Origin of the sequence: Flavobacterium calami (assembly GCF_038290035.1) — a bacterium.
GTDB lineage: Bacteria > Bacteroidota > Bacteroidia > Flavobacteriales > Flavobacteriaceae > Flavobacterium > Flavobacterium calami.
In genome coordinates, this window is record NZ_JBBYHS010000007.1 from 57672 (window position 1) to 173014 (window position 115343).

Consider the following 115343-nt stretch of genomic DNA (forward strand, 5'->3'; position numbering starts at 1 on the left):
ACGGGCATTTCTGCTATCATGATGCGCTAACATATTGTGATGAAATGAGGCTTTTTTTCCGCCCCAAATTCCGCCATAACCATGAGTTCCTTTATCATGAACAGACACACGCAAACTTTCAGACATCATGCACCACTGCAGAGTAAAGTTTTCATTGTCATAAAATGAAGCACATTCGTCTGTACTCCAGCTCATAGAACAGTGGTCAATAATTATGTTTTTATGATTTCTTCCGCCAATAGCATCTCCTTCATGCTGCGCCTGGTCGCCCATACGAAAACGAAGATATCGGATGATAACATTATCAGCATCTACATTTACTGAATAGTTTTTTAAACAAATACCATCACCCGGAGCAGTCTGACCGGCAATGGTAATATCTCCGTTATTGATTCTTAAATCTGAATTAAGTGCAATTATTCCGGATACTTTAAACATTACTGTTCTGGCTCCCGTTGCCGAAACTGCTTCTCTTAAACTTCCTGCACCAGAATCATTTAAATTGGTAACATAGATTACACGTCCGCCACGACCACCACTGGTATAACGCCCAAAACCTTCAGCACCCGGAAATGCAGGCGAGGTAACTGCCTCAGCTGCCGAAATCTTTTGAGTAGAAGCCGCTTTCTGAGTTGCTGCGGTTACTGTAAAAGTTGCTGATTTTGTTGCATTAGGATTGCCTCCCACTGTGGTAATTGTATAGTTAAAAGTACCGCTTACTGTTGGTTTTCCGCTAAAAGTTATGCTTTTAGCTGAATTGTTTATTGCAGCTGTAATTCCGGATGGCAGTCCTGATACACTTACCGTGGTCGCATTTTCCCAGTTATAATAAAAGCCTGTAATAGCCGTATTTACTGCCACAGTCTGACTAGAACCTCCAGCTCCGTGTTTTATTAATGTAGCTCCCAATGACACAGAATTAATGATCGTATCCGGATTCCAGTTATCGGTAATCTGTGGATTGGCATTATTTGCTTTTAAAACATTCAATTTTGTATATGAGGCCGCCTGAGTAGTATTTAAAATTTTTGCCCATGAAACTCTCGAGGACGGAACATAACCAGCTCCTGAATTATTATGTTCTGCAAAACGTGCTGTAGCCTGATTGGCAGCATTACCCCAGTCATTCCAGCCTACTGCCTTAATAGCATTAGTCATACTGGTGTTCATAAAAGTAACCGACGCATATCCTCCCCATGGACGCCCTAGATCAGTAATATTGCTTCCTGAACCTGTGATCTGACAGTTATTGAATACGAATCCATACGCCAGATGTGATGCAGTATTAGCCGCAGTCAAAGAGCTCCCTCCTTTTGTGTAAAGCTGACAGTTTTGAAAATAAGCGATGGCTCCTCCAAAAATAAAGTCTGTAGTACCTTCAAAATAGCAATTTTCATGATAAGATCTACCACTGTGGGGATAATAGGTGTCCTGATCTCCTAAAAAACGGCAGTTTTTAAAAACAGCTTTGTCGGCAGTAGAACGAACTGCTACGGCTTGACCGACAGGTCCGGATGAATTGGCAAACGTAAGGTTCAATGCATAAAATCCTGCACCATTAATAAAGGTACTCGCTGAATTTGAGGTTCCGTAAGCAGCCCCTGTAGCCGGATTAATTTTGGAAGCATAATTATTATAGGTTAAAATAGTTCCTGTTGAACTTTGTCCTATGAAGGTCAGATTGGTTTTATTTGAAGGAACCGTAATTACCTCATAATAAGTGCCATTTTTAATATAAATTTCAGTTCTCGTAGAACTATTAGAAGGAGCCGCATTTACTGCGGCCTGAACTGTGGTATAATTACCTGTGCCATCCTTGGCAACTACGATATCGTAGGTCTGTGCTTTCAGTTGCTTCGAAAAGAAAGCTAAAAAAAATAATAGTAAAATCTTTTGTTTCATACTTTTTGGTTTTGGTTAGGGATAGTTAATTTTTTATTTACAGCAAGTACTTTTCCTGTTAAAACAAAACTATAAAAAACAAATTCTAATACAGTAGACATATTACTATTAAGCAGGGTGTAAAAAAACAATTATTTAAAAATCAATACATTAAAAACAAAAAAAACAATCTTAAAATACTTTTTAAAATTAATAAGCAACACCAAAAAACGAAAGACTATATCCATCAAAAGTAATAAATAACTTATAATTGAATAATAGCATATATTCTTACATAACTATCAGTAATTCAATAATAAAATTAACATTATTTGTTCTTTTCTTATTTCTAAACACTCAATAATCACATTGCTAAAAATTTATTTTTATTTTCTTTTACTTTCTTTTATTTTTCTTTTAGATTTGTTTTATATTTGTTTTGCACTCAATTTAATTTATTTTGTATTTATTTTATATTTGTCATTCACAAATAAAACAAATAAGATGTTAGCAAATCAACGAAGAGAAAAAATTCTGGACCTTTTAAAAGAGGATGGCTTTGCCAAAGTAAACGATTTGGCCCGCTTATTCAAAGTTACAGAGGTAACCGTACGTCAGGATCTCGAAAAATTAGAAAGCGAAGGATTGATTCTTAAAGAACACGGTGGAGCAAGTATAAAAAATGTTGAAGATCAGGTGCGAAGCTTTTCTTTGCAGCGTCAGGAAAATTTGGAACAAAAATCCGCTATCGCCCAGAAATGTCTTGAGTTCATAGAAAACGGAGATACTATTATTCTGGATTCAGGCTCAACAACAACAGAAATTGCAAAAAGATTAAAAGGCCTTAAACAATTAACAGTCATAACCAATGCATTAAATATAGCTTTATTGTTGGGAGCAGATCCGGACATCGAAGTCATTATGACCGGAGGAGAATTTAAACCACCAACATTATCACTCACAGGGCAAAAAGCGGCTGACTTTTTTAAAGGATTAAATGTTCAGAAATTATTCCTGGCTACGGCTGGAATTTCATTAAAAGCAGGACTTACCTACCCTAGTATCAGTGATTTGGTTGTAAAAAAAGCAATGATTGAAGCCGCAGAAGTGACGTATCTGGTAGCCGATAGTACTAAAATGGGTAAAAGTGCATTAGCCAGTTTAGGAGCTTTATCGTTAATAGATTACATTATTACAGATGATAATATAGAGGAAAAACATAAAGAAGTATTTAGAGAAAACGAAATTGAAGTAATAGTAGCATAAAAAAATTTAATTAATAATAAATGACAACATCAACATTAGGAGTAATAATTGGAAACAGAGATTTTTTTCCGGATAGTTTAGTAGAAAAGGCCAGATTCGAAATTGTCGAAGTTCTTGCCCAATTAAATATTAAACCTATTTTATTAGACAGTACTGAAACCAAACTTGGTGGCGTAGAAACGTATAAAGAAGCTCAAAAATGCGCTGAATTATTCAAAAAACACCAGGAAGAGATTATGGGAGTACTTGTTTTACTGCCTAATTTCGGGGATGAAAAGGGTGTGGCCGATACTTTAAAATTAGCTAATTTAAATGTACCTGTTCTAATTCAGGCCTACCCTGATGAATTAACCAAAATGAATGTAGTCAACAGACGTGACTCCTGGTGCGGAAAAATCTCAGTGTGTAATAATTTATACCAATATGGCATAAAATACTCACTAACAAGTCAGCACGTTATGAGTCCGTCAGATCCTGTTTTTCACAAAGATTTATTAGATTTTACCGCCGTTTGCCGTGTTGTAAAAGGAATGCGCAACGTGCGTATTGGTGCTATCGGAGCAAGACCAGGAGCGTTTAATACCGTTCGTTATTCGGAGAAGATATTGCAAAGAAATGGTATTACTGTAACCACAGCAGATTTATCTGAAATTTTAGGAAAAGCAAATAAATTAACTGCTGATGACGAGTCGGTTAAAGAACATTTGGAATCCATAAATGCTTACGTTCCTAACAGCAAAGCTCCTAACGAAGCCATGATCCAAATTGCAAAATTAGATGTGGTTTTGAAGGATTTCATGGAAGAACACGCTTTGGATGCCACCGCTATTCAATGCTGGACTTCATTGCAGCAAAACTATGGCTGCAATGTCTGTACAAGCATGAGTATCATGAGCGAAAATATGCTTCCGAGTGCTTGTGAAGTGGATGTAACCGGAACATTGAGTATGTATGCGATGCAATTGGCTTCAGGATCGCCAAGTGCACTGGTAGACTGGAATAACAACTATGCTGATGATCCTGAAAAATGCGTGTTGTTTCACTGTGGAAACTGGGCTAAATCTTTCCTCCCAGACATCCAGTTAAGTAACGCTCCTATTTTAGGAACTACTGTGGGAGTCGAAAACACTTATGGTGCTTTAGACGGAAGAACACCTGCAATGCCGCTTACTTACGGAAGAATCAGCACTGATGACCCAAAAGGAATCATCAAAGTATATATTGGCGAAGGCGAACTTACTGATGATGCCCTAAATACTTTTGGAAACAGAGCTGTAGCTCAAATACCTGACCTGCAAGGACTAATGCAATACATTTGCAAAAACGGATTTGAACACCATGTAGTAATGAATGCTTCAAAAACAGCCGCAATCTTAGAGGAAGCCTTAGGAAATTATATGGGTTGGGAAGTTTACAGACACTAACTGAATAAATCACATAGGTTTCGAAGTTTACAAATACTAAATGAATTAAGATGCATATTGCAGAATTAAAAAGGAAATCAATAGAGAGTAGAAAAAAAATACTCAAATACATCTACAATGCCAAAGCGGGTCATACAGGAGGAAGCCTTTCTATTGTAGATATCCTGAATGTATTGTACAATAATGTTATGAACGTTTCTCCGGAGAATTTCAATTCTAGAACCAGAGATATGTTTATTCAGAGTAAAGGGCACTCTGTTGAAGCTTTGTATATAGTTTTAGCTGACAAAGGTTTTTTTCCCGAAGAAGATTTATTATCGCTTTGTAAATACAATTCTCCTTATATAGGACACCCAACCAAATCTATTCCCGGCATTGAACAAAATACCGGTGGATTAGGTCATGGCCTTCCTATATGTGCAGGAGCCGCTCTGGCAGCAAAAAAAGACAATTCAGGAGTAAAAGTGTTTACTATTCTTGGTGATGGCGAAATGGCAGAAGGTTCCAACTGGGAAGCCATGATGTTTGCCGCTCACTACAAATTAGATAATCTCTGTGCTATTTTAGATTATAATAAACTCCAAATTACAGCACCAAATTCTGATGTTATGGGCTTGGAGCCAATAGACAAAAAACTGGAAGCTTTTGGCTGGGCAGTAGCTCATGTCGATGGTCATAATTTAGCAGAACTTTCGCAAACGCTTAATAATTTACCCTTAGAAAGCGGCAAACCAACTTTTATTATAGCCCACACAACCAAAGGAAAAGGCATCAGCTATATGGAAAACGTACTGAAATGGCACCATGGCGTTCCTACAAAAGAGCAATACGATCTGGCTATGGAAGAACTGGACAATCAATTACAGGAACTCGAAACTGTTTAAAATAATGGAAGAAACAAAAACAATCGACACCGCTAATCTCGAAGTCTTTTCTGAAGTTCTTCAGTCATTGGCAGCAACAGACAGGGATATTATGGTTGTCACAAGCGATTCCCGCGGCTCCGGAAAACTGGTACCTTTTGGTCAAAAATTTCCTGAACAAATTGTTGAAGTGGGTATTGCCGAACAAAATCTGGTGGGTGTTGCAACAGGATTGGCTAGTATGGGTAAAAAGGCATTTGCCGTCTCCCCTGCTTGTTTTCTTACTGCACGTGCTTTGGAACAGATTAAAAATGACGTAGCTTATTCCGATAATGCTGTTAAACTAATTGGTATCAGTGCCGGCGTAAGTTATGGCGCTTTAGGGACGACACACCATAGTTTGCATGATTTTGCGGTGTTGAGAGCCATTAATAATATTACCATTGTAGCACCTGCTGACAATTTTGAAACTGCAGAAGCCATCAAACAGGCGGCCGAAATGCAAAGCCCAATATACCTGCGTTTTGGCAAAAAAGCCATGCCTGCAAACCTGAATTCCAAAGGTGCAGATTTTAAAATTGGAAAAGGACGTATCATTCAGCAAGGAAACGATTTAACATTTATCGCCACTGGCGAAGCTGTTCTTCCTTGTGTTGAAGCGGCTAAACTTCTGGAAAAAGAACATAACATTAGCTGTAAAATAATCAGCCTGCATACCATCAAACCTTTGGATACAGAATTATTATTGGCCACAGCCAAAAATAAAAACCCGATTATTACTGTTGAAGAACATTCTGTCAACGGAGGATTAGGTGAAGCCGTAGCTTCCTTATTATTTCAAAATGGGTGTTCTAACAAATTCAAAATTGTAGGATTGCCGGATGACCATACCGTTTCTGGATCGCAAACCGAAATTTTCAATCATTATGGCATATCGGCTGATGGACTAAAAAATACTGCTTTAAACCTGTTAAACCTATGAAGATAAAACACTTTTCCTTAGTGCTGATCGTACTGGCTTTAGTTTTAGGCTGCTCTTCAAAAGAAAAGGCTGAAAAACCAAAAATTGCTGTTGTAGTTTCTACATTAAATAATCCGTGGTTTGTGATGCTCGCGGAATCGGCAGCTGAAAATGCCCGAAAATTAGGCTATGAAGCTAAAATATTTGATTCGCAGAATAATCCAGCTATCGAATCGGATAATTTTGAAAACCTTATTTCTTCGGGCTATGATGCCATTCTTTTAAACCCAACAGATTCTGATGGTTCTATTTCGAGTATCTTAAAGGCTAAAACGGCAGGAATTCCGGTTTTTTGCATGGACAGAGAGGTAAATGCAGATGATGCAGCCACAAGTCAGATTCTTTCAGACAACTACTCGGGTTGTGTTGCTATCGGAATCGAATTTGTGAAAGAATTAAAAGAAAAAGGAAAATATGTTGAAATCATAGGCCTTGTAGGTGATAATAATACCTGGGCCAGATCGGGAGGATTTCACTCGGTTGTCGATAACTTCCCGAATTTAAAAATGGTGGCACAACAAAGTGGCAATTTCGACCGAACAAAAGCTATGGAAGTTTTGGAAACCATCATGCAGGCCAATCCTGATATCGATGCTGTTTTTTGTGGCAATGATGCGATGGCGATGGGAGCTTTTCAAGCCTTGCAGGCGGCAGGAAAGGAATATCAAGTGAAAATTTTTGGATTTGACGGTGCCCCAGATGTAGTGGAGAAAATCAGGGAAAAGAAAATTGTGGCTACTGGCATGCAATTTCCTAAAGTGATGGCGCAAACTGCAGCCCAATATGCGGATGAGTATTTTAAAGGAAGAAGACAATTTCCTCAGAGAGTTCCGGTAGAAGTTGAACTGATCAATGCAGCAAACATAAAAGACTATTAAAGATGAAAAAAAAGTATGTTTATATTTTAGCCTTCCTTATAATAGCCATTTTAGGATACAATTCTGTTTATTTCAAAAAACTGAGCGATATTAAAAAAGCAAAAAAAGAATCTTTTGACTTTAAAACTTTCGCCGATTCGATTTATTACAAAGGTATTTTAAAAAGCAAAAAAACGATTGCTTTAACTGATCTGATTACTTCCATAAAAACGAATCAGGAAGCTGCCTTTACAAAACATGGAAACAGATTAGGCATCGGAAATTCGGCTTATTTTATGATTAAAAGCACCGGAAAAATCATCGATATCAAAGATGGCATTTACACTATTGCAGACGAAAAAAACGGTGTTGTATTTATTGACACCAAATACATTTTCGGAAATGATTTACGAGATGCTTCAGGTTTAGTAAAACTAACCGATTTTAAAACTAATGCTCAATTTAACAAAGTATCGGAGAACTTGAATGAGATTGTTCGAAATGAAATCCCAAAACAAACCAAAAATGTAAAAATTGGTGACAGTATTTCGTTTTCAGGAGCGGTCAAATTAAATAAGAAACAGACTTTGTTTACTGACCTTTTAATTATTCCGTCACAAATTAAACTTCAGTAAATTGTTAGAAGCCATAAACATATCAAAAGAATTTCCGGGGGTAAAAGCACTTAATCAGGTAAATTTTAAATTTTATCCTGGAAAAGTCAATGCTATATTGGGAGAAAATGGAGCAGGAAAATCTACTCTGCTAAAAATACTGACAGGCGTTTACACTCAATACGATGGTGAAATTCAGTTAAACGGAAAAACAATTTCTTTTTCGAATATAAAAGAGGCGCAAAATGCCGGAATTGCTATTATTCATCAGGAACTGAACCTGATTCCGGAACTTAGTGTAACCGAAAATTTATTCCTGGGAAGAGAAATTAAAACTTCACTCGGACTTTTGGATACTGCAAAAATGGAAACAGAAGCCAAACGGATTTTTGAAAAAATTCAATTGAACGTTTCTCCAAAAACGCTGGTTCAGCATCTAAAAGTGGGTGAGCAACAATTAATCGAAATTGCAAAAGCACTGCTCTGTAATGCCGATGTTATTTTGATGGATGAACCTACTTCGGCACTAAGCGACAAAGAAATAGACAACCTGCACCGCATTATTTATGAGCTAAAAAAAGAAGGCAAAACCATCGTTTACATTTCTCATAAAATGGATGAATTATTCAAAATTGCCGAAAACTACACTGTTTTAAGGGACGGAAACAGCATCGATGAGGGCGAAATGAAAAATACTACCGAGCAGGAATTAATTCGGAAAATGGTAGGCCGTGATGTTTTGATCGAGAAAAAAATCACCCAGAATCAATTTCAAGAAACCATTTTAAAAGTAGATAACCTTAATCTCATTCATCCAAACGATAAAAAAAGAAAACTGCTTCATGATATTTCTTTTGAATTAAAAAAAGGAGAAATTCTGGGCATATTTGGTTTGATGGGTGCCGGAAGAACCGAACTTTTGGAAACCTTATTCGGTATGCATCCAACGAATAGTGTCTATACTTTAGAAATTGATCAAAAAAAGACCTTTCACAAAAAACCAAAAGAAGCCATTGAAAACAGATTAGCTTTTGTAACCGAAGACCGCAAAACAGAAGGACTTGTTTTAGGAATGGATATTTCATCCAATATCAGTTTGACAAACCTCCCAACTTTCGGGCTTTTGAAACCATCAAAAGACAAAACCGCTTCAAAAGATTATATCGAAAAGTTGCGTATCAAAACACCATCTGAAATGCAGTTATGCCAAAATTTAAGCGGTGGAAACCAACAAAAAGTAGTTCTGGCAAAATGGCTCGCAACCAATCCTCAAATCCTAATGATGGATGAGCCTACACGCGGAATTGATATCAATGCCAAAAATGAAATTTACAATCTGATAAAAAAACTCGCTGCTGACCACATGAGTATTATATTAGTTTCTTCTGAAATCCCCGAAATACTAGCTCTTTCGGATCGGATTTTGGTAATGGCTGAAGGAAAAATTAAAGCTTCCTATCTAGCAGCCGAAGCGAATGAAGATAAATTATTAAAATCGGCTTTACCGGAATAACTCTCTCTACAACTATGACTATCTCCTTAAACCACCCTCTTGTCAAAAAATCGCAATCTTTAATTGCACTGTTTCTTTTATGCTTATTTATCAGCTTATTGTCTGACAAATTCATGACCAGCGCCAATCTTTGGAACGTATTAAGACAAATATCTGTGAATGTTTGTATTTCTGTCGGAATGACTTTAGTGGTTCTGATGGCCGGAATTGATCTTTCGGTTGGTTCTGTATTAGGATTTACCGCAGCAGTCTGTGCCGGTTTATTAAAAAACGGTGTTGCATTTGAGTCAATGGATTTATTTGTTGGCTTTACTGTTTTAGGCGCCATTTTAGTATCAGTACTAATCGGTATGATTTTAGGGCTTTTCAACGGCTGGCTAATCACTAAATTCTCTATTCCTCCTTTTGTGGCAACATTAGCAATGTTAACCATTGCACGCGGATTAACGATGCTTTATACAGCAGGTATTCCTATTTCTAATTTGGGAACTGAATTTGAATTCATTGGTTCCGGTTGGATTTTAGGGATTCCGGTGCCGGTATGGATTTCTATATTCATGGTCGCAATCGTTGTTTTTCTAACTAAGAAAACAACCTTTGGAAGATATATTTATGCCATTGGAGGAAATGAAAAAGCAGCTTTTTTATCAGGAATCAATATCAATAAAATCAAACTGGCAGTGTACGGAATTGCTGGAATGATGGCTGCCGTTGGTGGTGTTTTAGTGACTTCAAGACTAAACTCAGCACAGCCCAATGCAGGTACAAGTTACGAATTGGATTCGATTGCAGCAGTAGTTATTGGTGGTACTTCACTCTCTGGCGGTATTGGTACTGTTGCAGGTACTGTAATCGGTGCGATAATTATTGGAGTTTTGAATAACGGATTGGTCCTACTGGATGTTTCACCTTTTTGGCAGCAGGTAGTAAAAGGATTTGTTATAGTATTAGCGGTAATTATCGATAAAATGAACCGAAAAAATAAATAATAACCACATACTGAGTTTTATAATTTACAAATGAAGAAACTAATTTTAACAATTCTATTTTGTGCTATTTCTAAGACCGTATTAGCACAACAGCCAGTACCTGTTAAACCGCGGGTACTGGTAAGCACAGATATCGGAGGTACTGACCCGGACGACAACCAATCTATGATACACCTGCTGATGTATACTGATAAGTTTGATGTCGAAGGACTTGTCTCTTCACCTTCATATGGTGAAGGCAACAAACAAGAAATACTTAGAACTATTGATCTCTATGAAAAAGATTTACCAAAACTTCAAAAGCACGTTCGGGGATTAGCATCTCCAAAATATCTGCGTTCAATAACAAAACAAGGAAGAAAGGGACCTGCACCATATAAAGGCTTCATAACCCCAACTGAAGGTTCTGACTGGATTATAAAATGTGCCCTTAAAAAAAGCAAACAAACTCTTTGGATATTGGTTTGGGGAGGCCTTGAAGACTTAGCACAGGCACTACATGATAAACCGGAAATCCAAAAAAACATAAAGGTATTCTGGATAGGCGGGCCAAACAAAAAATGGAGCGCAAACAGTTATGCCTACATAGCTGAGAATTTCCCAGATCTTTGGTTTATTGAATCCAATTCATCCTACTATGGTTTTTTCTCAGATAATGTAGCCGAGAATCTGAATGAAAAAAATTACTATAAAAACTATATTAATGAAGCTGGCTTTTTAGGTAAAGACTATAAAAATAATCGTTACGAAGGCAGACTTAAAATGGGTGATACTCCTTCATTATTATACATGATGGATGGAGATCCGAATAACCCAATGAAAGAAAGCTGGGGCGGAAGCTACGTGAACATTCATCGCAGTCCTAGAATTATTTTTAAAAGAAATACAACCGCACAGGATACAGTACCCGTATTTTCTATCTTAGAATTTCACTTCAAAGGTCCTATTGCTGATATCTCGGGAGATTCTCCTTGTATTACAATGACTGTTCAGGCAGAAATTGGAGAACAAAAATGGGACGGTTTTTACTTAGGTGATGGAAATTATGTAGTAAGATATTGTCCGAAACGTACTGAAACATTAACCTATAGAGTTACTTCAGCCATTCCGGGATTTGAAACGCAAAACGGAACTTTTTTTGTAAGCAATTTTTGGCCTGGAAAATCCAATACAACAGACTATAATTTAGGTAAGGACTGGTATTCAGACCGACCAAATCCTGAACTTTATGATGATATTTGGCAAGGCGGTAAAACGGTTTTGAAATGGAGAAGCGATGTCCTGTTAGATTGGGCTAAACGTTGGGAGTGGCTTCGATAAGTTTAAAAAAATATTCTAAAAAGATAAATGAAAAAATACATTCTCGCCATTGACCAAGGTACGAGCAGTACCAAAACCATACTTTTTGACGAATCCGGTCAGGCTGTTGCCAAAGGCAGTGTCGATCTGAAAACGAATTATTTTGATAATGGCTTTGTAGAACAAAATCCGGAAGATATTTATCAAAATGTTCTCGATTCTGTTCGCCTTTGTCTGAACAATTTTACCAATCTGGGATTTCAGCTCACAGATATTGTATCCTGCGGAATTAGTAACCAAAGAGAAACATTCGTTCTTTGGGACAAAGACGGAAAAGCATTGGCTCCGGCTGTTGTCTGGGCGTGTAAGCGTTCTATTGATATCTGTACCGATTTAATTGAAAAAGGTCAAAATGATTTTATCAAACAAAAAACAGGTTTATTATTAGACCCTTATTTTTCGGGTACTAAATTACTTTGGCTGGTACAAAATGATGCAGAATTAAAAAAGAAAGTAGAAAATGGAGAAGTGTATTTTGGAACAGTCGATTGCTGGCTTTTATACAAATTGACCAATGGAAGCCATTTCAAAACCGATTATACCAACGCTTCCAGAACCCTGCTTTTCAATATTCATAGCCTAAAATGGGATACTGAAATTCTTGAAAAATGGGGATTGAGTAACTTAAACCTACCTCACGCCTGCCCTTCCTCACATGATTTTGGAGCGTTTGATTTGAATCAGATTTTAAACGATGACACCAATATTTCTATTCCAATTACGGCCTTAATTGGCGATTCGCATGCAGCTACTTTTGGAGAAGGTTGTTTTGAAAAAGGAACGGCCAAAGTCACGCTGGGAACAGGAAGTTCGATTATGATGAATATTGGCAGCGAAGCCGTTTTATCCAATTCGGGAATGTTGACGACCATTTGCTGGAGTACTGAAAACCGGGTGGATTATGCCCTCGAAGGCGCAATCGTTTCCTGCGGTTCTACCATTGAATGGCTGAAAAACGAATTGCAATTATTCTCGAATGCGGCTGAAACAGCAGCTATGGCAACAGCTATAGCTGATAATGCCGGTGTTTATCTGATTCCAGCTTTTAGCGGATTAGGTGCGCCTCATTGGCAAATGAGCAGAAAAGCATCGATTGAAGGAATGACTTTCGGAACAACTAAAAATCATATTGTAAGAGCAGCCTTGGAAAGCATTCCGTACCAGATCAAAGATGTTGTTGAAGCCATGGCAAAAGACATGAAAGCTCCTTTAAAATCAATTTCCGTAAACGGAGGTATGACTCAAAACCAATTTGTCATTCATTATTTAGCCGATTTATTAGGAATTCCATTGAACAAACAGCGAAATCCGGATGTTTCTGCTTTAGGTGCCGCTTATTTATCAGGTTTAAAAAGTAATGTTTACAACAGTATTGAACAACTTTCTAACCTTGTTAAAAACCAGACGGAACAGGTTTTGGCTGATTTGGATAATGACTTGCCAGCGAATGGATATTTGGGCTGGAAAGAAAAAATGAAGCAGTTTTAAAGTAGAAAAAGAATACCAATCATCAGATTGCCCCATAGTGGACAACTGATCGTGCATTCTCTCATTAAGATTTAACACAAATACGATTCAAAAAATACCATTGCGCAAATAGCATTACAATTTACTCATTCTGAATTTTATCATAATCATGTAAGTTAATTTAATATTTTATGATTAAATTGGTTGTATGAGAACAAATCCGGATGTATTGATAATTGGAGGTGGTCTTGCTGGTCTGGCAAGTGCTTTGCATTTATCTAAAAAAGGACTTACCGTAACTGTGATCGAAAAAGCGGCTTATCCCAGGCATAAAGTCTGCGGGGAATATATTTCGAATGAAATTTTGCCATACCTTCAATGGCTTAACATAAATATCTCTGAACTCCATCCAACTCATATTTCAACTTTTGAATTTTCTGCACTGAATGGCAAAACGACCCGCACAAAACTTCCTTTAGGCGGTTTCGGAGTGAGTCGTTTCGCACTGGATAATTTTTTATATAAAAAGGCAATACAAAATGGCTGTACGATAATTACAGATTCTGTAATTGGTGTTTCATTTGAAAAAAATGAATTTACAATAACCACTTCACAGCAAATTTTCACATCTAAAATTGTATTAGGTGCTTATGGAAAGAGATCTAATATTGACCAGTTCCTCGACAGGGATTTTATTGCTAAAAAATCTCAGTGGTTGGCTGTAAAAGGACATTATAAAGGAGAATTCGATAATAGTCTTGTTGCTTTGCATAATTTTCAGGGTGGCTACTGCGGCGTATCTGCTGTAGAGAAAAGCATTGTAAATATTTGCTATTTAGCAGATTACAAAACTTTTAAAAAATATAAAAACATAGATGATTATCAAAAAGAAGTACTCCATAAAAACCAAAAGCTGAAAACTGTTTTTGAAAGCTCTACCCCTATTTTTGAAAAACCGCTTACCATCAGCCAGATTTCATTTGATAAAAAAAATCCTGTTGACAATCATATTTTAATGATCGGCGACACTGCCGGGCTTATACATCCTATGTGCGGGAATGGTATGGCAATGGCGATTCACAGTGCAAAAATTGCTTCAGAATTAGTTTTGGATTTTTACAGCGGCAAAATAGAATCCCTTGCTTTATTAGAAAAAAAATATAGAAAAGAATGGAATAAGCATTTTAAAAAAAGGCTAATTATGGGAAGGATTTTAGCCAAAGCTTTAAGATACAAAACTTTTACATCTATAATGACTTCTTTGGCTGCGTCAATGCCGTTTTTGCTTTCAGTAATAATCAGGCAGACGCACGGAAGCCTTATAAAAATCAACGAATGAAACTGAACACCAAATACAGGACAGAAGAAACTGAAATAATGGACGATTTTTCGCTCGAGGGTGCAGAATTAACTGAAGCATTAGATCAGATAGCCAAAATCAATCAGTTGTTAGGGGGCAACAAATTAACGCTTCACGGATTAAAAAAATTATTAAAAAAAACTGATACAGCAAAAACTTTGGTTATTGCAGATATTGGCTGTGGCAACGGTGATATGCTTCGAATGCTGGCCCGGTATGGCAAAAAAAACGAACTGACTTTTAAATTAATTGGTATAGATGCTAATGCATTTACAATACGTTATGCCAAAGAGCTTTCTAAAGAATTTGAAAATATAGAGTATGAATGCAGGGATATTTTCAACCCGGATTTTAATTCCCTGAAATACGATATTGCCTTGTGCACCTTAACCCTGCACCATTTTACAAGTACACAAATCGAAGAAATTCTGAAACAGATTTATAATAATGCTTCATTAGGAATTGTGATAAACGATCTGCACCGAAGCAAAACAGCCTACAGATTATTTGAAATGATTTGTGAGGTTTTTAAATTGAATGACATGTCCCGTCAGGACGGATTAGTTTCTATTTTGAGAGGATTTAAGAAAAAAGAACTGGAGTATTTCTCCGAAAAACTAAATTTTAAAAACTATAACATCAATTGGAAATGGGCATTCCGTTACCAATGGATAATTACAAAGATATGAGTGTAAAGATAATTACAGCTGTCAAACAGCTTCCGCAATATTCACGCGAAACCAAAGATATTATTCCTTTTTTGGATGTCTGGCTTGAAGGTCAGGAAGAGCGTTTTATAAAAAAAGTTAAAAAAATATTTGAAGGTGCAGCAGTTGACAAACGCTACTCTGTAATGGAACCTTCAGAAGTTTTTACTGCCACTTCTTTTGAAGATAAAAATGATATTTACAGTCGTGAAATGATTGTTCTGGGGCATCAGGTATTAGAAAAAGCACTTAAAAAAGCAGGCTGGGATCCGCAGAGTCTGGATTATATTATTACTGTCAGCTGTACGGGTATTATGATCCCGTCATTAGATGCTTACCTGATCAACAAAATGAAGCTCCGTCAGGATATAGTGCGCCTGCCTGTAACAGAAATGGGCTGTGCTGCCGGAATATCCGGAATTATTTATGCAAAAAATTTCCTGAAATCAAATCCGGGGAAACGTGCTGCTGTAATAGCTGTAGAATCTCCTACTGCTACATTTCAGCTTGATGATTTTTCGATGCCTAATATTGTAAGTGCTGCTATTTTCGGTGATGGCGCGGCCTGTTGTCTGCTTTCGTCTGATGAAAAAGATAGCGGCCCTGAAATTCTGGATGAAGAAATGTATCATTTCTACGATGCTGAACACATGATGGGATTTAAACTCACCAATAACGGTTTGAAAATGGTTCTGGATATCGAAGTCCCAGACACCATTGCGAATCATTTTGAACGTATAATTCATCCGTTTTTAAAACAAAACAATATTGATATTAATGATATTGAGCATCTGATATTTCATCCCGGCGGAAAAAAAATCGTGAATACGGTTGAGGAACTTTTCTCAGGATTAGGAAAAAATATCAATGATACAAAAGAAGTTCTAAGACAATACGGCAATATGTCGAGCGCTACTGTGTTGTATGTTTTAGAACGAATTATGGACCGTAATCCTGAAAAAGGAGAAAAAGGAATTATGTTAAGTTTTGGTCCCGGATTTTCTGCGCAGCGTGTTTTATTACAATGGTAATATTTTTAAATTATGGAATTGACATTGACAGATATTATAAAAAAACTTCCTTACAGTGAACCTTTTATATTTGCAGATGAGCTCCTGTATGCAGACGAAAATGGTATAACAGGTGTTTTTACATTTAAAAAAGAACTTGATTTTTATAAAGGACATTTTAAGAATAATCCTGTAACACCGGGTGTTATTTTAACGGAAACGATGGCACAGATCGGACTGGTATGCCTGGGAATATATTTATTAGGCGGCGATCTTAAAGGAGATACTGTAATTGCGTTTACTTTTGCGGATATGGAATTTTTAAAACCCGTATATCCCGGTGAAAAAGTAACTGTGAGTTCTCATAAAATTTTCTTCCGTTTTGGCAAACTAAAATGTAGTGCTGTAATGAAAAATGAAGCCGGACAGGAAGTCTGCCGTGGTATACTCGCCGGAATGATAACTCAAAAATTATGAAAAAACGAATTGTAATAACTGGTCTTGGCGTTGCTGCACCAAACGGTGTAGGGATTCCTGCATTTACAAAAGCGCTTAAATATGGCGTATCTGGTATTCGTCATAATTCGCTGCTTGAAGAATTACAGTTTTCATGTCAAATCAGTGGTGAGCCTGAAATATCAGAAGAATTGAAATCGCATTATTTTACCGAACTCGAACTTCGAGGATTTAACAGCAGTGGAATTTTATACGGTGTTATTGCAGGAATGGAAGCCTGGAACAACGCCGGGCTGCCAATAAACGAAAACCCTGATTGGGATAGCGGTGCTATATTTGGGTCTGGTACCTCCGGTATTGATAAATTTCGGGAAAGTATTTACAAAATCGATGATTTACAAACTCGCAGGCTTGGCAGTACTGTTGTAGCACAAACCATGAACAGCGGTATCAGTGCCTATCTTGGAGGAAAAATTGGATTAGGAAATCAGGTCACTACCAATTCATCTGCCTGCACAACCGGTACCGAAGCGATTTTAATGGCTTATGACAGGATTCAATCAGGTCAGGCGAAAAGGATACTTGCCGGAAGTACTTCAGACAGTGGACCCTATATCTGGGCAGGATTTGATGCGCTTCGGGTTTGTCCTTCAAAATATAACGAAAATCCTTCACAAGGATCGAGGCCCATGAGTGCTTCGGCTGCAGGGTTTGTTCCAGGAAGTGGTGCCGGGGCATTAGTGGTTGAAGATTTAGAAAGTGCTTTAGAACGCGGAGCTTTAATTTATGCAGAAATACTGGGCGGAAACGTCAATTCAGGCGGACAGCGTAATGGCGGCAGCATGACAGCACCAAACAGTACTGCAGTTCAGCATTGCATCAAAAATGCCATTACAAATTCGGGTATAAATTCGAATGATATTAATGCCATAAACGGGCATCTTACAGCCACGACAAAAGACAGTCTGGAGATTGAAAACTGGACAAAAGCATTACAGCGAAAAGACACTAATTTTCCTTATATCAATTCTTTAAAAAGTCTTACAGGACATTGTCTGAGCGCTTCCGGAAGTATCGAAAGTGTGGCATCTGTCTTGCAGCTTCACGAAAGCTTTTTGTTTGGAAACATAAACTGTGCAGACCTTCATCCAGAAATTGCATTACTTATAGATCATTCAAAAGTACCCTTAGAAACTATTAATACTAATCTTAATATAATTGCCAAAGCCAGTTTTGGTTTTGGTGATGTAAATGCATGTGTAATATTTAAAAAATTTGAAAACTAAAAATGGAAAGACAAGAACTTACCCAGCAATTAAAAGACATTATAAAACCGTATGCTGCAGATAAAGAAGCTTACGAAAATCTTACTGAAGAAACTGATTTTATAAATGATTTAAAAATTAACTCCGCTAATCTGGTGGATATTGTGCTCGATATTGAGGAGCAATTTGACGTAGTAATTGAAAACACAGATATGGAACGCATGCTTGATGTTAAAACTGCCATAGAAATTATAGAAACTAAACTGTCTGCTAAATGATTGGAAACGATATCATAGATCTTCGACAGTCCCGAATAGAAAGCAATTGGCGCCGTAAGGGATTTATCGAAAAACTTTTTACCGATACAGAAAAGCAGCTCATAACAAACTATCATGATCCTGAAATTATGGTGTGGCTTTTATGGAGCATGAAAGAAGCTGCTTATAAAATTTACAACCGGCAGACTAAAGTACGGGAATACATTCCTCAAAAACTATCTTGCAGCATAATCACATTAGATAAGCATATTTATGGTGTTGTAAGCTGTAATGGAAACAAATATTACACTAAAACTTTAAAAACATCAAAAATAATTCACACTACGGCTGCTTTGATTCCTGAAGATCTTAATAACATAGTTGAAATAGAGAAAAAAGGAATTGTAAAAACACAAAATGGTATTCCGTATCTCTATATTTCTGAAAAGAATACAGTTACAGACGTTTCAATAAGTAATCACGGACGTTATGAAAAGATCGTTATGATTGAAAAAAAAATGATTCTACCAGATTTTAAAAATTAATGGAGATTGTATAATATATTTATAAAATTATGTAAGAAAATAAACAAGGTATTTGACACATTTGGAATTAAAATTTTAAGTCCACCTATACCATGGTTAGAATTGTATTTCTTTTATACATATTATTTCCAGTCTTGTGTCTTTCACAAAATGAAAAATACAATCCAAAAGTATCATTTGCCATTGAAACGTACGCTTTTCTTAAAGGACAGAATGCCGCACTTCAAAAAGTTGCAGTCCAGTTTCCGCAGCTTAAACCTAATGTAACTTCAGCGCAACAAAGTTTAAAAACCGTTTTTGGACGAGCAGAAAATAATATTAAGCGGTTTTTAAAAGAAGAGCTTGACAACTCTCAGTTGAAATTATTATATATCAAAATTGATTCTCTCTTAAACCAAGAGCTTTTAAATCCTATTGAAAAAGAAAAATACGCACATGATTTCCTCTTAAAAATAAAAGAGAGATCTTATTTCGTCAATAATATTTCGGTCTCAAAAGGAATTTTGTCTTTCAAATATCACGATGCCCCACATCAGGAGATTACAGACGGTCATGTAGATTTTTTTACTACAGAAAATCATCCTAAAGCAGAAAAAACGTCTTTAAAAATTCCAATACCAAAAAGCTGGCTTGCAGAAGAAGCTGAAATGCCTGAAACGATTCAGCAATTTACCAGTTATTATGGAAATGGTAATGAAAAAATATTAATTGTAGTGTATGATTTACCACAAGAACTGCACAGTATTAAATTGACTGAAAAATCAATTTTATCATTTCTGCCTGCACAAACCAAACTCATTCGTACTGAGTCTGTAAGTATTGATGATATTCCCGCTTTAATGGTAGAAGTTGAGGAATTATTAGACTATGATAATGATCCTATGAAAATACGAATGCTGCAATTTATTTTTGTTCAGAACCAGAAATTATATTGTTTACAGGGCAGTATCGGACCGGTAAATGAAGACGAAGATTTGGGATTTCAGATTAAAAAATACGAGCCTCTTTTTCGTCTTGTAGCCTCTGGAGCAGAATTCGAAGAATAAATAACCCATTTAAGACTGAAATAGTTCATAATCAGATATTCTATTTTATTCAAAATTCCGGGTTATTAATCTTTAAGAGTTCTATAAGTCACAGATTCAAAAAAATTATACGCTCTTTTTTCTGCATAAGAATATACTGAGTCACGTAGAGGAAAAGCACAATGTCCTCCATATTTGGGAGTTTCCAAATAGATGTATGTACTGTCCTGAGCAATACTCCACGGATAACACCTTTCACCCAAAAAAGGATCATCGAGTGAATTAATAATTAAAACCGGAATAGTAATATTTTGAAGGGAAAATTCGGGTGAGACACGTTCATAATAATCATCCCTGCTCGCAAAACCATGCAGTGGTGCGGTAAAATACTGATCGACTTCATCAAAAGATGAAATTTTATCAATCTGATCACGGTTTATAAAATCCGGAAATTGTGCGGCTTTATGTTTCAGTTTTTTTTTGATATCAATTGTAAAATTTTTTAAATAAACCCTGTTAAAGCCTTGTTTAAGAATAGCAGCACTTGTTGCAATATGTGTCGGAACAGAAATTGAGACGGCAGCTTTTATACGCTTATCAATTTTTGTCCAGCCTAAATAATTCAGGAGCTGAACACCTCCCATTGAATACCCAATCAAATAAACATCTTCGAATCCTTTTTTTAAAACAAACTGAACCACTTCGTCCAAATCATCAACAGCACCATGATGGTAAAGTCTCGGAAGTCGATTCATTTCTCCGCCACAGGTACGGTTATTCCATGCGAAAACTGAAAACCCTTTCTGCTGAAAATAAGCCGCACAGCTATTATTATAAGTCCTTCGCGAATCCCCTTCCAGACCATGGCATAAAATAACTGCTTTTTTAGGATCATTTATAACAAAATCAATATTGATAAAATCCCCGTCGTTTAATTCATGTTTCTCCCTTGTGTAATCAGGAACATCAAATTTTTTAAACAAAGCCGCATAAATAGTAGAAATGTGCCTGTTACGATGAAAAATAGAAGGAAAATTATATTCTGATTGTTCAATTATTGGCATAATAAAAAGAGTTTTATGGTGCTTCATACAAATCTAAGAAATCAATATGTAATTTAAACTGTCTTTTTATTTCAACTTTTAAAAATTGTAACTAATGATCTTTTTGATCCAAAAATTAAAGTATACAGCAAAAAAAATCCAAATTCCATATATAATTGGAATTTGGATTTTTGATATTGGAATTTTAAAATTTTTAATCCAAATGAAAACTCACACTAACGTTTGCTGTAATTTCGATTTCTCCAATAGCCAGCGTTTCATTTGAAGCTCCCAATGCATCAGCACTTTCTTTCATTCTCATAGAAGCATACATTGGCTGCGGACGATATACTTGTGAATTATCAGAAATAACAAAAGCTTTTCCAACTTTCTGACCTAATACAGAAACATAATCTTCTGCTTTTGCCTTAGCATCTTTCATTGCTAATTTTCTGGCTTCAGACTGTAATTGCAATTCTTTAGAAGATTCAAAAGATACACGGTCAATACGGTTGATTCCCTGCTGTACCAGACCTTCCATCAATTCGTCATATTTAGACAAATCTTTTACCACAATTTCTACAGTCTGAACTGCATTATAACTTGTTTTCTTTTTTTCGTAATCATATTGCGGGTTCAGCGCAACTTGTTTGGTTTTGAAATCAGCCGTTGGTATATTCATCTTTTTAATGAATTTTAAAACAGCATCCATTTTTTCGTCATTTTGTTTTTTGACATCCTTAGCATTATTTCCTTTTGTTTCAATCGTAGCCGAAATACAAACCTGATCTGGCGCTACTTTTACTTTTCCTTCCCCGTTAACATTGATTAGGGGGATTTGTTTGGTTTCCTGTCCGTAAGACATAGTCATAAACATGATTGTTAAAAATAATACTAGTTTTTTCATTTTTGTTATATTTTAAATTATTGATATGGGCATTTCAAAAGTTATGCCAGCATTACAATTTTCCTAATTTAGCCATTACAAAAAGAATCAAAATTGGGATTGCTAATAAAATAGTCATTAAACTATGATCCATAATCAAGGATGGCTCTTTTACCAAAGTAATCAAATATCCGCCTACAGCACCTCCAAAGTGTGCTGTATGACCAATGTTGTCATTTTTAGCTTTCATTCCATAAATAGAATACAATAAATATAAGATTCCGAAAAGATAGGCCGGAATTGGAATGACAAAAAAGATTCCCAACATCATATCTGGCTGTAATAAAATAGCCGAATACAAAACTCCCGTTACTGCTCCCGAAGCACCGACTGCTCTGTAACTGTAATCATTTTTATGAAATAGCATTGTAAGCAAACTTCCAAAAATCAGACTTCCAAAGTAAATCATTGCAAAAGAAAAATTTCCCATCCAATTGATTACAACAGGAGCAAAAAACCAAAGGGTGAGCATATTAAAAATCAAATGCATCATATCCACATGCAGAAATCCGGATGTAAGCATTCTTAACTGCTCACCCGAACGAATACTACCGACATGAAATTCGTGTTTTCTGAAAAAAGCATAATCATTAAACCCCTTGTAACTGATAAGAACATTGGCAACTATAATTCCGATTAAAATGGTATTCATAAAAAATATTTAATTTGAAATGTAAATATAATCATTCTTTAAACAGAAGTTAGCAACAAGCCAAAATATAACAGGCTATTCATTTTTACTTTATATTTGCAAAAAAAAATTACATGCAATTTCTTGTTTATATTTTAGCCTATCCTTTTCTCTGGCTTATTTCTATACTCCCTTTTAGAATATTTTACTGGTTTTCAGATTGCGTCTATTTTTTGGTGTATTATATTATTGGTTACCGTAAAAAAGTAGTTCGTGAGAATCTGGCACTTACTTTACCGCATTTAAGTGATTCTGAAAGAAAAACGATTGAAAAAAAATTCTACAGACACATGTGCGATATGTTTTTGGAAATGATCAAAACAATGAGTATTTCGCCTGAAGAAATGGAAAAAAGATTTCATGTAACTAATATAGATTTGATATTAGATTATGCTAAAAAAGGAAAAAGCGTGATATTGGTAGCTTCCCATTATGCCAGTTACGAATGGCTTTTGACCATTAATCCAAAACTTGGATTTCAGGGAATTGCTGTATATAAGAAGCTCGCTAATCCGTATTTTGATAAACTGGTTCGAAAAATACGTTCAAAATACAATTGCGAAATGATTCCAACAAAAAATACAATTCCGCTTATGGCACAAAACCAGCGGAAGGGAAAATTGAGCTTATATGGGTTAGCCAGTGATCAGTCGCCGAAATTAGACCGTATTTTTCATTCAAATGATTTTATGGGAATTGAAGTTCCTGTACATACAGGTGCTGAAATGCTCGCAAAGAAATACGATTTAAGTGTTATAATGGTAAAAGTTAAAAAAGTAAAAAGAGGTTATTATGAAGCTACTTTTCTTACCCTTGCCGACAATCCAAAAGACTTTGAAGATTTTAAAATTACAGAAATGTATATAAAAGAAGTCGAAAAACAAATTCTTGAAGCTCCTGAATATTATTTATGGACACACAAAAGATGGAAACATCGAAAAAAATAAAAAAAGCTCAAAAGTCGTATAAAACTTTTGAGCTTTTTTTGAATTAATTTATTCTTTAACCAAATAAATTCCGTCATCTTTTATTTCGATGAGTTTTTCTTTATATAAAGCTCCGATTGCTTTTTTAAATGTTTTTTTACTCATTTTCAAAACTGTTTTAATGTCTTCAGGATGCGAATTGTCATTCAAACGTAAAAAACCCCGACTCGCCCTTAGTTCATTTAAAATCTTCTCTGCATTAGGTTCAATACTTTCGTACCCCTGTACCTGCAGCGCCACATCTATTTTATTATCAGGACGAATGTTTTTGATGTAGCCGCGCATTCTGTCTCCGGTTCTTATCGAATCATCGTACACTTCGTCTTTGTAAAGCAGTCCTTTGTGCTGTTCATTGATGATAACATTGATTCCTAATTCGGTAATATGTGAAACTATCAAATCTACTTCTTCTCCTTTTTCAACAGTTAAATTATCATTACTTAAAAATTGGTTTGTTTTGCTGGAAGCTACTAAGCGATTGGTTTTTTCATCCATATAAAGATATACCAGATAACGTTTTCCTTTTTCCATAGGACGAGCCTGTTCTTTAAACGGAACCAAAATGTCTTTCTCCATTCCCCAATCCATAAATGCCCCCACCTGATTGATGTAATTTACCCTCAAAAGAGCAAATTCGTTCAGAAAAATATAAGGTTCAAGCGTAGTAGCCACCGGACGCTGTTCGTGATCCAGATAGACAAAAACAACCAGTTCTTCTCCTATTTCAAATTCATTGGGAACGTATTTGTTGGGCAATAAAATATCGTGAATACCTTCAGGGTCTTTTTCAGGATTTCCTAAAAATAGACCAACTTTGGTGTCACGTAATATAGTAAGTGTATTGTATTTTCCTATTTCAATCATATTCTTGAAGTTCTAAACTAACTTAGCTAAGTTTTAAAGTGCAAATGTACGAAGTTTGAAAATGGTAAAGCGAAAAATATTTTGCATAAAATGAACGACCCCCTTTTATTATAATCTATAGTTTTTAATTAAATTTGAGAACCTTAAATAATTCCCTCATCAAATGAAAAAAAATATCTTTTATTTCGTTTTTATCTTTTTTATCTTTTCTCAAATCGCCATATCTCAGGTTGCTGAAGATCCAGAGATAAAACAAATGATTTCTGAAGTTAAAGCTCAAAATTTGGAAGCAACTGTTCGAAAATTAGTCACTTTTGGAACCAGACATACTTTAAGCGATACTAAAAGCAAAACAAAAGGAATTGGTGCCGCACAACAATGGGTAAAATCTGAATTTGACAAATATGCTTTGGAATCTGGCGGAAGACTGACTTCTACAATAGATTATTTTACGGTTAAAGCAGATGGAAAACGAATTAAAGTTGACAGTCAGCTTGGGAATGTAATGGCAACTTTAAAAGGAACAGATCCTAATGATACTCGTGTACTTATTATTAGCGGCCATCTTGATTCGCGTGTTTCTGATGTAATGAATGTAAAATCAGATGCACCAGGTGCAAATGATGACGGTTCAGGAGTTGCAGCGGTAATGGAGCTTGCAAAAATAATGAGCAAAAGATCTTTTTCTGCTACCATAATTTTTGTAGCTGTAACAGGTGAAGAACAAGGATTATACGGCGCCAGACATTTAGCGGAGTTAGCAAAAGCATCAAACTGGAATATTCTTGCCATGCTAAATAATGATATGATTGGCAACAGTTTATCTAACGGAACTAATTTAAGAGATAATACACAAGTGAGGGTTTTTAGTGAAACTATTCCGTTTTTAGAAACTGAAGAAGAAGCTAAAATGCGTAAAGCAACAAATCGCGATAATGACAGTCCGTCAAGATTATTAGCTCGTTATATTAAAATGGTCACAGAACAATATGTTGATCAGCTTTCTGTAAAATTAGTGTACAGAAATGATCGCTTTTTACGTGGTGGTGATCATACTCCTTTTAGTCAAAATGGTTTTACTGCGGTTCGTTTTTGCGAAATGAACGAAAATTTTGATCACCAGCATCAGGATTTAAGAACAGAAAACAACACTAAATTTGGTGATCTTCCTGAATTTATGGATTTTGATTATTTGAGAAAAAACACATGTGCCAATTTAGCTGTTTTGGCTAATCTGGCCTGGTCTCCAAAAGCTCCAGTAAATGTTGGAATTGAAGTTAAAAACCTTTCTAATTCCTCTACATTAATTTGGAATGCTCCAGCAGACAAACCACAATTCGGCTATCAAATTCTAATGCGCGAAACTTCATCACCTCATTGGGAAAAGACTTTTTTTGTTAAAGACACCAAAGCTGAAATTCCGTATTCTAAAGACAACTATTTCTTTGCTGTACAAACAGTTGATGCATTAGGTCATTCAAGCATTCCTATTTTTCCAATTCCCATTAGATAGAAAAAAAGGCAATAAAAAAGCGCCATTTTTAGGCGCTTTTCTTTTATATATTATTTTAAACCAACTCTTTAAAAAACTGTTTCAGGATAACATCATTTTCAGCAGTTGGCGTGAAAATCTCTAATATGCCCGGAACATCATTAGCTGCATATAAAGATTTTATATTTTGCTCTAATGAAGCAGAATCTGTAGCTTTAAAATAATTCAATTGATACATTTTTGCAAGATGCTCTGCTGTCAGGTGATGTGAAGTTTCGAAATAGGTATTAAAAACAGGTTTTTCTTCGTGACCCGGTAAAATCCTGAAAATCCCTCCACCTCCATTATTGATGAGGATAATTTTAAAATTTTTAGGAATGTATGAGTTCCACAAAGCATTACTGTCGTACAAAAAACTAATATCGCCAGTAATAAAAATGGTTTGCTTTGAACTCCCTGTTGCTGCTCCGATTGCTGTTGATGTACTGCCATCGATTCCGCTTGTTCCTCTGTTGCAAAAAACTTCTATAGTCGAATCAATATCTATTAATTGGGCATATCGAATGGCAGAACTGTTACTTATCTGCAACTGACTATTTTTTGGTAAAGATTCGATTACCTTTTCGAATACTTTAAAATCAGAAAACGGAATTTTATCTAAATACTTTTTCTTTCTAATTTTTCGCTGCTCGTAAATTTCATTGATTTGTTTGAAATAATCACTTTCAGCAAAAATGGTCCTAGAAAAAAAATCTCTGAAGAAATCATTTGGCTGCATTACAACATGTTTTGTCAATGCATTGAAAGTATCGTATGCACGTAATGTATCTATATGCCAGTGATGTTGAGGTTTATATTTTCGTAAAAAAGCTTTAATACGTTTTGATACTACCATTCCACCAAAAGTCACTAAAATTTCCGGCTCAAACTCCTTAAAATCAGCATCATCAAAAGGAGTAATTAAAGTATCAATACTGTTAATAAAATTAGGATGATGCAAATTAGAAGTAGTTTCTGTAAGTACCACCACAGAAGGATCTTTTGCCAAATTTATTATTACTTCTTCATCAATTGAGCCTGCTTCATTTACACCCACTAAAATAAGTTTTCGCTTAGCAGTGTTCCAAATTGAAGCCAATTCTCCCAAATTTTCAATTGATTTTGTTTCTGTAATTTCATCCAAATAAGTAATTTTTGGGCGAACCGAAAGTGTTTCAACGGTTTCATACAAAGGTTCCTCAAAAGGAGCATTGATATGAACAGGTCCTTTTTGAAGAATAGCAGTGTTTATGGCTTCGCTTATTTTTAAATCATTCTCTTCAGATGCTTCCTCAGTCAAATTGGCATTAAAAACCGAATGATTCTGAAAAACATTTTGCTGACGAATGGTCTGTCCGTCTCCAATATCAATTTTATTTTGTGGTCGGTCTGCCGAAATTACAATTAACGGAATCTGACTGTAAAATGCTTCAGCTATAGCCGGATAATAATTTAATAATGCAGATCCTGAAGTACAGACAATTGCTGTTGGCTTTTTGGTTTGTTGAGCAATTCCCAGTGCAAAAAAAGCCGCACATCGCTCGTCTGCAATGCTGTAACATTTAAAATTAGGATTTTGGGCGAAACCAATCGTTAAAGGAGCATTTCTGGATCCCGGAGAAATTATGATATTATGGATTTCTTTTGCTGAACAAATTTCGATAATACTTTGAGCAAGTGGTATTTTGGGGTAAATCATTCTAATGGCATGTTATTTTTTAAGAAAATCAACTACTAAAAATTTTCTTTTTCTGAACACAAAGTTACAAACTTAAGGTCTGATTTTGTTTATAAACACAAAAGATATTAAGCGCTTATTAGAAAAAGACAATATCTTTGCAAAAACTGATTTTTTCAATAAAATTAACCATTCTGTCTCTTTTGTCGTTTTTTATTTTGAAAATAAAAGGCGTTAAATTTTATTAATAAAACTCATTAAACTTAATTTAGTATGAATATAACTCTTAGACTGGCCAAATCAACTGATTTGGAAAAAATTCTTGAAATTGTCAATCATTCTATATTACATACTACCGCAAATTACAGCTATGATATTCAGACTATCGAAGTCCAGACTAAATGGTTTGAAGATAAACTTTCTAAAAACCTGCCTGTTGTTGTCGCCGATTTAGACGGAGAAGTTGTAGGGTTTGGAAGTTACGGACAATTTCGTGAAAAAATTGGTTATCAATATACTGTCGAACATTCTGTGTATGTGGTCGATCATGTGACTGGAAAAGGTATTGGTTCAAAAATTTTAACAGAACTTATTCGTCTGGCAAAAGAGCAAGGATATCATGTTATGATTGGCGCTATAGATGCAGACAATGCCGGAAGCATTGCTTTTCATGAAAGATTCGGATTTGTTGCCACAGGAACAATTCGTGAAGTTGGCTATAAATTTGATCACTGGCTGGATCTGGTTTTTATGCAGCTAATTTTAGAATAATTTTTCATTCTACCACCCCACTCTCTTAATATAAAAAAAGCAACTAACAAATTATCAATACATTACACCTTCCATTTAACCGTTAATAACATTACTTTTTATTGATTTTTCTTAAATTCGTGAGACTAATCTTAATTAAAAAATCAAATGAAAAGTAAAAAGAATTTATTTTTATGTCTTGGAGCATTCATTTTGCTCTCAGGATGTCAGCTGGATGAACCTGATAGCTATTCTGATTTGGATGTGGTTTATACTGATTACATCAAAGATTATGATTTCGCTTCAAAAGGTACTTACGCCATCCCTGACAAAATTGTTGTAGATGTTAAAATAGAAGACGGAGACACTACTTTTGTTTATATGGAGACTCAATATGCAACTCCGATATTAGCATCAATTAAAAGTAACATGTCTGCATTAGGCTGGACAGAAACACCTATAAGCAGTTCACCGGATGTATTGCTTACACCGGCAATGATGAAATCTACGACAGTATTTTTCTCCTATTGGTATGATTGGTGGTACGGAGGTTATTACCCTCCTTACTGGGGATGGTATTACCCGCCTTATGTTAGTATAAGCTCCTATACAACAGGTAGTTTACTAATGACGATTTCAGACCCTGAGGTACAAAGCCCAACAGGTACAAGTCCGGCGGTATGGGTTTCAGCAGCAGCAGGTTTAGTAACCTGGAATTATGATGTAAACAGAGTAACAAAAGGAATAGATCAGGCTTTTGCACAATCTCCTTATCTTAAAACTAATTAACTTATGAAAAAATTTATATTAAGCCTAATTCTATTAGGAACAATTAGTAATATGAGTGCTCAGTCTGTTACTAATTTATCGTATTCGATCGGATTTCCAAGTGGTGAGTTCTCAGATTATATATGCGATGCGAGTTTTCGTGGATTTTCATTCACTTATTCAAAATTTGTGAAACCTCAGGTAGCTGTTGGTTTTACTACCGGATGGAACGTTTTCTATAGTGACTTACCTTATGACACTTATACAGAAGGAACTACTTCGCTTTCTGGAAAACAATACAGAACAAATAACTCTGTTCCGATATTGGCAACAGTAGATTATTACTTCAAACAAAACGACAAAATAAATACCTATGCAGGTTTAGGTTTAGGAGTAGTTTACAATCGTAGTAATACTGATATGTATATTTATACCATAGAACAAGAGTCATGGAATTTTGCATTACAGCCTGAAATTGGTCTGGAATACAAGGTAGACCCAAAAATAGCATTGACAATTGCCGGTAAATACATCTACGGGTTTGAATCTGGAGAAATTAATCATCCCGTTTCATATTTTGCAATCAATCTGGGGGTTTCTTTTTTGGGAAGATAACCACAAACTGGATTACTAATACAAAGGCTGTCTAAAAAGGCAGCCTTTTTGCTGTTATGTTTTCAAACAATTCCTAATACTTCCCCAAAAAAAATGAGATTTCCAGTTTCCCAAAAATCTCATTTCAAATATTTTTCTTTAAATATTATCCTTTTATCCAATTCACAATTTCAGGATCTGTTGGCAATGTTCTTGGCTTAATAACTTTTACCAGCTCACCCTTTTCATTAATTAAATATTTCTGAAAATTCCACTCTACTTCAGAATCCTGCAAACCGTTTTTAGATTTTTGAGTAAGGAATTTATAAATTTCACACATATCATCACCTTTCACAGAAACTTTGTCCATCATTGGAAAAGTTACCCCATAATTTTGCTGGCAGAAAGCAGCGATTTCCTTACTTGTACCCGGCTCCTGAGAAGCAAAATTATTTGCCGGAAAACCCACAATTACAAAACCTTTAGATCCATATTCTTTATACAAAGCTTCTAATTCTTTATACTGAGGTGTCAGACCACATTTTGAAGCTGTGTTTACAACCATGATTTTTTTTCCTTTTAAAGAAGAAAAATCAAAAGTATCTCCTGATAAATCCTGTACCTTAAACTGATAAATGGTTTGTTTCGCCATAACTTTTTCTGTGTTAGGTTTATTGATACTTGTTTGAGCCTGAACTTGTGCTGCCATTAAAAAGACTGCACTGCAAACTAAAAATACTATTTTATTCATCATTTAATTTTTTATAAAATTAATCAAATTCTAAATGAAATCACTGATTCGTATTCAATTTTTATCACAAAATGTTACTGCTTTCAAAATCTTATTGTCAATATAAAAGGTTACGTATTTTTAAAAAAACTTCCCAAAATTTAACACATTCCCATAAATATAGCTGTAAAGGATGTATTAATACAAAACTGCACTATCAAAATAATAATAGTAATGGCAATATATCTATAATAAATTTTATTGAATTAAATTTGTGCAATCGATTACATTAACCACTTGTAAACAATTTAAAAACAATTAATTAATTTTTAAACAATGAAAAAGACATTACCCCTAATTCTTTTCCTACTTAGTTTTTCGGGCATTTTTGCTCAAAACTACTACATGCCTGTACCTGAAGGCTTTGGCGCTGCTGCGACTGGTGGAGGAACCCCGACTCCTTCTAATACTGTAACTGTTTCTACTTATAAGCAATTATCAGATGCACTTAAATCTCTTGATCCGTCTACATCAGTAATTTTGGTAGCTCCCGGAACAATTGATTGTACTTATCTGAGTGTACAATTAAATAATAAAACTATTATTGGAATGCCTGGCGCAATTCTGAAAAATACTCAAATAGATATCAATAATGCAACAACTTCGAAGAATGTATCCGGGATTTTTGGTCTTAAAGAAAATTCATCTAATGTTATATTCCGAAATCTTGTATTTCAGGGGCCTGGTGCTTTTGATGTAGATGGTAGAGATTTAATTACTAATGAAGGTACCAATATCTGGGTTGATCATTGTGAATTTCAGGACGGAATGGATGGAAATTTTGATAACAAAGGAAAAGCTGACAACATTACAATATCATGGTGTAAATTTACTTACAAAGAACAACCAATACCCCGAAATGTAACAAATTTTACAAATGACCACCGTTTTTCAAATTTGATAGGTTCTGATCATGATGATTTCCCTACTGATGGTCATTATAGTATTACTTTTAAAAACTGTTATTGGGCTGAAGGTTGTAAAGAGAGAATGCCAAGAGCAAGAAATGCTGAATTACATATCTTAAATTGTTACTATAAAACCTCTGTTTCTGGATCATTAGCTATAGGTTTAGGCGGAGGAGACAATAATACAACTTGTTATGTTGAAAATAGTAATTTTGAAACAATAGCAAAAGTTTATCAATCTTACTCTGGTGATGGAGGAACAATTGGTTTAGAATTCAGTGGTTCTGTTCAGGGAGCAAGTTCTACGCCTGTTTCAGTCGCAAATATTGGAACAGTTTCCAAGCCATCATACTCATATACAAAACTTAATACATCACAAGTAGCTACTTATGTTAAAGATGAAGATTGCGGAGCAGGAGCCACATTACAAGTCACTGCTGATGGTGTAATTTCTACAAGTTGCCCTAATACTTTAGGAGTAAATGATAATGTAGCTGATTCAGAACTTAAAGTTTACCCAACGGTTTTAGACAACGTTTTAAATATCGAATTTTCAAGTATAGAAAATGGTAAAGCAATTGTTGATGTTTACTCCTCAAACGGAACTAAAGTTTTAAACCTTGCAAAAAATGTTACCTCTAATGAAAAATTAGAATTAAATGTAGCAAACCTTGCTCAAGGTGTCTATGTGTGTAAAGTTCAAATTGATAATAAAGTTAAAACTTTTAAGGTAATTAAAAATTAGTTTTAAACTATTAATAAATTTTAAAAACAGTAGCAGAATTTAAGTCTGCTACTGTTTTTTTTTTTTAGTATAATAATACTGATCAATAAAGAATAAGTCCGTTTAAAATTTCTTAAACTATAAATAATAAAAAACCGATTTGTACAATTCACAAATCGGTTTCTGTATTTTTTTATACTTTTTAAAAGAACTTCTAAAAAGCTGCTTTCATTTTGTCTTTAATTGCATCTAAACACAAATTATTAATACTTCCTTCGTGGGTGTGTCTGGTTTCTTTTGGAGATTTATAAGTTCCTGCTTCTAACTGTTCGGCAACGGCTTTGTAAGCATCCCTAAAAGGCATTCCGTCAACCACCATTTCGTTTAAAGTATCAACCGTAAACAAATAATCGTATTTTTTATCTTCTAAAATATGATCTTTCACCGTAATATCTTTAATTGAAAATATAGCTATATCCAGACAAGCTTTTAAATTTTGAATCGCAGGAAATAAACCTTCTTTTAAAAGCTGCAAATCTCTGTGGTAACCACTTGGAAGATTATTGGTAATTAAAGTGATTTCGTATGGAAGTGCCTGAATCTTATTGCATTTTCCTCTGATCAATTCAAAAACATCCGGATTCTTTTTGTGAGGCATAATGCTTGATCCTGTTGTAAGATGCGCAGGCAAACCAATAAAATCAAAGTTCTGGCTCATATACAAACAAACATCCATGGCGAATTTTGATAACGTTCCTGCCACACTTGTCATGGCAAAAGCCACTGTTTTCTCTGCCTTTCCACGGCTCATTTGTGCAGCTACAGCATTATACTTTAAAGTTTCAAAACCTAATTCCTGAGTTGTAAAGGTTCTGTTGATTGGGAATGAACTTCCGTAACCCGCAGCAGAACCTAACGGATTCTGATCTACAATTTTTGAAGCTGCATTCAGCATCGTAATATCATCGATTAAACTTTCCGCATAAGCAGAAAACCACATTCCGAATGACGATGGCATCGCGATTTGCAAATGCGTATAACCTGGCAATAAAACGTTTTGATGTTTTTCTGCAGATTCCATTAGCAAATCAAAAAGCGTTTTTACTTGTTCTTTTATCGCTTTTAATTCGTCTTTTAAATACAAATGAACATCTACTAAAACCTGATCGTTACGAGAACGCGCAGTGTGGATTTTCTTTCCAGCATCGCCTAATTTAACTGTTAGAAGATATTCGATTTTAGAATGTACATCTTCGAAACTGTCTTCGATTTCGAAATTTCCAACTACGATATCAGCGATAATTTCGTTTAAGGCATCAACCAAAGAAGCGGTTTCTTCTGAAGTTAATAAACCAATCTGTCCCAACATTTTAGCGTGAGCGATTGAACCTAAAGCATCGTATTTTGCTAAAACTAAATCCAGTTCACGATCGTTTCCAACTGTGAATTGTTCGATTTGTTTATCTGTTGGTATTCCTTTTTCCCAAAGTTTCATAACTTAGATTTTTAGACTTCTTAGATAGTTAGATTTTTAGACTTCTTAGATTTTAGACCTTTAGATTCTTCTCTTTGTCGAATCTTTGAAGTTATTTTCTAACTTATTTATAATGTCATCGTTTATATTGATAGTGTTTCTAGCCCCGATAGTAGTGGAAATCCTTTTATTTTTTTCTTTAAAAAATAAAAGATTGCAACGGATAGCGGGAATAGCTCCTGAATAATTTTATAATTTAAAGAAATCGGTTAGTATTTTGATATACAAGTCAACTCCTTCTTCAATTTCATTTACAAAAATAAATTCGTCTGCTGAATGCGACCGTAGGGTTTCTCCTGGTCCTAATTTCAAGGACTGGCAACTCAACACCGATTGATCTGATAATGTTGGAGAGCCATAAGTGGTTCTTCCTAAAGCTATTCCGGCCTGTACCAAACCGTGAGCAATTGGAATAGACGAAGCATTCAAATGCATGGATCTTGGTTTCACTTCGGCATTTACACTGGCTGTAACTACTTCTAAAATTTCAGCATTAGTATAGCAGTCGTTTACACGAATATCAACCACCAAATCACATTCTGAAGGAACTACATTATGCTGTTTCCCTGCGTTGATCTGAGTTACAGTCATTTTTACCGGACCTAAAACGTCTGAGATTTTGTCGAATTTATAGTTTTTAAACCATTCCATTACCGGAATTGATTTGTATAAAGCGTTATCATCGTTTTGATGCGCGGCGTGGCTTGCGGTTCCTTTTACTTTTACGTCAAGAACTAATAAACCTTTCTCTGCAACAGCCAATTGCATTAATGTTGGTTCTCCCACAATGGCGCAATCCAGTTCCGGTAAATGTTTTAAAACACTGTTTAAACCATTTTTCCCGCTGCTTTCCTCTTCTGCCGAAGCAACAATAACGATATTATGTGATAAATTTTGATTTTCGTAAAAATGTACAAACGTCGCCAACAACGAAACCAGACATCCACCGGCATCATTACTTCCTAAACCGAAAAGCTTACCGTCTTTTTCAATCGCTTTGAACGGATCGTTGGTGTAAGCCTGATTGGGTCTTACAGTATCATGATGTGAATTTAGTAAAAGCGTTGGCTTCTTTTTGTCGAAATATTTGTTGAAAGCCCACACATTATTGTTTTCTCTTTTGAAAGGAATCTCATTTTGACTGAACCAATTTTCTATTAAAAGAGCCGTTTGATCTTCTTCACTTGAAAATGAAGGGGTTTCAATCAGATTTCTTAATAAATTAATTGCTTCTTGGGTAAGCGTTTCTATATTTTTCATTTTAATTAGGTACTGATACTATCCCGATAGCTATCGGGACTGAAATTCTAAGACTGCAAAAGTCTTGGTTTCTTTGAAACTTAGCAACTTTTTCTTTTATAAAGTAATCGTCGTATGCAGAACGTCTGAATTTTGAAGCATTCTGTGATGCCCAATTTTGATTTTCTGTACACCTCGTGACAAACTATTGAAACAGTTATCCAATTTAGGAATCATTCCGGAATGGATTACTTTTTCTTCTTTTAGTTTGTTGTATAATGTTTCGTTAATTTCCGTAATCACAGACGAATCGTCTTCTGAATCCTGTAAAACACCTTGTTTTTCAAAACAATACGTTAGCGTTACATCAAAAACTTCAGATAATGCAATTGACAATTCACTTGCAATCGTATCCGCATTTGTGTTTAATAATTGTCCGTTTTTGTCGTGTGTAATCGCACAGAAAACAGGTACAATTCCAGCTTCTAATAAAGTTGCTAGCAATTTTGTATTGACATGTTTTACGTCACCAACAAATCCATAATCGATTGTCGGGTGATTTCGCTTTACAGATTGGATTAAATTCCCATCAGCACCAGAAAAACCAACTGCATTATTGTTTTTTGCCTGCAATTGCGCCACAATATGTTTGTTGATTTGTCCAGCGTAAATCATCACCACAACGTCAAGCATTGGAGCATCTGTAATTCGGCGTCCGTCAATCATTTGCGGAACCAAACCAATACTCTGCGCCATTTTTGTAGCCGATTTTCCACCGCCGTGAACCAATACTTTATATCCTTCAATTTTAGAAAAATCAGTTAGAAATTGTTCTAATTCTGTTGGATTATCGATGATGTTTCCGCCTATTTTTATTACTGATACGTTCATTATTTTTAAGGTTCAGAGGTTCAGAGAGACAAAGGTTCAAAGGTTTTCTCAAAGCTTTTAAAACCTTTGAACCTCTGCAACTTTGTGCCTTTGTACCTTATGTTTACAATTTCTTCAAAATCTTCTGTAAAACTAATTGTGCAGAATATGTCCTGTTATTTGCCTGTTCAATTACGATTGAATTTTCACTGTCAATTACTTCATCGCTTACAATTACGTTACGACGAACCGGAAGACAATGCATGAATTTTCCGTTATTGGTCAAAGCCATTTTTTCGGCAGTAACTGTCCAATTTGGGTCACTGTTCGTTACTTTTCCATAATCATTGAAATTGCTCCAGTTTTTTACGTAAACGAAATCAGCATTTTCAAAAGCTTTGTTTTGATCGTATTCAATTTTACAGTCTTTTGTAATTTCCGGGCTTAGTTCATAACCTTCCGGATGCGTGATTACAAAATCCATATCCTTTTGCATCTGCATCATTTCTACAAATGAATTCGCAACAGCCTGTGGCAAAGCTCTTGGATGCGGCGCCCACGAAAGTACTACTTTTGGTTTGTGTTTTGTTTTGAATTCTTCCATTGTGATAGCATCTGCTAACGACTGTAATGGATGACGCACAGCACTTTCCATGTTTACGATTGGCACTGTAGCATGTTTCAGAAATCCTGAAATAACTGTTTCGGCATAATCTTTTTCTTTGTCAACCAGACCTGCAAAAGCACGGATAGCGATGATATCACCATATTGAGAAACTACTTCTGCTGCTTCTTTAATATGTTCTGAAGCACCTGAATTCATTACAGCACCGTCTTCAAATTCCAACGTCCAGCCTTCGCTGCCAAAGTTCATCACCATAACATTCATTCCTAAATTCATGGCCGCCTTTTGTGTACTTAAACGAGTTCTCAAACTAGAATTGAAAAACAACATTATTAAAGTTTTCTTCTTTCCTAAACTTTGATTTTTAAGCGGGTTCTTTTTGATTTTTATCGCTTGTTTTACCCATTTTGATAATGAGTTGATGTCTTTTATTGAGATATAGTTCATATTTTTTAATTTAGATAATTTGATAATTAGAAAATTGGATAATTGTGATTATCTAATTAACTAATTTTCTAATTCACTCATTAGATTATTTTCGTAAACGGGATTTCGTTTTTTAATGCCTTTAAAATAAAATTATCATTTAATCCATTGACGATCCAGGTTTCTATGTGGGCCGCTTTCGCAATTCCGGCAGCTTCAATTTTAGATTGCATTCCTCCTGTTCCGTGTGATGATTTTGAATCTCCGATTTCTTTCTCAAGCGATTTTAAATCATTTACCAATTTAATCGTTTCCGGAACTTCATTATGAATTGATTCTTTCGTGTAAATTCCGTTTGTATTGGTTGCAATTATCAGAATATCAACATCTAGCAGCACCGCTGTTAAAGCCGCTAATTTGTCATTATCTCCAAACCGAATCTCATCTGTCGCAACGGTATCATTTTCATTGATAATTGGAATGTAATTGTTTCTAACCAATACATTAATTGTATTTACAATGTTCTTTTTCGTCTGCTCTTTTTCGAAATCAGAATAAGAAAGTAAACACTGTGAAGTGTGTAATCCTAAATCCTTAAAATTTTCATTGTAAATCCGCATTAAATGAGGCTGTCCGATAGAGGCCAAAGCCTGCTTCACAAAAACATCTTTATCCTGATTATCCAGTTTTACAAATTGCTTTGCTGCGGCAATTGCCCCGGAACTTACTATTATAAACTCATATTCGTCGTTTAGAGCTGCAATCTGTATCCCTAAGTCTTCAATCTTTCCCCGCGAAATATGATTGGTTTCTTTGGTTAAAGTATTGCTTCCTATTTTTAATAAAATCCGTTTTTTTATCATGTCATTTAAAGATACTAAGGCTCTAAGATGCTGAGATTCTAAGTTTTTTTTAGAATTTACTAATTATCTAATTGCCTCAATTTTCATATTATCTCAATTACCTAATTTGTCCTTCTCCGTAAACGTACCATTTATTGGTCACGAGATGTTGAAGGCCGATTGGACCGCGTTGATGCAATTTATCAGTACTGATTGCTAATTCTCCGCCCAGACCAAATTGTCCGCCGTCTGTAAAACGGGTTGAGGCATTTTGGTAAACTGCTGCGGCATCTATCGATTCCATAAACTGTTGTGCAACTTCGTTATCTCTTGTAATAATTGCTGCAGAATGTCCTCCGCAATATTTATTAATCATATTAATTGCATGATCCTGAGAATCGATGGTTCCGATTACGATTTTATAATCCAGAAATTCTTCGTACCAAATATCTTCGTTTTCGATCGTCTTAGTATTTTCGAAATTCTCTAACAATTTATCTACAATAACTTCTACTTTTGCTTCTATTAAAGCCTCAATCAGCATTGCTGTGAAGCCTTCAAAATTAGGAAGTTTCGAATCAATCAAAACTTTATCCAAAGCATTACAAGCTGAAATTTTAGCTGTTTTGGCATTCAAAATCACTTTTAAAGCCAAATCTGTATCTGCTTTTTCATTAACGTAAACAAAATTATTTCCTCGTCCGCTTACAATTACAGGACACGTTGCATGTCCTTTTACAAACTCAATTAGTTTTTCTCCTCCTCTTGGAACAATTAAATCAACTTTTTGAGTTGGTTTTTCTAAAAACGCCTGAGTTTCTGTTCTGTTGTAATTCAGATATTCTACCCAGTCTGTCGAAACTCCGTTTTCTTCTAAAGCTTTGTGCCAAAGACTTACGATTTTCAAATTTGATTTTAAAGACTCTTTTCCTCCTTTTAATAAAATTTTATTTCCGGATTTAAACGCAATTCCGCCCGCTTCTATTGTAACATCTGGACGAGATTCGTAAATAATTAAAATCGTTCCAAAAGCGGCTGTTTTATTTACCACTTTTATTCCATTATCATGAGTGAAATGAAAACGCTCCACACCAACAGGATCTTCCTGAGATGCTAATTGGTTTAATGATAAAATCATCTCATCGACTTTTTTATCATCTACTTTTAAGCGTTCTTCCATCGCTAAATCTGAGCCGTCGTAATCGGCAAGATCTTCCTGATTAGTCAAGATTATCTCATTCCGCTCCTGTTCGACCAGCTTTGCCATAGCCCGCAAAACCGCATTGCGTGTTTCAATTGATAATGGTTTCATAATTTCAAGTGGGTTGGTTGTTTTTTGGTTGTTTCTTTTTATAGAAACTTATTGATACCTAACAGGTTTTAGAAACCTGTTAGGATAATTGCGTGTTTAGTTTTTTAATTCTTCTAAACTTTCTTTTAAAGCTTTTACAAACGTATCGATATCTGCTTTTTTGACAGTTAAAGGCGGTAAAATTCTTAATAGATTTTTATTGTTCGCGCTTCCTGTAAAAATGTGTTTTTCGATGATTAATTTCTTTCTTAAAGCTGCAACATCAAAATCAAACTCTACTCCAAGCATTAATCCTTTTCCTTTTACTTGTTTGATTCCTTCTACTTCTTTGATTTTCTCTAAGAAATATTCATAAACTTCATTTACATTCTTTTGTAAATCAAGTTTTTCAATTACATCTAAAACTGCAATTCCTGCTGCACAAGACAAGTGGCTTCCGCCAAAAGTTGTTCCTAATAATCCGAAACTTGCTTCGAATTTTGGAGAAATTAAAATTGCTCCAACAGGGAAACCGTTCCCCATTCCTTTAGCTACTGAAATAATATCAGCATTAATTCCGTGATGTTGAAACGCGAAGAATTTTCCGCTTCTTCCGTATCCTGATTGTACTTCATCTAAAATCAAAACCACATCGTATTTTTTACATGCTTTTTCTAAAGCCTGAAAAAATTCAGTTGTTCCTTGATCTAAACCTCCAACTCCTTGAATTCCTTCGATAATTACTGCTGTAACATCTCCTTTAGCTAATTCAGCTTCAACTAATTCTATTTGATTTAAAGGTAAAAAAGTAACTACTTGCTGTGCATTTATTGGCGCAACGATTTTTTTGTTGTCTGTAACAGCAACTGCCGCAGAAGTTCTTCCGTGGAAAGAATTATCAAAAGCCACAACTCTTGATTTTCCGTTATGGAAAGAAGCTAGTTTTAAAGCATTTTCATTAGCCTCAGCTCCAGAACTGCATAAAAATAATTCGTAATCTTCAAGACCAGAAAGTTTTCCTAATTTCTGAGCCAATTCCACCTGCAAAGGATTCTGAATGGCATTCGAATAAAAACCTAAATTATCTATCTGATTCTTTAGTTTTGCTACATAATCCGGCTGTGTGTGTCCGATAGAAATCACACCATGTCCGCTGTATAAATCTAAGTATTCTACTCCTTTGTCGTCAATAATGGTACAATCTACTGCTTTTACTGGAGTGATGTCGTATAATGGGTAAACGTTGAATAAGTTCATTTTTTGTTTTGTTTATTTTGTCTCAGGTTTCATGTTTCAAGTTACTCACTGAACGTGAAAACTAAAAGTTAAAACCTTAAAACTAGTTATGTTTCTTCGTATCCATTTCGAGTCACACACAGAACGTGAAACCTGAAACTTTAAACTTGAAACTAAAAATTAAAATCCGCTTGGTTTCAAATGTAAACCTGTGGTTTCTTCTAATCCGAACATTAAATTCATGTTTTGAATCGCTTGTCCTGAAGCACCTTTGGTTAAGTTATCTATAATTGATGTTATGAGAACCCGGTTTCCTTTTTTCAATAAACTAATAATACATTTATTCGTCTGCACCACTTGTTTCATGTTGATGTTTGTTGTGGTAATGGTTACAAAAGGCTCATCTTTATAGAACTCTTCGTATTTTGCAACCAAATTTTCCAAACTATCATCACATAATGTGTAAAGCGTCGCAAAAATTCCTCTTGGAAAATCTCCTCTATTCGGAATAAAAAGCAATTCGCTATCAAAATCGTCCTGTAACTGTACTAAACTTTCTCCAATTTCTCCCAAATGCTGGTGTTCAAAAGCTTTATAATGCGACATATTATTGTTTCTCCAACTGAAATGAGAAGTTTCCGAAAGACTTACTCCTGCTCCTGTACTTCCAGTTGTGGCATTAATATGAATATCATTATTTAGCAAATTGTGCTTCGCTAAAGGCAATAATGCCAACTGAATAGCTGTTGCAAAACAACCAGGATTTGCGATATAATTTGCTTTTTTGATTTCGGCTTTATTGATTTCAGGCAATCCGTAAATAAAATCTTTTCCTTCGAAATGAGCGTCTTTATTCAATCTGAAATCATTTCCTAAATCAATGATTTTTGTATGACTCGCAAACTGATTTTCTTTCAAAAATGAAATTGATTTTCCGTGCCCTAAACACAAGAAAACAACATTCACATTCGGATTAATTTCAGCTGTGAAATTCATTTCAATATCGCCCATCAAATCGTGATGCGCTACAGAAAGCGGTTTTCCCGCATTTGTAGTACTGTAAACAAAATCGATGTTTACATTTGGGTGATACATTAAAATTCTGATAAGTTCTCCGGCCGTGTAGCCCGAACCACCAATAATTCCGACATTAATCATGATCTAATTTGTTTACAGATGAGAAAATATTTTGAGCATTTCCTAAAATCTTAATAAATCCTTTTGCATCGTCAGACGTCCAGGCATTGTTCATTTCTCCGTATTGACCGAAACCTGTATTCATCAAATCGTTTTCAGATTCAATTCCGTCAAGTGAGAAATGATATGGTTTTAATGAAACTGTTACCGTTCCGTTTACTGTTTTTTGTGTGTCTTGCAAGAAAATTTCAATGTTTCTCATCACCGGATCTAAGAACTGACCTTCGTGGAATAACATTCCGTACCAGTTTCCTAATTGTTCTTTCCAGTATTGTTGCCATTTTCCAAGAGTGTGTTTCTCTAATAAATGGTGGGCTTTGATGATAATTAACGGCGCAGCAGCTTCAAAACCAACTCTTCCTTTAATTCCGATAATGGTATCTCCAACGTGAATATCTCTACCAATTGCATAAGCACTTGCCAGTTTTTCCAGCGCCACAATATTGTTTGATGGTTTATCTGTTTTTCCGTTTAAACCAACTAATTCTCCTTGTTCAAAATGAAGCGTTACTTTTTCTTCACCTTCTTTTTGCAATTGTGATGGATAAGCTTCACCTGGCAATGGCTGACCTGAAGTTAGAGTTTCTTTTCCTCCAACACTTGTTCCCCAAAGTCCTTTATTGATAGAATATTGTGCTTTTTCCCAAGAATAGTGAACTCCGTTTTGAGCCAGATAATCCACTTCTTCTTGTCTAGATAATTTTAAATCTCTAATTGGTGTGATGATTTCGATTTCCGGAGCAATAGTCTGGAAAATCAAATCAAAACGAATTTGATCGTTTCCTGCACCAGTACTTCCGTGAGCGATTGCAGTTGCTCCTACTTTTTTCGCATATTTTATAGCTTCAATTGCTTGAAAAACACGTTCAGCACTTACTGATAATGGGTATGTATTGTTTTTTAATACGTTTCCGAAAATCAGGTATTTTATAGCTTTATCGTAATATTTGTCTAAAATGGTTAAGTTGGCGTGCTGTGCACTTCCTAACTCATAAGCTCTTTTTTCGATTGCTGATAATTCTTCTGCACTAAATCCTCCTGTATCAACAAGAACGGTATGAACTTCATAACCTTTTTCATTTTTTAAATATTTCAAACAATACGAGGTATCTAATCCTCCGCTATAAGCTAATACTACTTTTTTCATTTTTTATAATTTTGGCTAATACTTTCGTATTTAGCAGTTTGAGATTTCTTTTAATTAAATTTTGAATAGAAAAACAAATGACAATATTTTGTTTAAGAATAAAGCCTGTTTGATTTTTTTAAGTCTGCTTAAAACAGCCTCATTAAAAGGATGTCTCGGCGGTGTTTTTTGTTTTTCTTTTGGGTCATACAACATTCCGGTACAAAGGCACATTTTGTTTTGTTTGCTTTGTAGAATTTCAAAATTAGTACAGGTTTTACATCCATTCCAAAAACTTGGATCAGTTGTAAGTTCTGAGAATGGAACAGGTTTATAGCCTAAATCTGAGTTGATTTTCATTACAGCCAAACCAGTTGTAATACCAAATATTTTTGCCTCTGGATATTTTTTTAAAGAATAATCAAAAACTTTTGATTTTATCTTTTTAGCCAAACCAAGATTTCTGTAATCCGGATGTACGATTAAGCCTGAATGCGCTACGAATTTTCCATGCTGCCAGCTTTCGATATAACAAAAACCTGCAAATTTCCCATCAGCCAGAGCAATCATCGCATCACCATTGGACATTTTTTTCTGAATGTATTCAGGAGTTCTTTTAGCGATCCCCGTACCTCTTAACAAAGCAGACGATTCTATTGTGTCACAGATTTCCTGTGCAAATTTGAAGTGTTCTTCCTGAGTAACAACAATAGAGATTTTCATTTCAATAATTGAAGTTTAGCGTTAAATATTAAAACGTATTGTTTGGTTTGAAATCTAAAAAACCAGTTAACAACAGACATAACAGAAGCACTACCTTTAAAATCAAAAATCTGATTAAGGAAAATTTTATAAAAATAAATACTTTTGGTATATATCTGTCCGATGGACAATGTATGTGATTTCAAAATGAAAAATGAATATAAATAAATACGCGACGAAAAACTCTTGAATACTATGCTAATAGCATCCGTACTTCGGGAGAAGTACCAGGAGAGATTGTCCGTGACAAAGAAGTTATATGTAAACTTATTTTATTCATGGTGCAAAATTACATTATTTTTTTATTTAGAAAACTAATTTTTAAAATTCTAACGTTTTTTTAATACAATGTTATTTTTTTTCAACACAAAAAAGCCCAATAGATTCTATAAACCTATCGGGCTGAATTAATTATATATTTACTTTTTAATTTTTGGTGAACGGTATAACCTGTCCATTCTGTAAAATTGTCATATCAAAAGCTGTTTTTGCTTCGTTAAACTTGAATTTCAAACCTGCTCTGCTAGATTGAAAAGTATCTTTTTCTCCAGCAACAGGTTCAACAGTAAACTTTGGAAAATCTGTAATTTCTACATTTAACGCACTGCTTTTTTCTGTAAACTCAATTTTCAAAGGAGCTCTTGTAGTAGAATAAATTCCCAGATAACCATCAAGAATAACGTCTTTTTCAATTTTACCCTTGGAAGCTGCCCAAATATTATTCGAATCATTATAATCTGGAAAAACGTGATCCGGATCCAATACAATACTTTCTATTTCTTCTGTCGAATTATGTTTGAACGACCAGTCATTATTACGCTGCCAAATTTCCACAGGTAAATTAACCCTTGTTACTTTTCCGCTTTTTCCTTTCACATCTAAAACAATAGGCATTGGCATTTTATCAAAATTTTCAACATTGATGATAACCCCTTTTGCAGGATTATTTTTCACATATTTAATTGAGTTTATTCCCTGATCAAAACGCCAGTTGTTCACATACCAGCTTCTCCAAAACCAGCTTAAGTCTTCACCCGCAACATTTTCCATAGATCTGAAGAAATCATCCGGAGTTGGGTGTTTGTAAGCCCATCTTTCAATATAAGTTCTAAACGCAATATCAAAACGTTCTTTACCCAAAACCTGCTCTCTCAACAAAATAAGACCTGCACTTGGCTTAAAATAACACAATGTTCCAATATTGGCTTCTTTCATATTATCAGGAGAACTCATGATGGTTTCTAGATCCGGACTCGTGAACGCTTCTGCTTCTTCATGATAATCGGTTGGCTTTTCTTTGTATTCACCATTATTAAAAGCAGCTGTACTCAATGAATTGATAAATGTATTAAAACCTTCATCCATCCAGCCGAATAATCTTTCGTTTGAACCCACAATCATCGGGAACCAGATATGACCAAACTCATGATCTGTAACTCCCCATAAATCCTGCCCTTTCGATTTCCATCCACAGAAAACGATTCCCGGATACTCCATTCCGCCCTCATTCCCTGCAACGTTTGTCGCAGCCGGATAAGGATACTCAAACCATTGTTTAGAATAATGTTCAATTGATGCTTTTACATATTCTGTTGAGCGTTCCCACGCATTATTTCCGTTACTTTCAACCGGATAAGCGGATAAAGCCAGAGCTTTTTTACCGCTTGGAAGATTAATTTTTGCACCATCTAAAATAAAAGCCGGTGATGAAGCCCAAGAAAAATCACGTGCATTTTTGATTTGATAATGCCAGGTTTTTTCAGCAGAAGCATTGTTTTTTGCAGTTGCTGCAACTTCTTCTGCAGAACGAATCGTAACCGTTTTATCGCTTTGAGAAGCTTCTTTATAACGTTTAAATTGCTCAGCTGGCAGTACTTCTCCACCGTTTAACAATTCCCCTGATCCAACAACATAATGATTTGCCGGAACTGTAAGTTTTACATCAAAATTACCATATTCCAGATAAAACTCAGAAGCCCCCAAATATGGCGCTGTATTCCAACCTCTTACATCATCATACACACACATCCGCGGATACCATTGTGCAATAGTAAAGATTTTACCGTTTTTAGTTTCCAAAACTCCCATTCTGTCAGATCCTTCAAAAGGTGCAACAAATGAGAACTCTATTTTAATTTTTACAGATCCGCCTTTTGAAGCCAGTTCCTGTGGCAGAAAAATCTGCATTCGGGTATCTGTAACTACATATTTTACATCAGTTTCTGTAGTTTTCTTTCCTGATGAAATTACTTTTACTGATTTTATTTTGTTTCCTCCGTCAAAAACCTGCCCCTGTGCACCGTTACGGCTTCCTGTCAAAGGAATGACAGCATTTCCTCTTGAATCATTTTTGAATAAATTCTGATCTAAATTCAGCCAGACAAAAGACAATTTATCCGGACTATTATTGGTGTACGTAATTATATCAGTACCAATAATTTCGTTTGTTGTGGCATTTAATTTTGCTGTAATTTGATAATCAGCTCTGTTTTGCCAATATTCAACCCCCGGCTGACCACTTGCTGAACGGGTTGGAGTACCGTTTTTAGTGTAAAAATGCGGTGCGAAAGCATCATGGTAATTGTATTTATTAACAGAATTTCCGGAGGTCTTTGGAGCTTCCTGCGCCCAAACCGAAGAAAATCCTACAAAAAAAGCCATACTCAATAAGGCTTTCGAGAAGTTTGTTTTCATATTTATACCTATTTATGTAACAAATTAATGAAAAAAAAAGCTATTTACAGAGAAAAGTAAAACCTTTAATTTAATTTTAAATAAATTTTATCAAAACAACAATTCACTTATTTAAAAAGATAAAAAAACAGATTTTAAAAATATATTTACAGCCATTATAGAACATAAAACATTTATATTTTGAACACTTCAATCTCCAATAAAACCCTAAAAGCATCCATAAAACATGCGGGTGCAGAATTATTTTCGTTAATCAGCAACGAAGGACAAGAATATATGTGGAATGGAAATCCTGACTATTGGCCAAAACACTCCCCTATTCTTTTTCCGATTGTTGGAAGTTTAAAAAATGAAACTTACACGTTGAATGAAAAAGATTTTCACTTACCCAGACACGGTTTCGCCCGCGATATGGAATTTCAATTGATAGAAAAAACAGAATCGTCTGCACTATTTTCTTTGACATATAATAAAGAAACACTTCAAAAATATCCTTTTAAATTTGAATTGCAGATTATTTACAGTCTTAACGAAAACAAACTAAATATTGCTTATAAAGTAATCAATAAAGAAGAAAAACAACTTCCTTTTTCTATAGGTGCTCACCCAGCTTTTGCTATGCCTGGAGATTTTTCTAACTACAGTATTCAATTTGAAAAAGATGAAAAACTAGAATATTCGCTTTTAGAAGATGGCTTAATTTCAAATATTACTCAACCATTGACAACTTCAGACAATGTAGTTCAGTTGGATTACAAATTATTCGAAAAAGACGCTTTGGTTTTTAAACGCTTAGAGTCAAATTCGCTAACTATTTTTGAAAACAGAAAGCCTTATCTGAATGTTGATTTTAAGGATTTTCCAAATTTAGGAATCTGGACCAAAGAAAATGCTCCTTTTATTTGCATTGAACCCTGGTTTGGTTATGCTGATACAACTGAAAAATTTGGGGATTTATTTAAAAAAGAAGGAATATTGATCCTTGAAGCAAATGAAACTTTCGAAGCCTCATTTGATATCGAAATTCTTTAAAACATAAAAAAACCATTTTGAAGTGTATCAAAATGGTTTTTTCTATTTAAATCCGGAATCAAATTACCTGCTCCACTCCGAAATACTATCTTTATTCATTTTTACATAATCCTGATTATTCGCAGCTTCAGCAGCGGCCAGAGAAATTTTAGCGGTTTCTATAGCACCTGCCTTGTCGCCTTGTTTTGCCTGAATTAATGATTTTAGTCTGGATAAATAATAAGGCTTATCCTGACTCATTTCCCAGGCGCGGTCCACATAATCTCTTGCGTTTGTCAAATCTCCATTGGACTGAAACAAATATTGTGATGCTGCATAATAATCATTCCATGTTGGCCCAGCCAAAGTTTTCTTGATACTCGCTGTAGCTGTTTTTGCTGTAGGCACTTCAAACTTTAATGCCACACGAGAGTTTTCCCAAGCCATTTCTAAATGACCAAAATTCTGATCCAGGCTATTGATACCAATCGTAAATGTTTCAACCGGAATAGTCAATGCTTCTTCCTTAACAGTTGTTTTCAAAGCTACATAAGCATCACTCCAGTTTTCCGGAAGCCCCCAATTGTCTGTAGAAAGATAAAAAATCACTTCCCAGCTTTCTATTTTTGGAATAGTATAAACGGAATATTTACCTTTTTTTAGAGTTTTACCGTCAATAATAACATCATCACTAAAGTTGATAATTGTATTTTCATTAGCGCCCGTTCTCCATAACTTTCCAAACGGAACTAAATTTCCAAATACTGGTCTCCCTTTGGCACTTGGTCTTGAATACGTAACTTCAACATCAGTAAGCCCGACAGTTTGTTTAATATATCCTTTCGGACTTGCCTGCGGCGTTTTTATTTGCGCTTCTGTAGCAAAAGGAGCCAAAATAATGGCAAATGCAATTAGCAGTTTCTTCATTTTCTTAAGTTTATTTTGTTTTTTTCAAATTTACAAATTCACAAAAGGCGAAAAAGTTAAATTTTACTTAATTCAAACGCTTAATTGTGATATTCTCAAAGCATTTAATTCATTAAAATGATCGATCACCAAACTTGCTTCTGATAAATCCTGCCCTTCAGAATTTTGACTTCTGTAACCAATACAAAAAATCCCGGCACCTTTGGCTGCTTTTACACCATTTGTACTATCCTCAATTATGATACAATTTTCTTTCGGAGCAATTGACAACGAAGCTGCATGTTCAAAAATTGCAGGATTTGGTTTTGATTGCGGAAAATCCTCCCCGCTTACAATTGCCGAAAAATACTGATGAAGATTAAATCGGGTAAAAACACGGTCAATTGTTACTTTTGAAGCTGAAGAAGCTAAAATTAACTGAATCCCGTTTGCATGCAGATCTTTAATTAAATCCTCTACCCCTTCTAATAAATACAAATCTTCTTTGGTATCAAAAGCATCATTAAAAATACTTCTTTTTCTTTGAATCAATTCTTCAACACCAGATTCTATTGTTGGAAAAAATTCCTTTAAAGTCTGAAATGTATTTCGTGTTGAAAATCCTGTAAACGAAGTATACATCTCTTCCGATACCTCTATGTTTAATTCTGAAAACTGTTTATAATAAGCATAACGATGAACGGGTTCTGTATCAACAATTACACCGTCCATATCAAAGATTACTGTTTTAATCATTTTTTTGTTTTATAAAGGTTTTGAACTCCTTAAGGATTCTAAGTTCTCATAAATAATTTAATAACTCAAAATCTTAATATTAGTTATAACCTATTCTTTTTTAAGTAAGTGACGAATTACGGTTTCTGCAGCATGTAAACCAAACAAAGCCGGAATATAACTATTGGTTCCGTAAAATGACTTTTTAAAATTCTTACCATCTGTCATTCGTAAACTCTTCTTATCAGGAATCTCAGGAGAAAAAATAACTTTTAACTTATAAATTTTTTCTGCTTTTAATCGGCGCCTAATTGTTTTTGCAAAAGGGCAATAACAGGTTTTTGAAATATCTCCAACTTTTACTTTTGAAGCCAGCATTTTTCCGCCAGCTCCCATACTGCTTATAATTTTTATTTTTTTACGTTTTGCTGCAAAAATTAAATTTAGCTTTGGTGTTACACTATCAATACAATCCAAAACATAATCAAACTCTGGAGAAACGATTTCAAAAGCACGTTCCGGAGATAAAAATTCCTGTACTTTGGTTAGTTTTAATTCAGGATTAATATCCATCAGACGATCTCCAACAATTTTAATTTTCGGTTCTCCAACAGTAGAATGCAAAGCAGGTAACTGTCTGTTTATATTAGTAATATCTACAACATCGCCATCAACGATAGTCATATTTCCCACTCCGGCCCTTGCCAAAAACTCAGCTGCAAATGAGCCAACTCCTCCTAAACCTACAACTAAAACATTTGCGTTTTGCAGGTTATTTAATCCTTCTTTTGTAAATAAAAGCTCGGCTCTTTCTGTCCACTCTGCCATATATTTCTTTTGTTATTTTAGTTTTATTTGTTTCATATTTTATTTTGGGATTTGATATATCGTTTTAAAAAAACATTAATCAAACCCAAAAACGTCTTTATAATTACCTGAAATTACACTTTGTAATTCTTTTATTTTTAAACCTTTATAATCAGAAGCCAAATTATAAATTTGTTGTATATTTTCTTCAATTGTATCCGTTTCCAAAAAGAAATGATTATCAGGAATTTGTTGAAAAACCGTTTTTAAATCCGGATTTTGTAATAAGTATTTTCCAAACGAAAGATAGAATCCTTCCTTAATAAGCTGATCTGCAACCTGACTGTTTTTAGAAAAGCCATGAATAATCATTGGAACGGAAATCTTCAGTTTCTTTTTAATAGCAATCACTTCCTGATACGCTGCCACACAATGAATAACGACTGGTTTTTGATATTTTTCTGCCAAAAACAACTGCTTTTCAAAAACAGCAGACTGCTGTTCCAATGGAGTTTCAATTCTTTTATCTAAACCACATTCTCCTACTGCAAGACAATTTAATGTACTCAGTTTTTCTTCAATAATCTGCAATTCAGAGTCTATTTGGCTTTCCTTAATGTGCCAGGGATGGATTCCAATTGAATAAAATGGAATCGACTCATCAAATTCCATCGGATATTGATTTACCAATTCCAAAATATCCGGATTATTTGTAAACTTATGTGTATGAAGATTAAAGAATTTCATTAGTGAAAAGTTTTTACACCGGCTTTAATTTCTACATTCAAATCATTTTCTGACGGAACAATTGGGCATGAATACTTATAATTGTATGCACAATATGGATTATAAGCCTGATTAAAATCTATTGAAACCGTATTCCCTTTCGGAATTTTTAAGTCAATGTATCTTCCTCCGGCGTAACTTTCTTTGCCACAGGTCAAATCTGAAAAAGGTAAAAACAGATGATCTTTATATTCCTCTTTTTTAGAAAGTTCAACATCCTGATAAACATGAAGCTGTAGCGATACACCGCTTAAAGTAAAAAAAACCGTACCAAATTTAATATATTTGGGTCTTCTGCTTGTAGATGTTTTCATATCGAATGCCTTTTCATTTTTTGCCTGAACAAACTTAGCATTCACAAAATACTTGCTGTTTACAGGATAAAAATCTAATGATTTAAATACTTTCAAATCCTCCTCTTTCAAGGGACTTGTCTTAGCATCAGCATATTCCGAATTAATTTTCTTCTGAAATTTTTCTGCTTCTAAACGACTGAATTTCTTTTGACAGAAGCCCGAAGCAAAAATTAAAAACACAATAAAAACAAAAAGTTTCTTCATTATTAAAATTTTGGCAAAATTAAACCAAAAAATAATAAATCAATTACTCCCTCTAATAATTTATCAATTCAATACTTTTCTGTTTTAAAACACACCTTAAACCGATTTTCATCAAAGAAATAAGACTTTAAATTTCAAATTTCAATTTTAGTTAATTTATTGAACTAATTCAATTTTTTAATTAAAATAATTTTGTAATAATCATTTTTTTGATATTTTTTTTAAATAAATGTCAATATTTAAACTTTTTTACATAAGTTTGCGTAATCGATTACATACTGATTATCAGTATTTTAATTTTAAGCGCTTAGAATTAAAAAAACAATTTTATTAACTATTATCAACCTTAAATTATTATGAAAACAAATTTTAAATTACTTGTTTTATGTTCAATTCTTTCCATTACAGCTTGTGAAAACAGCGACACTCCAATTACAGAAAATGAAAATGCTATCGAAAATCAGGAAGTTACACCAGAAAAAAGCGGTTCCCTTACAGCCAAAAACACCACAGTTACAACTGAAGCAGCTTTAAGATCTGCAGTTTCATCTGCAGTAGCCGGAGATGTTATCACAATTAGCGGTACCATAAACCTTACTCAAACTTTGGAACTGGCAAAAAGCGGTACTTCAAGTTCGAAAATAAATTTAACCGGAGGTGTTTTAAATTGTTCAGGTCAACCATCCGGCAGCTGGGGTGTAAAGGTAAACGGAAGCTACTGGAACATCACCAACATGACCATTAAAAACGCAAAAGACTGTGGTCTGGTTTTTCAAACTGGCGGCTACAATTATGTTTATAATGTAAGTACCCTAGCCAACGGAGATTCTGGTTTACAAATTTATAACGGAGGACATGACAACTATATTCTTTCCTGCAAATCAAACGATAATTATGATGCTGCAAATGCTGGTGAAAATGCTGACGGATTTGCCTGTAAATTATCTGCCGGAAAAAACAATAAATTTGAAAACTGTACCGCTAATCACAACTCTGATGATGGCTGGGATTTGTATGGACAGCCATATACTGTAACTATAAAAGGATGTACTGCAAGTAACAATGGTTTTGGCACAAACGGAGACGGAAACGGATTTAAACTAGGAAGTGCCGGACAAAACGTTGCTCATACTGTAACTAATAATACTGCTACAAATAATTTAGCCTGGGGTTATGATGGAAACGGAAATACCGGACACATCACCATTACCGGCAGTGGAGGTTCTGGAAACGGAAAAGGGTTATTTACCCGTCTGTATTAATATTCCTTTATAAATTTTAAAAGACTGTCCTAACCGGCAGTCTTTTTTGTTATCTGAAGTTCCTACTTTAAAAACAATCATTTTACTTTAAAATTACTTAAAACTAAAAATTAAGTTAAATAACTATTTTTTTAGTTGTGTAACTAAAAAAATAGTTGTAGGTTTGATTCAAAATTAAACGTCATGCAAAAGTTAACTAATAAAGAAGAAGAAATCATGCACATTTTATGGAAGCTTAAAAAAGCTTTTGTAAAAGAAGTTCAGGCAGAAATAACCGAAGATCAGCCCCATTACAATACTCTTTCGACTATTATTCGCAATCTCGAAGAAAAAGGTTATGTTGCACACAATGCCTTTGGCAACACTCATCAATACTACCCGATTGTAAGTATTGAAGATTACAGAAAAGGTTTTATAAGTACTGCAATCGATAATTATTTCAACAGTTCTTATAAAAGTATGGTTTCATTTTTTGCTAAAGAAGAAAAAATTTCTGCTGCAGAATTACGTGAAATCTTAGATATGATCGAAAATCCGAAAGAAGAAAAATAAATAATCATGGAAGCACTTTATATATATATCGCAAAATCATCAGGTTTAATTGTATTATTTTATTGTGCTTACTATTTTTTATTGCGCAAAGAAACTTTTTTCAATAACAACAGGTGGTTCTTATTGGCGGGTTTAATTACTTCTGTACTGCTACCCTTTTTTGTTTATACTAAAATTGTATGGATAGATCCAGTTCCCGCTACAGATTTAAATTTTCCTGAAGTTTATTTAAGTCAGATTCCTGTAAAAAACACCTTTGAAATAAACTGGAATTACGTCATTCTACCCATTTACAGCATAGGTGTTTTAGTATTTCTTTTAAAGCTGATTAAGGATTTTTACCATTTAAATTCTGTTTTAAAAGCAAAAAATATTCAACAACAGGCAGACTACAAATTCATTGATACCTCCGAAAAAATTGCTCCCTTTTCTTACTTTCAATACATAGTGTACAACTCATCAATGTACACCTCTTCTGAGTTAGAAAATATTATTGAGCATGAAAAAGTACATAGTGACCAAAATCATTCTACAGATGTATTGATTTCTCAGGTTTTCTGTCTTCTGTTTTGGTTTAATCCAATTATATGGCTTTATAAAAAGGCAATTATTCAAAATCTTGAATTTATTGCCGACAAAGAAGCTTCGAAAAAAATATCGAATAAAAAAGCGTATCAGTACACACTTTTAAAAATAACAACACACGAAAGCTGTGTTACCATCACCAATCATTTTTATCAATCATTAATCAAAAAACGAATCGTCATGTTAAACAAAAATCAATCAAAAAAGAGAAATCTATGGAAATATTGTGTAATTCTTCCCGCACTTACAACTTTTATGTTATTATTTCAGGTTGAAATCATCGCACAGGAAAAAGGTTCAAAAAGTACAGAAAACCTAAATCCCGATAAGGTAGAATCAATAGATGTTTTTACAATAAACAAAAACACTACAGCTGATGAAATAAAGCAAAGAACAAAAACTTTGAAAGAAAAATTTAATATTTCAGCTGAAGTATCTGAACTGGAAAGAAATTCGACCAACGAAATTACCTCCATTACTATCAATTTAAAAAACGAAAAAGGAGTTACTAAAATCAAAAAAACAGTATCACCAAAAGGAATTGAAAAAATTGGAATCATTATTATTAAAGAAAAAAACGGAACCATTTCATTTAATTTTACCGATGAAAAACCCGTAGTAACTGGCTATAAAACAGAAGATAAGAACATTGAAATAAGAACAAAAAACACCCAAACTTCAAATCTTAATAATGATGCTAAAACTAATTCTGATACTGATACAAACAATAATTCAAATGTTAATACAAATACTTCTGTAAATAAAGACGAAAACATTATAAGAATTACAACTAAAAATGACGCTAAACCATTAATCGTAATTAATGGCGAAATATCAAGTCCTGATTTAGATATTAAAGACATCGATCCGAACAGAATAAGCAGTATAAATGTTTTGAAAGATTCTAACGCCAAAATAAAATATGGTAATTCCGGAAGCAATGGCGTAATTGAAATCATTACTAAAGAAAAAAGTGAAGAATCAAAGCAAAAAACCGAAATAAAACAAAACAACGAGTGGAAAGTAACAGGACACAAAAATTCTGACAATGTTTTATCAACTGTTACTGAAGATCAAAACATTAATATCAAAAAAGTATTAATTGTAATAGATGGAAAAATCACAAATAGCTCTACTAATGATTTAGATCCGCAAAATATTGAACAAATAAATGTTTTGAAAGATCCTGTATCTATATCTAAATACGGTGACAAAGGAAAAAATGGTGTGATTGAAATAACTACCAAAAAATAATTTCGTATTAAATACAAAAAATTATGCAAAAACTAACCAATAAAGAAGAGGAAATCATGCATATTTTATGGAAGCTAAAAAAAGCTTTCGTAAAAGAAGTTCAGGCAGAAATACCTGAAGATCAACCACATTACAATACTCTTTCAACAATTATTCGTAATTTAGAGGAAAAAGGATACGTAAGTCACAATGCTTTTGGCAATACACATCAATATTATCCTGTTGTAAGTATTGAAGACTACCGAAAAGGTTTTATGAGTACTGCGATCGATAATTATTTTAACAGTTCTTATAAAAGTATGGTTTCATTTTTTGCTAAAGAAGAAAAAATTTCTGCTGCAGAATTACGTGAAATCTTAGCTATGATTGAGAATCCAAAAGAAGAAAAATAATTTGCTTATGGAAACACTTTTTATACATATCGCAAAATCATCCGGATTGCTCACGTTGTTTTATTGTGCCTATTATTTTTTACTTCGTAAAGAAACCTTTTTCAACAGCAATCGTTGGTTTTTGCTCTCAGGATTGATAACTTCACTTTTGCTGCCTTTTTTGGTATATACAAAAATTGTATGGATTGACCCTGTTTCAATACCCACTATCAATTATTCACAGGCTTATTTACCGCAAACCATTCAGGACGAAGCCTTCAAAATCAACTGGAACTATGTCTTTATTGCGATTTACTGTATTGGTTTTCTCGCACTTATAATAAAATTTGTAGCAGATTTTTACAACTTGAATTCGATTTTAAAAGGAAAAAAAATCCAACAACAAGCCGATTTTAAATTCATCGATGTAAAAGAAAACATTGCCCCTTTTTCATATTTCGATTATATCGTATACAACTCATCAATGTATACACCCTCAGAATTAGAAAATATTATAGAACACGAAAAAGTACATAGCGATCAGAACCATACCATCGATGTTATAATTTCAAGAGTGTTTTGCGTTTTATTTTGGTTTAACCCGATTATATGGCTATATAAAAAAGCAATATTGCAAAATCTGGAATTCATTGCAGATAGTGTAGCTTTAAAAAAAATATCAGATAAAAAAGCATATCAATACACGCTATTAAAAATAACAACACACGAAAGCTGTGTTGCAATCACCAATCATTTTTATCAATCATTAATCAAAAAACGAATTGTCATGTTAAACAAAAATCAATCAAAAAGAAGAAATTCATGGAAGTATTATGCAATTCTTCCTGCACTTGTAGCCTTTGTGTTTTTATTTCAGATTAAAACTGTAGCACAAGAAAAAAAAGAAGCACTGGAGATTCCCGAAGCGCCAGCTAATGTTGATGTTTATAAAATCAAAAACACAACAACTGATGAAGAATTAAAAGAAATGACTGTAAAACTAAAGAAGATTCATAACGTAGATGTTGAAATTTCTGAAGTAAAGAGAAATTCTAATAATCAATTAACAGCAATCAAAGTTGATGTTGAAAAAGGTACCGGTAGAGATCAAACGATCCAAATTGAAGGTGATTATGCAATCAAAAGCTGCGGAATCATTATTTCTGTTGATAACAATAATAACAAAAAAATCAACATCATTACAGATGACGGAATAGAGAAACCAATAGTTGTTGGAGATAATCTTATTTTAAACGGAACAGGCAGCTGTAAAAACAAAGCAATTACAATTACTTCACTAACTCCTCCCGTTCCTCCTACTCCTCCAGTATTTCCAGCTGGACCAATGCCGCAAGCACCTACACCGGATATGTCAAAAATGCCAAAACCTCCGGTTCCGCCTTCAAACCCAAAAGACAAAGCTGCCATGAGTAAATTTGAGAAAGAAATGTCTGAATTTGAAAAAAAAATGGAATCTTTTGAACCGGATATGTCTGCTTACGAAAAACAAGTTGAAGAAATCATGTCTAAGCATGAAGCTATATTTGAAAAAGAAATGCAAAAGTATGAACTCGCAATGGATAAATTCAACGATGATATGGAGAAATTTACTGAAGATATTCAAATAAAATACGGCAAAGATTCGAAAGAGTACGAAATAAACATGAAGCAATTTGAGAAAGACATGAAGATATTCGAGAAAAACATGAAACTTCATGAAAAAGAAATGAAAAAAATGGAAAAGGAAAGCCAAAAATCTTAAAGCGCTTACCAAAAAAACACAAAAAAGACTTTGCTTAAGGGCAAAGTCTTTTTTTATATCTTTGATAAAAATTAAATTATTATGTTTAAAATCTTAGCCAAAATAAACAAAATCCTTCTGCCAAGTTTTACCAAACAGGGTTTAGATATAGCCAAAGCTAAAAAATGGCAAATGGCTATTATCGGTTATCGGGCATACGTCACTAAACGCGCTTTAGACTAAATTACAAATACCTTTCTGAAATCACTCTTATATGATGATTTTGATGTCCTGTAATGATAAAACCAATTGCTCTTACAGAAATAGCCGTGTTTGAAGCTGTTCCCATAAACAAAAACTGTTGTTCATTAAGGCTTTCAAAAAAACTTATTGTTGATTTTCTTGTGTTTTCATATTCCGTCAATAAACTTTCAATAGAACGTGAATTGGCAAATGCAAAAGGCACATAATCATTTTCGTCAAAACCAGGCAAAGGAGTTTTATCTCCTCTGCTGATTCTTAAAGCCCTGTAAGCAAAAATTCGCTCTGTATCAGTCATATGCAGGATAATATCCTTTATTGTCCATTTTCCTTCTGCATAACGATATTCAAGCTTTTCAGCAGGTATATTTTTAACAAAATCAACCAGCTGTAACAAACCTTCTTTTAAACCATCTGACAATGTTTTATCATTAGCAGCTTTTATATAAGTCGCATTAAAAACAGAATATTCATTTGTTGATAAATCTGAAGCTAACATAATAAATAAATTTAGGCAGAGTTTCTACTTGCATTTGTATTTCCAAAAAGAGAACGTGTTACGATTTTTTCGTACACCTTAATCAAATCCTCATTTTTCATATTTTCTTTATTCAGCTCATTAATTCTTAACAACGCATATTGCTGTATTGTCAACAGTGGCAATACAATACGCTCCCTAATCTGAATCGAAGCTTTACCGTCAGGGTAATTCTCCATCAATGTTTTATGCCCTGCAATTTTAAGCAACAGACGTTCTGTTTCTAAAAACTCGTCATAGATTATTTGCCAGAATTCACCAAACTCAGGATCTTTTCTCATGTAAGCTGTCAATGGTAAAAATGATTTTGCTAACGACATCATACTATTTTCTAAGAGTGTTTTGAAAAATAATGAATTATGATACAAATCACTTACTTTGTCCCACTGACCTGATTCTTCAAAATGTTTTAAAGCTGATCCTACACCAAAAAATCCAGGTACATTTTGTTTCAACTGGCTCCAAGAACCTACAAAAGGAATCGCTCTTAAATCAGCAAAATCCAATTGTTCAGATTTACTTCTTTTTGAAGGACGGCTTCCAATATTGGTTTTAGAGTAGTATTTCAATGTACTCATTTTCTCCAAATACGGAATAAATTTAGGATGGTTTTTAAAACTCAGGTATTTATCGTAACCTAAATTTGCTAATTGCGTTAAAATTTCAGTTTCTTCAGCACTTAATTCATTTTTCTCTTTACCAAAAACCTGATTTGTAACACCGGCACTTAGTAAATTTTCAATATTATAGCGGCAAGAATCCAAAGTCCCGAAATTAGAACTAATAGTTTGTCCTTGTACTGTAATTTGTATTTCGTTGTTCTCAATTTTAGGTCCTAATGACGCATAGAATTTATGAGTTTTTCCACCACCACGCGCCGGAGGTCCACCACGACCATCAAAGAAAATAGCTTTAATACCATATTTTCTTGAAATTTCAGTTAATGAAATTTTAGCCTGATAAATACTCCAGTTTGCCATCAGGTAGCCACCATCTTTTGTTCCATCAGAAAAACCAAGCATGATGGTCTGTTTATTGTCACGCGATTTTAAATGGGCTGCATATTCGGGATTTGTATACAACTGTTCCATTATCGAATGTGCATTTTGCAAATCATCAACTGATTCAAAAAGCGGAATGATATCGACAGTTGGATTTTCCCAATTATTCAAACGAATCATGGCAAAAGTTTCCATAACATTCAATGCACTTTCATTGTTGCTGATAATGTAACGGTTAGCACCAAATTCTCCGTTATTTTCCTGAATCGTTTTAATAGCCTGAACCGATTCTAAAGTCAGTCTGGTAATATCATTATCAAAATCAGCCGGATTAAGATCTCCTTTTACCTTAGACAAAATCACTAATTTTTCATCTTCAGATAAATCAAAATAATTTGCTGGAAAAATATCCGAACCTGAATTTAAATAATGATTTACCACATCATGAAAAACAGCATTATGTATTTTACTATTCTGACGAATATCCAAAGTAGCAAAATGGAAACCAAATAAATTGATTTTAACCAGCAAAGCCTCTAATTCATTTAAGTATAAAGACTGGTGTTTTTCAATAATTATCGCCCTGATTTTATTTAATTGTGTCAACAACTCCTCTAAAGTAATATAAATTTCACCTTTAGAATAAAACACAGACCTATAAAGTTTATATTCAAGTTCAGCAACCAAAGTATCTACTCCTGAAAAAGTTAGCTTTCTTTTCAGGTTTCTCATTTCGATATAATAACATTTTAAAATTGAGGTACGAAGGCGTTCTGCGACTTTTAATGTAATATCTGTTGTTACAAAAGGATTTCCGTCACGATCTCCACCTGGCCAGAATCCAAGTTTTATCAATTGATTTTGAATTGCATCGCCTTCAAGAATGTTTTTTTGCAAATAATGTACAATTTCACCTGCTGTTTCGTAAAATACATTCTCCAGATACCAAATCAAACTAACCGCTTCATCGTACGGATTTGGTTTTTCTTTTTGTATAAAAGGAGTCTTTCCTAACTGAGCCAGTAATTGTTTGATTTTCAATAAATCATTCTGTCTGATTGCTTCAGTCAAATCGTTTATGATACCAAGCACCGGACCCGGATAAAACTGAGTTGGATGCGCTGTCAAAACAGTTCTGACATTGAAGTTTTCAAGAAAATCAATTAATTCCTCATCCTTCTCTTTCGCATCAGATTTCTCTTTAATATCACGCAACGATCCACGACCCTCCATATTGTTAACAACCGGAAAAGCTGCATCTTCAATAGCATCAAACAATACTATTTGGCGTTCGATATACTGAATAAATCGAAACATCAAATCGATTTTTTCTTCCTCAGAAGCGTCATTTAAAAATTTATTTGAGAAAAAATCAAAAATCTCTTTAGGAGTTTCCTGTTTTTTAAAACCTGTTTCGCACGTCTCTGTAAATAATGGAAGTAAAACCCCTGTATTATCAATAGAATCGAAAGGAAGTGTTATAAAAACACTATTGTAAATATGGTATTTTGAGAGAACATCCTGATTGAAACGTTCAATTTTAGGCAACGTATACATAATCCTTTTTATAGTTGTTTTTGGTTATCTAATCATAAAAAAACCCCAAGAAAAACTTGAGGTTATATTTTATATTAATATAGCATTCAAGAAAATATTACATATTTTTGAAAATAGTATGCATCAAACGCTTCTTATCGTTAATACTTTCTTCTAATGAAATCATAGTTTCAGTTCTGTAAACTCCTTCGATATCATCAATCATGAAGATAACTTCTTTAGCATGTTTAGTATCTTTAGCCCTGATTTTGCAAAAAATATTAAATTTCCCTGTAGTTACAGAAGCTACAGTTACAAAAGGAATCTGATTAATTCTCTCTAATACAAATTTTGTCTGAGATGTATTATTTAGGAACACCCCTACATAAGCAATAAATGAATACCCTAATTTATCGTAATCTAAGGCTAATGAAGATCCCATAATTATACCGGCATCTTCCATTTTTTTAACTCTGACATGTACCGTTCCGGCAGAAATCAACAATTTTTTTGCAATGTCAGTAAACGGAACTCTCGTGTTGTCTATTAACATATCTAAAATCTGGTGATCTACTTCATCTAAACGAAATTTACTCATAATTCTTTAATTAATATTACTAATTTGTATTACAAAGTATAAAAATATATATAAAAAACAACAAATTCACATAAAATTTAACTTTTTATCAGTCCGTTAACAAATTTAACGTTTTTATTTAAATAAAAATTTGCTTTTTGATCAGTCTTCGGAAAATTGGTAAAATTATCTGAATATGCAGCGCCTTTTGCATCGTAGACATAATGTCCAAAATAATTTTCTAACTCCCCTACTTCAACTATATAAGCATTAAACTGAATTTTGCTGTCAATCAATTCTTCTTTGTATTGTGCGACAAAATTCGTAATAATTTCGATACCATCATAATTTATCTTGACATTTTTATACATAAAATCATAAAAAACCACTTTATTTTGTGAAATATTCAAATAATCATTAATCCTATTATCAACTATATCGTTTTCGGAAAGAGCTTTAAAACTCGTAACAAGCGAAAAGAAAATAAACTTTCTCGTAATTTCTCTCTCATAATCATTTTGAAAATGACCAGCTTCAAACAAAATTGTAGGCGTACCTAAAAATTGAAATGTATCTCCTATACAGTTAATGTTAAAAGAATCATCAAAACGCCCCACTTGCCCAGGTATATATTTCTGCAATTCATCATTAATTGCAGCAATCAGATTAATAGCTTTTAATCTGTTTTCATTTATTTCTCTTTCTTCATTGTATGAAGGCGCCAAAAAAGACACAGTAGCCGGTTTACCTGTTTCACCAGCTCCAAAAATTGTACGCTGATCATGAAGATTAAAACAAAAATCTGGTTTAAAAGTTTCGAAAACTTCACGTAAAACCCTGCTTTCCGGCTGAGTTAAATCTTGCGAATCCCTGTTTAAATCAATTTGATTGGCGTTTGCACGGGTATACAACTCAGCACCATCGGGATTTAGTATTGGAATACTGTAAAAAGTAAACGTAGAAAGCATTTTTTGCGCAAACTCAGAACCATTATTCAAAACATTAATAAAATCAAACAATGCCTTAGTGGTCGTACTTTCATTTCCATGCATTTGCGACCACAAATAAATTTTGGTTTTTCCTGAACCAATTTCATAACTATATATAGGTTTCCCTAAAACCGATTTTCCAATAACCTTAACCTGATTGTGTGTATTAATTCTTTCTAATATTGGCTGAATATGTTCTAAGGTCAGGTAACGCCCTTCTATGGACTGCTCTTTGTTTTGATTGAATAATTCTTCTAAGTTCATTATGTTTTCTAATTAATTTACAAAAGTAAATATCTTTATTTTTACAATTGTAAATCGTTTTGATTTTAAACAATTTAATATTGTAAACAGCTTTTTGAAACTTATATCATTTTTTTCTATACCTGTGTATGTTTGTTTACCAAAACTACTAAAAACAAATCAAAAGCTCTTTATTTCAATAAATTAAAATAAGTCACTTGTTATTTTAATTTAAGAAAAAATAGTTGTTTATCTTTTTTTGTGCTGTAAAATTGTCGAGCGAAATCTTTTTATTTACATTTGTAAAAACCCACTTTTAAAATAATAATTCACAATGGTAAACATCGATGATTTTGTAAAAAGACTTGAAATTGTACTGGATTATTATGGTTTAAACGCTTCTGCTTTTGCGGATAAAATTGGCGTGCAGCGTTCGAGTATATCTCATCTTCTATCTGGAAGAAACAAGCCTAGTTTAGATTTTATAATGAAAATTTTAGAAGTTTTCCCCGATGTAGACTTGTACTGGATTTTGACGGGAAAAGGAAAATTTCCCAAAAACCATGATGAGACATTTTTAGAAATTTCAAAAAACACTCCTCCTGTTTCACCCGACGAAAGTTTTTTTTCTGAGGATAAATCAAATGAAGTAAAAATAATAGAAAATTCGTTAGAAACAAAAAAAATAAATTTCAATCCGGAAGACAGCGAAATTGAAAAAATTGTACTTTTTTACAAAAACGGCACTTTTAAAGCCTTTTCTCCTTAATTTTAAAAATTAGCAGATATTTTATCCAAAGGAAAAGCATTTTCATTTATACAATTGTATCCGATTTACAAAATTCATAAACACTCACAATTGAAATCCATTTTCAGGTATTTTTCCAACAACACCCTGATAATAATTTTTAAGAATTTCAAAATCCGCTTCGTAATTACCAGTCGGTAAAAAATGCTTTCCGAGTCTAACTTCTTTTTTGCCCCAATCAAAAGCTACAGGAACAATAGGCACTTTTGCCTTAACAGCTATAAAATAAAAACCTGTCCTTATTTCTTTAACTTCTTTACGCGTTCCTTCGGGTGCAATGGCTAACCTGAAAACTTCTTTCCTTTCAAAAATTGAAGCGATGGCATCTACTTTGTTAAGACCACCCGATCTGTCCAGCGGCTCACCTCCTACACTTCTAAAATAGTAACCAAAAGGAAACTTAAATAATTCCTTTTTCCCTACCCAATTCATTTCTAATCCAGATATTCCTCTTGTAAAAATCCCTAAATAAAAATCATGATTGCTGGTATGCGGCATAACCATCATCACGCATTTTTTTACTTCTGCATTCTCAATTCCAACTATTTTCCAGCCCATTAGCTTTAAAAATAGAAATTTGTACAATTGTTTTTTCATTAAAATTTCATATTCCGCACAAAATAAAAAAATATAATGCTAAATTTGGGTAAAAGCATAAAAAATGATCCAAAAAATCTTCAGTTATTTAATTCCGATAAAAATCTTTACAAAAAAATCTGCCCGTAGTAAAATGATTGAAGTTACATGGGCAAATGGTGAATTGGTTTTAGACTCTGAAAACACAAATTACTCTTACGGAAGCCTGCAGCGTATCTTACGATATGGCTTAAAGAATATTGGTTATAAAACCATACAAAAAATGAATCATATTCTGGTCTTAGGAGTTGCCGGAGGAAGCGTTATAAAAACTCTCGTTAATGAAATCGAATACAAGGGAAAAATAACCGGTGTTGAAATTGACACTGATATTATTCAGGTTGCAAACGAATATTTTAATCTTTGTCAAATTAAACAATTAGAAATCATTATTGATGATGCTTTTGAATTTGTTTTAAAAACCAAAAATCAATATGATTTAATTATTATTGACATTTTTGAAGACACTAAAATGCCAAACTTTTTATTTGAATCTTTTTTTAGCGAACGAGTTTGTACTATTTTAAAAAATCAGGGATTTGTTCTTTTTAATACCATGATTCTTGACGAAGCTCATAATTTAAGAAACCGCAAATATGTTTCAGAAATTAATCCTGAATTATATACTGTAAAAATGCTGCCTCGTGTTGAACACCACAACGAATTGATTGTTATTGAAAAAGTTGCCTAACTACTATTATGAAAAGCCTTGTAAGCATACTAAAAGAACTCTCATCTGCTAAAGTTATCGATCCTTGCATTGATTACTCTGAATATATTGCTTTAGATTTATCTGCTAACAATCTTAAATTGATTAATAAGAATCTACAAACTTCAGCTGATTTTGAAAATTATATTTCAAATTATTTAACAAAAAATAATGCCAAAGCAGCTTATGGAGGCTATATAGAAACCAGGACATTGTATCAGCGCAGCAAAATTTTCAGGAACGATTTGATTCCCGAGCGCAACATTCATATTGGGCTTGATTTATGGACGAAAGCCGAAACTTCTGTAATAGCAGCTCTTGACGGAAAAGTACATAGTTTCAAAAACAACAACAATCTTGGAGATTATGGCCCTACTATTATTTTGGAACACAAAATTGAAAATCAAAAATTTTATACTTTATACGGTCATTTATCGTTAGAAAGTATAGAAAAAATAAATGTCGGTGATTTTTTAAAAAAAGGAGAAAAGCTGGCATCCCTTGGAAAATCAAATGTTAACGGAGATTATGCGCCGCACTTACATTTTCAGATTATTAAAAACATTGGAGATTATTGGGGTGATTATCTGGGAGTTTGCAATAAAAATGATTTGGATTTTTATACAGAAAACTGCCCCGACCCCAATTTATTATTAAAAATAATATAAATAGTTATGAAGAGAGCAGGAATGATTATATGTTTGTTATTATTAATTGGATGTAAATCTAAAACAGTTAAAAGAGATACTGAAGATTTAAAAATTAAAAAAGTTCCGACAGCTGAAATAAATTCAAATCAGCAAAACAAAGCCTATTCGTTGGGTAAAAGAGTTCTTGAAACATGCAATACGTCAAAGTTTAAACCTTTCAATGAAACCGAAGTTACAAAATCAGTAATGGAAAACACAACTGAAGAACGTCTGACCAAAACATGTTTAAGATTTCGCCAGTATTACGGAAGCTTTATCGATTTGAAATTAGATGGAGTTTATAAAACCAAACAGGAAACCATTTATCGTTACCATGCCTTGTATACCAAGAAAGTTGCTAATAAAGAACTGCGGGTTTTTGTAAATGAGGAGAATTTGGTTTCTGCTATAAAATCAATGGATTGGGACGAAAAATTTGATATTAAAATAACCGAGTAACAATCTGACAAACTTATGAATTTAAAATTATCCTTCTTTGCGTTTCTTTTGATTTCGTTTTTCACCAATGCCCAGCAAACCGTAATTGTAAAAGGCTCAAAACCATTTCCGGCAACTGAAACTTATACTTTTATCTGCGAGAAATATGCTTATACCGGTGAAATTGATGTTCAGATTGCAAAAACAGACAAAGGCGGAATTTTAAAATTAACCATTGCGACTGCAAATAACAAAGTCCGAATTGCCGGAGGAGTTTACGTAGATTTAGCAAATGCTGACGTAATAGCATGTACAGACAAAAACATGAAAGAAACCGAAGAGGGAAAAACAACCTCTTATTATTATTTTACTCCTGCAGAATTTGTAAAACTAAAAAAAACTGACATCAAAGCAATTAGATTTATTCTAACAGGAAATTCAAATACATTTGGAAATCAAACCGGTTATTTTACAGCAATAAATAAAAAGAATTACTTCTCTACTGCTTACGACCAATCTAAAAAAAGTTTTGATACAGCAACAGCAATAAGTCATCTGTAAAGTCTGTCAATCCAAAAATAATCTTACTTTTATAGCTTAATATTGCTAAAATGAATCCAACAGAAGAATTAATCCGTAAGTTTTATACTGCTTTTGCTAATGCCGATGCCAAAACAATGAGCGAATGTTATCATCCTCAAATCCATTTTATAGACCCTGCTTTTGGACTTTTAAAAGGCGAACAGGTTTCTAAAATGTGGGAAATGCTGCTTTCAAAAAGTAAAGGAAACATCAAAATTGAATTTTCGGATATAAAAGCTGATGAGTTTTCGGGATCGGCACGATGGGTAGCTACATATATTTTTAGTAAAACTAATCGACAAGTAGTAAATCGAATTTCAGCTGAATTTCTTTTTCAGGATGGACTCATTATAAAACATACAGACAACTTTGATGTCTGGAAATGGGCAAAACAAGCTTTCGGAATTACCGGTTATTTATTAGGCTGGACCGGATTTTTTCAAGACAAAATAAAAAAACAGGCTCTGTTGTCTCTTAAAAAATACGAAAAGTCAAAACAAACTTTTTAAATAAAAAAAACAGATTAAAGTTTTATTTAATCTGTTTTTTTTTATATAATTTTTATTCTTAAATATTATTAATGACCAATATTTTCTAATTCTTTTGGATTGTGTTTGTGCTTAAACAAAATAGCAAATGCAACCGCAATAATTAAAGCATAAGCTGCAAAAGAAAGCCATATCGTATGCCAGTCTTTCATTAAAACAGGGTTAGAAAAAATTCCATCATCTGAAATTGAATTTCCCTGAGATTTGACAAAATCTAACATTTTAGAATTAGAAACATCTGTTTGTAAAAATGCTGAAAGTTCATTAACGGTCAAAAATGATTTGGTAAAATATTTATCAATTGCCCAACCCGAAGTTAAGCTCCCCAGAACTGCTCCTACACCATTAGTCATCATCATAAATAATCCCTGGGCAGAAGAACGGATTTTAGAGTTAGTATTCGTTTCTACAAATAAAGAACCAGAAATATTGAAAAAATCAAATGCCATTCCATAAACAATACAGGACAAAATTATCATCCACAAACCTGTAACAGGATCACCAAAAGCAAATAATCCAAAACGTAAAACCCATGCGAGCATACTAATTAACATTACCTGCTTGATTCCGAAACGTCTTAGAAAAAATGGAATTGCCAAAATAAACAAAGTTTCAGAAACCTGAGAAATTGACATAATAATGGTAGAATATTTTATTACGAACGAGTCGGCATATTTAGGAAAGTGTTTAAATTCATCCAAAAAAACATCTCCATAAGCATTCGTTAATTGCAAAGCACCACCAAGAAACATAGAGAAGATAAAAAACAATGCCATTTTGTAATTTCCAAACAATTTAAAAGCTTCCAGTCCTAAAGTTTCAACCCATGAAGCATCTTCTTTTGTCAATCGTTGCGGTTCACATTTTGGCAATGTAAAAGAATAAAAACCTAAAATCAAAGCACCAACTCCGGCAATATAAAACTGGTACTCTGTTGATTTACTGCCTGTTAAATTTGTAATCCACATAGCAGCAATGAAACCAACCGTTCCCCAAACCCTAATAGGCGGAAAATCTTTTACAACATTTTTATTGTTTAGCTTTAATGAAGTGTAAGAAATAGAATTACTCAGGGCAATTGTTGGCATATAACAGCACATAGCAGCCAACATTACATAAATAAAATTTTCAGGGGTTGTAACCTGAGTTATTCCAAATAAAACTCCGGCATACAAAATATGTAAAACTCCATATAGTTTTTCAGCATTTACCCATCTGTCGGCAATAATACCAGTCAGAGTTGGCATAAATAAAGAAGCGATTCCCATTGTACCAAAAACCAATCCAAACTGAGTTCCTTCCCAATTTTTAGTTCCAAACCAATAATTCCCAATAGTAATTAGCCAGGCTCCCCAAACAAAAAATTGAAGAAAACTCATTACAATTAATCTGTTTTTAATTCCCATACTGATGAATTGTCTTTAAATAAATGAAGCGGTAAAACTACTACTTAAAATGAAATCTACAAAGAATTAAACAGTTTTAACAACCTCATTTACCAATTCTAAAACAGCGGCAAATTGCTCTTCTTTATTTAAATAGGAATTATCGATTTCGATAGCATCTTCAGCAATTACCAAAGGAGAATCCTCACGATGTGTGTCTATATGATCTCTTTCGATTACATTTTTTAAAACTTCATCATAAGATACATTGTCGCCTTTTTGCTGTAATTCGTCAAAACGTCTTTGCGCACGTGTTTCTGCGCTCGCAGTCATAAAAATTTTAAGTTCGGCCATTGGAAAAACCACTGTTCCAATATCTCTACCATCCATTACAATCGCTTTATTTGTTCCCATTTCCTGCTGTTGTTCTACTAATTTCGAACGAACTTCAGAAACTTCTGCAACTTTGCTAACAAAACTGGAAACTTCAATGGTACGAATTTGTTTTTCCACATTTTCTCCATTCAGGTACATTTCTGCAAAGCCTAAATCTGAATTAAATTTAAATTCTAATTGAATTTTCGGAAGTGAATCTATCAAAGCTTTTTTATCAAAAAAATCGGCTTTAATAAAACTATTTTTCATTGCATAAAAAGCAACTGCCCTGTACATTGCACCCGTATCAACATATACGTAGGCAAGTTCTTTGGCCAGCTGTTTTGCTAAAGTGCTTTTTCCGGTTGATGAAAAGCCATCTATAGCAATGGTAATATTTTTCAAATTAGTAGTATTAAATTAAGGAAGTATAAATTTTTAATAATAGATATCCAAAAGAATATTTGATTTGGAAGCATCTATTATTTTTTCAATTCTTTTAAAAAATTGTTCGTTCACCATAGGACATCCCTGACTGCGGCTGATGTAATGGTCTTGTTCTTCGTATGGAACAGCTGAATAATGATGTAAAACAATAGCTCTTTTAAATGCATTATTGTTAGTTTCATCTAACCCAAATAATCGATATGCTTTTCCAAACATTCCAACATAATTATTACCGATAGAATATCTTCCTAACGAAGTACAGTTTGAATTCGGTACATTACTAAATTTCAAACTACCTTTTATTCCTGTTTCTGAGCCACATCCATGGGCTACAAGTCCCTGATCAATGATTTTATTATTCTGCAAATCGTACACAAAAAAACGATTTTTACCTGATGGAATTCTCATATCGATAAAAAAAGCAATTTTGGAATTGTATTTTGAACCTGCATTCAGCATTGGTTTTATTTCTTCAATTCTAAGATTGATTCTTTCAATTTCAAGACTTTTAGGCTCATCTTTAAAATAAGGCTTTGAGCTGATAAAAGCTGCTGATATAATTAAAACTAAAATAAAATTAAATATTTTCATTTAAATCAATTATTGAAGATTAATATTTAAACCAAAAAGACTCGTATTTGCTGCTAATGTATATTTAGAATATGAATAGTTAAATTTTAACCTGTTCATTTTTAATCCGAAACCTAATGAAACACCTGAAAAATTACGCTGTTCTTCTATTCTTAATTCTTCAGCTCTTCGAAAATTATATCCTAATCTGATATTGAAGGCTTTTTTAGGAAAAAGCTCTACACCAAAAATCACATGTCTCAATGCGTTATTTACAAAAGAAACTTTATCTTCTTCTGTTGATCCGTCTAAATTTCCCTGACCTCTAACCGGATTCGAAAAAGAGATATTCCATTGCTGCAAATTCTCTAAAGAAAGATGCCATCTGATAGGAACATGTTCCAGTTCCTGCGAAACACCAGCGATAATTTCAAGTGGTAATTTTTCTTTTATCCCCGAATAAGTAGTAAACTGAGTTCCTACATTTCGTATTGCCAATGCCCAGTTAACATCATTTCTTTCATCAATATATAAAAAACCGAAATCTAATGCACCTCCAACAGAATTATAAGTTTCTAAAGAAGAGGTTATTAATTTTGCGTTTGCACCTATAAATATATCTGTATATGGAATATTGTAGGCATAACCTAAAGAAAGAGCACCTTCACTCCCTGTAAAATCTGAAGTTGCCTGACCGTTTTCGTCATATCCTTCAAATGTACCGTAATTTATATAGCTTATTCCGGCGTAAAATGTCTGCAAATGTCTGTCGTAAGTATAGGCATAAGAAGCTGTTCCGTAAGAAGCCTCACCATAGTAATTACCGTAATTCATTGCCAAGTGATTGTCCATATCTGCGTTTAATGTTGCCGGATTAAACATAACCTGATTAACATCTTCATCATAAATCGTAATTGACTTTCCTCCTAAAGCAGCCTGTCTCGGCGAAGTGGTCAGATTTAAAAACTGATATGCATACCGCCCTCCTATTTGACCGAAAGAAACAGCTGAAAATGAAAACAAAAAAAACAGAACAAATTTTTTCAACATGTTTGTTAAGAGCTTAATCTGCATTATAACGTAATTACGATGATAAAATTATAATTCTGAAACATTTAATTTTTTAAATATAATTTCTGTTAAATTATTTTTTTGTATTCTAAAGCAAAAATACAAAAAAGAAATTTACAAATTGAAAAAATCCGGGCTCCAAAACTGTTAATTTCAACATCACAATTTGGAACCCGGATTTTGTTAATTCAGAAGGTATTTAGGCCCGTTTTTAAAGCCTTAAATCCTGAATATCATTATAATGCACTTTTTGAACAATTGTACCATTTTGCACAACGACGATACTCGGGTTAGCCCTTTCCACTGTTTTTAAAGCTGTGGCATCACAGAAATAAAAATCCACATTTAAGCCATATTCTTTTTTGGTTTTTTCAATCACATCAGCTCCTGAAGCTGTCATTCCTATCACTTTATACCCTTTTGCTTTAGCTTCCTGATTTAATTTTTCTAACTTTTTTAAGCCATCAGGACTTGATAAAGTCAAATCGTAAGTTACAAAAATCAATAGTTTTGGTTCTTTTAATAATTCTTCCTTGTAATCAGAATCGTCTTTTGTCATAGTAAAATCATGAATTGGCGGCATATAACCTTCCGTAATTACCTTATCTTTTCTATCAACAAATATTGCTCCTTCAGGAATATTCATTAAGTCTTTTTCTGTAAATTCTTTATCAACTCCATTTACTTTGTAAATAAAAATCATTTCTACAACTGATTTAGGTGCACCTTCAGGGATCTCCATGGCTTTTTCGATATTAGTTCCTACTTTATAAGGACGAAAATCTTTTATCGGATTATGATTTAAAACCCAAACAGCCATAAAAGCACATAAAACGACACTTACATACACTGCAAAATTAGTTTTCTGAGTTGCAAACAAAGGTTTTATCAATTTTTGATTAAAGAATAAAATCAGAATAAAAAATAGTAAAACAACATCTTTTGTAAATGATTCCCATGGAGTTAAATGCAAAGCATCTCCAAAACAGCCACAATCTTTAACTACATCAAAATAAGCAGAATAAAAGGTAAGGAAAGTAAAGAAAACGATCAGAAGCAATAAACTCCATATTGTTGTTTTTGTTTTGTATCCAACCAATAGCATTACTCCCAAAACCACTTCTAAAATCACTAAAAAGATTGCCAATCCTAAAGCAAAAGGCTCCAAAAATGGCATATTAAAAACCGGCTCACTAAAATATTCTGCTAATTTATAAGAGAAACCAACCGGGTCATTTAGTTTAATCAGTCCGGAAATTATAAAAAGTACACCGACAAATATTCGGGAAAATTGGGTAATGATGTTTTTCATAATAATAATAATAATAATAATAATAATAATAATAGAATTGGGGTTGAATTTTCAAATATCAAATTCCAGGTTAACATTGGATTTTGGAATTTTATTTATTGATAGGATTTAGAATTAAAGCAAAAACCGCATAATTAATCATGTCCTGGTAATTAGCATCAATTCCTTCAGAAACCAAGGTTGCTCCTTTATTATCTTCAATTTGTTTTACGCGTAGTAGTTTCTGAAGAATCAAATCGGTTAATGAACTCACGCGCATATCACGCCATGCCTCACCGTAATCATGGTTTTTTGCTTCCATTAAATCTTTAGTAAGTTTAACTTTAGCATCGTATAATTCGGTTGCTTTTTCAATGTCCAAATCCGGCTGATCTACAACTCCAAGCTCCAACTGAATTAAAGCCATTATCGAATAATTGATAATTCCGATGAATTCTCCTTTTTCATCTTCATCAATTTTTCGGATTTCATTTTCCTGTAAACTCCTGATTCTTTGTGCTTTTATAAATATCTGATCTGTCAGTGATGGCAGTCTTAAAATACGCCAGGCGCTGCCGTAATCTTTCATTTTATTGATAAATAAATTGCGGCAAACCGTAATTACATTATCAAATTCTAAGGAAGTATTCTTCATTTATTGCTGTATATTTGCTAAAATTTCTTCAAAAATAGGGAAAAATTAAAGAGTTTCAAGTTTCAGGTTTCAAGTTTTTCTAAACAAGTTGTTAATGAGATTAACTTGAAAACAATATTAAATGTTTCAAGTTTCAGATTAGAAGTTTTAAGTTCTGGAATTTACGCAATCAATATCAACTTGAAACATGAAACAAAACAAAAAAGAAAAAAATGACAATTAATTGCAAAGGAGAACTTCTAGATTTGTCGATTCCAAAAGTAATGGGAATACTGAATGTTACTCCAAATTCTTTCTTTGACGGCGGAAAATACAAAAACGAAATCGAGATTGTTGCACAAGTAGATAAAATGCTTTCTGAAGGTGCAACGTTTATAGATATTGGAGCGTATTCCAGCAAGCCAAGTGCCGAATTTGTATCTGAACAGGAAGAAATCGATCGAATTGTACCTGCAATTGAATTGATTTTAAAACACTTTCCACATACTTTATTATCAATCGATACCTTCAGGGCTGAAGTTGCGAAAGCCAGTATAGAAAGCGGTGCAGCAATAATAAATGATATTGCAGCGGGAGAATTAGACGAAAAAATGTTTGATGTTATTGCACATTACAACGTTCCGTATATTATGATGCACATGCGCGGAAATCCGCAGACAATGCAAAGCCTGACCCAATATGATGACATTGTAAAGGAAATGCTTTTCTATTTTTCTGAAAAAGTACAAAAAGCCCGAAGTTTAGGAATCAATGATTTGATTTTGGATCCTGGTTTTGGGTTTGCTAAAACAACCGATCAGAATTATGAAGTAATGCAGAAAATGGAACTTTTTAATTTGCTTGAATTACCTGTTTTGGTTGGGATTTCGAGAAAATCAATGATTTATAAAACGCTTGATATCACTCCGCAAGAAGCCTTGAACGGAACGACTTTTCTGAATACAATTGCTTTGACAAAAGGAGCCAAAATTCTTAGGGTTCATGATGTGAAAGAAGCTGTGGAGTCTGTTACGTTGTTTAATAAAATGAATTAATTTTTATGAAATACATTATTATACTTTTTACTTTTCTTCTTTTTTCATGTGAAGAAAAAAAAGACGTTTTATTGCCAAAATCGAATGTTTCAATCGTAAAAGATGTACAGGATCATTCGCCAATTTATATTTTCTTTAAAATTGAAGGAAAAGATACTTTAGCAGATGTAAACCGAAAAAACAGTATTATTTCGACCAACTGGATTTTCCATATTGACAAACGCCTCCCTTTAAAATTAGTAATTCCTGAAGTTATAAAACTACAGAAGAAAAAACGTGGAGACAGTGCTCACAAAAACGAAAAAGCCGAAAATTATTATTCTTATGCCGATTCTATCGGAAAGAATTTAGCCTTTTTACCTTTCACAAAAGTGTATTATAAAACAGGAGAGCCAAAATTTGGCGTGAGGATACACTTCACAAAAAGTAATTTAGTCCTTGTCAATGGAATTTCAGTAGACAAATCTGATTTACAAAAATATTTGCAAAAAATACCAAGCGATAAACCCAATAAGTTTGTATTTTCATTTGACAAAAACTTAGCTTTCGAAAACTATATTCATAATAAAATATTAATTGACAGTTTCGAAATTCCTGTTCCTAGTTTGACAAATGAAGAATTCATCTTTTAGGTAAATTCCCCCGAAGCAGTGCCTCAAGGAATTCTTTCGTTTAAATTCTAATAATTCCAACTTTAGCAGCTGTTTCCCTTGCCTGCGGAATTAATGATTTCAAATTAGCAATTCTGGTTGCGTCAGAAGGGTGTGTACTTAAAAATTCCGGAGTTCCGGAACCTCCGGACTTAGCAGACATTCTGCTCCAAAAAGCAATTGAATCCTCCGGATTGTAACCGGCTATTGCCATAAGAGTCAAACCGATTTTATCCGCTTCGCTTTCGTGGTTTCTGCTAAAAGGCAGCATTACACCTACTTCAGATCCTAAACCATAATATTTTTGCCACATGGCCTGATTTTCTGCACTTTGACTTCCCGTAGCCACTGCTACTCCAACAGCACCTAATTGCTGTAATTGCGCGGCACTCATTCTTTGGGCTCCATGATTTGCCAAAGCATGCGAAACTTCATGTCCCATAACAGTTGCCAGACCAGATTCGTCCTGTGTAATGGGTAAAATACCTGAATAAACTACGATTTTACCTCCAGGCAGGCACCATGCATTTACCTCTTTGTTTTCTACTAATTTATATTCCCAACGGTAATCTTTCAGATATTGCGTTTGCCCTAAATAAGTCAGGTATTTTTCGGCAGCTGCTTTAATTTTTGCACCTACGAGTTCTACTCTTCTTGCGTCTGCAGTTCCAGAAATCACTTTGTTTTCTTTAAGAAAAGTATCATACTGCTGAAAAGACGAAGGAAATAATTCGCTATTCGAAACAAAATTCAGGTCTTTTTTTCCTGTAACAGGATTTGTGGCACAAGCGTAAATCAGAGAGAATGTGACAGTTGCTATAAATAAGTGTTTTTTCATGATTTTGTATTTTTTAATTAACTAAATGTAGAGCAATTTATCATTTTACTTTTTATAGAATTTATCATCAGAATAATATAATTTTAATCTGAAGTATCCCTTTTTTAACCCTTTTAAGAAATCTTTTATTTAACTAATTTGTTGATTTTTTTTAGATTAAATAGATGATTTAAAATCTATTTATGTTAATTTTAATCGCTCTAAAAAATTTACAAAAAACACATAAACATCAGATTTACAATATTATAAATTTTAAATCTCACCAATTAACAGCATGGTTATTAATTTAAAAAGTTTCTTTGGATTTCTTTTTTTTATGTTATCAATCAGTTTGTATTCTCAAATTGAAAATAACAATAAAAAAATATTACCTGCTATTAAAAACTCACCGGAAGCTGAAGAAAAGAAAAAAGTTACAGCTCTCTACAATATGTACAATAAAGGAGATGAAAAAAAAGCTATTAAAAATACAAAATCATTTATAAAAAAAGCAAAATACCCTTCTAATATTGCCAGTCTTACTTTATTACAAGCTTACTACTACAACAAAAGAGCAATTTTAGATTCGTCTATCTACTACACGAACGAGGCCTTAAAATACAATACCAAATTAACCAACGACTCCTTAAAAAACAGACTTTATTCTTTAGGCTATAATCTTATGGGAATAAATTACAAGAAAAAAGGCTTGTTTGAAGTAAGCAAAAAATGGCACTTAAAAGGTCTGCAGGCATCTCAAAAATACAAAGAAACAAACCTATACTTTACCCATCTACATGGTCTTGCCAGTATTTACAAGACTTTGGGTGATAATACTAATGCTATAAAATCGTACAAAGAGTGTTTAGAATATAAAAAAGATGAGGAAATATCTTTAGGCAGTTATATTAATTTGGGAGATATTTATTCTGATGCAAATGATTTTGAAAAAGGAAATTATTATTACAGCCTTGGAAAACAACTTAGTGAAAAAGCAAATAATCAACAAGCAAGAGCTGTAATTGCACTTAGTCTTGGAACTAATTATCAATTGCAGCAGAAGCCAAATGAAGCCATCAAAATGTATAATGAAGCGGTACTCGTTGCTGATAAAAACGAACTGAATCAAATTGCACTGGTAGCACGAGGTAATATTGGTGACACTTATATCGGTTTAAAAAAATACAATGATGCCAAAGATATTTTTTCGGATGCACTTCAAAAAGCTGTCAATTTGGGTTATTTGGATAACCAGGTTTACTTTTATGAACAGCTCAAAAAAATTGCAGTTTTAGAAAACGATTACAAAAGTGCTTTTAATTATCTGACAAAATATACTGCTGTTAAAGATTCGGTCAATAAAATTCAGAAAACAAAGGAGATTAATGAACTGGAAATCAAATACAGAACAGCCCAAAAGGAAAAAGAAATACGCTTTTTGCAGCTCGACAATACCACCAAGAAATTAAAACTGGAAAAACAGGAAGAAGCTATTGAAAACCTAAACCTTCAGGAGCAAATTTCTCAGAAGATAACTGAAAACACTATTTTATTCTTTCAAAATTCATCTCAAAAAAAACTCAGCGAAATATCCCTGCTTAAAAAAGATCAACAGCTGAAATTATTGGAAATCAAACAGCAAAAAGAGACCAAGTTATTGACTATTTTCGGATTTCTTATTGTATTGATTCCAGTTATCGGATTATTGCTTCAGTATTACAAACGATTAAAAACACAACGTTTGCTAAATATACAGCAGGCCGAAATTAGTAAACAGAATATCAATACTCTTTTAAAAGATCAGGAATTAAAATTAATCAAAGCTTCTGTGAGTGCTCAGGATAAGGAAAGACAGCGTATTGCCCAGGAACTGCACGACAGCATTGGCGGAAATCTGGCTGCAATAAAACTTCAGCTGAATCATTTAATAATTTCCGGTTCTCCAAAAATTAAAACCCTTATTACATTATTAGACGAAACTTACGATCATGTAAGAAACTTATCTCACACTTTGATTCCGAAGAAATTTACACATCATAAATTTTGTGAAGTTTTAGAATCGTATTTAAAAAATATTGATGAAGCCAGTACTATTAAAACCGTTTTTACAGTATACCCAAAAAAAGAAATTGACGCTCTGAATGATGAAATCCAGATTGAAATTTTCAAAATAATACAGGAACTTTTAACCAATACCATAAAACATGCAAAAGCTTCAAAAATTGATTTGCAGCTTAATTATATAGAAAATGTGCTGAATATTTTGTTTGAAGATAATGGCATTGGATTTAATACAGAAAATTACAAACCCGGTATTGGTTTTATAAATTTAGAGAGCCGGATAGCCGAATTAAACGGTTCTTTTTTATTGGATTCTAAACTTAAAAGAGGCACAATTGTAAATATTGAAATTCCTCTTTTATCTTCGACCCTAAAAAATCAAAATAACAAAGGTATTAATGTAAAAAAACAACTTGATAACCTCACTAAATTATAACCAAATTATATCTGATTAGATGGAAAAATTAAAACTTATTATTGCGGATGACCACACCATGTTTCTTCAGGGAATTGTTTCACTTATTGAAAATGAATCCGGAATAAAAATAATTGGAAAGGCTGTAAACGGTATTGAAGTTTTGAATATTTTGAAAATTCAAAAAGCAGACATAGTGATTCTGGATATCAGCATGCCTGAAATGGATGGAATTGAATTGAGCAAATTATTAAAAAAAGAATATCCTTCTATTAAAATTATAATTGTCAGCACACACAGCAATGCAAAAATAATTTCGAGACTTATCCGAATTGGAGTTAACGGATATTTGTTGAAAAATGCCGAAAAAGCAGAATTACTAGAAGCCATTTACAGTGTTGCCGAAGGCAGAAACTATTTTTCTAGGGAAGTTGAGGAACAATATCAGAACAATAGTCTAAAAATAGAAAGGCAAATTTCAAATTTAACTGAATTAAGTTCTCGCGAAAAAGAAATCCTGGTCTTAATTGCCCAGGAATTCAATACCGCAGAAATTGCCGAAAAAACTTTTATCAGTTTAAATACGGTTAACACACACCGACGCAATTTACTATCAAAACTAAATGCTAAAAATACAGCCGGTCTCGTAAAATATGCAGTAGAAAACGGATTGGTAGATTGATAGAATAACTATGAAGTTTGATTATTCCTAATCGACAATCAGTTCTTTCAATTTATATGTATGTGACAATCAGATTATTTTGTAGTAACGACTATTCCTGTTGTAAATCCAAGAAATACAGTAGCCGCAACTGTGGGAATACCATTTTCCCAATATTTAAAAATAGTTTGCGAAGATCTCTCTGGGGTTATAATGAATTGAGTACCTGAAACAAAAACTTTATTTCCAACTACAGAAATAGCACTTGTCAATGTACTTTCAGAAGTAGCACTGAGTGAAATACCTACTCCATTTTTCCAATATTTGGCACCATATCCTGATTTATTGATTTCATGTCCTGCTACATATACATCGCTGCCATTTACTGCTAAAGCATTAGCAACAGCCTCTTTTGAATCGTCAGACAGTTGTGTGGCTGTGCCGTTTTTCCAGTACATCGCTACACTTTTGTGATTCTTAAATTCATATCCCACTGCATACACATCATTGCCGACTACCGTTATTGCTGTTGCCTCTCCATAATTATTAGATAGTGTAGTCTCGATACCATTTTTCCAGTATGCAGGCCCACTTTCTCCCTTACCTGCTATGTATATATCATTTCCTACTACTCTTAGGTCAAAGTGTCTTCCAAAAGTTTTGGACACTGAAGTTGCGATACCATTTTTCCAGTATTTAACAATATTATTGTAGCTATTATTTGTTTCGTATCCAGCTACATATACATCATTTTCTACAACTGTTATAGCAGTTGCTTCAGCCATATTTTTATCATCTGATAGTGAGATTGCGACACCATTTTTCCAATATTTGGCAACGCTATTCCCAATTTCATTATATTCATATCCAGCTACATAAACATCATTACCTACTACAGTTATAGCATGAGCCACAGATCTTTTTGTGCCATCGGTGAGAGGTACTTCTGTACCGTTTTTCCAGTACTTAGCCTTGTTATCTCCAAATTCATATACATATCCGCTGATATAAATATCTTTTACGGTAGGCTCTTTGTTGGTAATTTCTGTATCATCATTAGCACAGCTATTACAAATAATTGCTAATGCAAGTAAAATGTGTTTTGAATATTTCATATTGTTTTGGTTTTGTCAGCAGTCGTAATATTTCAAACGATAATTTTGTACGATGCTCATTAGTTAGTATTAGTATTTTAAATTCATCTAAAATGCATAACTATAATTGGGAGAATAATTAAAATTAGCTTCTAAATGAACCTGGTCTTTATCTTAACAGTTTTAATAGTAAAATACCCTACTTTTAAATCCTGCTTTTTTAAACAATAAACGAGGTTAGAATTTTTATTTAACCATTTAGCTATTTTAATATATCATTCCGAATTTCATTTTTTTGTCCTCTTCACTAATAAGCCTTTCCGTATTGACAGGACTATCTATCAGTATTTTATCTTTATAAAAAAACCTCGCCCCTCCATTGAGATACAAATGCAGGTATAAGATTCTGGTTTGCTTTCGGAATACTTTGAATTTTTCTGTTGGGGATTTTTCAGACTCAATAATCAATTCCTCGAAAGAAAAGGGAATTTCGATAGAATAATATTTGTTTTCAACATACGAAAACCACGATATTAAAACGGTGTCTGTATTTAAAGGAATCTGAACTAGCTCCCTAAAACCTTCTTTACTGGCATAATACTGCCTGTTTTTGGTTTTGGCACTAATGAACTCTTTTTGAGAATAATAGCGTATGTTATTTTTAATTTTGATATCTGAAGAATTTCTTTTTACTGTATTTATAAACTGAATATTATCTATAGCCAGAAAAAGATCCAGATCATGATTAATAGCCAGAATAATCTTCATAAACTCCAGATCCTGCTGCTTCTTCTGGTAATAATACTGACCTGATTTGAAAATATAATACAGCAGTGGTAACCCAAACAAAATCAGCAGCCAGGAGCAAAAGAGGAAAAGACTGAATTCGTTTTTTTTCTGATACAAAACCAATAAATAAAAACCAAAATCGGCAATAGATAAAATAGCTAATACGAGCAAAAATGAAAGTATTGGATAACAAAACGATTTAAAACCCGCATCTTCGCCATTTAGATTTAGAATGGGAATGAATTTCTTCAGTCCTTTGTAAAAACGAACAGCCAGCAAAGCAAGGATACTATTAAAAAATACTGTCGCCGTAGCTCCAAAAAAATAAATCACCGGATAAGCAACATAAGAAGCTACTACCAAGGGTAAAACAATACTACTTAGTAATTCCTCAAAATTCACACTGACAGGCTCAGCCTTTTTATACATCTTATATCTTTTCATAACAACTATTTAATCAGGTGGTGATTCTATAGTTAGAGATATTCTTAACATATATTGTAGTTTTAAAAGCAATTTCTGACCTCATGATGTTTTATATTTGAAATCAAATTTATTGTTATTGATTTTTCCAGACATCACTATTTGTAGTGATTTTATTAGACATAGCGCTTGCCTTTACTTTCTAAAATGGCATTTAAAGTTGAAGATTCATGTCCTAATTCTTTAGATTTTTCTGCTGTTTGCAATGCTTTTTTAGGATTATTGAGTTTACAATATATTTCGGCAAGATTGCAGACATACATACCTTCTTTTGGATTACTCAAAATCGCCTTTTCAAAATAAGACAAGGATTCATCATAACGTGATTCCTGGTCGTACAAACAACCGTAATTGTTGTACATGTGTGCCAATGCTGCCGGTTCATGTTGGGTTTTAGCAATAAAATAATCTTTTTTAGACAAACAAGCTTCAAATCCTTCTTTATACCACAATATTCTTGCTTCCAGAAAATAAGCAAAACCATACCCTGGATCTATCGTTTTAATGGTGTTGCATTTTTCCTGCGCCAGATCGTACTTTTTGTCAAATACCAAGTCCCATCCCTCTTTATACAACCCTCTTTTTTGTTGATCTTCATTCAGATCCTGCAAATGGTCATCCATGCTTTGCTTATGGTCTTTATCCATTTCGATTTCACAATCGTCAAATACCAAAGATTTTTCGCCCGCAACGATTCTGAATTTCAAATCTGTTTCCGAAGAATTTTCAAAAACAACATCAAACAAAACAGGAAGTTCCGTATTACCTTCAGTTAGTTTTTGTATGCTGTGATACATTTTTTGAGTATTGATATGTAATGTGAGCCAGGGATATAAATGATAACCTCTGTAAACAATTTTAAGCTTTTGGGGCAGAAAATTTATTTGCGGAATTTCTATTTCTGTAAATTCTGTTTTCCAATTTTTGAAAGCAACATCAAAAACCTCCATATAATTATTCCCTTTGAGTCCCGAAATACTTATACTCCAGCAAAACTGTTTTTGCTGAATTAAAAAACGTTCTTCAATTCCGCCGGAATTTCTATTTTTTTTTATTATCTCTGAAAATACTTCAGGGTTACTATAATATTCATGAGATTGTCGCTGTTGCGAAGCTTTTTGTTTTTTAAAATCTTCTGTAACATTTTTTGGAGTACTGAAAGGAAGATCAATTAAAACCAAATCTTCATTAAAAAGACGGATTCCTCCATTGGTATGAATATGCAGATTCATCGTTTTAGTTTTTTTACCTCTCAAAATTTTCGGAACATCTGTAGGGTATTTCTCTTTTTCAATTATAAGTCTCTCAAAGGGAAAAGGTATTTCGATATCGTAATATTTATCTTCAATAACAGAATACCAGGACATATATAGAAAATTAGCATCAAAAGGCATGTGAACTCTTTCACTAAAAACACTTCCTGCGAGGTAATTCCTTCGAACTCTTTGATTCATTTCGCTCAGTTCTTTTTCTGAATAAAAACAAGGAGGCTGTTTTAATTTTATGTCAGAAATTGTATGTCTGGATGTGTTTACAAACTGAATCACATCAATGTACGAAAGCAATTCCCTGTCATGATTTACGATTAACAATACCTTGAGATAATTATTCGCCATATACTGTAATTCAACATAATAACGAATATATTGAAAAGCATAATACAGAATAGGAGGCCCAAACAATATTCCAAGCCAAATCTGAAAATAAAGCTTGTTGAAGATTCCTGTTTTTTGATACACAACCAATGAATAAACACCGTAATCAACAAATAACAATACCAGAAGAATGATTACGACGCCTTTTAAAAAATCAAAAGTTATACTCGTATCTGATTTGCCATAATAATAAACAAAAAAGTAACAAACCCATGAAATAAACACATTTGCCAGAACTGCGGTAATGACACCAAAAAAATAAAGCAACCCATAAGTAATAAAGGAAGTTATTAATATCAGCGCTATTGGAAAGCCAAACTCTGCACTAATATAAACTTCGTCTGTTTCTTTGTAAGACCTGTAATTATTCATCATTTATTTTGGGGAATTGCTAGATACATTCTTTTTTTACTTTTCAGTCAATAATTTTTACAAAATCAAAATTATCTATATGATCCAAATATAATTTTTCGACCAAATCAAGTAAGATTAGGTTCTTCATTTGGTACCGGTATTAAAAACATTGTTTATTCTGACAGACCATATATAACCATTATTTCTGTCTCGGAGATGATCTGCATTCCCGGTAATGATAATTTCATTTAAATCTTCAAGGTTTTTACTTTGTGGAAATATTTCTTTAATCTGCAAATAGCGGTTATGAAATTCCGGTGCATCATGAATCATTAATTCTAATCCGGATTTACCAAAATTGAGATACTTTATACTTTGCTGCCAGACTCCTTCAGAAAAATGATTATAAAGAATGAATATACCGGTTCCCTGTCCTATGCCCAGAGTTTCTCCGATTAACAGACAGTTATTATCATTGCCCGGAATCAGAGTATGAATTTTATAAATATGAGAGAAATTCTGAAGTAATTTATTAAAAGACAAGATGGTTCCGCCTGCTGTTATCCTTCCAAACAACGGCTCCGACAAACTTCTGCCTGAATTGTTATCATCTGCCCCAGAAAACCATACGCCGTCCTGAATGGTTTTATCTTTTTGGATTTTAAAAAACGGTGCCATTTTATAAATTGGCTTTAAATTTTCGGATCCTAAATATCCAAGACTCTGATTCCAGATTAAGGTTCCATCAACATTATATTTTGAAATTCCATAATCTTCAAGTACATAATAACTTTCAGGATTAGAATCAGGGATGTGTAACTTAATCTTTTTTGGGTTGACCTGATCTATATCCTCAGCAATAAAACCCGAATCCTCTATCATTACTTTGCTTTGCCATTGCACAGGTACATAATCATCATGGCTCCCACACATAACACATTGATACCAGTTTCCGCTCACTAAAAACGACTCATCTTTACCTTTTTGTATCGTATGTATTTCTGTTGCATATCCTTTTTCAAACAGTTGAGAAGTTAAAATTGTATTTCCCTTAAACAAAACTAATGCAGCACCCGAATACAAACCTGAAAAATTACTTCCCATCAAGTAAGTATTCTCATTCAGGCCGTGAATACAGTTCCATTTTAAGTTTTTCGAAATTTTATACCTATCTCTAATCTTCAAATTATGTTTATCAAATACAAAAATCTGTTGAAATAAAGACTTATACTCTTCAGTATTCCAAATATTTAATAAAACAAAAAGAGCATTACCCGAATCGCTAACCCCGACAATCTCAACATGATGAATATCTTTAAATTTTTCTTTTAAACTTATTGAGCTGACTGATATATCCATTTTTGTTACCAGTCTAATTAAGGACAATTTTTCGTCTGGCTGTTTTATTATCCTTTTCTAAAACAACAAAATAAACCCCTTGTGAGAATTGCGACAAATCGATTATATGGTTTTCTTTATTGGTTAAAACTACAATTGTCTTTTGAAGTTTACCCAAGACATCATAAACAGAAACCTTGTCCAGAACTGCATTTTTAATACTCAGACCATTGGCTTTATTTTGATGTAAAACTGCTTCTTTAAAAATTAAATCTTCTGTTTCATTTACATTACTTTGTAAATCTTCAGACATAGCTAGTTGTCCATAATTACAGACACTAAAAAGAAGGCTTAAAACGAGTAAAATATTTTTCATAAAAATGATTTAAATTGAAAAAAATCTGCCTTGAAGAGTCTAAAAGGCATTCTAAGCAAATTTAATTTTTACCAAAACGGAAGAAATCACTATAAATAATGATTTTATGGCCTTATAAAAAACAGGCTATCCAAATAATCTATGGATAGCCCGGTTTTTAGAGAAATTATGATTAATGTGCCCTGATATTTTTGAGCAAAAACAGACCCGGACATTAAAACGAGTCCTGCCATAATTATTTTCATGATAAAATATTTTGAGATTAATAAAGTTGTAAATACTCCTCTAAATCAAATTATACTTACAATTGTTACCCTCTAAACTTTAAAAAAAATGCCTCTCCAGAAACTGGAAAGGCATTGAATCGTTAGAAATATTTTTTTTACTTAGTAAGCAGAAGCTCCCTGTATTTAGTCAGCGTCCAGCTTTCATCATCTACCAGTAATTCAAGTTTATCACAATGATTACGAATGTCTTCAAAATAAGGCTTTACTTTATTGCAATATGCTTCAGCCATTTTTTGAGCATCTGTTAAATGATTTGCAGTTCTTCTTTCATTAGTCATTGCCTCCACTTTTGAATTGATACCTTCTATATGACCTGAAATTTCTTTAATCAGAATGATTTGTTCTTTGGCAATCGTTTCGAATTCTTTTCCAAAAATCTCTTTCAGTCCTTTTACGTTTTCAATTAAAGTATTTTGATAACGAATTGCAGTTGGAATCACATGATTTCTGGCAATATCTCCTAAAACCCTGCCTTCAATCTGAATTTTTTTGGTGTATTCCTCCAATTCGATTTCATAACGTGCTTCGGCTTCCACATGATTTAAAATACCTAATTCAGCAAATAAATCCAAAGCTTGTTTAGAAACTTTGGCTTTAATGGCTTCAGGAGTAGTTTTAAAGTTGCTTAAACCTCTTTTGGCTGCTTCCTTTTCCCATGCATCACTGTAACCATCTCCCTCAAAAAGAATTTTTTTGGACTCTTTTATGTATTCTCTCAAAACATTGAAGATAGCTTCGTCTTTTTTCAATCCTTTGGTATCAATCAAATTATCAACTTCAATTTTAAAATCCTTTAATTGTTTCGCTACAATAGCATTCAAAGTTGTCATTGCATTCGAACAGTTTGAATTAGAACCAACAGCCCTGAACTCGAATTTATTTCCTGTAAAAGCAAAAGGTGAAGTCCTGTTTCTATCGGTATTATCCAAAAGAACATCTGGAATTTTACCAACTACGTTCAGTTTTAAATCGGTTTTTTCTTCAGGAGATAATTTTCCTGTGGTTACACTTTCAAGTTCAGTCAAAACTTTTGTCAACTGTTCACCGATAAAAACCGAAATAATAGCCGGAGGCGCTTCATTTGCCCCTAACCTGTGATCATTACTGGCTGTTGCGATAGATGCTCTTAGTAAAGTTTCATAATCGTTAACTGCTTTTATGGTATTAATAAAGAACGTTAAAAACTGTAAATTACTCATTGGTGTTTTACTCGGACTCAATAAATTAACCCCTGTATCAGTTGCCAGTGACCAGTTATTGTGTTTTCCTGAACCATTTACACCTTTAAAAGGCTTTTCATGAAATAATACTTTAAAATCATGACGTTCTGCCACTTTTTGCATCACATCCATTAATAAAGAGTTATGATCAACAGCAAGATTGGTTTCTTCAAAAATTGGAGCCAGCTCAAACTGATTTGGCGCTACTTCGTTATGACGCGTTTTTACCGGAATTCCCAACAACATACATTCCTGTTCTAAATCTCTCATATAAGTAAGAGCACGTGTTGGAATAGATCCGAAGTAATGATCGTCTAACTGCTGCCCTTTTGCCGAGGTATGTCCTAATAAAGTTCTTCCAGTCATCATTAAATCAGGACGGGAATTCGCCAAAGCTTTGTCAATTAAAAAGTATTCCTGCTCCCAGCCCAAAGTAGCTGTTACTTTTTTGACATTTTTATCAAAATACCTGCAAACTTCTGTAGCCGCTTCATCCATAGCTGATAAAGCTCTCAGTAACGGAATTTTATTATCTAAAGCTTCACCTGTATATGCGATAAAAACGGTTGGAATACATAATGTTGTTCCGTATATGAATGCCGGAGAAGTTGGATCCCAGGCTGTATATCCTCTGGCTTCAAATGTATTTCGGATTCCGCCATTCGGAAAACTTGACGCATCCGGCTCCTGCTGAACCAATTGTGCTCCTCCAAATTTTTCTACAGGATCACTGCCATCGTACGATATATCAAAAAAAGCATCGTGTTTTTCTGCTGTAGTTCCTGTAAGCGGCTGAAACCAGTGTGTATAATGCGTAACACCTTTTGCCAAAGCCCATTCTTTCATTCCCATAGCAATATAATCTGCCAGTTTTCTGTCTATTTTTGTACCGTGCTGAATAGCATCCCTTACCCCTTTCAAAGCATCCGAAGTCAAATATTGCTTCATTGCTTTCTCATTAAAAACATTTGCCCCAAAAATGGTTGATTTTCTGTCAATTTCCTCAAAATTCACAGGCTTTCTTGATGAAGCTTCCTGCAAGGCCTGAAAACGTAATGTTGCCATGTATATAATTTTAAAATTCTTAATAGTTTGGATTAAAATAAAGAGGAACAAATATAAAGAATAAAAAAGCCTTTTTTAGGCATAACTCCCAGAATTTTGAAAAGGATTATTTCAATAAAAGTTTCATTTTTTAAAGAATTTCGAAATAGTTTTAAAAAAATATAACAAAACATACGAATATTACTAAGGAAACCAACAATTTTTCATAATTGAAGCAGAAATAAATTCAAAAAACCCACATGTTTATTACGAATTTATTTTTAAAACATTAAAAAATTGCTATTTTTTAAATATACCCCTTCGTAAATTGCGCTTATGTAAAAAATTATATCTATCTAAACAAAATACACCCCCTAATTTTTACGGCTAAAAAAATAAATCTATATTTGACCCAGCGAAAAAACAAAAAAAAATTAATTTATATTATTATGGCTAAAATTAAGTTAGAGTACATTTGGTTAGATGGATATGAACCAACTCAAAATCTTAGAAGTAAAACTAAAGTTGAAGAGCACGAAAATTTCAAAGGAACATTAGAAGAACTTGGAAACTGGTCATTTGATGGTTCATCAACTAAACAAGCTGAAGGAGGATCTTCTGATTGTCTTTTAGTTCCTGTTGCAATTTATCCAGATCCAACTCGTATCAATGGATATTTAGTAATGTCAGAAGTTATGTATGCTGACGGAACACCACACCCTTCTAACGGTAGAGCCACAATTGATGATGAAGATGATGATTTCTGGTTTGGTTTCGAACAAGAGTATTTCATTATGGATACTAAAACTCAGCTTCCACTTGGTTTCCCAGTTGGAGGATACCCTGCTCCACAAGGGATGTACTACTGTTCAGTAGGTGGAAAAAACACACACGGAAGAAAATTAGTTGAAGAGCATGCTGATTTATGTATCGCTGCCGGAATCAACTTTGAAGGTATTAACCAAGAAGTTGCCTGTGGACAATGGGAATTCCAATTATTCGCTAAAGGTGCTAAAAAAGCAGGAGATGAAATCTGGGTAGCACGTTACTTACTAGATCGTTTAACTGAGAAATATGGTTACTATATCGAATATCACCCAAAACCTCTAGGAGATACTGACTGGAATGGTTCAGGTATGCACGCTAACTTCTCTAACTCTGTTCTTAGAACATGTGGTTCTCAGGAAACTTACGAAAGAATCTGTGAGGCTTTCCGTCCTGTTACTAAAGAACATATCGCTGTTTACGGAGCTTACAACGAGCAACGTTTAACTGGTAAACACGAAACAGCATCTATCAATGACTTCTCTTACGGAGTATCTGACAGAGGATGTTCAATCCGTATTCCTTTGATGACTGTTCAAAAAGGATGGAAAGGATGGTTGGAAGACAGAAGACCAGCTTCAAACGGAGACCCATACAAAATTGCTGCTAGAATTATCAAAACTGTTAAATCAGCACTATAATTCAAAGCTTAAATTATATCCTAAAAATGCCATCGTAATTGATGGCATTTTTTTTATTTATTAGCAAAAGCATTTAGAACTCGCACAATGTGACAAGTTGCAATCAAAAAAAGACTTCATTATTAGTTCCAGCGATAGTCGAGAACCTTTTACCGCTTACTTTTACATTTCACTTCTACCAAAATTTTCCTAACTTTAAAAGTAAGTTTCTAATAAAATTATTTTTTTAAGTTAAACTTCAAAACTTATCTTTGTAAATCATTTAAAAAAATCATCATGATAGTCTGGACTTTGTTTTTACTGGCCGTAGTTTTTATTCTTGCTTTGGATTTAGGAGTTTTTAATAAAACCCCACACATTATTAGTACCAAAGAAGCCAGCAAATGGACACTGATTTGGGTTACATTATCTTTTCTTTTTTCAGGAGTAATTTATTGGCTTTACACTACCGACTATATTGACAATCCGGATAACTTAAAACCTGCAGTAGCTTCAATGAAGTTTATTACCGGTTATCTCATCGAGCTTTCTTTAAGTGTGGATAATATTTTTGTCATTGCCATTATTTTCGCCTCTTTTAAAATTCCGCAGAAATACCAGCATCGTGTATTATTCTGGGGAATCCTGGGTGCAATTGTTTTTCGTGGCTTAATGATTTTCTTTGGTGTAATGTTAATCAATAAATTTAGCTGGACCACTTACTTATTTGGTGCGTTCCTGGTATTTACAGCTATAAAAATGCTGTTTTCAGGGGAAGAGGAAGATTTTCACCCTAAAGATTCGTTTATTTACAAAGCACTGGGTAAAATCATACCGATAACCTCTCACACGGATCACGAAAAGTTTTTCATACTAAATGAGAAAGGCAAAAAAGCTGCCACACCTTTATTTGTAGCTCTGATTGTAATTGAAGTAATGGATGTTTTATTTGCTGTAGACAGTGTTCCTGCAATTCTGGCGATTACTTCTGATCCATTTTTAGTATTCAGTTCTAATATTTTTGCCATTTTAGGATTACGTTCTATGTATTTCTTTTTAGCAAATATGCTGGCAAAATTCAGTTATCTGGAATATAGCTTAGTTGCTATTTTAGCTTTTGTGGGATTAAAAATGCTACTTCACGACTATATTCACCTACCTGAATGGGCTTCCTTAGGATTTATCGCAGTTTCACTTTTAGTTGGAATTTTGGTTTCCCTGAAGTTTGGAAAAGAAAAAGAACTGACGGATTTGGATTAGGAATAAACATTCTCAACATATATTCACAAAAAAAGGAAATCTTACGATTTCCTTTTTTTATCTAATTGTAAAATATGTATTAAAACTTTACATTCTGCACTTGGCTCTCGTCTAATTTAGCAGCCTTCATTACTTCTAAATAATTATTTTTATTCACAGATGCAGCTAAATCTGAAGGTATGAGTACTACACGAAATGTTTGATCATTTATAAAATCAGAAGCATTTATTAAATTAAAAGAAGCTCGTGCTGTAATTACAAAATCAACTTTACTAAAATCATAATAATAATCTATCACATTACCATTATCAAAATAAACCGATCTCGGTATAAGTTGCCACACCGGCGTATTAGAATTAATTAAATCCATTAACCTATATATTAGGACAGTTTCATCATCACGCAAATTATCATTTATTTCAAAATTGAAAGTACTTTTTAAATTATACTCATTATCAGTCACTCTTCCCAAATCAACATTTTTAATTTCAAATGCATAAGGAATTGTATCATAATCCACATTATCATTATCATCATCCGAACAACCAGAGAATGCAAATAATCCAACAACAGCAAAAAGTGTCAATATCTTTTTCATAATATATTTTTTTAAAGTTTATACTTAAAGATATCCCAAAAATCAAACCAAAAAAAATATTTAACGGTCTATCCATGAAAAATTCTGTTTATTTTTTGATAACAACCTGATTTTTAGACAAAATTTTACTAAAAAATAATACATGATACGGCAATGAATTCTGCCAATATTCCCAGGTATGTGCTCCTGGACGTTCGGTATAATCGTGTTCTACCTTATTATATATTAATCTTCGATGCAGCTCCCGATTAGGTTCAATTAAAAAATCGTCTACACCGCAATCAATTATGAGTGGCAGCTTGTTGCTTTTGAGTTTGTCCAGCATTCCTAAAACAGCATGCTGTGCATATATTTCGGGATCTGCACTTTTATCTCCAAATACAGGTTCAATCAGTTTTATCATCTGAGCAGCAGAATCTCTATTTAACATCACCCCCATATCAACAGCACCGCTCATGCTTCCGGCAGCACAAAACAATTCAGGATGTCTGGCTGACAAGTACAAAGCTCCGTGACCACCCATTGAGAGCCCAGTGATGACACGGCCATTTTTATTATTAATAGTCCTGTATGTATTATCCACTTTCTGAAGCACTTCCTTTGTAATAAAAGTTTCAAACTGACTTTTGGCATTAACCGGACTGTCAATATAAAAACTAAAGGTTTCACCTTCAGGCATGACAATTATCAAATTGTACTGATCTGCCAGATTTTTTACAAGTTCCTTGTCGGGAGTGTTTTTCAGCCAGTCACTAAAATGCCCGTAAGCACCATGCAATAAATACATTACCGGAAATGCTATTTTTCCTTTAGCATAGGAATTAGGCAAAACAATTGCTGTTTTATATGTTTTATTCATTGCTGTACTAGCAACTTCTAAGGTATCTACTTTCGCAGCATGAGAGATTCCGGTAGAAACCATGCAGACAAAAAGCAGTATTTTAAAATGTTTCATAGTTTATGTTTTTTTTATAAACATAAATATACCTTTTATCTTCAAAAAAAGACATAAAAAAACCATCAACGAATTTGATGGTTAATACTTTATAAATAAAAAAATCACATAATCGTAGCCCTGTGCTCCTGCCTGTATTCTGAAGCACTCTTACCTGTATATTGTTTAAACGATTTGCTGAAATGGCTAAAATTATTAAACCCGCTTTCATAACAAACTTCGTTTATACTTATAGGTTTCTCTGCTAAAAGTTTAGAAGCATGAACCAAACGGTATTCGTTTACAAATTCTGTAAATGTTTTATTGGATATTTTTTTAAAATAACGACAGAAAGACGACGTTGTCATACTTACCAGACTCGAAACTTCATCAACCGAAATAGGTTCCTGAAAATGATCTTTCACATAACTGAATACTATATTCATTCGGTCATTGTCGGGCACCTGCATTTCCATTAAAAATCCGTCAGCATTTAAAATCGTATATTCTTCAGAAGAAGCGAGATCTTTTAGAATACCCAATAGAGTAAGGAAACGCTCAAACGGAGATTTATTTTCCATTAATTCCATTCTGGTTCCAATTAACTTTTTAGTCTCACCTCCAAATGCAATTCCGGCTTTAGCCTGTTCAAGAAGTTTCTGAATTTTTTTCATTTCGGGAATATTAAAAAAATCATTCCCAAGAAAATCAGGTTTAAAATGAATAACGGTTTCATCCTTATTTCCCGTTTTCTCATTGGTAAATCCACAATGTGGCAAATTAGAACCAATCAGGATTAAGGAACCATTGGTATAATACGAAATATGACTTCCTATCTGCCTCTTCCCTGCTCCGCCATTCACAAAAACAATTTCAATTTCGGGATGATAATGCAATAAGTGCGATTTACTGTTCGTCTTATGTGCATGCTTGGTATAGGTAAAGGAACTTCCGTATGAGTTTGATATTATCTCAAGAGCTGGGGCAATTGGTTTCATTTCATAAAGATTAAATAATAAAAGCAAAATTAACAAAAAAGCCTAAAATAATTCAAACTTTAACCTACATCGCTTTCGTAAATGAGAATATTGCATTATTACTGACAAACAGAATATACAAAAAACTTACAGAACAGAAGTGATTTAACATCAAAGAATCAGACTATAATTTAGATACTAAAGCTAAGAAAAAGATTTTAAAATTAAATTTAGTATATCAACACTTTTGTGATTTTAAAATCAATCCTCTTCCGAATTTAAAAAGCAGACATTTTTATTGAAAGAAAAAAATCTCACACATTTGAGACTTTTTTTTCACTTTAACTTCAAAATGCCATTATGTTGTCAAAATCGATTTGTTCTCAAATTATCTTTTTTTTAATGATTTTGCATTATTTTATGCAACAAAACGTGTATTTGTACCTCTAAAATTACAGTTTTCAAAACCATAACAACGTTAAAAATTGCATTACTCTTAATTTTTTCCTACAAAAATTACATTATTTCATTAAAACAGATATATTGATTTTTAAATTCTCATTTCACACAAAAACTTTGAAAAATAATAAGCAAATTCACAAAAACACCAAGAATAATTCAAATTTTAACATATAACGGTTTCGTAAATGCGAATACAGCACATATATCTGCAAATAGAGTTGTGTATTTTCACGTATTACAGAAGTAATTTAGCACTATAGAATTAGAACAATAATCTAAAAAATATTAATCATGAAAAAGATGTTAAAATTAAGTTTAGTATGTGCGGTACTTTTTACAGGAAGTATTTACGCTATCGGAGGAAATGAAGATTTTGCTCTTCATGTAATTAAGGAAAATGGAAAAGAAGTGACTTTTGCATTAAACAATGTAAATAAAGCACACTTATCTATATATGATAAAGAAGGTACTCTAATTTATTCTGAAAACGCAACAGGTAAAGATGGTATCCTAAAAACTTTCAGTTTTGAGGAATTTCCGGCAGGAACTTATTTCCTTGTAATTGATGACAGTACACAAACAACAAAACACGAAATTACTATTACTGATAACACTTCGGTTTTATCAACAAAAGCAATTTCTTCAATTTATAAAGCAGGAATCTCTGCTAAAAATACTAGCGTAGCAGTACGCTAAAAAAGTTATACTGCATACAGTATAAAATGAGGTTAGATAGTTAGTAAAGTTTAAAACTTAACGGTTTTAAAAACAGCTCTTGGTGGTTCTTGAGCTGTTTTTTTTTGCTTTAAACTTTCACCCGTAAACATTTTTCATCCAATCAAAACATAAGTTCTGTAATAAATTTCAAAGTAAATGTTTTTAAATTATTGTAAATTAATTAACAAAACTGATTACAATATCTTTACATTTTAACCTATAACGGTTTCGTAAATGCGAATACAGCACATATATCTGCAAATACGGTTGTGTATTCTTACATATTTCAGAAGTAATTTAGCAGTACAAAATCAGAACAAAAACTTTAAAATATAGAAATCATGAAAAAGATGTTAAAATTAGGTTTAGTGATTGCAGTGCTTTTTTCAGGAATCAGTACATACGCAATTGACGGAAATGAAGATTATATCCTTCATGTAATTAAAGAAAATGGTAACGAAGTTACATTTGGATTAGAAAATGTAACACAGGCTAAATTAATGATATACGATCAGGATGGTACTATCCTTTATTCCGAGAATGCTTCCGGAAAAGAGGGGATTCTAAAAAGAATCACATTTGAAGATTTTCCAGAAGGAACTTATATCTTAAAAATAGAAGATAATGTAAAAATAACAAAACATGAAATCACTGTTACTTACAATAAAGTGATTTTATCTTCTAAAGCAATTTCATCAGTTTACAAAGCAGGTTCTTCTGCAAAAAATACAAGCGTAGTAGTACGCTAAAAAAGTTATACTGCATACAGTATAAAATGAGGTTAGATAGTTAGTAAAGTTTAAAACTTAACAGTTTTTAAAACAGCTCCTGGTGGTTCTTGAGCTGTTTTTTTTTGTTTTAATTCTACTGAATTATAAAATAAAATCATACAATTTTAATGTGATTCAAAAATAGTCTAAACATCATATAATAGTAAATTACCAAATAGTCATTTTTTAAATTATTGTAAACGATTTAACAAAACAGATGATAATAATTTTACATTTTAACCTATATCGGTTTCGTAAATGAGAATATAGCACATAAATAAGAAAACACAGTCGTGCAAAATAACTAATTATACAAGTAATTTAGCATCAGAGAATTAGAACTATTAATTTAAAAACTATTGACATGAAAAAGATTTCAAAATTAAGTTTAGTGTTAGCAGTACTTTTCGGAACAAGTACTTATGCTATCGATGGTAATGAAGATTTCAATCTTCATGTATTAAAAGGAGATGGAAAACTGATCACTTTTGCTCTTAATAATGTAAAAAAAGCAAAACTGACAATCTATGACACAGACGGCACGCTAATTTATTCTGAAAGCGCTACAGGAAAAGACGGAATTTTAAGAACATTCAGCTTAGAAGAATTTCCCGAAGGAACTTATTTCCTGGAAGTAGAAGACAGCGTAAAAAAAGTAAAACATGAAATTACGATTGCAGGCAACAAATCAGTTTTGTCTACAAAAGCGATTTCATCTGTTTACAAAACAGATTCTGCTAAAAATTCGAACATGGCAGTACGTTAATTTAAAATTTTATACAATTGTATAAAAATGATTAGGTAGTTTAAAAACATTTAAAAACATAAATGTTGTATTGAGAAACAGCTCATATTGGTTATTGGGCTGTTTTTTTTATGCGCTTTATTTTCAAATTCAAGTAATAAAAAGCCCTCATTTTACAAAAAGAAACGGTAGCTGATTTTATTTTTTTTTATCAGTTAAAATTCAAACAACGAAAAGTTCAGAAAAACAAATTTGTTCTCAAATTACCCCTGTTTTGCTATTTCGAGAGTATTTTATGCAAAAAAGCATTTCTTTTAAGGAGTAAAATTACATTTTCCCTAAACAGACTATACACAAAAATTGCACTACTTTTAATTTTACACTAGAAAAATTACACTTTTTAGACGAAATCTATAAAGTAGTTTTCAAATTCGTAATCCATGTGAAAATTTTAAAATATATTAATCAAATTAGCAAAAACACCAAGAATAATTTAAAATTTAACATATAACGGTTTCGTAAATGAGAATATAGCACATATATCTGCAAATAGCGTTGTGGATTTTCACACATTGCTGAAGTAATTTAGCACCATAGAATTAGAACCAATAATTTAAAAAATATTGATCATGAAAAAGATGTTAAAATTAAGTTTAGTATGTGCGGTACTTTTCACAGGAAGTATTTATGCGATCGACGGAAATGGAGGTTTTGCTCTTCATGTAATTAAAGGAAATGGCAAAGAAGTGACTTTTGCTTTAAATAATGTAAAGAAAGCCCGCTTAGCTATATATGACACAGATGGTACTCTTATTTATTCTGAAAATGCTTCTGGTAAAGACGGAATCCTAAAAACTTTCAGCTTTGAGGAGTTTCCTTCAGGAAAATACTTCCTTTTAATCGAGGACAGTGTAAAAACAACAAAACACGAAATTACAATTACTGATAAAACTACAATTTTATCTACAAAAGCAATTTAATTAGTTTACAAAGCAGGATGTTCTGCTGAAAATACAAGCGTAGTAATGCGCTAAAAAAGTTATACTGTATTCAGTATAAAATGAGGTTAGATAGTTAGTAAAGTTTAAAACTTAACGGTTTTAAAAACAGCTCCTGGTGGTTCTCGAGCTGTTTTTTTTTAATTTCAACTGTTAATAAAATTTGAATTCTAAAGTTTTTAAAAATTTTAACAAACCAATACTTAAGAAACACAACCGATTGCTTGTTAAAAAATTAAAAACAATTAAAAAAAGCACCTCCATGAGCCCAATAAATACGTATATATCTAAGAAAAAACATATAAATACTTTTAATTCAACAACTTAGTGTTAATAAAAAGAAGATTAAAATTTTTTGAAATTTGGTAACTATTTGTAGTTTTGTCAATACCACGAAGTAGAAAATTAAAATTAAAAATTAAAAAAAGAGATGAAACAAATCCTAAGATTGAGCTTTGTTGTAGCTGTATTTTTAACAACAATAAGTACGTATGCAACTAATGAAAAAGGTGATTATATCCTGTATATAAAAACCGGAAATGGAAAAGTAGTCAGCTTTACCTTAAACACTGACGAAAAATCAAATTTTTCTATCCTTGATGAAAATCAAAAATTACTTTATACCGGAGAAGTTTCTTCAAATGAATTAGAAGTTTCAAAAACCTTAAGCCTTGAAACTTATCCTGCCGGAACTTATTACTTAAAAGTTTTAGAAAGCAATAAAGTAGTAAATCATAAAATTACAGTTTCTGCAAAAAAATCAAAAACAATTGCTTTAGACCAGTCTGTAAACGAAAGCCCTGCTTTTCGTAGATAACAATATTTGCCCCCAATTTATTTATGTAAAGAACAGTTTCGAAAGAGACTGTTTTTTTATGTCTTTTCTTTACGCAAAAGGAAACCAATTTCCACGAGTCTCCAAAAACTGTCTGTTTCTGATGGAATGGCTATTTTTTGGAATTCTTTATAAAAAGAAGAATGTGCAAAAGCATAGATATAGTCCAATAAGTCAATAGCGGTCAAAATTTGCCTGAATTCTGAACGTAATTCACTGCTATTGGCAAAACACACATTTCCGGCTTCTTTTTCACTCGAAAACAGCAACCCTAAACGATCTGCAATTAATTTTACTATTTCACTATTTAGCATAACAGCTTTAGAAACAGATTGATCAAAAAAATCTTTAAGAGTAAAATAACTTTGAGAACGATTCTCTGAAACTTTTAAAACAATATTTTCCAAATCAATAGCATCAGAAAACTGAGGGTTGTTCTCCTCTGTTCTCAAATTGTTTATTTTATTCGAATACTCCTGAATACTCATAACGATGCTGTTTGAATATAAAATTATACTATTTAATTTTCATTAAACATTTTTCTCCATTCAAAATGTCTGAAAACTTTTAAAAAAGCTGCGCAAAATCGTTAAAATTTCTAAAAAAAGCATTCAAAAACATCTTATGTCACTGATTTAGATATATTTGCGAATACAAAAACTATCTAAACTCATCCTCTTAAACCGATGCTTATGCAAAAAAGACTTGTTATTTTAGTATTAGGGACTATTTTTTCATTCAGTGCTTCAGCCCAAAATGAAAAAGTGTTTATTACGGACAAAGTAAGCGAGAAATACGCTTATGTAGATGTAATGAAAACATACGAAAGAATTGCTGCAAAAGGCTACAAGTCTGTAGATTTATTTCAGAAGTTAGGGGATTCGTCTTATTCGCATTTTAAACTGGAGAAAGCGGCCGAATGGTACAGCCAGCTTTTTGCCCTGACGTTAGACTTAGCTCCTGAATATTATTATCGTTATGCCGAATCGCTACGGTTTATTTGTGAAAACGAAAAAGCGGATGCAATTCTTGAGAAGCTGAAACTCGTTAAGAAGAAGGTTTGATTTTTTTCTTTTTATGGATTTCTAAATATAGAAAACCTCCCGAAAAGAGAGGTTTTCATAAATCTATAAAACAGTAAATTTTACATATTCCTTCTATACTGCCCACCAACCTCAAACAACGCCGAAGTAATCTGACCTAAAGAACAAACCTTTGTAGCTTCCATTAAATGATCGAATAAGTTTTCGTTTTTAATAGCCGCTTGCTGTAAATTATTTAAATGCTCATTAACTTTTGCTTCGTGAAATTGATGCAAGTTATCCAACATTGTAATTTGATATTGTTTTTCTTCTTCGGTTGCACGAATAACTTCTGCCGGGATTACCGTTGGAGAACCTTTTGAACTCAGGAAAGTGTTTACACCCACAATTGGAAAATCTCCGTTGTGTTTTAAAGTTTCGTAATACAAACTTTCTTCCTGAATTTTAGATCTTTGGTACATCGTTTCCATTGCGCCAAGAACTCCGCCTCTTTCCGTAATTCTGTCGAATTCTTGAAGAACTGCAGCTTCAACTAAATCAGTCAATTCTTCGATGATGAACGAACCTTGAATTGGGTTTTCGTTTTTCGCTAAACCTAATTCTTTATTGATAATCAGTTGAATCGCCATGGCACGACGCACCGATTCTTCTGTTGGTGTTGTGATTGCTTCATCGTAAGCGTTTGTGTGCAATGAATTACAGTTATCATAAATTGCGTATAAAGCCTGTAAAGTCGTTCTAATATCATTGAAATCAATTTCCTGTGCGTGCAACGAACGTCCAGAAGTCTGAATGTGATATTTCAGCATTTGTGCTCTTTCGTTGGCTCCGTATTTGTTTTTCATGGCTTTTGCCCAAATTTTACGTGCCACACGACCAATAACCGAATATTCAGGATCTACTCCATTCGAAAAGAAGAAAGATAAATTTGGGCCGAAATCGTTGATGTTCATGCCGCGGCTCAAATAATATTCCACGTAAGTGAAACCATTTGAAAGCGTAAACGCCAATTGCGTAATTGGGTTTGCTCCCGCCTCAGCAATATGATATCCAGAAATCGAAACTGAATAGAAATTACGAACGTTTTTAGTAATAAAATATTCCTGAACGTCGCCCATTAATCGTAAAGCAAATTCGGTTGAAAAAATACAAGTATTCTGCGCCTGATCTTCTTTCAAAATATCGGCCTGAACTGTTCCACGAACTTGAGCTAAGGTTTTTACTTTAATTTCGTTATAAACATTCAAAGGCAAAACCTGATCTCCGGTTACGCCCAAAAGCATTAATCCTAAACCGTTATTTCCAGCAGGAAGTTCGCCTTGGTATTTCGGTCTTTCAATTCCTTTGTCTTTATAAAGTTTGTTGATTTTGGCTTCAACTTCTTTTTCTAAATCATTTGCTTTGATGTAAATCTCACATTGCTGATCGATTGCCGCATTCATAAAGAAACCTAACAACATTGGCGCAGGCCCATTAATGGTCATACTTACCGAAGTCAATGCATGAACCAAATCGAAACCTGAATATAGTTTTTTAGCATCATCCAAACAGCAGATTGAAACTCCCGCATTTCCAATTTTTCCGTAAATATCCGGACGCAAATCTGGATCATTTCCGTATAAAGTTACACTATCAAAAGCTGTCGAAAGACGTTTTGCTGGCATTCCGGCACTTACATAATGAAAACGTTTGTTGGTTCTTTCTGGTCCACCCTCGCCTGCAAACATTCTTGACGGATCTTCGCCTTCACGTTTAAACGGATATAATCCCGAAGCAAAAGGAAATTCTCCAGGAACATTTTCCTGTAAATTCCAACGCAGAATATCACCCCAACCTTCATATTTAGGCAAAGCAATTTTCGGAATCTGTAAATGTGATAAACTTTCAGAATGTGTTGCAATCTTGATTTCTTTATCACGAACTTTAAACGAGTAAACCGGATTTTTATATTTCGCAACCTTTTCATCCCAATTCAGGATAATTTCCCAATTGTACGGATCTAAATCCATTTTTACCTTATCAAACTGATTCAGTAAAAGATTTAAAAAGATTCTGTTTTCGTTGAGTCCTTCGACTCCGCTCAGGATGACACTATCGTCATCAATTCCAGCTTTATTGATTTGAGGAATTTTTCCAGAAACCGATTCTATGGTTTTGAAAATTCCGTATAATTTCTGTGCTACTTTTTGCTGTGCGATTGCTGTTTCATCATAACTTCTATTATTCTCTGCAATTTCAGATAAATAACGTGTTCTGTGTGGCGGAATCACGAAGATTTTCTCGCTCATTTCTTTAGTGATTGTAAAAGTCGATTTCAAATCTGAAGCTGTTTTTTCAACCACTTTATCCATAATCGCTTTGTAAAGCGTGTTCATTCCCGGATCGTTAAACTGCGAAGCAATCGTTCCGAAAACCGGCATTTCATCAGGATTTTTATCCCAAAGATTATGGTTTCTTTGATATTGTTTTTTTACATCGCGCAAAGCGTCTAAAGCACCACGTTTATCAAATTTGTTTAAAGCCACTAAATCGGCAAAATCAAGCATATCGATTTTTTCCAATTGTGTTGCCGCTCCAAATTCTGGTGTCATTACATATAAGGATACATCAGAATGATCCATAATCTCCGTATCAGACTGCCCGATTCCTGAAGTTTCCAAAATAATCAAATCGTATTTTGCGGCTTTTAGAACCTGAATCGCTTCAGCAACATATTTAGATAAAGCCAAATTCGACTGACGTGTTGCCAGCGAACGCATATAAACTCTCGGATTGTTAATCGCATTCATTCGGATTCTGTCGCCTAAAAGCGCTCCTCCGGTTTTTCTCTTGGAAGGATCGACAGAAATTAATCCGATTGTTTTTTCTGGAAAATCAATTAAAAAACGGCGGACCAATTCATCAACCAAAGAAGATTTTCCTGCTCCTCCAGTTCCTGTAATTCCTAAAACCGGAATTTTAGAAGTTGTATTACTTTCATGGATTTTATCAAAAACCGGTTTTGCAATTTCAGGGAAATTTTCTGCCGCTGAAATTAAACGTGCAATTGCCGTTGGAATTTTATTTTCGATATGATCGATTTCTCCGTTCAATTTATCTCCAATAGGAAAATCAGCACGCTCAACCAAATCATTAATCATTCCTTGCAAACCAAGAGAACGTCCGTCATCTGGAGAATAAATTCTTGTAATACCATATTCATGTAATTCTTCAATTTCGCTAGGAAGGATCACCCCACCTCCGCCTCCGAAGATTTTGATATGCCCCGCTCCTTTTTCGCGAAGCAAATCATACATATATTTAAAGTACTCGTTGTGTCCGCCTTGGTACGAAGTCATAGCAATCGCATTAGCATCTTCCTGAATTGCGGTATTCACCACTTCTTCAACGCTTCTGTCATGGCCTAGGTGAATCACTTCAACTCCTGTCGACTGAATGATACGACGCATTATATTAATTGCAGCATCGTGTCCGTCAAAAAGTGACGCAGCGGTTACAATTCTTACTTTATTTTTAGGAATATATGTTTTTTGATGTTCCATTTTACGAATATGATAATTTTATAGCGCAATTTACAAAATATTTCAACAGTTCAATGAAACGAAAGTTTTATGTTGATAAAAAAGATTTAATTTACAGACACACAAAGTCCTATCATCTAAAATATATTTTCAGACAACAAATAAAATACTGATTTAAAGATAATTAACACTTATACCGTACTAAAAAAGATTCAGTACTTGAGTTTAAAATTAAAAACTCTTTTTGATTTTTGATAAAAATTCGTGAGTGACTCCTAAATAAGAAGACAAATTTTTATTATTTATTTTTTGGGTCTTTTGAGGATATTTTTTCACAAACTCAATATAACGCTGTTTAGAAGTTTTGTTTAAAACATCCAGAAGCCTTTCCTGTATTGCGATATTAGCCCTTTCTACCATCAGGATATGGAACTGAATCAATTTTGGAACCTGCTTAAACAACAGCATTTTATTGGATTTATTAATTACCAATATTTCGCTGTCTTCAATCGCCTTTATATTGTATTTGGTTAGTTTGTGATAATAAAAACTTTCCAGATCGCACATCCAGTCATTTTCAAATGAAAAGAAAACAACACTTTCTGTTCCGTTTTCATTTATAATGTAGGTTTTGAAAGCTCCTTTCAGGATAAAACATTCTAAAGAATTATTAGAGTCCTGGATTTGCAAAAATTCATTCTTTTTTAATTTAATGAACTCTGTTTTCTCAAGTATCAAACTCCACTCCTCGTCTGTGAGGGGGATTTTTCTTTCAATATTTTGTCGTAGTTCTTCGTACATAATTTTTAATTATTACTTAATTAAAATTTCTAAAATTCATAAAATTTGGGGGTGAATTTGATAATGTAATCGATTACGCAAAAATATAAAAATTATATAATATTTAAATTAATAATCTAAAAAAAATTAAATATTCAATTTAACTACAAAATTATTGAACAAGTTCAATATTCTTGTAGGAATTAATAAACATCTTTGCACCACTATATAATTTAGTAATAACCATTAAAAAACTAACAATGAATTTTAAAACCAAATTTACTATTTCGCTATTTGCGATTGTTTTAGGCTTTGCAAGCTGTAACACGGAAGATGTAACAGAGCAAAATGCAGATGAAGCTGCAGTAAGTACAAATCAGGAAGTTTCTGCTTCGACTTCAAAAGTAGGAGTTTGTTCAGAAGTTCCGGGATGGGCTTCCCAAAACGGAAGTACAACAGGAGGTGGTGCATCTGCAGAAACAGCAGTAACCACTTATGCACAATTGAAATCGGCAATTGAAAACACTTCTGTAAAAGTGATAAAAGTGTCCGGAACTATTACTGTTACTGCCAGATTATCATTTCAAAACCAAACCGGAAAAACTATTTACGGAACCAGCGGTGCAAAACTGGTATCGACAAACCAAACAAAAGACGGTTCAGGTATCATTTATTTCAAAGGATGTAAAAACATTATTATCAGAAACCTGATTTTTGAAGGTCCGGGAGCTTATGACACAGACGGATGGGACAATGCAACTTTGGACAACTGCCAGAATGTATGGGTTGACCACTGCGAATTTAGAGACGGTGTTGACGGTAACTTTGATATCAAAAACAAATCTGATTATGTGACTGTTTCTTATACAAAATTCACTTACCTAAAAGCTCCAAAAGCAGGAGGTTCAGGAGGTTCTGATGATCACAGATACTCAAATCTGATTGGCTCAAGCGACAGTGCTACAGGAGACCGCGGAACATTGAGAATTACATTTGCACGTTGCTGGTGGGCAAGCGGATGCAGAGAAAGAATGCCAAGAGTTCGATTTGGAAAAGTACACATCATAAACAGTTATTTCAACAGTTCTGTTAGTAACAAATGTATTGCTGCAGGTTTTGAAGCAAATATAAAAGTTGAAAATAACGTTTTTGAAAACGTAAAAACTCCAGTCGAATTAATGACAGGTCTTACTGCGGTAACCGTTACTTCAGGAAATGTTTTCACAAATACAAGTGGAAATACAGCAGGAAAAAACACTGCATTTACTCCTCCGTACAGCATTGTAACTCTTGCTGCATCTGCAGTTAAAGCTGACGTTTCTGCCAATGCCGGAGCTACATTCTCTGGTAACATTTGCGGATCATTCTAAGTATAAAAAAAATTGTTTAAGAAAAGCTATCCAAATTGGGTAGCTTTTTTTGTTTTCAGTTTATGGAAGCGTTTTCTGAAAACTTAAGTTTCTAAAATAGCCCCGATGGGAACGGTATCCCGCGCTTTTTCTGCGCGGAATTTAGTGGACAGCGGGACAAAAGTTAATTATGAAACAAAATGTTTGTGCTCCTAAAATAAAATTGTGGCTTTGTTGTTGAATAAGTAGTATTTTTGAAACCTTTAAAAAACCCCATTTCACAATGAAAAAGATTTTACTTCTTGCCGTAGCATTTTCTCTTAATTCCTGTGCGCAGGTACAACAAACTTTAAATCAATTACCGCAAATATCATCGCAAATTCCGGGTGTTGGCGGTGTAGATATTGCTTCTGGCTTAAAAGAAGCCTTGAACAAAGGTATTACACAACAAGTAAGCAAACTTACTGCTGTTGATGGTTTCTATAAAAATGAAGCTGTAAAAATCCTGATGCCGGAAGAATTGCAAAAAGTGGATGCTACTTTACGAAAAGTAGGCCTTAGTTCACTGGCAGATGAAGGCATTAAAATGCTGAACCGTGCTGCAGAAGATGCTGTAAAAGAAGCTACTCCTATCTTTGTTTCGGCAGTAAAAAACATGACTTTTACAGATGCTAAAAACATTCTTTTAGGAAGCGACAATGCTGCCACAAGCTATTTACAAGGGAGTACTACAACAGCTTTGTATGGAAAATTTAATCCTGTCATAAAAAGTTCGTTTGAAAAAGTAGGTGCCGATGCAATCTGGACAAAAATCATTACCAAATACAATTCGATTCCGCTGGTAAAAAAAATAAATCCGGATTTGACTGATTACACAACCAATCAGGCTTTGGCAGGCGTTTTTAAAATGATTGCCGTAGAAGAAAAAGAAATCCGCAATAATATTAACGAAAGAACAACACCATTGCTAAAAAGCGTTTTTGCTATGCAGGATAAAAAGTAAATTTATATGTTTAACTGTTTATTTGTTTAATCGTGTAACTGCAAAAACTTAAATTCTACAACCATTCCGATTAAACAAATAAACGATTAAACAATTAATCTATAAAAATAACCGATTAACCAATAAATTATAATGCAAAAAATAACTATTCTGATTCATTGCAAGGATCAAAAAGGAATTATTGCTGCTGTAACAGCTTTTATTGCAAAAGTAGAAGGAAACATTACCTATATCGACCAGCATGTTGATACGGAGCAAAATGTATTTTTTATGCGATTAGAATGTGATTTGACGAATCATAATATCAGTATCGAAGCCATAAAAGACGACTTTAACCAAACCATTGCAGCAGATTTTGATATGTCGTGGGACTTATATAATCAGGAGCAAAAACCTAAAATGGCTTTGTTTGTATCTAAATACGATCATTGTTTGTTTGATATTTTAGGACGTTACAGTGCGGGTGAGCTAAATGTTGAAATTCCGGTAATTATTAGTAATCATAGTGATTTACGATCTATTGCAGAACGTTTTGACATTCCTTTTCACTGCGTTCCTTTTACCAAAGACAATAAAGAAGAAGGTGAAGCCAGACAAATTGAACTATTAAAAAGATATCAAATCAATTTTATTGTTCTGGCGCGTTATATGCAGATTATCACACCTGGTTTGATTTCACTTTACGAAAATAGAATCATCAATATACACCATTCGTTTTTACCTGCTTTCCCTGGTGCAAAACCATACCACTCAGCATTTAAAAGAGGGGTGAAAATTATTGGCGCCACGAGTCATTACGTAACAGAAGAATTAGACGAAGGTCCAATTATTGAGCAGGATATTGCACGTGTTTCTCATATTCATTCTGTTGAAGACTTTATCATGAAAGGCCGTGATCTGGAAAGAATTGTATTGGCAAGAGCTATAAAACTGCATGCCGAACGCAAAACCATGGTTTACAGCAACAAAACAGTTGTTTTTTCTTAAAGACTCAAGACTCATACAATTAAAGAAGCCGTTTCATCATCATTTGAAACGGCTTCTTTTTTTAGAAATATTTTATATTATTTCTTAATCACACGGATTGTTTTTTTGTTTCCTCCCTGAATTACAACAACATTGTAAACACCTGTTGCATAATCACTTCCTATTCTTTGGTTTTGCGCTTCATTAACATCATTGAACTCATAAGCATCTACCTGTTTTCCGTTCATGTCATATACGCTTATTACAACACTATCATTACTAAGTGTTCCCAGATCTAACTGGAAAGCTGAACTGTACGGAACCGGATAAGCTACTACTTTAAATGTATTTATTTCTGAAGGATTCTCAATACCTAAATTAGGGCTTGTTTTAACGAATACACCCGGAGAACCAATTTCAGTACTGCTGTTAGCTGCTACAAATGCTCCATTCGTGCCTACTGCACTCAATTGAGTAACTGCTGTAGTTATTGTAGTAAGTCCGTTAGTATTATCAAATGTTTTGAAAGTTCCTGTTGGTGAAGCCCCGAATACTACAGAAGCTACAGGTGTATTGCTTACTCCGTTGTATAAATTTACCTGATCGCCATCTCCGCTTAAACCGATACCAGAACCAGTGTAGTTTCCAATTTTTAAACCTTTAGGAGGATTTGCTCCAAACCAATTGTTTAAAAAGTCTGTTGTTTTACCTGCTAAATCAGCAGTCTCAATAAAAATTACTGACTCCCCAGGATTAATAGTAGTAATTTCGTTTAATAGTACGGCAGCTACAGGTGATTGTGAGTTATCATCTACTTTCCACCCTGTAATATCAACTGCTACAGCTTTCGTGTTCGTTATTTCGAACCAATCTGCTTTCACAGGGCTATTGTTATTGGCCCAAGGCGCTACTTCAGAGATAAATATTTTTCCTGTAGTTCCAGGAGAACCAATTTGATTCGCATCATTTTCAGCTGCAAAGGCATCGTTAACACCAACCTGACTTAATGTTGAAATAGTAGCATTATTAAGACTTGCTGCGTTATTAAATGTTTTATTGGTAGTTGATGTTCCAAAAACAACATTAGCTTTAAGATTTCCACTCGCATCAAATAAGTTTACCTGATCTCCACCAGAACCCAAACCTATTCCTCCACCAGTGTAACTTCCTATTTGTAAGCCTGTCGGCGCAAGTGCAGTACTTCCAAACCAGGTCGTTTTGAAGTTATCTATAACAGTTGTATTATTTGCAGCAGTTGTTTCTAAGAAAATTACAGATTCTCCAGGCTTAATGGTGGAGATTCCATTTAAAGCTAAAGCCGAAGAAAATACTTTAGAATCGTCATCTACTTTCCAGCCTCTAATATCCAGATCCGCAGTTCCGTTGTTTGTTATTTCAAACCAATCGGCACCGACTGAAGCATTGCTGCTCGACCAGGGCGCTACTTCTGTAATGCTTACTGTTGCAATTGGTGCCACTTCGTTAACCACATCTGTAATTGACAAGGTAAAATTAACTGAAGCATCAGGAGTTGAGCCAACAGTTGTATCATCTACATTTACCGTGACATCATAACTCGTTTTAGTTTCATAATCCAATACCGTTCCCGCTTTGATGTATAAAGCTGAACCAATGATTTGAAAAGAACCAGCATCAGCACCGGATAATGATAATGTGTTTGTTCCTAATCCGTCATCTGTAACTAAAATATCTGAAATCTTAACTGCAGGTGTAGTAGTTGTATTTTCTAAAACTGAATTTGTTGTATTTGCCAAAGTAACAGCTGTAGGTGTCTGATTTGGCAAAGCCAAAGGAGCATAAACCCAAAGTTGCGGATGATCAATATCACCGCCTCCATTTTCGTTTACGATATATAAATTACCATTACGATCCATAGTCATTCCTTCGTGTTGCTGATTAGCAGCATCTAATAGGTTGCCCGGATCTGATACAATAGTCAAAGTACTTGAAATTACGCCATTTCGGTCTATATTTACTACTTTGGCATTTTCCTGGCTCAATACCAATAAATTGTTATACAAAGGCTGACCATTTAGTGCCGGCAAATTTGATAAAGCAAAAACATCAGCAACATCGGTAAAACCTAATAATGCAGGATCAAAAAGATTAACTGAATTATCTGTAGTAGCCGAACCATTAGTTGCTGTTCCTGCATCAAAATCAATTCCTGTCTGGAAAATTCCTATTGGAGATATTTCTTTTAGAACAATATAACCGCCAGTTAAAGGATCATACGAAAGACCTTCTGTTCCTGTATTATTCACAAATGTTCCTAGTTTTACTGTTTTTGCATTGCTTCTGGTAAGTGTTGTTCCGGCAGCATACGTAAACAAAACGACTTGTCTGTCACGCTCTTCAGTCATTACAAACTGACCATTACCAATGTAAGTAATTCCTTCAGAGTCATAAAATTCAGTACCTTGTGCGCTGCTTCCCTGAGCCAGTGTCATCGTATCGATAAATTGACCCGTTAGCGATACCTGAGTCACAGAGGTAGTTCCGTCTCCCACAATAAAAAGCGTATTGGTATCCCAGTTATAAGTTATTCCAGAAGCTTCCTGTGTCAGTAAATTATTAGTTGGATGTGCAGTTCTTGTTGGCTCCGGCAAGTCATATCGCCCTACTCTTACGTAAGTCGAAAGATCAACAGTCTGAGCGATGCTATTTTGATTAAACGCTAAAATTGCTATAATCGAAAATAATCCTGTTCTTAAATTAGGAAGTAATTCTGGCTTAAAATTGGTTGCAGTGTTGTTTGGTTTTAATAGTAAAGATTTTATCATATTTGGTAAATTTAATTTAGTACAAATCTATTTAACAGTCAAATTTTGTACTTAATGGAATAGTTACTTTATGATTAACTCTTTGTGTTATATTGATTAAGTGAATGTTATCAAACAAGTAAACACAAAAAAACCGTCTCAGATCATGAAACGGTTTCTATCAAAACATATATTGAAAAATTATTTTCCTTTCCTTCTCTTGCGTTCTGCTTTAATCATCGATAATTCGCGACTTGTTTGCCCGGCTACCGAAGTATTTTCTTCTGCACGGCGAATCAGGTACGGCATCACGTCTTTTACAGGTCCGAAAGGCAAGTATTTTGCAACATTATAACCATTTTCGGCGAGATTATAACTGATATTATCACTCATTCCGTATAATTGCCCGAACCAGATTCTGTTGTCATTTTTAGCAATTCCTTTGTGTTTCATCATTTCCATCAGCCTATAGGAGCTCAGTTCATTATGAGTCCCTGCAAAAATTGACATCGTATCTAGATGGTCCAGCATATATTGAACAGCTGCATCGTAATTTTCATCTGTAGCTTCTTTAGAAACGCAAATTGGCGAAACGTAGTTTTTTTCTTCTGCTCTTTTGTTTTCTTTTTCTATATAGGCACCGCGAACTAATTTCATACCTATATAAAAGCCTTCTTTTTTGGCAATTTCATGGAGTTTTTTCAAATAATCCAAACGATCCCAACGGTACAACTGCAAAGTATTAAAAACAATAGCCTTTTCTTTATTGTATTTGCGCATCATTTCGGTTACCAAATCATCTGCAGCATCCTGCATCCAGCTTTCTTCGGCATCGATCAATAATGCTACATCTTTTTTATGCGCTTCACTGCAAACAAGATCAAAACGAGCCACAACCCTGTCCCATTCTTCTTGCTCTGCAGGACTTAAAACTTGTTTTTCTCCTAATTTCTCATACAATTCAAAACGTCCTAAACCAGTTGGTTTAAAAACTGCAAACGGAATAGCTAAACGTTCCTTTGCAAATTCGATTGTTCTCAGAGTCATTTCTAAAGCGGCATCAAACTGCTCTTCCTCTTCTTTACCTTCAACAGAATAATCCAAAACAGACGAAACACCTTTTGTAAACATTTTGTCTACCACAGTAAGACAATCATTTTCGTTTACACCACCGCAAAAATGATCGAAAACAGTAGCTCGAATAAGTCCTTCAACAGGAAGATGTGCTTTAATAGCAAAATTCGTAACAGCCGTCCCTATCTTTACCAAAGGTTCACTGTCAATCATTTTAAAAAGAAAATAAGCCCTGTCAAGTTCTGTATCGCTTTTTAACGAAAAGGCAACCTGAGTATTGTCGAATATTTTTTCCATTAAATTTAATTTTTCGACAAAGATAAAGAGTGTTTTGAATATTATTTAACAAAAGAAAGATATTTTTAAAAATTCATAACATAAATTCAGAGCTGCAAAGGCCTCATTTTTCATTTATATTTATTTAAAATAAACCTAAAACGAATTATTACAGACTAAATATGTTCTGTCAACAAAGCTGATAAATCATACCCAAGCAAAAAGAAAAGCTCAATTTTAAAACAAATTAGAACGCTGTTTTGAATATTATTTAGTTAAAAATGCCTTATTTTGCGGATTCAATTAACCGAGGAATTATGCAATCTATTCAAGCAAATAATTATTTAGTACATTTTAACCAAAATGCATACGAAGCTTTAAACAACCATTTAAAAGAAAACAAATACTCCAATTTATTTATTATTGTTGATGATAAAACCAATGAGCATTGTTTACCTAAATTTTTGCCTTTACTAGAAACCGATTTAACCATCGAAATTATAGAATTTGAATCAGGTGAAATCAATAAAAATATAGAAACCTGTATTGAAGTATGGAATGTGCTAACTGAATTAGGTGCGGACAGAAAATCGCTTGTTATCAATCTTGGCGGAGGCGTTGTAACTGATCTAGGAGGTTTTGTTGCTTCTACTTTTAAACGAGGTGTAAATTTCATTAACATACCAACCACTTTATTGTCTATGGTGGATGCTTCTGTTGGAGGAAAAACCGGCGTTGATTTGGGAAATCTTAAAAACCAGATTGGTGTGATCAATGTTCCTCAGATGGTTTTAATTGACACTCAGTATCTCGAAACTTTACCACAAAGTGAAATGCGTTCAGGTCTTGCAGAAATGCTCAAACACGGTCTTATTTATGATGCTGCTTACTGGAAACAGTTTTTAGATTTAAAATCAATTGATTATGCTGATTTTGATGAACTGATTTACCGTTCTGTCGAAATCAAAAATGAAATCGTAATTCAGGATCCAACAGAAAAAAATATTCGCAAGGCATTAAATTTTGGCCATACTTTAGGACATGCCATAGAAGGTTATTTTTTAGAAAGTGAACACAAAACAACATTGCTGCATGGCGAAGCTATTGCAGTCGGAATGATTTTGGAAAGTTATATTTCGTTACACAAAAATCTTATTTCAGCTGAAGAATATGCAGAAATCAAAACCGCTATTAAAGGTATTTATGAAGATGTAATATTTGAAGAAGAAGACATCGATCCAATATTAGAATTACTTATCCACGACAAAAAAAATGAGTACGGTTTAATTCAGTTTGCACTCATTGAAGGCATCGGAAGGATACAAATTAACCAATCGGTTGAAAATAAATTAATTCTGGATGCGTTTCAGGATTATAAGTCTTAAACTTTTTTTAAGGTAAAGCATTGCATTAGGTATATATTATTTTTTACATTTGCCACAATGAAAACAAACAGCAGACAAAGACATTTCAGCTCTTACAGAAACCGCCTCAACAGTTCTTTATTAAGGATGTTGAACCGTTTTTACAATAGTAAAAGTCCCTTTTGTCTGGACGTTTTTTTATGCTCAAAGGCAGAGCACGAAAAATTGGAAATTGTATTCGCCAATATCAGAGTTTGAATTTAAAATTTAGAAACGTTTACTAAATTTTAAATAAATCCTAAAATATTGAACTAAATGAATACAAAATATTCTGACTTAATCAACCAAACTTATTATTTCCCTCAGGAAGAGTTCAAACTGAACAAAGACAACTTATTGTTTCATAATATCGATTTGATGAAATTGGTTGAACAATATGGTACTCCATTAAAATTCACCTATTTACCTCAGATTTCTGAAAACATCAACAAGGCAAAAGCCTGGTTCAGAAAATCGATGGAAAAAAACAAATACGAAGCAAAATACTACTACTGTTATTGCACAAAAAGTTCTCATTTTGAATACATTATGAATGAGGCTTTCAAAAACAACATTCACGTAGAAACATCTTCAGCTTTTGATATTAATATCGTAGAAAATTTACTTGAAAACGGTAAAATTAACAAAAGTACTTATGTAATCTGTAACGGTTTCAAAAGAGACGAATATATTACCAATATTGCACGATTAATCAATAATGGTCATAAAAACACTATTCCAATTATTGACAACTACGAAGAACTTGATTTGCTTCAGGGCGAAATAAAAGGAAAATTCAAAATCGGAATTCGTATTGCTGCTGAGGAAGAACCAAAATTTGAGTTTTATACTTCAAGATTAGGTATCGGATATAAAAACATCGTTTCTTTTTATAAAAAACAAATTCAGGAAAATGATAAATTAGAGCTTAAAATGCTTCACTTTTTCATTAACACCGGAATCAACGATACAGCCTACTATTGGAACGAACTGGTAAAATGTATCAAAGTATATATTGCACTTAAAAGAGAATGCCCTACTCTTGATGGATTAAACATTGGAGGTGGTTTCCCTATTAAAAACTCACTTGCATTCGAATACGATTACCAATATATGATTGACGAAATCATCAATCAGATTAAAATTGCCTGTGACGAAGCAGAAGTTGATGTTCCTAATATTTTTACTGAATTTGGATCATTCACAGTAGGTGAAAGCGGTGGTGCTATTTATCAGATTTTATATCAAAAACAACAAAATGACAGGGAAAAATGGAATATGATTGACTCGTCTTTCATTACTACTTTGCCTGATACCTGGGCTATAAATAAACGTTTTATTATGCTGGCGGTAAACCGTTGGAATGATACTTACGAACGGGTTTTGTTAGGAGGCTTGACATGTGATAGTGACGACTATTACAACTCTGAACAAAATATGAACGCTATTTATCTGCCTAAATACAACAAAGAAAAACCCTTGTATATCGGTTTCTTTAATACCGGGGCGTATCAGGAAACGATTGGAGGATACGGAGGTTTACACCACTGTCTGATTCCACAGCCTAAACATATTCTGATCGATCGTGACGAAAACGGTATTCTGGCAACTGAGGTTTTCTCAGAACAACAGACTTCTGATGACGTTTTAAAAATTTTAGGCTACACTAAAAAATCATAAAAAAAATCGGCAAATTAAAAAGTTAATAACTATAAAATTATTAATTTGCAGTATCCCCAAAAGGTTAAACTTTTAATTCAAAAAAAAAAAACAAAAAACAAAAAAAATGAAAGGACCAATCAGTCAGTTTATTCAAAAACATTATTTGCACTTTAACTCTGCCGCACTGGTTGATGCTGCAAAAGCATACGAACAGCAATTGGCTAATGGAGCTAAAATGTTGGTAAGTATGGCTGGCGCAATGAGTACAGCAGAAATAGGTAAAATTTTTGCCGAAATAATCAGACAGGACAAAGTTCAGATTATTTCATGTACCGGAGCTAACTTAGAAGAAGACATTATGAACCTGGTGGCACACTCTCACTATGAAAGAGTGCCTAATTATCGTGATTTGACACCAGAAGATGAATGGGCTTTGCTTGAGAGAGGATTAAACCGTGTTACAGACACTTGTATCCCTGAACATGAAGCTTTCCGTCGTCTGCAAAAACACATTTACAAAATCTGGAAAGATGCAGATGATAAAGGAGAACGCTATTTTCCACATGAATTCATGTATAAAATGCTATTATCAGGTGTTTTGGAAGAATATTACGAAATCGACCTGAAAGACAGCTGGATGTATGCAGCAGCCGAGAAAAATTTACCTATTATTGTTCCGGGATGGGAAGACAGTACTATGGGGAATATTTTTGCTTCATACGTAATTAAAGGAGATTTGAAAGCTTCTACTATGAAATCCGGTATTGAATACATGACATTCCTTGCTGACTGGTATACAAAAAACAGCGAAAACGGAATTGGTTTCTTCCAGATCGGTGGTGGTATAGCAGGAGACTTCCCTATTTGTGTAGTACCAATGTTATATCAGGATATGGAAATGCATGATGTTCCGTTTTGGAGTTATTTCTGCCAGATTTCTGATTCAACAACCAGTTATGGGTCATATTCAGGAGCAGTTCCTAACGAGAAAATCACATGGGGTAAATTAGACATCAACACCCCTAAATTTATTATTGAGTCGGATGCTACAATTGTTGCTCCGTTAATTTTTGCTTATTTATTAGATTTATAGGATATTTATGAAAAGAGTTATAGTAGACTACGCCAAACTTACGAACGAAATTTTAAACCTTTTGGTAGAAAAATTTCCTGACGGTTATGATGATTCGGATGTTATCCGTTTTAGAAATGCTAAAAACGAATTAGTTGAAGCTGTTGAAGTTCGTACTGAAGACACTATTTATTTAGTAAAAATTAGTACTAAGCTTGCAGACAGGATCGAGAATTATGATGAAGACGACGACATCGATCTTGATGTTGACACAATCGAACCTGTTAAAGGGATTGACCTTGAAGACGATAGCGATGATGACGATGATGATAATCAGGACAAACCTGATACAGACGGTGGAGACGATGACGATGATGACGACGAAGATAAAGATGATGTTTCAGACGAGGATGATGATGAAGATGATGAAGATTAATTCATTGATTTCAAAATAAATTAAAGGAACTCCTTACGGGTTCCTTTTTTTATTACTTTATAACTAATTATATATCTGAATAATTAATTTATAAGAAAAATATTATTTTTATTTTATCTTTGAGAAAAATATCAGCCAATGAATTCAGAAATACTCCATGCCAGACTAAAGGAAAATTTTGGTTTTGAAAAATTCAGACCGAATCAGGAAAATATAATAAATGCAATACTTTCAGGTCAGGACACACTTGCAATTATGCCTACCGGAGGAGGGAAATCAATATGTTTTCAATTACCCGCTTTAATTTTACCCGGAATTACAATTGTTATTTCTCCTTTAATCGCCCTGATGAAGGATCAGGTGGACAGTTTAAAAACGAATGGAATTTCTGCCTGTTACATCAATAGCAGCCAATCCAGTGAAGAACAGCAATTTTATATAGATAATTTAAAATCGAATACTTTCAAACTGGTTTACATCGCCCCTGAAAGCTTGTCTTATCTTGATGTTGTATTTAACGAATTAACGATCAGTCTGATTGCCATTGATGAAGCACATTGTATTTCGTCCTGGGGACATGACTTCCGTCCGGCTTATACCAATTTGGGGTATTTAAAAAACCGCTTCCCTTCTACTCCAATCCTTGCTTTGACCGCTACGGCAGATAAAGCAACCCGTACTGATATCACAAAACAATTAAACTTAAAAAACTCCAAAACTTTTATAGCTTCGTTCGACAGGAAAAATTTAAGTCTGGAAGTCCGTCCCGCACTTGATCGTGTGAAACAAATTATTGATTTTGTAGAAAACAAACCAAACGAATCGGGTATTATTTATTGTCTAAGCAGAAAAACCACAGAAGAACTTGCTGAAAAACTTCAAAAGAACGGTATTACTGCAAAAGCATATCACGCCGGACTGGACAATATTATTCGGGCCAAAACCCAGGATGAATTTATAAATGATGATTGTCAGGTAGTTTGTGCTACTATTGCTTTCGGAATGGGGATTGATAAATCAAATGTTCGTTGGGTAATTCATTATAACTTACCAAAAAACATTGAAGGCTATTATCAGGAAATTGGTCGAGCGGGTCGTGATGGATTACCTGCAGAAACTATTTTATTTGAAAGTTATGCTGATGTAATCCAGCTTCAGAAATTTGCCTCAGAAGGTTTGAATTCTGATGTACAGCTGGCAAAATTAGACAGAATGAAGCAGTATGCCGATGCTTTGAGCTGCAGAAGAAAAATACTCCTATCTTACTTTGGCGAACTGGTTACCGAAAATTGCGGTAATTGTGATATTTGCAAAAATCCGCCAACATTTTTTGACGGCACCATTTTAGCACAGAAAGCATTGTCAGCCATAACAAGACTTCAGGAGTCTGAACCTTTGGCTGTAATTGTTGATTTTTTAAGAGGTTCAAAAAATGCGTACATCTACGAAAAAAACTATCAGGAATTAAAAACCTACGGAATTGGCGCTGACATTTCCTGGTACGACTGGAACCAATATTTGATTCAGTTAATAAACTTAGGTTATTGCGAAATCGCCTTTCATCAGCATAACAGAATTTTACTGACGCCTTTTGCCAGAAAAGTTTTGTTTGAAGGTGAAAAAGTAAAACTGACAACGGTTGTTAAGAAAGTAATTGATAAAAAAGAAATAAAAGAAGCCAAAAGCAAGGTCAAAACCGCAGCAGATTCTCTTTTTGAAACGCTTAGAAAATTGCGTTACGAAATAGCCCAAAAAGATGAAGTTCCTGCTTATGTAATTTTTAGTGATGCAGCATTGAGACAAATGGAAACCCTGCGTCCAATGAGCGACGAAGAATTTCTTGCTATTGACGGAGTTGGAAAAGCAAAACTTGAAAAATATGGTTCTGAATTTATTAATGCCATTATAGACTTTCAAAAGAACAAAAAAACAAATACAAAGTCTAAAAAGGAAAGTAGTACTTATAAAACAACCTTAGAATTATTTCAAAACGGAGCAAGTGTTGAAGAAATTGCCGAGACAAGAAACTTAGGGATTTCAACT

106 protein-coding genes (2 of these 106 cut by a window edge) are annotated in these 115343 nt (G+C 33.6%); 57 read left to right on the forward strand and 49 right to left on the reverse strand.

Translation table 11 applies throughout. From position 1 onward, the window contains the following. On the reverse strand, positions 1 to 1902 hold the 5' portion of the coding sequence (locus tag AAEO57_RS07585) for a pectinesterase family protein (RefSeq protein WP_341691210.1). It extends 1494 nt beyond the left edge of the window; the window shows 1902 of its 3396 coding nt (coding positions 1-1902); it begins with the start codon at positions 1900 to 1902; its stop codon lies off the left edge, out of view. 483 nt (positions 1903 to 2385) lie between these two features. Between AAEO57_RS07585 and AAEO57_RS07590 the strand changes: the two genes are divergently transcribed. From AAEO57_RS07590 to AAEO57_RS07675, 18 genes are all read left to right on the forward strand, one after another. Continuing rightward, the gene (locus AAEO57_RS07590) at positions 2386 to 3147 is read left to right on the forward strand and encodes a DeoR/GlpR family DNA-binding transcription regulator (protein ID WP_163407202.1); all 762 of its coding nucleotides are present in this window, start codon (positions 2386 to 2388) and stop codon (positions 3145 to 3147) included. Positions 3148 to 3167: 20 nt separating this feature from the next. Next, positions 3168 to 4571, forward strand: coding sequence for an L-fucose/L-arabinose isomerase family protein (locus tag AAEO57_RS07595; protein ID WP_341691216.1), 1404 nt, complete (start codon positions 3168 to 3170; stop codon positions 4569 to 4571). Between the two features lie 50 nt (positions 4572 to 4621). Continuing rightward, positions 4622 to 5455: a transketolase gene (locus AAEO57_RS07600; RefSeq protein ID WP_341691218.1), complete on the forward strand. Its 834-nt coding sequence runs from the start codon at positions 4622 to 4624 to the stop codon at positions 5453 to 5455. A gap of 4 nt (positions 5456 to 5459) precedes the next feature. Then, positions 5460 to 6416: a transketolase family protein gene (locus tag AAEO57_RS07605; RefSeq protein ID WP_341691220.1), complete on the forward strand. Its 957-nt coding sequence runs from the start codon at positions 5460 to 5462 to the stop codon at positions 6414 to 6416. Next, positions 6413 to 7333, forward strand: coding sequence for a D-ribose ABC transporter substrate-binding protein (locus AAEO57_RS07610; protein WP_341691222.1), 921 nt, complete (start codon positions 6413 to 6415; stop codon positions 7331 to 7333). The genes AAEO57_RS07605 and AAEO57_RS07610 overlap by 4 nt, the downstream gene beginning before the upstream one ends. 2 nt (positions 7334 to 7335) lie before the next feature. Beyond that, on the forward strand, positions 7336 to 7947 hold the full coding sequence (locus AAEO57_RS07615; RefSeq protein ID WP_341691224.1) for a DUF2291 family protein: 612 nt from the start codon (positions 7336 to 7338) through the stop codon (positions 7945 to 7947). 1 nt (position 7948) lies between these two features. Next, the gene (locus tag AAEO57_RS07620; RefSeq protein WP_341691226.1) at positions 7949 to 9439 is read left to right on the forward strand and encodes a sugar ABC transporter ATP-binding protein; all 1491 of its coding nucleotides are present in this window, start codon (positions 7949 to 7951) and stop codon (positions 9437 to 9439) included. Positions 9440 to 9552: 113 nt separating this feature from the next. Beyond that, on the forward strand, positions 9553 to 10428 hold the full coding sequence (locus tag AAEO57_RS07625) for an ABC transporter permease (protein ID WP_341691228.1): 876 nt from the start codon (positions 9553 to 9555) through the stop codon (positions 10426 to 10428). Positions 10429 to 10458: 30 nt separating this feature from the next. Continuing rightward, positions 10459 to 11748, forward strand: coding sequence for a nucleoside hydrolase-like domain-containing protein (locus AAEO57_RS07630; RefSeq protein WP_341691230.1), 1290 nt, complete (start codon positions 10459 to 10461; stop codon positions 11746 to 11748). A 27-nt stretch (positions 11749 to 11775) separates the two neighbouring features. After that, positions 11776 to 13275 carry an FGGY family carbohydrate kinase gene (locus tag AAEO57_RS07635; RefSeq protein ID WP_341691232.1) on the forward strand — a complete coding sequence of 500 codons (1500 nt, stop codon included), beginning with the start codon at positions 11776 to 11778 and terminating at the stop codon, positions 13273 to 13275. A gap of 187 nt (positions 13276 to 13462) precedes the next feature. Beyond that, positions 13463 to 14593: an NAD(P)/FAD-dependent oxidoreductase gene (locus AAEO57_RS07640; RefSeq protein ID WP_341691235.1), complete on the forward strand. Its 1131-nt coding sequence runs from the start codon at positions 13463 to 13465 to the stop codon at positions 14591 to 14593. Continuing rightward, positions 14590 to 15303, forward strand: a complete 714-nt coding sequence (locus AAEO57_RS07645; RefSeq protein WP_341691237.1) for a methyltransferase domain-containing protein — start codon at positions 14590 to 14592, stop codon at positions 15301 to 15303. The genes AAEO57_RS07640 and AAEO57_RS07645 overlap by 4 nt, the downstream gene beginning before the upstream one ends. Beyond that, a complete protein-coding gene (locus tag AAEO57_RS07650; protein WP_341691516.1) occupies positions 15300 to 16352 on the forward strand; it encodes a type III polyketide synthase in 1053 nt (350 codons plus the stop codon). Before AAEO57_RS07645 ends, AAEO57_RS07650 begins: the two co-directional genes overlap by 4 nt. 18 nt (positions 16353 to 16370) lie before the next feature. Next, positions 16371 to 16808, forward strand: a complete 438-nt coding sequence (locus AAEO57_RS07655) for a 3-hydroxyacyl-ACP dehydratase FabZ family protein (RefSeq protein WP_341691518.1) — start codon at positions 16371 to 16373, stop codon at positions 16806 to 16808. Next, positions 16805 to 18073 carry a beta-ketoacyl-[acyl-carrier-protein] synthase family protein gene (locus AAEO57_RS07660; RefSeq protein ID WP_341691239.1) on the forward strand — a complete coding sequence of 423 codons (1269 nt, stop codon included), beginning with the start codon at positions 16805 to 16807 and terminating at the stop codon, positions 18071 to 18073. The genes AAEO57_RS07655 and AAEO57_RS07660 overlap by 4 nt, the downstream gene beginning before the upstream one ends. A gap of 2 nt (positions 18074 to 18075) precedes the next feature. Beyond that, a complete protein-coding gene (locus AAEO57_RS07665) occupies positions 18076 to 18330 on the forward strand; it encodes an acyl carrier protein (protein WP_341691241.1) in 255 nt (84 codons plus the stop codon). Next, positions 18327 to 18854 (forward strand): 4'-phosphopantetheinyl transferase family protein, encoded by a 528-nt coding sequence (locus AAEO57_RS07670; protein WP_341691243.1) that lies wholly within the window; start codon positions 18327 to 18329, stop codon positions 18852 to 18854. The genes AAEO57_RS07665 and AAEO57_RS07670 overlap by 4 nt, the downstream gene beginning before the upstream one ends. A 92-nt stretch (positions 18855 to 18946) precedes the next feature. Beyond that, positions 18947 to 19900, forward strand: coding sequence for a hypothetical protein (locus AAEO57_RS07675; RefSeq protein ID WP_341691245.1), 954 nt, complete (start codon positions 18947 to 18949; stop codon positions 19898 to 19900). A 65-nt stretch (positions 19901 to 19965) separates the two neighbouring features. Here the strand turns inward: AAEO57_RS07675 and AAEO57_RS07680 are convergent, their stop codons facing one another. The 3 genes from AAEO57_RS07680 to AAEO57_RS07690 all read right to left on the reverse strand — a co-directional run bounded on the left by AAEO57_RS07680 (position 19966) and on the right by AAEO57_RS07690 (position 22520). Beyond that, positions 19966 to 20943, reverse strand: a complete 978-nt coding sequence (locus AAEO57_RS07680; RefSeq protein ID WP_341691247.1) for a YheT family hydrolase — start codon at positions 20941 to 20943, stop codon at positions 19966 to 19968. Positions 20944 to 21136: 193 nt separating this feature from the next. Next, positions 21137 to 21829, reverse strand: a complete 693-nt coding sequence (locus AAEO57_RS07685; RefSeq protein ID WP_341691249.1) for an SIMPL domain-containing protein — start codon at positions 21827 to 21829, stop codon at positions 21137 to 21139. A gap of 52 nt (positions 21830 to 21881) precedes the next feature. Next, complete coding sequence (locus AAEO57_RS07690) at positions 21882 to 22520, reverse strand: rhomboid family intramembrane serine protease (RefSeq protein WP_341691251.1); 639 nt, start codon at positions 22518 to 22520, stop codon at positions 21882 to 21884. A gap of 113 nt (positions 22521 to 22633) precedes the next feature. Between AAEO57_RS07690 and AAEO57_RS07695 the strand changes: the two genes are divergently transcribed. Beyond that, positions 22634 to 23506 (forward strand): lysophospholipid acyltransferase family protein, encoded by an 873-nt coding sequence (locus tag AAEO57_RS07695; RefSeq protein WP_341691253.1) that lies wholly within the window; start codon positions 22634 to 22636, stop codon positions 23504 to 23506. Positions 23507 to 23554: 48 nt separating this feature from the next. Here the strand turns inward: AAEO57_RS07695 and AAEO57_RS07700 are convergent, their stop codons facing one another. Next, entirely contained in the window at positions 23555 to 24409 is an 855-nt protein-coding gene (locus AAEO57_RS07700; RefSeq protein ID WP_341691255.1) for a CvfB family protein, read from the reverse strand. A gap of 163 nt (positions 24410 to 24572) precedes the next feature. Between AAEO57_RS07700 and AAEO57_RS07705 the strand changes: the two genes are divergently transcribed. Beyond that, complete coding sequence (locus AAEO57_RS07705; RefSeq protein ID WP_341691257.1) at positions 24573 to 25922, forward strand: M28 family metallopeptidase; 1350 nt, start codon at positions 24573 to 24575, stop codon at positions 25920 to 25922. A 55-nt stretch (positions 25923 to 25977) separates the two neighbouring features. Here AAEO57_RS07705 and menD read toward each other — a convergent pair whose 3' ends face one another. Next, positions 25978 to 27639 (reverse strand): 2-succinyl-5-enolpyruvyl-6-hydroxy-3-cyclohexene-1-carboxylic-acid synthase, encoded by a 1662-nt coding sequence (gene menD / locus AAEO57_RS07710; RefSeq protein ID WP_341691259.1) that lies wholly within the window; start codon positions 27637 to 27639, stop codon positions 25978 to 25980. A 252-nt stretch (positions 27640 to 27891) separates the two neighbouring features. On the opposite strand from menD, the gene AAEO57_RS07715 reads away from it, so the two are divergent. From AAEO57_RS07715 to AAEO57_RS07725, 3 genes are all read left to right on the forward strand, one after another. Further along, complete coding sequence (locus AAEO57_RS07715; protein ID WP_341691261.1) at positions 27892 to 28389, forward strand: GNAT family N-acetyltransferase; 498 nt, start codon at positions 27892 to 27894, stop codon at positions 28387 to 28389. Positions 28390 to 28536: 147 nt separating this feature from the next. After that, complete coding sequence (locus AAEO57_RS07720; protein WP_341691263.1) at positions 28537 to 29157, forward strand: DUF4136 domain-containing protein; 621 nt, start codon at positions 28537 to 28539, stop codon at positions 29155 to 29157. Positions 29158 to 29160: 3 nt separating this feature from the next. Then, positions 29161 to 29751: an outer membrane beta-barrel protein gene (locus AAEO57_RS07725; RefSeq protein ID WP_341691265.1), complete on the forward strand. Its 591-nt coding sequence runs from the start codon at positions 29161 to 29163 to the stop codon at positions 29749 to 29751. A 145-nt stretch (positions 29752 to 29896) separates the two neighbouring features. Here the strand turns inward: AAEO57_RS07725 and AAEO57_RS07730 are convergent, their stop codons facing one another. Then, positions 29897 to 30481: a glutathione peroxidase gene (locus AAEO57_RS07730; RefSeq protein ID WP_341691267.1), complete on the reverse strand. Its 585-nt coding sequence runs from the start codon at positions 30479 to 30481 to the stop codon at positions 29897 to 29899. Between the two features lie 315 nt (positions 30482 to 30796). On the opposite strand from AAEO57_RS07730, the gene AAEO57_RS07735 reads away from it, so the two are divergent. Continuing rightward, positions 30797 to 32173: a T9SS type A sorting domain-containing protein gene (locus AAEO57_RS07735; RefSeq protein WP_341691270.1), complete on the forward strand. Its 1377-nt coding sequence runs from the start codon at positions 30797 to 30799 to the stop codon at positions 32171 to 32173. 193 nt (positions 32174 to 32366) lie between these two features. On the opposite strand, the gene argH is transcribed toward AAEO57_RS07735, so the two are convergent. The 11 genes from argH to AAEO57_RS07790 form a co-directional block, all read right to left on the reverse strand. Continuing rightward, on the reverse strand, positions 32367 to 33647 hold the full coding sequence (gene argH, locus AAEO57_RS07740) for an argininosuccinate lyase (RefSeq protein ID WP_341691272.1): 1281 nt from the start codon (positions 33645 to 33647) through the stop codon (positions 32367 to 32369). A gap of 228 nt (positions 33648 to 33875) precedes the next feature. Next, positions 33876 to 34946, reverse strand: coding sequence for a M20 family metallo-hydrolase (locus AAEO57_RS07745; RefSeq protein ID WP_341691274.1), 1071 nt, complete (start codon positions 34944 to 34946; stop codon positions 33876 to 33878). Positions 34947 to 35042: 96 nt separating this feature from the next. Continuing rightward, a complete protein-coding gene (argB, locus tag AAEO57_RS07750; RefSeq protein WP_341691276.1) occupies positions 35043 to 35816 on the reverse strand; it encodes an acetylglutamate kinase in 774 nt (257 codons plus the stop codon). A gap of 103 nt (positions 35817 to 35919) precedes the next feature. Then, positions 35920 to 36867, reverse strand: a complete 948-nt coding sequence (locus tag AAEO57_RS07755; protein ID WP_341691278.1) for an N-acetylornithine carbamoyltransferase — start codon at positions 36865 to 36867, stop codon at positions 35920 to 35922. Between the two features lie 80 nt (positions 36868 to 36947). After that, complete coding sequence (gene proB, locus AAEO57_RS07760) at positions 36948 to 37709, reverse strand: glutamate 5-kinase (RefSeq protein WP_341691280.1); 762 nt, start codon at positions 37707 to 37709, stop codon at positions 36948 to 36950. A 97-nt stretch (positions 37710 to 37806) separates the two neighbouring features. After that, positions 37807 to 39000 (reverse strand): glutamate-5-semialdehyde dehydrogenase, encoded by a 1194-nt coding sequence (locus AAEO57_RS07765; protein ID WP_423972143.1) that lies wholly within the window; start codon positions 38998 to 39000, stop codon positions 37807 to 37809. Positions 39001 to 39096: 96 nt separating this feature from the next. Beyond that, complete coding sequence (locus AAEO57_RS07770; RefSeq protein ID WP_341691282.1) at positions 39097 to 40236, reverse strand: aspartate aminotransferase family protein; 1140 nt, start codon at positions 40234 to 40236, stop codon at positions 39097 to 39099. 159 nt (positions 40237 to 40395) lie between these two features. Continuing rightward, positions 40396 to 41373: an N-acetyl-gamma-glutamyl-phosphate reductase gene (gene argC / locus AAEO57_RS07775; protein WP_341691284.1), complete on the reverse strand. Its 978-nt coding sequence runs from the start codon at positions 41371 to 41373 to the stop codon at positions 40396 to 40398. Continuing rightward, entirely contained in the window at positions 41366 to 42559 is a 1194-nt protein-coding gene (locus tag AAEO57_RS07780) for an argininosuccinate synthase (RefSeq protein WP_341691287.1), read from the reverse strand. The genes argC and AAEO57_RS07780 overlap by 8 nt, the downstream gene beginning before the upstream one ends. A 54-nt stretch (positions 42560 to 42613) precedes the next feature. Then, entirely contained in the window at positions 42614 to 43261 is a 648-nt protein-coding gene (locus tag AAEO57_RS07785; RefSeq protein ID WP_341691289.1) for a GNAT family N-acetyltransferase, read from the reverse strand. A 465-nt stretch (positions 43262 to 43726) separates the two neighbouring features. Beyond that, positions 43727 to 45994, reverse strand: a complete 2268-nt coding sequence (locus AAEO57_RS07790; RefSeq protein ID WP_341691291.1) for a M1 family metallopeptidase — start codon at positions 45992 to 45994, stop codon at positions 43727 to 43729. A gap of 180 nt (positions 45995 to 46174) precedes the next feature. Here AAEO57_RS07790 and AAEO57_RS07795 point away from each other — a divergent pair, with 180 nt between their 5' ends. Next, the gene (locus AAEO57_RS07795) at positions 46175 to 47026 is read left to right on the forward strand and encodes an aldose 1-epimerase family protein (protein WP_341691293.1); all 852 of its coding nucleotides are present in this window, start codon (positions 46175 to 46177) and stop codon (positions 47024 to 47026) included. Between the two features lie 63 nt (positions 47027 to 47089). Here the strand turns inward: AAEO57_RS07795 and AAEO57_RS07800 are convergent, their stop codons facing one another. The 5 genes from AAEO57_RS07800 to AAEO57_RS07820 all read right to left on the reverse strand — a co-directional run bounded on the left by AAEO57_RS07800 (position 47090) and on the right by AAEO57_RS07820 (position 50799). Continuing rightward, positions 47090 to 47932, reverse strand: coding sequence for a DUF2911 domain-containing protein (locus AAEO57_RS07800; protein ID WP_341691296.1), 843 nt, complete (start codon positions 47930 to 47932; stop codon positions 47090 to 47092). A gap of 72 nt (positions 47933 to 48004) precedes the next feature. Beyond that, positions 48005 to 48667, reverse strand: a complete 663-nt coding sequence (locus tag AAEO57_RS07805; protein WP_341691298.1) for an HAD family hydrolase — start codon at positions 48665 to 48667, stop codon at positions 48005 to 48007. Positions 48668 to 48757: 90 nt separating this feature from the next. Next, the gene (locus tag AAEO57_RS07810; protein ID WP_341691300.1) at positions 48758 to 49474 is read right to left on the reverse strand and encodes a tRNA threonylcarbamoyladenosine dehydratase; all 717 of its coding nucleotides are present in this window, start codon (positions 49472 to 49474) and stop codon (positions 48758 to 48760) included. 75 nt (positions 49475 to 49549) lie between these two features. Continuing rightward, a complete protein-coding gene (locus AAEO57_RS07815) occupies positions 49550 to 50200 on the reverse strand; it encodes a TatD family hydrolase (protein WP_341691302.1) in 651 nt (216 codons plus the stop codon). Continuing rightward, positions 50200 to 50799: a DUF1684 domain-containing protein gene (locus tag AAEO57_RS07820; RefSeq protein WP_341691304.1), complete on the reverse strand. Its 600-nt coding sequence runs from the start codon at positions 50797 to 50799 to the stop codon at positions 50200 to 50202. Before AAEO57_RS07820 ends, AAEO57_RS07815 begins: the two co-directional genes overlap by 1 nt. Before the next feature lie 356 nt (positions 50800 to 51155). Between AAEO57_RS07820 and AAEO57_RS07825 the strand changes: the two genes are divergently transcribed. The 6 genes from AAEO57_RS07825 to AAEO57_RS07850 all read left to right on the forward strand — a co-directional run bounded on the left by AAEO57_RS07825 (position 51156) and on the right by AAEO57_RS07850 (position 56807). After that, complete coding sequence (locus AAEO57_RS07825) at positions 51156 to 52061, forward strand: right-handed parallel beta-helix repeat-containing protein (protein WP_341691306.1); 906 nt, start codon at positions 51156 to 51158, stop codon at positions 52059 to 52061. Between the two features lie 183 nt (positions 52062 to 52244). Continuing rightward, positions 52245 to 52613, forward strand: a complete 369-nt coding sequence (locus AAEO57_RS07830) for a BlaI/MecI/CopY family transcriptional regulator (protein WP_341691308.1) — start codon at positions 52245 to 52247, stop codon at positions 52611 to 52613. 6 nt (positions 52614 to 52619) lie between these two features. Beyond that, positions 52620 to 54452, forward strand: a complete 1833-nt coding sequence (locus AAEO57_RS07835) for a M56 family metallopeptidase (RefSeq protein ID WP_341691310.1) — start codon at positions 52620 to 52622, stop codon at positions 54450 to 54452. A 23-nt stretch (positions 54453 to 54475) separates the two neighbouring features. Further along, positions 54476 to 54844: a BlaI/MecI/CopY family transcriptional regulator gene (locus AAEO57_RS07840; protein ID WP_341691313.1), complete on the forward strand. Its 369-nt coding sequence runs from the start codon at positions 54476 to 54478 to the stop codon at positions 54842 to 54844. Positions 54845 to 54851: 7 nt separating this feature from the next. After that, complete coding sequence (locus AAEO57_RS07845; RefSeq protein WP_341691314.1) at positions 54852 to 56585, forward strand: M56 family metallopeptidase; 1734 nt, start codon at positions 54852 to 54854, stop codon at positions 56583 to 56585. A gap of 81 nt (positions 56586 to 56666) precedes the next feature. Continuing rightward, a complete protein-coding gene (locus AAEO57_RS07850) occupies positions 56667 to 56807 on the forward strand; it encodes a hypothetical protein (protein WP_035681328.1) in 141 nt (46 codons plus the stop codon). Position 56808: 1 nt separating this feature from the next. Here AAEO57_RS07850 and AAEO57_RS07855 read toward each other — a convergent pair whose 3' ends face one another. The 4 genes from AAEO57_RS07855 to AAEO57_RS07870 all read right to left on the reverse strand — a co-directional run bounded on the left by AAEO57_RS07855 (position 56809) and on the right by AAEO57_RS07870 (position 61730). Beyond that, positions 56809 to 57324, reverse strand: coding sequence for a DinB family protein (locus AAEO57_RS07855; protein WP_341691315.1), 516 nt, complete (start codon positions 57322 to 57324; stop codon positions 56809 to 56811). A gap of 11 nt (positions 57325 to 57335) precedes the next feature. After that, positions 57336 to 59921, reverse strand: a complete 2586-nt coding sequence (locus tag AAEO57_RS07860) for a phosphoenolpyruvate carboxylase (protein ID WP_341691316.1) — start codon at positions 59919 to 59921, stop codon at positions 57336 to 57338. 97 nt (positions 59922 to 60018) lie between these two features. Beyond that, on the reverse strand, positions 60019 to 60498 hold the full coding sequence (locus tag AAEO57_RS07865; RefSeq protein ID WP_007805990.1) for an Lrp/AsnC family transcriptional regulator: 480 nt from the start codon (positions 60496 to 60498) through the stop codon (positions 60019 to 60021). A 77-nt stretch (positions 60499 to 60575) separates the two neighbouring features. Further along, positions 60576 to 61730 (reverse strand): M14 family metallopeptidase, encoded by a 1155-nt coding sequence (locus AAEO57_RS07870; protein WP_341691317.1) that lies wholly within the window; start codon positions 61728 to 61730, stop codon positions 60576 to 60578. A gap of 313 nt (positions 61731 to 62043) precedes the next feature. Between AAEO57_RS07870 and AAEO57_RS07875 the strand changes: the two genes are divergently transcribed. Continuing rightward, positions 62044 to 62478 (forward strand): helix-turn-helix domain-containing protein, encoded by a 435-nt coding sequence (locus AAEO57_RS07875; protein ID WP_341691318.1) that lies wholly within the window; start codon positions 62044 to 62046, stop codon positions 62476 to 62478. Positions 62479 to 62562: 84 nt separating this feature from the next. Here AAEO57_RS07875 and AAEO57_RS07880 read toward each other — a convergent pair whose 3' ends face one another. Next, positions 62563 to 63075, reverse strand: coding sequence for a 1-acyl-sn-glycerol-3-phosphate acyltransferase (locus AAEO57_RS07880; protein ID WP_341691319.1), 513 nt, complete (start codon positions 63073 to 63075; stop codon positions 62563 to 62565). Positions 63076 to 63178: 103 nt separating this feature from the next. Between AAEO57_RS07880 and AAEO57_RS07885 the strand changes: the two genes are divergently transcribed. Genes AAEO57_RS07885 through AAEO57_RS07905 form a run of 5 tightly spaced genes read left to right on the forward strand, consistent with a single transcriptional unit; the run spans position 63179 to position 66080 of the window. Continuing rightward, on the forward strand, positions 63179 to 63844 hold the full coding sequence (locus AAEO57_RS07885; RefSeq protein WP_341691322.1) for a spermidine synthase: 666 nt from the start codon (positions 63179 to 63181) through the stop codon (positions 63842 to 63844). Positions 63845 to 63852: 8 nt separating this feature from the next. After that, positions 63853 to 64530 (forward strand): peptidoglycan DD-metalloendopeptidase family protein, encoded by a 678-nt coding sequence (locus AAEO57_RS07890; protein WP_341691324.1) that lies wholly within the window; start codon positions 63853 to 63855, stop codon positions 64528 to 64530. Between the two features lie 6 nt (positions 64531 to 64536). Beyond that, positions 64537 to 65010, forward strand: a complete 474-nt coding sequence (locus AAEO57_RS07895) for a hypothetical protein (RefSeq protein WP_341691325.1) — start codon at positions 64537 to 64539, stop codon at positions 65008 to 65010. 15 nt (positions 65011 to 65025) lie between these two features. Further along, complete coding sequence (locus tag AAEO57_RS07900) at positions 65026 to 65550, forward strand: hypothetical protein (RefSeq protein WP_341691327.1); 525 nt, start codon at positions 65026 to 65028, stop codon at positions 65548 to 65550. Positions 65551 to 65600: 50 nt separating this feature from the next. Further along, entirely contained in the window at positions 65601 to 66080 is a 480-nt protein-coding gene (locus AAEO57_RS07905; protein WP_341691329.1) for a nuclear transport factor 2 family protein, read from the forward strand. A 68-nt stretch (positions 66081 to 66148) separates the two neighbouring features. Here AAEO57_RS07905 and AAEO57_RS07910 read toward each other — a convergent pair whose 3' ends face one another. From AAEO57_RS07910 to AAEO57_RS07935, 6 genes are all read right to left on the reverse strand, one after another. Continuing rightward, positions 66149 to 67525 carry a nucleoside permease gene (locus AAEO57_RS07910; protein WP_341691331.1) on the reverse strand — a complete coding sequence of 459 codons (1377 nt, stop codon included), beginning with the start codon at positions 67523 to 67525 and terminating at the stop codon, positions 66149 to 66151. A 66-nt stretch (positions 67526 to 67591) separates the two neighbouring features. Further along, complete coding sequence (gene cmk, locus AAEO57_RS07915; protein WP_341691333.1) at positions 67592 to 68284, reverse strand: (d)CMP kinase; 693 nt, start codon at positions 68282 to 68284, stop codon at positions 67592 to 67594. Between the two features lie 33 nt (positions 68285 to 68317). After that, the gene (locus tag AAEO57_RS07920) at positions 68318 to 68917 is read right to left on the reverse strand and encodes a murein L,D-transpeptidase catalytic domain-containing protein (RefSeq protein ID WP_341691335.1); all 600 of its coding nucleotides are present in this window, start codon (positions 68915 to 68917) and stop codon (positions 68318 to 68320) included. A 9-nt stretch (positions 68918 to 68926) separates the two neighbouring features. Next, positions 68927 to 69946 (reverse strand): type IX secretion system protein PorQ, encoded by a 1020-nt coding sequence (gene porQ / locus AAEO57_RS07925; RefSeq protein ID WP_341691337.1) that lies wholly within the window; start codon positions 69944 to 69946, stop codon positions 68927 to 68929. Between the two features lie 232 nt (positions 69947 to 70178). After that, positions 70179 to 71279 (reverse strand): BT_3928 family protein, encoded by a 1101-nt coding sequence (locus AAEO57_RS07930; RefSeq protein ID WP_341691339.1) that lies wholly within the window; start codon positions 71277 to 71279, stop codon positions 70179 to 70181. Between the two features lie 91 nt (positions 71280 to 71370). After that, positions 71371 to 71913: a DUF1599 domain-containing protein gene (locus AAEO57_RS07935; protein WP_341691342.1), complete on the reverse strand. Its 543-nt coding sequence runs from the start codon at positions 71911 to 71913 to the stop codon at positions 71371 to 71373. A gap of 212 nt (positions 71914 to 72125) precedes the next feature. Here AAEO57_RS07935 and folP point away from each other — a divergent pair, with 212 nt between their 5' ends. Beyond that, the gene (gene folP, locus AAEO57_RS07940) at positions 72126 to 72947 is read left to right on the forward strand and encodes a dihydropteroate synthase (protein WP_341691343.1); all 822 of its coding nucleotides are present in this window, start codon (positions 72126 to 72128) and stop codon (positions 72945 to 72947) included. Positions 72948 to 72952: 5 nt separating this feature from the next. Continuing rightward, complete coding sequence (locus AAEO57_RS07945) at positions 72953 to 73579, forward strand: hypothetical protein (protein WP_341691345.1); 627 nt, start codon at positions 72953 to 72955, stop codon at positions 73577 to 73579. A gap of 40 nt (positions 73580 to 73619) precedes the next feature. Here the strand turns inward: AAEO57_RS07945 and AAEO57_RS07950 are convergent, their stop codons facing one another. Further along, positions 73620 to 74435 carry a M48 family metallopeptidase gene (locus tag AAEO57_RS07950; RefSeq protein WP_341691347.1) on the reverse strand — a complete coding sequence of 272 codons (816 nt, stop codon included), beginning with the start codon at positions 74433 to 74435 and terminating at the stop codon, positions 73620 to 73622. A gap of 316 nt (positions 74436 to 74751) precedes the next feature. On the opposite strand from AAEO57_RS07950, the gene AAEO57_RS07955 reads away from it, so the two are divergent. Together AAEO57_RS07955 and AAEO57_RS07960 are read left to right on the forward strand one after the other, a co-directional pair. After that, complete coding sequence (locus AAEO57_RS07955) at positions 74752 to 76911, forward strand: tetratricopeptide repeat-containing sensor histidine kinase (RefSeq protein WP_341691349.1); 2160 nt, start codon at positions 74752 to 74754, stop codon at positions 76909 to 76911. Positions 76912 to 76930: 19 nt separating this feature from the next. After that, on the forward strand, positions 76931 to 77572 hold the full coding sequence (locus tag AAEO57_RS07960; RefSeq protein WP_341691352.1) for a response regulator: 642 nt from the start codon (positions 76931 to 76933) through the stop codon (positions 77570 to 77572). Between the two features lie 74 nt (positions 77573 to 77646). Here the strand turns inward: AAEO57_RS07960 and AAEO57_RS07965 are convergent, their stop codons facing one another. The 6 genes from AAEO57_RS07965 to AAEO57_RS07990 form a co-directional block, all read right to left on the reverse strand. Then, complete coding sequence (locus tag AAEO57_RS07965; protein ID WP_341691355.1) at positions 77647 to 78666, reverse strand: hypothetical protein; 1020 nt, start codon at positions 78664 to 78666, stop codon at positions 77647 to 77649. Between the two features lie 246 nt (positions 78667 to 78912). After that, the gene (locus tag AAEO57_RS07970; protein ID WP_341691357.1) at positions 78913 to 79878 is read right to left on the reverse strand and encodes a hypothetical protein; all 966 of its coding nucleotides are present in this window, start codon (positions 79876 to 79878) and stop codon (positions 78913 to 78915) included. 155 nt (positions 79879 to 80033) lie between these two features. Next, positions 80034 to 81947 (reverse strand): tetratricopeptide repeat protein, encoded by a 1914-nt coding sequence (locus tag AAEO57_RS07975; RefSeq protein WP_341691359.1) that lies wholly within the window; start codon positions 81945 to 81947, stop codon positions 80034 to 80036. Positions 81948 to 82070: 123 nt separating this feature from the next. After that, entirely contained in the window at positions 82071 to 83285 is a 1215-nt protein-coding gene (locus AAEO57_RS07980; protein ID WP_341691361.1) for a hypothetical protein, read from the reverse strand. 13 nt (positions 83286 to 83298) lie between these two features. Further along, positions 83299 to 83640 (reverse strand): T9SS type A sorting domain-containing protein, encoded by a 342-nt coding sequence (locus tag AAEO57_RS07985; RefSeq protein WP_341691362.1) that lies wholly within the window; start codon positions 83638 to 83640, stop codon positions 83299 to 83301. Between the two features lie 382 nt (positions 83641 to 84022). Continuing rightward, positions 84023 to 86212: a glutamine synthetase III family protein gene (locus AAEO57_RS07990; protein ID WP_341691364.1), complete on the reverse strand. Its 2190-nt coding sequence runs from the start codon at positions 86210 to 86212 to the stop codon at positions 84023 to 84025. A 428-nt stretch (positions 86213 to 86640) separates the two neighbouring features. Here AAEO57_RS07990 and AAEO57_RS07995 point away from each other — a divergent pair, with 428 nt between their 5' ends. Together AAEO57_RS07995 and AAEO57_RS08000 are read left to right on the forward strand one after the other, a co-directional pair. Next, the gene (locus AAEO57_RS07995; protein ID WP_341691367.1) at positions 86641 to 87657 is read left to right on the forward strand and encodes a glutamine synthetase beta-grasp domain-containing protein; all 1017 of its coding nucleotides are present in this window, start codon (positions 86641 to 86643) and stop codon (positions 87655 to 87657) included. A 276-nt stretch (positions 87658 to 87933) separates the two neighbouring features. Next, positions 87934 to 88896 (forward strand): TerC family protein, encoded by a 963-nt coding sequence (locus tag AAEO57_RS08000; RefSeq protein WP_341691369.1) that lies wholly within the window; start codon positions 87934 to 87936, stop codon positions 88894 to 88896. Between the two features lie 79 nt (positions 88897 to 88975). On the opposite strand, the gene AAEO57_RS08005 is transcribed toward AAEO57_RS08000, so the two are convergent. The 3 genes from AAEO57_RS08005 to AAEO57_RS08015 form a co-directional block, all read right to left on the reverse strand. After that, positions 88976 to 89494, reverse strand: coding sequence for a hypothetical protein (locus tag AAEO57_RS08005; RefSeq protein ID WP_341691371.1), 519 nt, complete (start codon positions 89492 to 89494; stop codon positions 88976 to 88978). A gap of 88 nt (positions 89495 to 89582) precedes the next feature. Beyond that, the gene (locus AAEO57_RS08010) at positions 89583 to 90449 is read right to left on the reverse strand and encodes an alpha/beta hydrolase (RefSeq protein WP_341691373.1); all 867 of its coding nucleotides are present in this window, start codon (positions 90447 to 90449) and stop codon (positions 89583 to 89585) included. Positions 90450 to 90553: 104 nt separating this feature from the next. Further along, the gene (locus tag AAEO57_RS08015) at positions 90554 to 91426 is read right to left on the reverse strand and encodes an AraC family transcriptional regulator (protein WP_341691375.1); all 873 of its coding nucleotides are present in this window, start codon (positions 91424 to 91426) and stop codon (positions 90554 to 90556) included. Between the two features lie 732 nt (positions 91427 to 92158). Between AAEO57_RS08015 and AAEO57_RS08020 the strand changes: the two genes are divergently transcribed. The 5 genes from AAEO57_RS08020 (at position 92159) to AAEO57_RS08040 (ending at position 95914) form a co-directional block, all read left to right on the forward strand. After that, positions 92159 to 92563, forward strand: coding sequence for a T9SS type A sorting domain-containing protein (locus tag AAEO57_RS08020; protein WP_341691377.1), 405 nt, complete (start codon positions 92159 to 92161; stop codon positions 92561 to 92563). Between the two features lie 362 nt (positions 92564 to 92925). Further along, complete coding sequence (locus tag AAEO57_RS08025) at positions 92926 to 93333, forward strand: T9SS type A sorting domain-containing protein (RefSeq protein WP_341691379.1); 408 nt, start codon at positions 92926 to 92928, stop codon at positions 93331 to 93333. 385 nt (positions 93334 to 93718) lie between these two features. After that, on the forward strand, positions 93719 to 94120 hold the full coding sequence (locus tag AAEO57_RS08030; protein ID WP_341691381.1) for a T9SS type A sorting domain-containing protein: 402 nt from the start codon (positions 93719 to 93721) through the stop codon (positions 94118 to 94120). Between the two features lie 608 nt (positions 94121 to 94728). Next, complete coding sequence (locus AAEO57_RS08035) at positions 94729 to 95079, forward strand: LSm family protein (protein WP_341691383.1); 351 nt, start codon at positions 94729 to 94731, stop codon at positions 95077 to 95079. Between the two features lie 448 nt (positions 95080 to 95527). Then, complete coding sequence (locus AAEO57_RS08040; protein WP_341691385.1) at positions 95528 to 95914, forward strand: secretion protein; 387 nt, start codon at positions 95528 to 95530, stop codon at positions 95912 to 95914. 56 nt (positions 95915 to 95970) lie between these two features. On the opposite strand, the gene AAEO57_RS08045 is transcribed toward AAEO57_RS08040, so the two are convergent. Beyond that, positions 95971 to 96420 carry a hypothetical protein gene (locus AAEO57_RS08045; RefSeq protein ID WP_341691387.1) on the reverse strand — a complete coding sequence of 150 codons (450 nt, stop codon included), beginning with the start codon at positions 96418 to 96420 and terminating at the stop codon, positions 95971 to 95973. Positions 96421 to 96624: 204 nt separating this feature from the next. Between AAEO57_RS08045 and AAEO57_RS08050 the strand changes: the two genes are divergently transcribed. Next, entirely contained in the window at positions 96625 to 96996 is a 372-nt protein-coding gene (locus AAEO57_RS08050) for a flagellar motor protein MotB (protein WP_341691389.1), read from the forward strand. An 80-nt stretch (positions 96997 to 97076) separates the two neighbouring features. On the opposite strand, the gene AAEO57_RS08055 is transcribed toward AAEO57_RS08050, so the two are convergent. Then, positions 97077 to 100517, reverse strand: coding sequence for a methylmalonyl-CoA mutase family protein (locus tag AAEO57_RS08055; RefSeq protein WP_341691391.1), 3441 nt, complete (start codon positions 100515 to 100517; stop codon positions 97077 to 97079). Positions 100518 to 100727: 210 nt separating this feature from the next. Then, on the reverse strand, positions 100728 to 101297 hold the full coding sequence (locus AAEO57_RS08060) for a Crp/Fnr family transcriptional regulator (protein ID WP_341691393.1): 570 nt from the start codon (positions 101295 to 101297) through the stop codon (positions 100728 to 100730). A 239-nt stretch (positions 101298 to 101536) separates the two neighbouring features. Here AAEO57_RS08060 and AAEO57_RS08065 point away from each other — a divergent pair, with 239 nt between their 5' ends. The 3 genes from AAEO57_RS08065 to purU all read left to right on the forward strand — a co-directional run bounded on the left by AAEO57_RS08065 (position 101537) and on the right by purU (position 104615). Then, positions 101537 to 102646 (forward strand): pectate lyase family protein, encoded by a 1110-nt coding sequence (locus AAEO57_RS08065; RefSeq protein WP_341691395.1) that lies wholly within the window; start codon positions 101537 to 101539, stop codon positions 102644 to 102646. Positions 102647 to 102908: 262 nt separating this feature from the next. Then, the gene (locus tag AAEO57_RS08070) at positions 102909 to 103628 is read left to right on the forward strand and encodes a DUF4197 domain-containing protein (protein WP_341691398.1); all 720 of its coding nucleotides are present in this window, start codon (positions 102909 to 102911) and stop codon (positions 103626 to 103628) included. Positions 103629 to 103760: 132 nt separating this feature from the next. Next, positions 103761 to 104615, forward strand: coding sequence for a formyltetrahydrofolate deformylase (gene purU, locus AAEO57_RS08075; RefSeq protein ID WP_341691400.1), 855 nt, complete (start codon positions 103761 to 103763; stop codon positions 104613 to 104615). Positions 104616 to 104692: 77 nt separating this feature from the next. Here purU and AAEO57_RS08080 read toward each other — a convergent pair whose 3' ends face one another. Together AAEO57_RS08080 and AAEO57_RS08085 are read right to left on the reverse strand one after the other, a co-directional pair. Further along, the gene (locus AAEO57_RS08080; protein WP_341691402.1) at positions 104693 to 107398 is read right to left on the reverse strand and encodes an SdiA-regulated domain-containing protein; all 2706 of its coding nucleotides are present in this window, start codon (positions 107396 to 107398) and stop codon (positions 104693 to 104695) included. Between the two features lie 180 nt (positions 107399 to 107578). Next, positions 107579 to 108748, reverse strand: coding sequence for a proline dehydrogenase family protein (locus AAEO57_RS08085; protein WP_341691404.1), 1170 nt, complete (start codon positions 108746 to 108748; stop codon positions 107579 to 107581). Between the two features lie 296 nt (positions 108749 to 109044). On the opposite strand from AAEO57_RS08085, the gene aroB reads away from it, so the two are divergent. The 5 genes from aroB to recQ form a co-directional block, all read left to right on the forward strand. Continuing rightward, the gene (gene aroB, locus AAEO57_RS08090; RefSeq protein WP_341691406.1) at positions 109045 to 110112 is read left to right on the forward strand and encodes a 3-dehydroquinate synthase; all 1068 of its coding nucleotides are present in this window, start codon (positions 109045 to 109047) and stop codon (positions 110110 to 110112) included. 294 nt (positions 110113 to 110406) lie between these two features. Continuing rightward, on the forward strand, positions 110407 to 111810 hold the full coding sequence (locus AAEO57_RS08095; protein ID WP_341691409.1) for a type III PLP-dependent enzyme domain-containing protein: 1404 nt from the start codon (positions 110407 to 110409) through the stop codon (positions 111808 to 111810). A 106-nt stretch (positions 111811 to 111916) separates the two neighbouring features. After that, a complete protein-coding gene (locus AAEO57_RS08100) occupies positions 111917 to 112885 on the forward strand; it encodes a deoxyhypusine synthase family protein (protein WP_341691411.1) in 969 nt (322 codons plus the stop codon). 7 nt (positions 112886 to 112892) lie between these two features. Further along, entirely contained in the window at positions 112893 to 113300 is a 408-nt protein-coding gene (locus AAEO57_RS08105; protein ID WP_341691413.1) for a DNA primase, read from the forward strand. A gap of 138 nt (positions 113301 to 113438) precedes the next feature. Further along, positions 113439 to 115343: the 5' portion of a DNA helicase RecQ gene (gene recQ, locus AAEO57_RS08110; RefSeq protein ID WP_341691415.1), read on the forward strand. The gene runs 213 nt beyond the window's last position; only the first 1905 of its 2118 coding nucleotides appear in the window; its start codon is at positions 113439 to 113441; its stop codon lies off the right edge, out of view.

What these genes read in the sequence shown, in the direction of transcription:
- AAEO57_RS07910 (WP_341691331.1), bottom strand. Translation starts at nt 67,525, where the DNA reads ATGGGAATTAAAAACAGATTAATTGTAATGAGTTTTCTTCAATTTTTT.
- AAEO57_RS07840 (WP_341691313.1), top strand. Translation starts at nt 54,476, where the DNA reads ATGCAAAAACTAACCAATAAAGAAGAGGAAATCATGCATATTTTATGG.
- AAEO57_RS07695 (WP_341691253.1), top strand. Translation starts at nt 22,634, where the DNA reads ATGCAATTTCTTGTTTATATTTTAGCCTATCCTTTTCTCTGGCTTATT.
- AAEO57_RS08070 (WP_341691398.1), top strand. Translation starts at nt 102,909, where the DNA reads ATGAAAAAGATTTTACTTCTTGCCGTAGCATTTTCTCTTAATTCCTGT.
- AAEO57_RS07865 (WP_007805990.1), bottom strand. Translation starts at nt 60,498, where the DNA reads ATGAGTAAATTTCGTTTAGATGAAGTAGATCACCAGATTTTAGATATG.
- AAEO57_RS07650 (WP_341691516.1), top strand. Translation starts at nt 15,300, where the DNA reads ATGAGTGTAAAGATAATTACAGCTGTCAAACAGCTTCCGCAATATTCA.
- AAEO57_RS07815 (WP_341691302.1), bottom strand. Translation starts at nt 50,200, where the DNA reads ATGAAATTCTTTAATCTTCATACACATAAGTTTACAAATAATCCGGAT.
- AAEO57_RS08050 (WP_341691389.1), top strand. Translation starts at nt 96,625, where the DNA reads ATGCAAAAAAGACTTGTTATTTTAGTATTAGGGACTATTTTTTCATTC.
- AAEO57_RS07880 (WP_341691319.1), bottom strand. Translation starts at nt 63,075, where the DNA reads ATGGGCTGGAAAATAGTTGGAATTGAGAATGCAGAAGTAAAAAAATGC.
- AAEO57_RS07835 (WP_341691310.1), top strand. Translation starts at nt 52,620, where the DNA reads ATGGAAGCACTTTATATATATATCGCAAAATCATCAGGTTTAATTGTA.
- AAEO57_RS07995 (WP_341691367.1), top strand. Translation starts at nt 86,641, where the DNA reads ATGGCTAAAATTAAGTTAGAGTACATTTGGTTAGATGGATATGAACCA.
- AAEO57_RS07830 (WP_341691308.1), top strand. Translation starts at nt 52,245, where the DNA reads ATGCAAAAGTTAACTAATAAAGAAGAAGAAATCATGCACATTTTATGG.
- AAEO57_RS08030 (WP_341691381.1), top strand. Translation starts at nt 93,719, where the DNA reads ATGAAAAAGATTTCAAAATTAAGTTTAGTGTTAGCAGTACTTTTCGGA.
- AAEO57_RS08000 (WP_341691369.1), top strand. Translation starts at nt 87,934, where the DNA reads ATGATAGTCTGGACTTTGTTTTTACTGGCCGTAGTTTTTATTCTTGCT.
- AAEO57_RS07765 (WP_423972143.1), bottom strand. Translation starts at nt 39,000, where the DNA reads ATGAAACCATTATCAATTGAAACACGCAATGCGGTTTTGCGGGCTATG.
- AAEO57_RS08065 (WP_341691395.1), top strand. Translation starts at nt 101,537, where the DNA reads ATGAATTTTAAAACCAAATTTACTATTTCGCTATTTGCGATTGTTTTA.
- AAEO57_RS07610 (WP_341691222.1), top strand. Translation starts at nt 6,413, where the DNA reads ATGAAGATAAAACACTTTTCCTTAGTGCTGATCGTACTGGCTTTAGTT.
- AAEO57_RS07735 (WP_341691270.1), top strand. Translation starts at nt 30,797, where the DNA reads ATGAAAAAGACATTACCCCTAATTCTTTTCCTACTTAGTTTTTCGGGC.
- AAEO57_RS07730 (WP_341691267.1), bottom strand. Translation starts at nt 30,481, where the DNA reads ATGAATAAAATAGTATTTTTAGTTTGCAGTGCAGTCTTTTTAATGGCA.
- AAEO57_RS07820 (WP_341691304.1), bottom strand. Translation starts at nt 50,799, where the DNA reads ATGAAGAAACTTTTTGTTTTTATTGTGTTTTTAATTTTTGCTTCGGGC.
- AAEO57_RS07625 (WP_341691228.1), top strand. Translation starts at nt 9,553, where the DNA reads ATGACCAGCGCCAATCTTTGGAACGTATTAAGACAAATATCTGTGAAT.
- AAEO57_RS07595 (WP_341691216.1), top strand. Translation starts at nt 3,168, where the DNA reads ATGACAACATCAACATTAGGAGTAATAATTGGAAACAGAGATTTTTTT.
- AAEO57_RS08055 (WP_341691391.1), bottom strand. Translation starts at nt 100,517, where the DNA reads ATGGAACATCAAAAAACATATATTCCTAAAAATAAAGTAAGAATTGTA.
- AAEO57_RS07985 (WP_341691362.1), bottom strand. Translation starts at nt 83,640, where the DNA reads ATGAAAAATATTTTACTCGTTTTAAGCCTTCTTTTTAGTGTCTGTAAT.
- AAEO57_RS08035 (WP_341691383.1), top strand. Translation starts at nt 94,729, where the DNA reads ATGAAAAAGATGTTAAAATTAAGTTTAGTATGTGCGGTACTTTTCACA.
- AAEO57_RS07960 (WP_341691352.1), top strand. Translation starts at nt 76,931, where the DNA reads ATGGAAAAATTAAAACTTATTATTGCGGATGACCACACCATGTTTCTT.
- AAEO57_RS08095 (WP_341691409.1), top strand. Translation starts at nt 110,407, where the DNA reads ATGAATACAAAATATTCTGACTTAATCAACCAAACTTATTATTTCCCT.
- AAEO57_RS07990 (WP_341691364.1), bottom strand. Translation starts at nt 86,212, where the DNA reads ATGGCAACATTACGTTTTCAGGCCTTGCAGGAAGCTTCATCAAGAAAG.
- argC (WP_341691284.1), bottom strand. Translation starts at nt 41,373, where the DNA reads ATGATTAATGTCGGAATTATTGGTGGTTCGGGCTACACGGCCGGAGAA.
- AAEO57_RS07680 (WP_341691247.1), bottom strand. Translation starts at nt 20,943, where the DNA reads ATGCCAATAATTGAACAATCAGAATATAATTTTCCTTCTATTTTTCAT.
- AAEO57_RS07935 (WP_341691342.1), bottom strand. Translation starts at nt 71,913, where the DNA reads ATGAAGAATACTTCCTTAGAATTTGATAATGTAATTACGGTTTGCCGC.
- AAEO57_RS07745 (WP_341691274.1), bottom strand. Translation starts at nt 34,946, where the DNA reads ATGAAAAATATAGAAACGCTTACCCAAGAAGCAATTAATTTATTAAGA.
- AAEO57_RS08080 (WP_341691402.1), bottom strand. Translation starts at nt 107,398, where the DNA reads ATGATAAAATCTTTACTATTAAAACCAAACAACACTGCAACCAATTTT.
- AAEO57_RS07635 (WP_341691232.1), top strand. Translation starts at nt 11,776, where the DNA reads ATGAAAAAATACATTCTCGCCATTGACCAAGGTACGAGCAGTACCAAA.
- AAEO57_RS07900 (WP_341691327.1), top strand. Translation starts at nt 65,026, where the DNA reads ATGAATTTAAAATTATCCTTCTTTGCGTTTCTTTTGATTTCGTTTTTC.
- AAEO57_RS07590 (WP_163407202.1), top strand. Translation starts at nt 2,386, where the DNA reads ATGTTAGCAAATCAACGAAGAGAAAAAATTCTGGACCTTTTAAAAGAG.
- AAEO57_RS07810 (WP_341691300.1), bottom strand. Translation starts at nt 49,474, where the DNA reads ATGGCAGAGTGGACAGAAAGAGCCGAGCTTTTATTTACAAAAGAAGGA.
- AAEO57_RS07645 (WP_341691237.1), top strand. Translation starts at nt 14,590, where the DNA reads ATGAAACTGAACACCAAATACAGGACAGAAGAAACTGAAATAATGGAC.
- AAEO57_RS07685 (WP_341691249.1), bottom strand. Translation starts at nt 21,829, where the DNA reads ATGAAAAAACTAGTATTATTTTTAACAATCATGTTTATGACTATGTCT.
- AAEO57_RS07600 (WP_341691218.1), top strand. Translation starts at nt 4,622, where the DNA reads ATGCATATTGCAGAATTAAAAAGGAAATCAATAGAGAGTAGAAAAAAA.
- argB (WP_341691276.1), bottom strand. Translation starts at nt 35,816, where the DNA reads ATGAACGTATCAGTAATAAAAATAGGCGGAAACATCATCGATAATCCA.
- AAEO57_RS07955 (WP_341691349.1), top strand. Translation starts at nt 74,752, where the DNA reads ATGTTATCAATCAGTTTGTATTCTCAAATTGAAAATAACAATAAAAAA.
- AAEO57_RS07905 (WP_341691329.1), top strand. Translation starts at nt 65,601, where the DNA reads ATGAATCCAACAGAAGAATTAATCCGTAAGTTTTATACTGCTTTTGCT.
- AAEO57_RS08015 (WP_341691375.1), bottom strand. Translation starts at nt 91,426, where the DNA reads ATGAAACCAATTGCCCCAGCTCTTGAGATAATATCAAACTCATACGGA.
- AAEO57_RS08005 (WP_341691371.1), bottom strand. Translation starts at nt 89,494, where the DNA reads ATGAAAAAGATATTGACACTTTTTGCTGTTGTTGGATTATTTGCATTC.
- porQ (WP_341691337.1), bottom strand. Translation starts at nt 69,946, where the DNA reads ATGTTGAAAAAATTTGTTCTGTTTTTTTTGTTTTCATTTTCAGCTGTT.
- AAEO57_RS07770 (WP_341691282.1), bottom strand. Translation starts at nt 40,236, where the DNA reads ATGAACTTATTCAACGTTTACCCATTATACGACATCACTCCAGTAAAA.
- AAEO57_RS07640 (WP_341691235.1), top strand. Translation starts at nt 13,463, where the DNA reads ATGAGAACAAATCCGGATGTATTGATAATTGGAGGTGGTCTTGCTGGT.
- AAEO57_RS07945 (WP_341691345.1), top strand. Translation starts at nt 72,953, where the DNA reads ATGAAATACATTATTATACTTTTTACTTTTCTTCTTTTTTCATGTGAA.
- AAEO57_RS07605 (WP_341691220.1), top strand. Translation starts at nt 5,460, where the DNA reads ATGGAAGAAACAAAAACAATCGACACCGCTAATCTCGAAGTCTTTTCT.
- AAEO57_RS07700 (WP_341691255.1), bottom strand. Translation starts at nt 24,409, where the DNA reads ATGATTGAAATAGGAAAATACAATACACTTACTATATTACGTGACACC.
- AAEO57_RS07950 (WP_341691347.1), bottom strand. Translation starts at nt 74,435, where the DNA reads ATGAAAAAACACTTATTTATAGCAACTGTCACATTCTCTCTGATTTAC.
- AAEO57_RS07755 (WP_341691278.1), bottom strand. Translation starts at nt 36,867, where the DNA reads ATGAACTATATCTCAATAAAAGACATCAACTCATTATCAAAATGGGTA.
- AAEO57_RS07855 (WP_341691315.1), bottom strand. Translation starts at nt 57,324, where the DNA reads ATGTTAGCTTCAGATTTATCAACAAATGAATATTCTGTTTTTAATGCG.
- AAEO57_RS07920 (WP_341691335.1), bottom strand. Translation starts at nt 68,917, where the DNA reads ATGAAAATATTTAATTTTATTTTAGTTTTAATTATATCAGCAGCTTTT.
- AAEO57_RS08060 (WP_341691393.1), bottom strand. Translation starts at nt 101,297, where the DNA reads ATGTACGAAGAACTACGACAAAATATTGAAAGAAAAATCCCCCTCACA.
- AAEO57_RS07725 (WP_341691265.1), top strand. Translation starts at nt 29,161, where the DNA reads ATGAAAAAATTTATATTAAGCCTAATTCTATTAGGAACAATTAGTAAT.
- AAEO57_RS07890 (WP_341691324.1), top strand. Translation starts at nt 63,853, where the DNA reads ATGAAAAGCCTTGTAAGCATACTAAAAGAACTCTCATCTGCTAAAGTT.
- AAEO57_RS08010 (WP_341691373.1), bottom strand. Translation starts at nt 90,449, where the DNA reads ATGAAACATTTTAAAATACTGCTTTTTGTCTGCATGGTTTCTACCGGA.
- AAEO57_RS08040 (WP_341691385.1), top strand. Translation starts at nt 95,528, where the DNA reads ATGAAACAAATCCTAAGATTGAGCTTTGTTGTAGCTGTATTTTTAACA.
- AAEO57_RS07975 (WP_341691359.1), bottom strand. Translation starts at nt 81,947, where the DNA reads ATGATGAATAATTACAGGTCTTACAAAGAAACAGACGAAGTTTATATT.
- AAEO57_RS07965 (WP_341691355.1), bottom strand. Translation starts at nt 78,666, where the DNA reads ATGAAATATTCAAAACACATTTTACTTGCATTAGCAATTATTTGTAAT.
- AAEO57_RS07660 (WP_341691239.1), top strand. Translation starts at nt 16,805, where the DNA reads ATGAAAAAACGAATTGTAATAACTGGTCTTGGCGTTGCTGCACCAAAC.
- proB (WP_341691280.1), bottom strand. Translation starts at nt 37,709, where the DNA reads ATGATAAAAAAACGGATTTTATTAAAAATAGGAAGCAATACTTTAACC.
- AAEO57_RS07690 (WP_341691251.1), bottom strand. Translation starts at nt 22,520, where the DNA reads ATGAATACCATTTTAATCGGAATTATAGTTGCCAATGTTCTTATCAGT.
- AAEO57_RS07720 (WP_341691263.1), top strand. Translation starts at nt 28,537, where the DNA reads ATGAAAAGTAAAAAGAATTTATTTTTATGTCTTGGAGCATTCATTTTG.
- AAEO57_RS07845 (WP_341691314.1), top strand. Translation starts at nt 54,852, where the DNA reads ATGGAAACACTTTTTATACATATCGCAAAATCATCCGGATTGCTCACG.
- AAEO57_RS08045 (WP_341691387.1), bottom strand. Translation starts at nt 96,420, where the DNA reads ATGAGTATTCAGGAGTATTCGAATAAAATAAACAATTTGAGAACAGAG.
- menD (WP_341691259.1), bottom strand. Translation starts at nt 27,639, where the DNA reads ATGATTTACCCCAAAATACCACTTGCTCAAAGTATTATCGAAATTTGT.
- AAEO57_RS07615 (WP_341691224.1), top strand. Translation starts at nt 7,336, where the DNA reads ATGAAAAAAAAGTATGTTTATATTTTAGCCTTCCTTATAATAGCCATT.
- AAEO57_RS07675 (WP_341691245.1), top strand. Translation starts at nt 18,947, where the DNA reads ATGGTTAGAATTGTATTTCTTTTATACATATTATTTCCAGTCTTGTGT.
- AAEO57_RS07715 (WP_341691261.1), top strand. Translation starts at nt 27,892, where the DNA reads ATGAATATAACTCTTAGACTGGCCAAATCAACTGATTTGGAAAAAATT.
- AAEO57_RS07780 (WP_341691287.1), bottom strand. Translation starts at nt 42,559, where the DNA reads ATGAAAAAAGTAGTATTAGCTTATAGCGGAGGATTAGATACCTCGTAT.
- AAEO57_RS07670 (WP_341691243.1), top strand. Translation starts at nt 18,327, where the DNA reads ATGATTGGAAACGATATCATAGATCTTCGACAGTCCCGAATAGAAAGC.
- AAEO57_RS07630 (WP_341691230.1), top strand. Translation starts at nt 10,459, where the DNA reads ATGAAGAAACTAATTTTAACAATTCTATTTTGTGCTATTTCTAAGACC.
- AAEO57_RS08025 (WP_341691379.1), top strand. Translation starts at nt 92,926, where the DNA reads ATGAAAAAGATGTTAAAATTAGGTTTAGTGATTGCAGTGCTTTTTTCA.
- argH (WP_341691272.1), bottom strand. Translation starts at nt 33,647, where the DNA reads ATGAAACTTTGGGAAAAAGGAATACCAACAGATAAACAAATCGAACAA.
- AAEO57_RS07665 (WP_341691241.1), top strand. Translation starts at nt 18,076, where the DNA reads ATGGAAAGACAAGAACTTACCCAGCAATTAAAAGACATTATAAAACCG.
- AAEO57_RS08085 (WP_341691404.1), bottom strand. Translation starts at nt 108,748, where the DNA reads ATGGAAAAAATATTCGACAATACTCAGGTTGCCTTTTCGTTAAAAAGC.
- AAEO57_RS07860 (WP_341691316.1), bottom strand. Translation starts at nt 59,921, where the DNA reads ATGTATACGTTGCCTAAAATTGAACGTTTCAATCAGGATGTTCTCTCA.
- AAEO57_RS07980 (WP_341691361.1), bottom strand. Translation starts at nt 83,285, where the DNA reads ATGGATATATCAGTCAGCTCAATAAGTTTAAAAGAAAAATTTAAAGAT.
- AAEO57_RS07970 (WP_341691357.1), bottom strand. Translation starts at nt 79,878, where the DNA reads ATGAAAAGATATAAGATGTATAAAAAGGCTGAGCCTGTCAGTGTGAAT.
- AAEO57_RS07895 (WP_341691325.1), top strand. Translation starts at nt 64,537, where the DNA reads ATGAAGAGAGCAGGAATGATTATATGTTTGTTATTATTAATTGGATGT.
- AAEO57_RS07805 (WP_341691298.1), bottom strand. Translation starts at nt 48,667, where the DNA reads ATGATTAAAACAGTAATCTTTGATATGGACGGTGTAATTGTTGATACA.
- folP (WP_341691343.1), top strand. Translation starts at nt 72,126, where the DNA reads ATGACAATTAATTGCAAAGGAGAACTTCTAGATTTGTCGATTCCAAAA.
- AAEO57_RS07825 (WP_341691306.1), top strand. Translation starts at nt 51,156, where the DNA reads ATGAAAACAAATTTTAAATTACTTGTTTTATGTTCAATTCTTTCCATT.
- AAEO57_RS07705 (WP_341691257.1), top strand. Translation starts at nt 24,573, where the DNA reads ATGAAAAAAAATATCTTTTATTTCGTTTTTATCTTTTTTATCTTTTCT.
- AAEO57_RS07885 (WP_341691322.1), top strand. Translation starts at nt 63,179, where the DNA reads ATGATCCAAAAAATCTTCAGTTATTTAATTCCGATAAAAATCTTTACA.
- AAEO57_RS08020 (WP_341691377.1), top strand. Translation starts at nt 92,159, where the DNA reads ATGAAAAAGATGTTAAAATTAAGTTTAGTATGTGCGGTACTTTTTACA.
- AAEO57_RS07800 (WP_341691296.1), bottom strand. Translation starts at nt 47,932, where the DNA reads ATGAAGAAACTGCTAATTGCATTTGCCATTATTTTGGCTCCTTTTGCT.
- AAEO57_RS08105 (WP_341691413.1), top strand. Translation starts at nt 112,893, where the DNA reads ATGAAAAGAGTTATAGTAGACTACGCCAAACTTACGAACGAAATTTTA.
- AAEO57_RS07785 (WP_341691289.1), bottom strand. Translation starts at nt 43,261, where the DNA reads ATGAAAATCTCTATTGTTGTTACTCAGGAAGAACACTTCAAATTTGCA.
- AAEO57_RS07875 (WP_341691318.1), top strand. Translation starts at nt 62,044, where the DNA reads ATGGTAAACATCGATGATTTTGTAAAAAGACTTGAAATTGTACTGGAT.
- AAEO57_RS07850 (WP_035681328.1), top strand. Translation starts at nt 56,667, where the DNA reads ATGTTTAAAATCTTAGCCAAAATAAACAAAATCCTTCTGCCAAGTTTT.
- AAEO57_RS07790 (WP_341691291.1), bottom strand. Translation starts at nt 45,994, where the DNA reads ATGAAAACAAACTTCTCGAAAGCCTTATTGAGTATGGCTTTTTTTGTA.
- AAEO57_RS07870 (WP_341691317.1), bottom strand. Translation starts at nt 61,730, where the DNA reads ATGAACTTAGAAGAATTATTCAATCAAAACAAAGAGCAGTCCATAGAA.
- purU (WP_341691400.1), top strand. Translation starts at nt 103,761, where the DNA reads ATGCAAAAAATAACTATTCTGATTCATTGCAAGGATCAAAAAGGAATT.
- AAEO57_RS08100 (WP_341691411.1), top strand. Translation starts at nt 111,917, where the DNA reads ATGAAAGGACCAATCAGTCAGTTTATTCAAAAACATTATTTGCACTTT.
- aroB (WP_341691406.1), top strand. Translation starts at nt 109,045, where the DNA reads ATGCAATCTATTCAAGCAAATAATTATTTAGTACATTTTAACCAAAAT.
- AAEO57_RS07930 (WP_341691339.1), bottom strand. Translation starts at nt 71,279, where the DNA reads ATGAAAAACATCATTACCCAATTTTCCCGAATATTTGTCGGTGTACTT.